The sequence below is a fragment of the Leptobacterium flavescens genome, assembly GCF_010671605.1.
Classification (GTDB): Bacteria; Bacteroidota; Bacteroidia; order Flavobacteriales; family Flavobacteriaceae; genus Leptobacterium; species Leptobacterium flavescens.
Window position 1 is genome coordinate 575,907 of sequence record NZ_JAABOO010000003.1, and the last position, 115,343, is coordinate 691,249.

The 115,343-nt window shown below is 41.2% G+C and carries 111 protein-coding genes and 1 tRNA gene (2 of these 112 cut by a window edge); 38 read left to right on the forward strand and 74 right to left on the reverse strand.

Translation table 11 applies throughout. The features are described 5' to 3' along the window. The 33 genes from GWK08_RS14800 to GWK08_RS14960 form a co-directional block, all read right to left on the reverse strand. On the reverse strand, positions 1-157 hold the start of the coding sequence (locus tag GWK08_RS14800; RefSeq protein ID WP_163608003.1) for a metal-dependent hydrolase. Its footprint begins 527 nt before the window's first position; the window shows 157 of its 684 coding nt (coding positions 1-157); it begins with the start codon at positions 155-157; its stop codon lies off the left edge, out of view. Positions 158-251: 94 nt separating this feature from the next. Next, entirely contained in the window at positions 252-653 is a 402-nt protein-coding gene (locus tag GWK08_RS14805; RefSeq protein WP_163608004.1) for a VOC family protein, read from the reverse strand. Positions 654-664: 11 nt separating this feature from the next. Beyond that, on the reverse strand, positions 665-1,150 hold the full coding sequence (locus GWK08_RS14810) for a nuclear transport factor 2 family protein (protein WP_163608005.1): 486 nt from the start codon (positions 1,148-1,150) through the stop codon (positions 665-667). Next, on the reverse strand, positions 1,147-2,025 hold the full coding sequence (locus GWK08_RS14815; RefSeq protein ID WP_163608006.1) for a helix-turn-helix domain-containing protein: 879 nt from the start codon (positions 2,023-2,025) through the stop codon (positions 1,147-1,149). Before GWK08_RS14815 ends, GWK08_RS14810 begins: the two co-directional genes overlap by 4 nt. A 63-nt stretch (positions 2,026-2,088) precedes the next feature. Beyond that, complete coding sequence (locus GWK08_RS14820; protein ID WP_163608007.1) at positions 2,089-2,697, reverse strand: SAP domain-containing protein; 609 nt, start codon at positions 2,695-2,697, stop codon at positions 2,089-2,091. A gap of 21 nt (positions 2,698-2,718) precedes the next feature. Next, entirely contained in the window at positions 2,719-3,096 is a 378-nt protein-coding gene (locus tag GWK08_RS14825) for a VOC family protein (RefSeq protein ID WP_163608008.1), read from the reverse strand. Further along, positions 3,093-3,551, reverse strand: coding sequence for a PaaI family thioesterase (locus GWK08_RS14830; protein ID WP_163608009.1), 459 nt, complete (start codon positions 3,549-3,551; stop codon positions 3,093-3,095). Before GWK08_RS14830 ends, GWK08_RS14825 begins: the two co-directional genes overlap by 4 nt. A 73-nt stretch (positions 3,552-3,624) precedes the next feature. Next, positions 3,625-4,023 carry a hypothetical protein gene (locus GWK08_RS14835; protein WP_163608010.1) on the reverse strand — a complete coding sequence of 133 codons (399 nt, stop codon included), beginning with the start codon at positions 4,021-4,023 and terminating at the stop codon, positions 3,625-3,627. 55 nt (positions 4,024-4,078) lie between these two features. Then, a complete protein-coding gene (locus tag GWK08_RS14840) occupies positions 4,079-5,107 on the reverse strand; it encodes a hypothetical protein (protein ID WP_163608011.1) in 1,029 nt (342 codons plus the stop codon). Between the two features lie 126 nt (positions 5,108-5,233). Continuing rightward, complete coding sequence (locus GWK08_RS14845) at positions 5,234-5,899, reverse strand: TlpA family protein disulfide reductase (RefSeq protein ID WP_163608012.1); 666 nt, start codon at positions 5,897-5,899, stop codon at positions 5,234-5,236. 85 nt (positions 5,900-5,984) lie between these two features. Further along, positions 5,985-6,497 (reverse strand): GNAT family N-acetyltransferase, encoded by a 513-nt coding sequence (locus GWK08_RS14850; RefSeq protein WP_163608013.1) that lies wholly within the window; start codon positions 6,495-6,497, stop codon positions 5,985-5,987. Positions 6,498-6,516: 19 nt separating this feature from the next. Further along, positions 6,517-7,281 carry a hypothetical protein gene (locus GWK08_RS14855; protein WP_163608014.1) on the reverse strand — a complete coding sequence of 255 codons (765 nt, stop codon included), beginning with the start codon at positions 7,279-7,281 and terminating at the stop codon, positions 6,517-6,519. A 79-nt stretch (positions 7,282-7,360) separates the two neighbouring features. After that, a complete protein-coding gene (locus tag GWK08_RS14860) occupies positions 7,361-8,152 on the reverse strand; it encodes a CPBP family glutamic-type intramembrane protease (RefSeq protein WP_163608015.1) in 792 nt (263 codons plus the stop codon). A 170-nt stretch (positions 8,153-8,322) separates the two neighbouring features. Further along, positions 8,323-9,132: a LytR/AlgR family response regulator transcription factor gene (locus GWK08_RS14865; protein ID WP_163608016.1), complete on the reverse strand. Its 810-nt coding sequence runs from the start codon at positions 9,130-9,132 to the stop codon at positions 8,323-8,325. 79 nt (positions 9,133-9,211) lie between these two features. Then, positions 9,212-9,982, reverse strand: a complete 771-nt coding sequence (locus GWK08_RS14870; protein WP_163608017.1) for a hypothetical protein — start codon at positions 9,980-9,982, stop codon at positions 9,212-9,214. A gap of 21 nt (positions 9,983-10,003) precedes the next feature. Then, positions 10,004-10,525 (reverse strand): hypothetical protein, encoded by a 522-nt coding sequence (locus GWK08_RS14875; protein WP_163608018.1) that lies wholly within the window; start codon positions 10,523-10,525, stop codon positions 10,004-10,006. A 109-nt stretch (positions 10,526-10,634) separates the two neighbouring features. Further along, on the reverse strand, positions 10,635-11,267 hold the full coding sequence (locus GWK08_RS14880; RefSeq protein ID WP_163608019.1) for a tetratricopeptide repeat protein: 633 nt from the start codon (positions 11,265-11,267) through the stop codon (positions 10,635-10,637). Between the two features lie 120 nt (positions 11,268-11,387). Beyond that, positions 11,388-12,374, reverse strand: coding sequence for a hypothetical protein (locus GWK08_RS14885; protein WP_163608020.1), 987 nt, complete (start codon positions 12,372-12,374; stop codon positions 11,388-11,390). Positions 12,375-12,570: 196 nt separating this feature from the next. Further along, entirely contained in the window at positions 12,571-13,857 is a 1,287-nt protein-coding gene (gene argH, locus GWK08_RS14890; protein ID WP_163608021.1) for an argininosuccinate lyase, read from the reverse strand. Between the two features lie 11 nt (positions 13,858-13,868). After that, positions 13,869-14,945, reverse strand: a complete 1,077-nt coding sequence (locus tag GWK08_RS14895) for a M20 family metallo-hydrolase (RefSeq protein ID WP_163608022.1) — start codon at positions 14,943-14,945, stop codon at positions 13,869-13,871. Between the two features lies 1 nt (position 14,946). After that, the gene (gene argB / locus GWK08_RS14900) at positions 14,947-15,735 is read right to left on the reverse strand and encodes an acetylglutamate kinase (RefSeq protein WP_163608023.1); all 789 of its coding nucleotides are present in this window, start codon (positions 15,733-15,735) and stop codon (positions 14,947-14,949) included. After that, positions 15,722-16,675, reverse strand: coding sequence for an N-acetylornithine carbamoyltransferase (locus tag GWK08_RS14905; protein WP_163608024.1), 954 nt, complete (start codon positions 16,673-16,675; stop codon positions 15,722-15,724). The genes argB and GWK08_RS14905 overlap by 14 nt, the downstream gene beginning before the upstream one ends. Next, positions 16,672-17,811, reverse strand: a complete 1,140-nt coding sequence (locus GWK08_RS14910; protein WP_163608025.1) for an aspartate aminotransferase family protein — start codon at positions 17,809-17,811, stop codon at positions 16,672-16,674. The genes GWK08_RS14905 and GWK08_RS14910 overlap by 4 nt, the downstream gene beginning before the upstream one ends. Before the next feature lie 3 nt (positions 17,812-17,814). Next, entirely contained in the window at positions 17,815-18,609 is a 795-nt protein-coding gene (gene proC / locus GWK08_RS14915; RefSeq protein WP_163608026.1) for a pyrroline-5-carboxylate reductase, read from the reverse strand. A 25-nt stretch (positions 18,610-18,634) separates the two neighbouring features. Beyond that, complete coding sequence (gene argC, locus GWK08_RS14920; RefSeq protein ID WP_163608027.1) at positions 18,635-19,609, reverse strand: N-acetyl-gamma-glutamyl-phosphate reductase; 975 nt, start codon at positions 19,607-19,609, stop codon at positions 18,635-18,637. Then, on the reverse strand, positions 19,606-20,796 hold the full coding sequence (locus GWK08_RS14925; RefSeq protein WP_163608028.1) for an argininosuccinate synthase: 1,191 nt from the start codon (positions 20,794-20,796) through the stop codon (positions 19,606-19,608). The genes argC and GWK08_RS14925 overlap by 4 nt, the downstream gene beginning before the upstream one ends. After that, positions 20,793-21,410 (reverse strand): GNAT family N-acetyltransferase, encoded by a 618-nt coding sequence (locus GWK08_RS14930; protein WP_163608029.1) that lies wholly within the window; start codon positions 21,408-21,410, stop codon positions 20,793-20,795. Before GWK08_RS14930 ends, GWK08_RS14925 begins: the two co-directional genes overlap by 4 nt. 285 nt (positions 21,411-21,695) lie before the next feature. Next, positions 21,696-23,042: a glycosyltransferase 87 family protein gene (locus GWK08_RS14935; RefSeq protein WP_163608030.1), complete on the reverse strand. Its 1,347-nt coding sequence runs from the start codon at positions 23,040-23,042 to the stop codon at positions 21,696-21,698. Beyond that, a complete protein-coding gene (locus GWK08_RS14940; protein ID WP_163608031.1) occupies positions 23,039-24,523 on the reverse strand; it encodes a cellulose synthase family protein in 1,485 nt (494 codons plus the stop codon). Before GWK08_RS14940 ends, GWK08_RS14935 begins: the two co-directional genes overlap by 4 nt. Beyond that, entirely contained in the window at positions 24,523-25,212 is a 690-nt protein-coding gene (locus GWK08_RS14945; protein WP_163608032.1) for a glycosyltransferase family 2 protein, read from the reverse strand. The genes GWK08_RS14940 and GWK08_RS14945 overlap by 1 nt, the downstream gene beginning before the upstream one ends. Further along, positions 25,209-25,691 (reverse strand): toxin-antitoxin system YwqK family antitoxin, encoded by a 483-nt coding sequence (locus GWK08_RS14950; RefSeq protein WP_163608033.1) that lies wholly within the window; start codon positions 25,689-25,691, stop codon positions 25,209-25,211. Before GWK08_RS14950 ends, GWK08_RS14945 begins: the two co-directional genes overlap by 4 nt. A gap of 49 nt (positions 25,692-25,740) precedes the next feature. Continuing rightward, a complete protein-coding gene (locus GWK08_RS14955) occupies positions 25,741-27,336 on the reverse strand; it encodes a 4Fe-4S binding protein (protein ID WP_163608034.1) in 1,596 nt (531 codons plus the stop codon). Positions 27,337-27,352: 16 nt separating this feature from the next. Continuing rightward, positions 27,353-28,642, reverse strand: a complete 1,290-nt coding sequence (locus GWK08_RS14960) for an NAD(P)/FAD-dependent oxidoreductase (protein ID WP_163608035.1) — start codon at positions 28,640-28,642, stop codon at positions 27,353-27,355. Between the two features lie 226 nt (positions 28,643-28,868). On the opposite strand from GWK08_RS14960, the gene GWK08_RS14965 reads away from it, so the two are divergent. From GWK08_RS14965 to GWK08_RS14980, 4 genes are read left to right on the forward strand one after another with little or no spacing between them, the layout of a single operon-like run. Next, complete coding sequence (locus GWK08_RS14965) at positions 28,869-29,573, forward strand: DUF547 domain-containing protein (protein ID WP_163608036.1); 705 nt, start codon at positions 28,869-28,871, stop codon at positions 29,571-29,573. A 24-nt stretch (positions 29,574-29,597) separates the two neighbouring features. Then, a complete protein-coding gene (locus tag GWK08_RS14970) occupies positions 29,598-30,521 on the forward strand; it encodes a hypothetical protein (protein WP_163608037.1) in 924 nt (307 codons plus the stop codon). 38 nt (positions 30,522-30,559) lie between these two features. Then, positions 30,560-31,564, forward strand: coding sequence for a glycoside hydrolase family 113 (locus GWK08_RS14975; RefSeq protein ID WP_163608038.1), 1,005 nt, complete (start codon positions 30,560-30,562; stop codon positions 31,562-31,564). Continuing rightward, positions 31,564-32,826 carry a POTRA domain-containing protein gene (locus GWK08_RS14980; protein WP_163608039.1) on the forward strand — a complete coding sequence of 421 codons (1,263 nt, stop codon included), beginning with the start codon at positions 31,564-31,566 and terminating at the stop codon, positions 32,824-32,826. Before GWK08_RS14975 ends, GWK08_RS14980 begins: the two co-directional genes overlap by 1 nt. Here the strand turns inward: GWK08_RS14980 and GWK08_RS14985 are convergent. The 14 genes from GWK08_RS14985 to GWK08_RS15050 form a co-directional block, all read right to left on the reverse strand. Then, entirely contained in the window at positions 32,823-33,524 is a 702-nt protein-coding gene (locus GWK08_RS14985; protein WP_163608040.1) for a TIGR04283 family arsenosugar biosynthesis glycosyltransferase, read from the reverse strand. The genes GWK08_RS14980 and GWK08_RS14985 overlap by 4 nt on opposite strands. Continuing rightward, positions 33,517-34,425: a DUF547 domain-containing protein gene (locus GWK08_RS14990; RefSeq protein ID WP_163608041.1), complete on the reverse strand. Its 909-nt coding sequence runs from the start codon at positions 34,423-34,425 to the stop codon at positions 33,517-33,519. The genes GWK08_RS14985 and GWK08_RS14990 overlap by 8 nt, the downstream gene beginning before the upstream one ends. A gap of 82 nt (positions 34,426-34,507) precedes the next feature. Next, positions 34,508-35,413 carry a sterol desaturase family protein gene (locus GWK08_RS14995; RefSeq protein WP_163608042.1) on the reverse strand — a complete coding sequence of 302 codons (906 nt, stop codon included), beginning with the start codon at positions 35,411-35,413 and terminating at the stop codon, positions 34,508-34,510. Positions 35,414-35,421: 8 nt separating this feature from the next. Next, positions 35,422-36,237, reverse strand: a complete 816-nt coding sequence (locus GWK08_RS15000) for a phosphate ABC transporter ATP-binding protein (RefSeq protein WP_163608043.1) — start codon at positions 36,235-36,237, stop codon at positions 35,422-35,424. Continuing rightward, the gene (pstA, locus tag GWK08_RS15005; RefSeq protein ID WP_163608044.1) at positions 36,237-37,082 is read right to left on the reverse strand and encodes a phosphate ABC transporter permease PstA; all 846 of its coding nucleotides are present in this window, start codon (positions 37,080-37,082) and stop codon (positions 36,237-36,239) included. The genes GWK08_RS15000 and pstA overlap by 1 nt, the downstream gene beginning before the upstream one ends. Further along, on the reverse strand, positions 37,075-37,947 hold the full coding sequence (gene pstC, locus GWK08_RS15010) for a phosphate ABC transporter permease subunit PstC (protein ID WP_163608045.1): 873 nt from the start codon (positions 37,945-37,947) through the stop codon (positions 37,075-37,077). The genes pstA and pstC overlap by 8 nt, the downstream gene beginning before the upstream one ends. Next, positions 37,928-38,764, reverse strand: a complete 837-nt coding sequence (locus tag GWK08_RS15015; RefSeq protein ID WP_163608046.1) for a phosphate ABC transporter substrate-binding protein — start codon at positions 38,762-38,764, stop codon at positions 37,928-37,930. Before GWK08_RS15015 ends, pstC begins: the two co-directional genes overlap by 20 nt. A gap of 111 nt (positions 38,765-38,875) precedes the next feature. Then, complete coding sequence (arsM, locus tag GWK08_RS15020; protein ID WP_163608047.1) at positions 38,876-39,844, reverse strand: arsenosugar biosynthesis arsenite methyltransferase ArsM; 969 nt, start codon at positions 39,842-39,844, stop codon at positions 38,876-38,878. A gap of 1 nt (position 39,845) precedes the next feature. Then, positions 39,846-40,661, reverse strand: a complete 816-nt coding sequence (locus GWK08_RS15025; protein WP_163608048.1) for a purine-nucleoside phosphorylase — start codon at positions 40,659-40,661, stop codon at positions 39,846-39,848. Next, positions 40,658-41,269, reverse strand: coding sequence for a TIGR04282 family arsenosugar biosynthesis glycosyltransferase (locus tag GWK08_RS15030; protein WP_163608049.1), 612 nt, complete (start codon positions 41,267-41,269; stop codon positions 40,658-40,660). The genes GWK08_RS15025 and GWK08_RS15030 overlap by 4 nt, the downstream gene beginning before the upstream one ends. Further along, the gene (locus tag GWK08_RS15035) at positions 41,262-41,756 is read right to left on the reverse strand and encodes a rhodanese-like domain-containing protein (protein ID WP_163608050.1); all 495 of its coding nucleotides are present in this window, start codon (positions 41,754-41,756) and stop codon (positions 41,262-41,264) included. The genes GWK08_RS15030 and GWK08_RS15035 overlap by 8 nt, the downstream gene beginning before the upstream one ends. A 98-nt stretch (positions 41,757-41,854) precedes the next feature. Next, positions 41,855-42,550 carry a TIGR04282 family arsenosugar biosynthesis glycosyltransferase gene (locus GWK08_RS15040; RefSeq protein WP_163608051.1) on the reverse strand — a complete coding sequence of 232 codons (696 nt, stop codon included), beginning with the start codon at positions 42,548-42,550 and terminating at the stop codon, positions 41,855-41,857. Positions 42,551-42,556: 6 nt separating this feature from the next. Further along, a complete protein-coding gene (gene arsS, locus GWK08_RS15045; protein ID WP_163608052.1) occupies positions 42,557-43,612 on the reverse strand; it encodes an arsenosugar biosynthesis radical SAM (seleno)protein ArsS in 1,056 nt (351 codons plus the stop codon). A gap of 50 nt (positions 43,613-43,662) precedes the next feature. Continuing rightward, the gene (locus GWK08_RS15050) at positions 43,663-43,998 is read right to left on the reverse strand and encodes an arsenosugar biosynthesis-associated peroxidase-like protein (protein ID WP_163608053.1); all 336 of its coding nucleotides are present in this window, start codon (positions 43,996-43,998) and stop codon (positions 43,663-43,665) included. A 301-nt stretch (positions 43,999-44,299) separates the two neighbouring features. On the opposite strand from GWK08_RS15050, the gene GWK08_RS15055 reads away from it, so the two are divergent. After that, a complete protein-coding gene (locus GWK08_RS15055; protein ID WP_163608054.1) occupies positions 44,300-45,637 on the forward strand; it encodes a sugar porter family MFS transporter in 1,338 nt (445 codons plus the stop codon). A 143-nt stretch (positions 45,638-45,780) separates the two neighbouring features. Here GWK08_RS15055 and GWK08_RS15060 read toward each other — a convergent pair whose 3' ends face one another. Then, a complete protein-coding gene (locus GWK08_RS15060) occupies positions 45,781-46,974 on the reverse strand; it encodes an alpha/beta hydrolase-fold protein (RefSeq protein ID WP_163608055.1) in 1,194 nt (397 codons plus the stop codon). Positions 46,975-47,393: 419 nt separating this feature from the next. Further along, positions 47,394-47,466 (reverse strand) — tRNA-Phe (locus GWK08_RS15065). A gap of 100 nt (positions 47,467-47,566) precedes the next feature. Between GWK08_RS15065 and GWK08_RS15070 the strand changes: the two genes are divergently transcribed. The 7 genes from GWK08_RS15070 (at position 47,567) to GWK08_RS15100 (ending at position 55,261) form a co-directional block, all read left to right on the forward strand. Beyond that, the gene (locus GWK08_RS15070; protein ID WP_163608056.1) at positions 47,567-48,298 is read left to right on the forward strand and encodes a type III pantothenate kinase; all 732 of its coding nucleotides are present in this window, start codon (positions 47,567-47,569) and stop codon (positions 48,296-48,298) included. Further along, positions 48,298-49,560, forward strand: a complete 1,263-nt coding sequence (locus GWK08_RS15075; protein WP_163608057.1) for a hypothetical protein — start codon at positions 48,298-48,300, stop codon at positions 49,558-49,560. Before GWK08_RS15070 ends, GWK08_RS15075 begins: the two co-directional genes overlap by 1 nt. A gap of 18 nt (positions 49,561-49,578) precedes the next feature. Then, on the forward strand, positions 49,579-50,952 hold the full coding sequence (locus GWK08_RS15080; protein WP_163608058.1) for a tetratricopeptide repeat protein: 1,374 nt from the start codon (positions 49,579-49,581) through the stop codon (positions 50,950-50,952). Positions 50,953-51,005: 53 nt separating this feature from the next. Continuing rightward, entirely contained in the window at positions 51,006-51,560 is a 555-nt protein-coding gene (lptC, locus tag GWK08_RS15085) for an LPS export ABC transporter periplasmic protein LptC (RefSeq protein WP_163608059.1), read from the forward strand. 10 nt (positions 51,561-51,570) lie between these two features. After that, positions 51,571-51,765: a hypothetical protein gene (locus GWK08_RS15090; protein WP_163608060.1), complete on the forward strand. Its 195-nt coding sequence runs from the start codon at positions 51,571-51,573 to the stop codon at positions 51,763-51,765. After that, positions 51,766-53,040 carry a hemolysin family protein gene (locus tag GWK08_RS15095; protein WP_163608061.1) on the forward strand — a complete coding sequence of 425 codons (1,275 nt, stop codon included), beginning with the start codon at positions 51,766-51,768 and terminating at the stop codon, positions 53,038-53,040. A 91-nt stretch (positions 53,041-53,131) separates the two neighbouring features. Continuing rightward, a complete protein-coding gene (locus GWK08_RS15100) occupies positions 53,132-55,261 on the forward strand; it encodes a peptidylprolyl isomerase (RefSeq protein WP_163608062.1) in 2,130 nt (709 codons plus the stop codon). 56 nt (positions 55,262-55,317) lie between these two features. Here GWK08_RS15100 and GWK08_RS15105 read toward each other — a convergent pair whose 3' ends face one another. Continuing rightward, a complete protein-coding gene (locus GWK08_RS15105) occupies positions 55,318-56,241 on the reverse strand; it encodes a GYDIA family GHMP kinase (protein WP_163608063.1) in 924 nt (307 codons plus the stop codon). After that, complete coding sequence (locus GWK08_RS15110) at positions 56,241-57,563, reverse strand: hydroxymethylglutaryl-CoA reductase, degradative (RefSeq protein WP_163608064.1); 1,323 nt, start codon at positions 57,561-57,563, stop codon at positions 56,241-56,243. The genes GWK08_RS15105 and GWK08_RS15110 overlap by 1 nt, the downstream gene beginning before the upstream one ends. A 173-nt stretch (positions 57,564-57,736) precedes the next feature. Here GWK08_RS15110 and GWK08_RS15115 point away from each other — a divergent pair, with 173 nt between their 5' ends. From GWK08_RS15115 to GWK08_RS15125, 3 genes are read left to right on the forward strand one after another with little or no spacing between them, the layout of a single operon-like run. Further along, the gene (locus GWK08_RS15115) at positions 57,737-59,962 is read left to right on the forward strand and encodes a S9 family peptidase (protein WP_163608065.1); all 2,226 of its coding nucleotides are present in this window, start codon (positions 57,737-57,739) and stop codon (positions 59,960-59,962) included. Positions 59,963-59,988: 26 nt separating this feature from the next. Continuing rightward, the gene (locus GWK08_RS15120; protein WP_163608066.1) at positions 59,989-61,521 is read left to right on the forward strand and encodes a peptide MFS transporter; all 1,533 of its coding nucleotides are present in this window, start codon (positions 59,989-59,991) and stop codon (positions 61,519-61,521) included. 33 nt (positions 61,522-61,554) lie between these two features. Continuing rightward, the gene (locus GWK08_RS15125) at positions 61,555-63,303 is read left to right on the forward strand and encodes a peptide MFS transporter (protein ID WP_163608067.1); all 1,749 of its coding nucleotides are present in this window, start codon (positions 61,555-61,557) and stop codon (positions 63,301-63,303) included. A 4-nt stretch (positions 63,304-63,307) separates the two neighbouring features. Here the strand turns inward: GWK08_RS15125 and GWK08_RS15130 are convergent, their stop codons facing one another. The 5 genes from GWK08_RS15130 to surE all read right to left on the reverse strand — a co-directional run bounded on the left by GWK08_RS15130 (position 63,308) and on the right by surE (position 68,163). Beyond that, positions 63,308-65,344, reverse strand: coding sequence for a ComEC/Rec2 family competence protein (locus GWK08_RS15130; protein WP_163608068.1), 2,037 nt, complete (start codon positions 65,342-65,344; stop codon positions 63,308-63,310). 32 nt (positions 65,345-65,376) lie between these two features. Continuing rightward, on the reverse strand, positions 65,377-65,922 hold the full coding sequence (locus GWK08_RS15135) for a C40 family peptidase (RefSeq protein ID WP_163608069.1): 546 nt from the start codon (positions 65,920-65,922) through the stop codon (positions 65,377-65,379). A 62-nt stretch (positions 65,923-65,984) separates the two neighbouring features. Beyond that, positions 65,985-67,097: a lipid-A-disaccharide synthase gene (gene lpxB, locus GWK08_RS15140; RefSeq protein WP_163608070.1), complete on the reverse strand. Its 1,113-nt coding sequence runs from the start codon at positions 67,095-67,097 to the stop codon at positions 65,985-65,987. 3 nt (positions 67,098-67,100) lie between these two features. Continuing rightward, on the reverse strand, positions 67,101-67,391 hold the full coding sequence (locus tag GWK08_RS15145) for a hypothetical protein (RefSeq protein ID WP_163608071.1): 291 nt from the start codon (positions 67,389-67,391) through the stop codon (positions 67,101-67,103). Continuing rightward, positions 67,384-68,163 carry a 5'/3'-nucleotidase SurE gene (gene surE, locus GWK08_RS15150; RefSeq protein WP_163608072.1) on the reverse strand — a complete coding sequence of 260 codons (780 nt, stop codon included), beginning with the start codon at positions 68,161-68,163 and terminating at the stop codon, positions 67,384-67,386. The genes GWK08_RS15145 and surE overlap by 8 nt, the downstream gene beginning before the upstream one ends. Before the next feature lie 148 nt (positions 68,164-68,311). Between surE and GWK08_RS15155 the strand changes: the two genes are divergently transcribed. Both GWK08_RS15155 and GWK08_RS15160 read left to right on the forward strand, forming a co-directional pair. Next, a complete protein-coding gene (locus GWK08_RS15155; RefSeq protein WP_163608073.1) occupies positions 68,312-70,444 on the forward strand; it encodes a carboxy terminal-processing peptidase in 2,133 nt (710 codons plus the stop codon). A gap of 7 nt (positions 70,445-70,451) precedes the next feature. Next, positions 70,452-71,561 carry an ABC transporter permease gene (locus tag GWK08_RS15160; protein ID WP_163608074.1) on the forward strand — a complete coding sequence of 370 codons (1,110 nt, stop codon included), beginning with the start codon at positions 70,452-70,454 and terminating at the stop codon, positions 71,559-71,561. Between the two features lie 1,003 nt (positions 71,562-72,564). Here GWK08_RS15160 and GWK08_RS15165 read toward each other — a convergent pair. Next, on the reverse strand, positions 72,565-74,178 hold the full coding sequence (locus GWK08_RS15165; RefSeq protein WP_163608075.1) for a vitamin K epoxide reductase family protein: 1,614 nt from the start codon (positions 74,176-74,178) through the stop codon (positions 72,565-72,567). A gap of 311 nt (positions 74,179-74,489) precedes the next feature. Here GWK08_RS15165 and GWK08_RS15170 point away from each other — a divergent pair, with 311 nt between their 5' ends. Next, complete coding sequence (locus GWK08_RS15170; RefSeq protein ID WP_163608076.1) at positions 74,490-75,299, forward strand: DNA/RNA non-specific endonuclease; 810 nt, start codon at positions 74,490-74,492, stop codon at positions 75,297-75,299. 1 nt (position 75,300) lies between these two features. Here the strand turns inward: GWK08_RS15170 and rodA are convergent, their stop codons facing one another. The 7 genes from rodA to GWK08_RS15205 form a co-directional block, all read right to left on the reverse strand. Further along, on the reverse strand, positions 75,301-76,584 hold the full coding sequence (gene rodA, locus GWK08_RS15175) for a rod shape-determining protein RodA (protein ID WP_163608077.1): 1,284 nt from the start codon (positions 76,582-76,584) through the stop codon (positions 75,301-75,303). Beyond that, on the reverse strand, positions 76,574-78,493 hold the full coding sequence (gene mrdA, locus GWK08_RS15180; protein WP_163608078.1) for a penicillin-binding protein 2: 1,920 nt from the start codon (positions 78,491-78,493) through the stop codon (positions 76,574-76,576). The genes rodA and mrdA overlap by 11 nt, the downstream gene beginning before the upstream one ends. Further along, positions 78,490-78,999: a rod shape-determining protein MreD gene (locus GWK08_RS15185; RefSeq protein WP_163608079.1), complete on the reverse strand. Its 510-nt coding sequence runs from the start codon at positions 78,997-78,999 to the stop codon at positions 78,490-78,492. Before GWK08_RS15185 ends, mrdA begins: the two co-directional genes overlap by 4 nt. Next, entirely contained in the window at positions 78,989-79,816 is an 828-nt protein-coding gene (gene mreC, locus GWK08_RS15190; RefSeq protein WP_163608080.1) for a rod shape-determining protein MreC, read from the reverse strand. Before mreC ends, GWK08_RS15185 begins: the two co-directional genes overlap by 11 nt. A gap of 15 nt (positions 79,817-79,831) precedes the next feature. Then, a complete protein-coding gene (locus GWK08_RS15195; RefSeq protein ID WP_163608081.1) occupies positions 79,832-80,860 on the reverse strand; it encodes a rod shape-determining protein in 1,029 nt (342 codons plus the stop codon). 66 nt (positions 80,861-80,926) lie between these two features. Further along, a complete protein-coding gene (gene purH / locus GWK08_RS15200; RefSeq protein ID WP_163608082.1) occupies positions 80,927-82,453 on the reverse strand; it encodes a bifunctional phosphoribosylaminoimidazolecarboxamide formyltransferase/IMP cyclohydrolase in 1,527 nt (508 codons plus the stop codon). A gap of 70 nt (positions 82,454-82,523) precedes the next feature. Beyond that, positions 82,524-82,979, reverse strand: coding sequence for a GAF domain-containing protein (locus tag GWK08_RS15205; protein WP_163608083.1), 456 nt, complete (start codon positions 82,977-82,979; stop codon positions 82,524-82,526). 87 nt (positions 82,980-83,066) lie between these two features. Between GWK08_RS15205 and xrtF the strand changes: the two genes are divergently transcribed. The 9 genes from xrtF to GWK08_RS15250 all read left to right on the forward strand — a co-directional run bounded on the left by xrtF (position 83,067) and on the right by GWK08_RS15250 (position 93,411). Then, complete coding sequence (gene xrtF / locus GWK08_RS15210) at positions 83,067-83,597, forward strand: exosortase family protein XrtF (RefSeq protein WP_163608084.1); 531 nt, start codon at positions 83,067-83,069, stop codon at positions 83,595-83,597. Then, positions 83,594-84,049 (forward strand): exosortase F system-associated membrane protein, encoded by a 456-nt coding sequence (locus GWK08_RS15215; RefSeq protein ID WP_163608085.1) that lies wholly within the window; start codon positions 83,594-83,596, stop codon positions 84,047-84,049. The genes xrtF and GWK08_RS15215 overlap by 4 nt, the downstream gene beginning before the upstream one ends. 32 nt (positions 84,050-84,081) lie before the next feature. Continuing rightward, positions 84,082-84,498 carry an HYC_CC_PP family protein gene (locus GWK08_RS15220; protein ID WP_163608086.1) on the forward strand — a complete coding sequence of 139 codons (417 nt, stop codon included), beginning with the start codon at positions 84,082-84,084 and terminating at the stop codon, positions 84,496-84,498. A 109-nt stretch (positions 84,499-84,607) separates the two neighbouring features. Next, positions 84,608-88,300, forward strand: coding sequence for an efflux RND transporter permease subunit (locus GWK08_RS15225; protein ID WP_163608087.1), 3,693 nt, complete (start codon positions 84,608-84,610; stop codon positions 88,298-88,300). Further along, positions 88,290-89,540: a TolC family protein gene (locus GWK08_RS15230; protein ID WP_163608088.1), complete on the forward strand. Its 1,251-nt coding sequence runs from the start codon at positions 88,290-88,292 to the stop codon at positions 89,538-89,540. The genes GWK08_RS15225 and GWK08_RS15230 overlap by 11 nt, the downstream gene beginning before the upstream one ends. A gap of 18 nt (positions 89,541-89,558) precedes the next feature. Beyond that, positions 89,559-91,331 carry an efflux RND transporter periplasmic adaptor subunit gene (locus GWK08_RS15235; protein ID WP_163608089.1) on the forward strand — a complete coding sequence of 591 codons (1,773 nt, stop codon included), beginning with the start codon at positions 89,559-89,561 and terminating at the stop codon, positions 91,329-91,331. A 19-nt stretch (positions 91,332-91,350) separates the two neighbouring features. Next, positions 91,351-91,923 (forward strand): DUF3347 domain-containing protein, encoded by a 573-nt coding sequence (locus GWK08_RS15240; protein WP_163608090.1) that lies wholly within the window; start codon positions 91,351-91,353, stop codon positions 91,921-91,923. A gap of 64 nt (positions 91,924-91,987) precedes the next feature. Then, complete coding sequence (locus GWK08_RS15245; protein ID WP_163608091.1) at positions 91,988-92,695, forward strand: acetolactate decarboxylase; 708 nt, start codon at positions 91,988-91,990, stop codon at positions 92,693-92,695. 2 nt (positions 92,696-92,697) lie between these two features. Further along, complete coding sequence (locus GWK08_RS15250; protein WP_163608092.1) at positions 92,698-93,411, forward strand: heavy metal translocating P-type ATPase; 714 nt, start codon at positions 92,698-92,700, stop codon at positions 93,409-93,411. Positions 93,412-93,537: 126 nt separating this feature from the next. Here GWK08_RS15250 and GWK08_RS15255 read toward each other — a convergent pair whose 3' ends face one another. The 9 genes from GWK08_RS15255 to miaB all read right to left on the reverse strand — a co-directional run bounded on the left by GWK08_RS15255 (position 93,538) and on the right by miaB (position 101,325). Next, on the reverse strand, positions 93,538-94,194 hold the full coding sequence (locus GWK08_RS15255) for a DUF6090 family protein (RefSeq protein ID WP_163608093.1): 657 nt from the start codon (positions 94,192-94,194) through the stop codon (positions 93,538-93,540). Between the two features lie 108 nt (positions 94,195-94,302). Continuing rightward, positions 94,303-94,461: a hypothetical protein gene (locus GWK08_RS15260; RefSeq protein ID WP_163608094.1), complete on the reverse strand. Its 159-nt coding sequence runs from the start codon at positions 94,459-94,461 to the stop codon at positions 94,303-94,305. A 123-nt stretch (positions 94,462-94,584) separates the two neighbouring features. Next, positions 94,585-96,222, reverse strand: coding sequence for a chaperonin GroEL (gene groL / locus GWK08_RS15265; protein WP_163608095.1), 1,638 nt, complete (start codon positions 96,220-96,222; stop codon positions 94,585-94,587). A gap of 16 nt (positions 96,223-96,238) precedes the next feature. Further along, a complete protein-coding gene (locus GWK08_RS15270; protein WP_163608096.1) occupies positions 96,239-96,517 on the reverse strand; it encodes a co-chaperone GroES in 279 nt (92 codons plus the stop codon). 145 nt (positions 96,518-96,662) lie between these two features. Further along, the gene (gene secG, locus GWK08_RS15275; RefSeq protein WP_163608097.1) at positions 96,663-97,007 is read right to left on the reverse strand and encodes a preprotein translocase subunit SecG; all 345 of its coding nucleotides are present in this window, start codon (positions 97,005-97,007) and stop codon (positions 96,663-96,665) included. Positions 97,008-97,014: 7 nt separating this feature from the next. Then, positions 97,015-97,857, reverse strand: coding sequence for a hypothetical protein (locus GWK08_RS15280; protein ID WP_163608098.1), 843 nt, complete (start codon positions 97,855-97,857; stop codon positions 97,015-97,017). Positions 97,858-97,859: 2 nt separating this feature from the next. Continuing rightward, positions 97,860-98,333: an LptE family protein gene (locus tag GWK08_RS15285; protein ID WP_239524929.1), complete on the reverse strand. Its 474-nt coding sequence runs from the start codon at positions 98,331-98,333 to the stop codon at positions 97,860-97,862. A 204-nt stretch (positions 98,334-98,537) separates the two neighbouring features. Beyond that, positions 98,538-99,800, reverse strand: a complete 1,263-nt coding sequence (locus GWK08_RS15290) for a sigma-54 interaction domain-containing protein (protein ID WP_163608100.1) — start codon at positions 99,798-99,800, stop codon at positions 98,538-98,540. A 79-nt stretch (positions 99,801-99,879) separates the two neighbouring features. Then, positions 99,880-101,325, reverse strand: a complete 1,446-nt coding sequence (gene miaB / locus GWK08_RS15295; RefSeq protein WP_163608101.1) for a tRNA (N6-isopentenyl adenosine(37)-C2)-methylthiotransferase MiaB — start codon at positions 101,323-101,325, stop codon at positions 99,880-99,882. 138 nt (positions 101,326-101,463) lie between these two features. On the opposite strand from miaB, the gene GWK08_RS15300 reads away from it, so the two are divergent. The 10 genes from GWK08_RS15300 to GWK08_RS15345 all read left to right on the forward strand — a co-directional run bounded on the left by GWK08_RS15300 (position 101,464) and on the right by GWK08_RS15345 (position 113,555). Continuing rightward, positions 101,464-102,384, forward strand: a complete 921-nt coding sequence (locus GWK08_RS15300; RefSeq protein WP_163608102.1) for a lipid A-modifier LpxR family protein — start codon at positions 101,464-101,466, stop codon at positions 102,382-102,384. A 66-nt stretch (positions 102,385-102,450) separates the two neighbouring features. After that, entirely contained in the window at positions 102,451-104,928 is a 2,478-nt protein-coding gene (topA, locus tag GWK08_RS15305; RefSeq protein ID WP_163608103.1) for a type I DNA topoisomerase, read from the forward strand. A 5-nt stretch (positions 104,929-104,933) separates the two neighbouring features. Further along, positions 104,934-106,091 (forward strand): formimidoylglutamase, encoded by a 1,158-nt coding sequence (locus tag GWK08_RS15310; protein WP_163608104.1) that lies wholly within the window; start codon positions 104,934-104,936, stop codon positions 106,089-106,091. A gap of 127 nt (positions 106,092-106,218) precedes the next feature. Further along, positions 106,219-107,574, forward strand: coding sequence for a T9SS ring complex lipoprotein PorK/GldK (gene porK / locus GWK08_RS15315; protein ID WP_163608105.1), 1,356 nt, complete (start codon positions 106,219-106,221; stop codon positions 107,572-107,574). A gap of 44 nt (positions 107,575-107,618) precedes the next feature. Further along, positions 107,619-108,263: a type IX secretion system motor protein PorL/GldL gene (gene porL / locus GWK08_RS15320; protein ID WP_163608106.1), complete on the forward strand. Its 645-nt coding sequence runs from the start codon at positions 107,619-107,621 to the stop codon at positions 108,261-108,263. A gap of 44 nt (positions 108,264-108,307) precedes the next feature. After that, positions 108,308-109,873, forward strand: coding sequence for a type IX secretion system motor protein PorM/GldM (porM, locus tag GWK08_RS15325; RefSeq protein ID WP_163608107.1), 1,566 nt, complete (start codon positions 108,308-108,310; stop codon positions 109,871-109,873). Positions 109,874-109,888: 15 nt separating this feature from the next. After that, complete coding sequence (porN, locus tag GWK08_RS15330; protein WP_163608108.1) at positions 109,889-110,779, forward strand: type IX secretion system ring subunit PorN/GldN; 891 nt, start codon at positions 109,889-109,891, stop codon at positions 110,777-110,779. Positions 110,780-110,856: 77 nt separating this feature from the next. Then, positions 110,857-111,912 carry an NAD(P)/FAD-dependent oxidoreductase gene (locus GWK08_RS15335; RefSeq protein ID WP_163608272.1) on the forward strand — a complete coding sequence of 352 codons (1,056 nt, stop codon included), beginning with the start codon at positions 110,857-110,859 and terminating at the stop codon, positions 111,910-111,912. A gap of 412 nt (positions 111,913-112,324) precedes the next feature. After that, the gene (locus tag GWK08_RS15340) at positions 112,325-112,867 is read left to right on the forward strand and encodes a hypothetical protein (protein WP_163608109.1); all 543 of its coding nucleotides are present in this window, start codon (positions 112,325-112,327) and stop codon (positions 112,865-112,867) included. A gap of 145 nt (positions 112,868-113,012) precedes the next feature. Continuing rightward, complete coding sequence (locus GWK08_RS15345; protein WP_163608110.1) at positions 113,013-113,555, forward strand: hypothetical protein; 543 nt, start codon at positions 113,013-113,015, stop codon at positions 113,553-113,555. Positions 113,556-113,799: 244 nt separating this feature from the next. Here the strand turns inward: GWK08_RS15345 and GWK08_RS15350 are convergent, their stop codons facing one another. Further along, positions 113,800-114,183 carry a DUF983 domain-containing protein gene (locus GWK08_RS15350; protein WP_163608111.1) on the reverse strand — a complete coding sequence of 128 codons (384 nt, stop codon included), beginning with the start codon at positions 114,181-114,183 and terminating at the stop codon, positions 113,800-113,802. Positions 114,184-114,249: 66 nt separating this feature from the next. Between GWK08_RS15350 and GWK08_RS15355 the strand changes: the two genes are divergently transcribed. Then, positions 114,250-115,343 carry the 5' portion of an ABC-F family ATP-binding cassette domain-containing protein gene (locus tag GWK08_RS15355; RefSeq protein ID WP_163608112.1) on the forward strand. 817 nt of this gene lie beyond the right edge of the window, so the window shows 1,094 of its 1,911 coding nt (coding positions 1-1,094); its start codon is at positions 114,250-114,252; its stop codon lies beyond the right edge, outside the window.

Consider the following 115,343-nt stretch of genomic DNA (forward strand, 5'->3'; position numbering starts at 1 on the left):
CTTCGTGCCCGTGTGTGATCAGGATATAATCGGCTTCCAGGGCTGAGATATCTATATTTCCGGCAAGAGGGTTCCCGCTGATAAAAGGATCTATTAACAACTTTTTGCTGCCAAATTCCAGGGCTAAGGATGCATGGCCCAAATAGGTTATTTTCATTTGTTCTTAATTTTAGTTATCGCAAACCGACCTCAGAGGGGACGGAAGCATTAAAGTTAGAAAGTTTAATGAAAATAACGAAAAGCTTTATGTTTTAAGCCTGTTTAAATGAAGCGAGAATATGATCGTGATATTGAACAGCACAGAGGAGATTGCCTTCCGTATCCGTAAACTTGCAAATATGTCCCACATGGGGGATCTCGGTCTTTGGCATCAGGATAGTTCCTCCGGCTTCCTGAACGGTAGCAATGGTCTTGTTGAGGTCTTTAACGGCGATAGAGCATTCAAAACCAATTACTTTTTCTTCCAAGGGAGAATACTTTCTGTCCTGCAGCGCTCCGATCAGTTCTCCTTTTTCGGAGGCCTTGGACCTTATCTGAAGAAAATCAGTGCCTCCGTAATCGTTAAATTTCCAGTTAAACACCTGTCCGTAAAATTTTGAAGCCCTTTGAATATCTTCCGTGTATATGGCAAAATGAGTGAGTTTATGTATCATGATTAAAGTTTTTATTGGTCAGTATCTCTTGGTTTTTTTACAGAACTGTGCCCGATAAGGAATTTCCAGCTATCGTCTTCAGGGGTCAGGAGAATGGTAAAGGCTCCTTCGAGATGAAAACTATAACCTGTATTCAGCACAAAGTCCTGCTTATATAGGGAGAAAAGAGTAGCGGTATTGTCATCTATTACATGGATATTGATGCCGGAAACCGTCATATGAACAGATCGGACACTTGGGTAAAAAGCTTCAATCCCTTCCAGAAGTGCCGCTCTGTCCGGGTATTGCAAAAGGCCGTCTTCCACCCAGTAAAAACGATCGTCTTTGGAAAAATAAGAATCGATACCTTTTAATCCCTGAGTATTCAGCTGATTGACATAGGCATCAAACACCCCGGCAATTTCTTTTTTTATTTCGGCTTCCGGCCTGCTTTTGTTTTCCTCTTTACAGGATAACATCAGCAGAAAGAGGAGAAGAATGATCGGATATTGTTTCATGGTTTTTGTATTTCTATTGTTTTAAATGGTTTATCTGCATTCCAGTCTTTTGATATTTCTGTTTTAAGACTGTAGAAATTACTTTTATTACAGGAGATGATCCGAAGTTCCTGCTCGTATTTCTGAATAGCTCCCGGGGTAGTCCCTAAAAGGTCTTTATAGGAACGATTCATATGAGAATGATCCCAGAATCCGGTATCATAGGCGGTCTGGGTTAGCGACCTGCCCTTAAGAACGAGATTGAGAGAATCTACCACCTTCATCCAGAGAATAAAGCTCTGTATCGGCTGCCCGACCTGCTCTTTAAATAAATGCCTTAACCTGCTTTCGGAAAGGCAGACATGACTGGCAACATCCTTTATTTTAAATTGCTTTTCCGGCGAATTGACAATAAATGAAATGGCATCTTCAATTCGCTTATCCCTTTTGGTCAACGGCTCAATCCGGATCAGGTGCTCCAGAATAGTATGGCACCCCTTAAAAAGTTCATCACAATCCTGTTTAACCAGCAACCCTTTAAAAAAGTCATTACTGAGCCTGCGGATATCTGAATTTTTAAGGTTACTGATGCTCTTTTCATTTAGATACTTCTCAGTGAGCTTTTTGGCGTACTCACTGTCTTTATCCAGGTAAAGGAAGAGTTGTATGCTGTTATTACTGTCCAGCTGATGCATATGCGAAGCCTGGATAATGGCAGCTGAATAAGCGGTCCATTCTGTCGAGCTGTCCTTCAGAAGAAATTCTTTGTCGATGTCGAAAACAAGCTGAAGGGTATTGTGTGAATGAGGGTTCGTATGAAAGGAAGTGCCCCAGAAAACACTGAGTCCGTTCCAGACGTAAAGCGCCGATGTTTGTCCTTTATCTCCTTTTTCCAATTCTTATTGTATTGATAATGATGAAGGTACAAAAATCGAAAAGTGAAAACCTGTAAAAAGTGGCTAAGTTTCGGAGTCCCGGTATTTTTTCCAGGAACGGTAGTCTTTGGGAATATTTAGTTTTTTAAGTGTTTCCCATGCAACTATCGCTTCCTCCCGCTTTGCATCCGGCTCATTTTTCAGAAAATCGGAAACAAAATTAATGTAGCGGCCTGAGGGTACCTGCTCAAAGCTACCCTCGGCTTGATTTAGTTTTATATATTCCTTTACCAGATCGCCGTAAGTGATCTTTATTCCCTGATTCAATTGTTCTTCCCTCCATCGGTTCAGGCGGTATCTCGCCCCTGACTTTCGTTTTAGGCCAGGTACTATTTTAAGAGCTTCGGAAACAATAAAATCTTTGGTTTCCCGGTTGCTGGTATAATTTACTATGGGAAGATCAAGACGCAAACCTATCTCAATATCCTTTATTCCTTTTTTCGACAGGTTTTTTCTTTGAGAAGTCTTTATCTCTCCGGTTCTCAGAAAGTGTTTGATCAGATCTTCCAGTTCGTCCTTGCGAAGACGGGAAGTGGAGGGGATACCTATTTCTTTGGCAAAAGCCTTTATTTCGGTTGCATACCAATAAGCATTGTCGAACTGCTCTTCGGTCATGTCTTTTGATAACTTCATTTTTTAAGTGTGTGTTTAGGGTCAGGAAATTCTCCAGGGTGGATTTTTTCTGTTGTCGCCTCCGTAAAAAAGAATAAGACGGTTAGCATCGGGGTCTTTCAATCTGGCTTCTCTCCACAACCATCGCTTATCTTCGGGCAGCTCGTCAAATTCAATCCCCTTATCTATCAGCTCCTTTACTTTTTCATCCAGGTCCTCACATTCAAAGTAAATATAGGCACCTTCTCCTTTCGGAAGCTCTTTTACTTGATGGATGGAAAAAGTGGATTCGCCGTCCGGGCATTCAAAGCGTGCATAGTGAGGCAGGGACTTTACAATAAGTTTGAGCCCCAGTTTTTCATAAAAGGGGATAGATCTTGTCAGGTCCAGGGAAGGAACTGTTATCTGATTTAAATTCATTTTTCGGTTTTATTATCCGCGGAATTCTTCAATTCGATTAAAGTAGACTGAGAGGCAGCACATATTTTTTCCTTTCCGTCTTTACAGACAAAGACCTCCGACCTGCAAATCGTTAATGTCCTGCCATTTTTCAGGACGTTGGACCGGCCTATCAGGAGATCTCCATCACCGGGAGACATCAGGTTGAGTTTAAATTCTACCGTCAGGATGGAAGAAGATTCTTCCATCAGGGAAAATGCGGCATAACCTGCAACGTTATCTGCCAGACTGCCAATAATACCCGCATGAAAAAAACCATGTTGCTGGGTGAGGTTTTCATTATAGGGAATATGGATCTCACAGAAACCCGGTTCTACTTTGATGAGGCGAGCACCTATAAAATCCATAAACTTTTGGCGTGCGAAACTTTCTTCTACCTTTTGTATAAAATTATCGGACTTAGGTTGGAATTCCATGTTTAAACTTCTGTTGCCTGATAAAGCTAAGCATTTACAGAATAAAAAACTATCCTTTTATATGTGTGGAATATCAGTCCTCTATAAATTTTAAGGATAAACGGGTAAACTGATTCGTACTGGCACCTGCACCGATCTCATAGGTATATTTTCCCGGAGTGAGTTTGGTTTCCCCCACGTAATCTATGGGTTGGATGGTAAAGATCTCTCCGTTGATCTTTAATTCGATATAGGCATAGCGATAAGCAAAATCGAATGTCTTGTATTCGGAAGTCACATCAGAAGACAGGTCGCCGTAAGTATTCTCTCCGCCGCTGGTATTTACGATTATATCTGTGTATTCGACGGTACTGGCGTTCCTGATCCTGATCTCAACCTGAGATACTTCGGGGTTTGAATTGTCATCGTCTCCTGAACAGGCAGTCAGGGAAAGAAACATTCCCAGCACTGCAATTAAAACTATTTTTTTCATCGGTTTTTGGTTGTTTTAATACAGATGCAGATATTCTTAAAAGGTTGCTTCCGGCTTATTCACGGGACTTTCGAATAGCTTCGACTATATCTGTAGTGGCCTTATGCAGGCTTACTTTATGCTCAATATAGGAAGGGAGGTATTCCAGCAGAAAAGGGATATAAGAGGAAAAGACCTTATTTCTTACCATATAGAGTTCGTAATTATCGAACCCCTGTTTTTTTAGCTCTGCCTGGGTAACAACTCCTGAAAAATAGAATAAATAGGCATGCCAGAGTTGCCTGGGTGATCTTTGCCCGCTTACCTGAGAAATATCTCTGATCGTACCTCCTACAAAGCCTCCGGAAGAGAGGATAAGATGATGACTGGATTCATGATAGAGCAATTCCAGCCAGTTCCCTCTGGGAGTATCTGCTTTTCCAGAGGAGTTCATCACCACATGAGTAGGAAAGAGAGAAGTATAGGGTCTGTTCGTGAGATTGCGTTCGGAAGCTTTGGCGTAGTAACTGATGTCTACCCTTATCTTTTTATTATCCCAGTAAGATTTTGTCAGATCGGAGAGTCTTTCGGATACCCTTTTTTCCGATCCTTTTATCAGATCGAGGTTTTGCTCTAAAACTGCTTTATTGGCAGCCTGGTGATCTGCCCAGAAATATTTCCGGTATACCGCGGCAGCATTTTGAAGTTGTTCACTCAATCCGCGAAGAGATTCCGGAATATCGGTCAATCTTTCTTCATCCCTGCCGATTATCCATTGTTTAAAAGCCGACATAAGATCACTGGTACGCAGGTCTTCGTCAAGTAACTCTGTTTTGTAATATTCAATAACCGCCTGAAGTACGGACCTTTCGCCCGTTGTCATTTTATCGAGAGTTGCCTTCTCTATGACCGAAGTACCCTTTACGGAATTTATCAGGCTCTCCTGTTTAAAAAAGTGATGCATATTAAACCAGAAGTTGCTGTAAAATTCATAGAGTTCGCTTTCACCTATTTTTCCGGCCTGTATTTCCTGTGCACAGACAGAAGTGTAAAAAACGGATAGGTTGGTTAGGGCAATCAAGAGGTATAATCTGATTTTCGACATAACTACAATTTTAGATCCCGTTGAGATGGTCCCGGAAGCATAAAGCTATGAAATTAAAAGGCCTTTGCAGTAATTTAAAGTCGGATTGAGGTCTTAAAAAGAATTTTGAGATGAATTAATGAATGATCACTGCAGGTACTTCAAGATCTCAGATTCGAAAAAATCGAAATCATAGGAACCGGTAAAGTAGGCTTTAACTACCCCTTCTTTATTGATCAGGAAGGTAGCCGGACGTTCAGATCCCAATTGTACCCATTTAAATTTTTCGGTATATGCCGAGAGGGCTTCAAAAGGTTTTCTTTCGGCAAACTTTAAAAGCCTTTCCCTTTTTTCGTCGGACAGAGCAATTACGGTAAGGCCTTTGTCTTTATATTTTTCCTGTAAACGATTTAGATCGGGCATCTCCTTCAGGCAGGGAGCACACCAGGTTGCCCAGAAATTAAGTAATACCACATCGCCTTTAAATTCTTCAATACTGTGTTCCGAATTGTCGGAAACCAACTTAAAGTTCAGGGAAGGAGCAGGTTGCCCTTTTATAGTTTCAAGCTGATCGATAATAACCATGACCCCCGGTTTTATTTTTGTGATTCTCATAAATACAAGGGAACTCAGGAGGATAAGTAATAGCAGACCGACAGCACCCAGGTATCCGAAAAAACCTTTTGGTAGAAAATATCTATTCCTTCTACCGATCAAAAAAAGTAAAAACAGGGAAAGAAGAATGATTCCCGCTGTTATCAATTGTCCCCATTCTGCTATGAACTTAATGTTGTTGCCAATAAAATCTTCCATTTTAATAGTTTTAAGTGAAAATTTATCAGGCTCCACATAGAGGACGATCTTCACAGGAAGATGTTACATCAGAAATATTATCTGCTCACCAGGGTAATCCGTTCAAGTCTATTTTTAAGGGAGACATATGAGTATTTCTGCTTAACAGCATGGTATTGGCATTCCATAATTTCCTTTCCGTTCCCTGCAGAAAATAAACAGGACAATCTACCTTATACCAATTAAGGCGTTCGTAAAAAGGAAGAAGCTGGTCGGCACAAAGCAGAACTCCCAACCGGCAGGCGAGGTCCTTAAAGATAAAATCCTCGGTCTCTTTTAAGGTTTTGGAAGAAAGGCCCTTTCCCCTGAATGCAGGAGGTGTGATAACATTGTTTATTCCGGCAATCTTAAGCTTGTTGTTGTCAACAAAAATTTCCCGCTCAACAATATTGTAAAACGAAGCGATCTCTCCCTCCTCGTAACAGATGATACTCCAGTGAGGGGTTGCCCATTCTGTTTCTCTTACGATCGGAATATGCCCAAACTCTCTGTCGATATGCCCCCTGAGTTCTTTTTTAGTCTCAGGGGAGAGCATGGGATATTTCTTTATTTCTATCATCGGAAGAGCGCAATAGCTTCTATTCGTTAATGATATAGTTGATCTTATCAACTCCGGTATTTCCGCTTTCCGGATTATAAGCATATACGATCAGCTCGTATACTCCGCCGCCATCAACCTTAAAGTTTCCGGCAAAAAGATTGGGCTCTTTGATGTTGAGGTCGATCTCTCCCAGAGCTTTTCCATTTCTTTTGAGTATACCTTTTACCTCCATTTTATTGGCATCCCATAGGCCACCATCACTAATGGTACATCCGCACATCATAACCACATTGGCCTTCACTTCAATGATCCCGTCTTTGAGAGATTTGAGTGAAATAAATTGATGCGTCCTAGGATTAAGGATATCGATCACAAATCCGGGGATCTCCAATACGATACCGTCGCCCAGGATATCCTTTCCCGGAAGGACCCATATTTCGGTAGAGGCAGCAACGCTGGCTTGTTTTTTATTAAAGGGAGCCAGAACTTCAATACGTACAAGGAGTGGTTCGTCAATATCGAGTTCCGCAATATATCCTGAGGTACCATCATCAGAGATCCTCATTCCCCTCTCTCTGGGGGTGTTCATAATAAGTCCTGTATTTCCGGTACCACCCGTTGTTTTTCCCTGAGAAAGGATCTCACCGCTTATTTTATCACGGATTATAATATGAGCTCCTCCCATGGAATTACCGATAAATTTTGCATCTTTTGCTTTTACTCTTACCGTTATTTTAGTGGGGGTTGCCGAAAGGTTGAAACTGATAAACAGTATAGCAACAAGGCATAGTATTTTTTTCATTTTGTCTGTTCTTTGGTTATTGGTTTTACACAAGTTTAATTACTTGTATAAAGATAAAACAAACACCAGAAAAAAACTTTTATTTTTCATGGGAAGTCCGGTTAATCCAGAGCGTATTCCTGTTTATCAGATAATTGAGCTTATTTCTTCTTTTGTAAATAATTGTCCCGGCAATGGCTACAAAAATGGTTGAGAACCTGAAGATATTTGCCGTCAGACCACCCAGGGCATTTTGCTCATCCGTAAAGAGTTCCCAATAGAAATTCATAAAAAAGTGCAGCCCGATAGCAACCCAGATATTGTAGTTCCATTCAATAAATAACCAGGCGAAAATTGCTGCTCCTAAAGCCGTTATCATAAAAATACCCAGCATGGTTGAGGGATCATTACTCTGATATAAATGCCCCAGCCCGAAGATGAGGCTACCGAAGAGAATGGTAGGAACAAAGCCCAGTTTTGTATACCTGAAGATCTGACCGACCAGGAATGCCCTGAAAAACACCTCTTCAAAAAATGCAGCAAAAACACAGCTTATAAAAAACCTCTGCAATGTTAATTCGGGATTGATCTTAAAGAAAAAAGAATAGCCTATCAGCATCGGCAGGGTAAACAAAAAAGCAATAAAGACTCCCCTGCCAGGCTTTTGGATTAAACCCATGCTCTTTATGATCTCCTTTGGAGGATGAAGGAAAAACAAAGCAATAATTACCGGGAGCCCTACTATTAAATAGGTGAAAAAGAAACTGATGATCCGTTGCCCGATAAAGCCGTCGATATATTTTAATAGAGGTGAAAAGTAATATTCGCTTATCAGTTCGAAAGACAGGAATCCGATCAATACAATAACAATGATTTTTAATGATTTCTTCATAGAGTTTGTAACAGTTTAGATTAAATAAGAGAAGTGTGAAAAAGATGCTTTTCAGCTAAAACTCATGAACAAATAGAGTAAAGAGTGGAGAAAATCAGAAAAAAAAGTGCCGGACCGATATAATTTGTGACGAATGGTGGTGGAGAGGGGTGAAATAAACAGCTTTTGGGCTAAGATGATATAGCTGATCTTATTTTTTTATAGTAAGATTTTGAAAGGGGAATTTCGTTTGCCTCGTTTTCGAAACAGATCACTGCCTTTTGCGAATTGCCCTTAATGTTTATCACCTTTTCCAGGTTTACCAGATAGGACCGGTGGCATTTCTGAAGGAAAGGAGCTTGTTTTTCCACTTTGGTCAATGTATTTCTCAGGATAGTGTTTTGAAAGGAGTTCTCTTTTTCAAAAAATACCTGAACATAGTTCTCGGAAGCTTTGATATAAAAAATATCTTCCCTGCGAAGCTTCAGAACCTCATTTTTGTTTATTCCTGATAAGGTGACCGTGCCCGGTTGATCAACAGGAGTGAGTTCTCCTAGTCTTTGCCGAATAATGAACAACAGGAGTCCGAGGATAGGGATAAATGGGAGCGTATAGAATACTACAAAGTAAACAAGACCGTAAAAGCTGATGTTCACCTTACTGATCACAATACAATTATAGAAGTACATCGTAGTTCCTGCAAAAAGAAAGAAACTAAAAATAGAGATCAGTTCATTGTAAAGAAGCCATCTGCTTTTTTTCTTTCTGTAGAATTGTTGATCGGCAGCAGCAAAGATCATATAGGTAGCCAGAATAACGATCCCGTAACCTGCCAGAAGAAGGGTTTTATTAGGGGAGGAAAAGTTGTTGGTATCAAAAGGTTCCAGAATGATCAAGACAAATGCCATAAAGAGACCGGTCAGGGATCCTATTATGAGCTGTTTGTTAATGCCGGAAGGATAACGGATCTGTTTTGATAAAAAATCAAACTTCCTTTTCATCAGTGAATAAAGATCTGTTTTTAGTTGTTTGGATCTGCAATAAAATTACATAAGATTTTATAAATAAAAGAGCACAGGACTATTTAGGAGTGCCGAACAGATACAGAATAACTCCTGGCCCCGATTTTATCCTGCCCGTCTCCCATTCAAAGTGGTCTTTATACTCCAGTTTATCGATAAGCCCGTCCATTTCTTTAACCGAATAGGTCCTGAAAGATGAGACCACTCCATCCCAGAGAACAGCTAAGGGAACAATAGGAATTAGATAGGTGAAAAGGATGCGCCCTGCTTTAAACGGCCGGATAAAGGGAGTGGTAAGCAGAACAGTGAGTGGAGAGAAAAGCATAGCCAGGACACTGGGGAAACTTCTTTCCTGAGCTTCAAAAACGGCTATCGGTGCTTCGGAATCGACGGCATTCTGCAATATTTTCTGAGCGTCCTCCGGCTTGAAATGATGGAGGGAAAGGAATTGAGTTCTCAGGCCTTTAAGGTTTTCCGGAACTGTCCTGGCATCTATCGATTCTTCGGAATAACTAAAATTATCAGCCTGGCTTTTAGTGTATTCAAAGGCACTGATATTCGGGAAATAATCGGTTAGAAGGATCTTCAGATCCGGGTATTCTTTCTTTAATTCCCCGTTAAGCCAAAGCAAACCCCCACCGCCACCCGAAGCCAGGTCTACAATCTGCCGGGTATTGCTTTTTTCGATGACTTTATGAAGTACAGGGATCGCGGGTTTGTACATTTTGGTTTTGTTGGAGAGGAACTGCAGAAAATCGGTCATGTAGTTTCGCAAAAAGCCGGGGAACCATTCCAGGTCCTCAAACTCAAATAAATGTATTCTTTTCATTTAATATCCTGTAATTAGCTCTTATTGATCGGCTTTTTTATAGATCCCGATAAAGGTGGTCTTCCATGTCTGACCCCCGTCATAAGACAACTGTATACTTTGTTTAACTTCTTTGGCCGAGACCTTTTCCAGTAATGTTCTGTCCAGAACCCTGGAGCCTTTGTACATATACTCCCCCTGAAAAACCAGGAGCTTAGCTTTCTTAAAATGAATAAGCTTCTTTTCCTTTTGCCCCCAGGGTAGTTTTGCGTTCTGAGTTACCCAGACCTGTTTCCAGTTTTTTGTGTTATTATCTACGTAAAACAGGCTTTTTCCCAGGCCTCCGCCCATATCCTGCCAGTTTTCCATAATGGCACATTCCTGCAGGATCTTGTCTATTTTATTGTGACCTACCAATACATTATTCTGATTGTATACTTCCCAATCCCCGACCCAAAAATCCATTAATTTATAGAGGGGATCATTGCCACAACTTTCTTCTTCCTGAGCCCATGCAATACCGGCAAGCAGCATACACAGGATTACAATTATTCTGAATCTCATCTCCCTTTATTTTATGCGGGATAAATTCGCTTAGAGATCCGGAGCGTAAAAATGATTTCCTTATAAATTTACTAAATCTATTTGGAAACAGGAGCCAGGTTAACCGATCCTATCGCAAATCCCGTATTTTATTCCTGAGTGAATATTCCAGCTTTAACAATTCGGTGTTTTCCGGAAATTCTTTACTTAAGCGCTCCGCTATTTCAAGTCCTTTGTGGCAATCTTTGGATTTATTTTGACATTTTGAATTATAAGCCTGAAGTAATCTGTAACTGGCATTAAATTCATTAGGGAAAAGTTGCAGTGCTTTTTTATACTGAAAAACAGCATTGTTCCAATGTCTTTCTTCATACCATTTATCTCCATCTGAAATAAAGAAAAGGTACTTGTCGTAGTTTTTGTCAAACTTAATCTTTTCCTGATATTCTGCATATGCCAGATCTTTATCGTTTGATCCGAAACTGGTATATATCAGGAAAATAAAAAGAGGACTAAATAGTAAAAGAATGAGTAAAGTATTGTATTTCTCTATTTTCCTTTCCCGGAGAACTTTTTCTCGAATACGCTTTAATAATTTGGAACTTGCTTTTTTCTCATTTACCTGCCCCCGATCTACTTTTATAGAATCTTTATTTGTATTGAGAAAGGACCGTTCCTTCTTGAACATACTTTTCCTTCGCAACAGTTTTTTATTATCACGAATACTGGTTACCATGCCTTGTGCGCTTCCTCCTGCCATCATTTTCTCAATTCTTTAAAAGATCATGTTACGATATGAACTTCCTTTAATATAAGAAATTTCCTGCTAAAAAGCAAATGAAAGTATAAATGCAAAAACTCTGTTGTGCTTCAGCTTCTTTGACTATCCGGAAGATATGATCCTGCAAGCATACAAACGATTCCAGACAGGGACTTTTAAAAAACGCCCCAGACTGTGTGCGTCTTCTATAATATAGGATTCCGCTCCGTGGTCCATGATGTTAAGCCGCTCGCCGTTACGCATCACCAGATTGATCTCATAGCTGTAAAAAGAGCCGGAACTACTGCTTCCCTGAACAAACTCACTAAGGACCTGAACGGCATAGACATCTGCCAGGGGGATCCGGGTCCGCCCAAGTGAAAAGATCCGCTTTTTGCGATCTACTTTACCAGAAGGACTGGAAGAGAATATCAGGAATAGACCTATAAGAACAAAAGGACCGCCGGAAATAAAGAACAGTTTTCCCGCCTTCCAGAAATCCATAGATACCCATTTGTCCAGAACATAACATTCGTAGAAGGTGAGGATCACATAGTTAAGCCCGATAAGTAAAAAACACCATGCAAAACTGTTTAAAACAGAGGTTCTTTTAATTCTCAGTATATCCGGGCCTTCCCGTTTCAGAATATGGGTAACAAAGTTGCTTCCTCCTTTTTTTAGCGGGGCCCAGGAAGTTTTTTCGGCAACGGCATCTCCCTCGGGATCATCGAATACGGGAGGAGTGCTCAGGCCCAGGGGAACATCTCTTTGTTTTTTGATCAGGAAGGAACCGAAACCCATAAAGGTGAAGCAGCCAAAGAGCAATATCATCATTCCCCCAACCTTGTAATAGATAAACTGCCTTTTAGTATGGGCCATTTTTCTCATACGGACCGAGATCTCCAATCGCTTGCGTTCTGCGGTCATTTGAGGGGATAAATCGCTGGTATTATTCAGATATTCCAGTCGTTTGATATCTGTTTGCAGCTTAAGGCTTTCCTGTTTATAGGTTTCAAACTGGTTTTTGATGGCAGGAGCTACCAGAAATATGGCAAAACCTATGGGAATAAGAATAAGTAAAAAAGACGAATTCAGTTTTTTTATTAGCATTGGTTTGGGGCTGTTGTTGTTTAAGTTTTTGAAAGATTATTTCAGAAACTTCAAACGAAAATATGAGTTTTCATCTACAAAACAACTACCCGAAAGCAGGAAATTTATACTGAAAAACGGTTGCAATAATATGGGGAGAAAGGAATACAATAGTAAACCTCTCTCTTTCAAATTGTTTCCGTTGTTAAAAAATATTTTAACCCGACATGGCCTGATCCATTTTTGCATTTATCTCTTTCAGACATAAATTTCCGATACTCCCCTCATGCGTGTGATCTATATCTTTTTTAGGCTGGTAATTACCTGCCTCGATATCGGTTCCCATTTTTTTGTAGGCATCCCTGAAAGGCATTCCCTGGAGTACCAGCTCGTTTAAGGTATCTACACTAAAGAGGTAATCGTATTTCGGATCTTCCAGAATATTCTGATTTACTCTGATATCTTTTAAGGTAAAAACGGTCATTTCCAGGCAGGATCTCAGCTCCTGGATCGCAGGAACGATAATTTCTTTGGTAAGCTGGAGATCTCTGTGATATCCGCTGGGAAGATTAGTGGTCATCATCATCAACTGATTGGGTACCGCCTGAAGCTTATTGCATTTTGCCCGGATCAGCTCAAATACATCCGGATTCTTTTTATGAGGCATAATACTGGAGCCCGTGGTCAATTCGTCCGGAAAGGAAACAAAATCAAAATTCTGACTCATATAAAGACAGATATCCATAGCCAGTTTAGAGAGGGTGGAGGCAATGGCACTAAGTGCAAAAGCAGTACTCTTCTCTGCTTTCCCCCTGCTCATTTGGGCGGCAACCACATTGTACTTTAAAGTAGCGAATTCCAGGCTTTCGGTAGTGTGTTTCCTGTTTATGGGAAAAGAATTTCCATAGCCCGCAGCACTTCCCAAAGGGTTCTGATCTACTACTTTCGATGCTGCATTTACAAAATACAGATCGTCAATAAGGCTTTCGGCATAGGCTGAGAACCACAAACCAAAGGAGGAAGGCATGGCCACCTGCAAGTGGGTATAGCCCGGAAGCAGTACATCTTTGTGTTTTTCTGCAAGAGAGAGTAAAAGATCAAATAATTCCCGGCTTTGCGTTTTAATTTCCTCCAGTTCCTGTTTTAAATACAAGTGTATAGCTACCAACACCTGATCATTTCTGGACCTGGCCATGTGGATCTTTTTTCCGGTATCTCCCAATTTCTGAATTAAGAGGTATTCGATCTTGGAATGCATATCCTCAAATTCATCTTCTATGGTGAATTCCCCCTTTTCGATAGTGCTTAAAATATGATCCAGTTCTCCTAAAAGCTCCTCTGTTTCCTGTTCGGACAACAAAGCTGTTTCTCCCAGCATTTGTGCATGTGCTTTGGATGCCTTAACATCATAAGCCGCAAGCAGGAGGTCCAGTTCCCTGTCACTTCCAACCGTAAAATGATCTATTTTTTTATCTGTACTGAATCCTTTATCCCAGAGTTTCATCTTCTTCTTTTTTAATTTGATTGTATTAATACTTTTTCGAGCAGGCTTATATATATCCCGATCCCTTCTTCTATTTCCCTCACATAAATAAACTCATTAGCCGAATGTGATCTTGTAGAATCTCCGGGCCCGAGTTTAAGGGAAGGACAGCTCAGCGCAGCCTGATCTGACAGGGTTGGCGAACCATAGGTATTCCTTCCGAGGGCAATACCCGCCTGAACAAGCTCGTGTTCTACCGGGATGGAAGAAGAGTTCAGGCGAAGCGAACGCGGTATGAGTTCATCACAGGGAGCTTCCTGCTGAAGAACATTTGCAATTTCCTCGTTGCTGTAGCAATCGTTTACCCGTACATCTATTACCAGATGTGTGGTAGCCGGGACCACATTATGCTGATTTCCGGCGGAAAGCTGAGTTACGGTCATTTTAACTGCCCCCAGGGTTTCCGATACTTTTTCGAACGTATAATCCCTGAACCACTCAAGGGTCTTTATGGTCTTGTAAATGGAGTTGTCGGTATTGGGATGGGCCGCATGGCTCGGGGTACCCTTTACGACGGCATCAAAAACCACCAGGCCTTTTTCTGCTACAGCCAGATCCATCAGGGTAGGCTCTCCTACGATAGCTACTTCGATAGGCGGAAGTTTCGGAAGCATACTGTTAAGGCCGTTAGTCCCCGAACTTTCCTCTTCTCCCGAGGCTACTATGATAAGGTTGTATTTCAGATCCTTACTGTCATAGAAATAAGCAAAGGTTGCCAGAAGAGAAACAAGACAACCTCCCGCATCATTACTGCCCAGTCCGTAAAGTTTTCCATCTTCAATTTCCGCTTTAAAAGGATCTCGTGTATAGCCCGAATTGGGCTTAACCGTATCGTGATGCGAATTCAGAAGCAGATTGGGCTTAGCCGGGTCGTAATATTTATTAAAAGCATAGATATTGTTTACCGATCTCTTTACAGGGATACCAAATTCTTTAAGCCAGTTTTCAATCAGTACCGCGGTTTTATCCTCTTCCGAAGAAAATGAAGGGGTTTCTATTAAATTTTTTAAAAGCCCGATGGCTTTAGCTGAAAGTTGTTTTGTTTCCATATTAAAGAGTTAATAAACTGAATGTTGGCTGTTGTTCCGAGATCATTTTTTCATTTCCGATACATACCCTGTCCACACCGTTCTCCAATGCGTGAAAACAGTTGTGCAGTTTGGGCAGCATTCCTTCGGAGATAATTCCGTTGTTTAGCAATTGCTTGTACTTCGAACTGTCGATATGGGTGATGACCGAATCCTCATTTTCCACATTTTCCAGCACTCCGGCTTTTTCAAAACAATAGGTCAATACCGACTTGTAATGCTCCGCCAGGGCGATGGCAGTTTCGGAGGCAATAGTATCTGCATTGGTATTCAGTAACTGCCCTTTCTTATCATGGGTAATAGGACATAGCACAGGACTGATACCGGCTTCTAGTAAGGCGATGAGTTGTTTTGCATTCACCTCGCTTATGTCTCCTGCAAAGCCGTAATCCAGATCGGTTACCGGTCTTTTATCTGCACGGATACAGTTTATATCTGCTCCAGAAAGCCCAAGGGCGTTACAGTTGTATTGTTGAAGTACGGCTACGATCTTCTTGTTTACCAGGCCTCCGTAAACCATGGTGATGATATCCAGTGTAGGTTCATCGGTAATTCTTCTACCGTTCACCATCTGTGCGGGGATATTTAGTTTTTCGGCCATTTCGGTAGCCAGTTTCCCTCCTCCGTGAACCAGGATCTTTTTTCCTTTTATCGCAGCAAAGTGTAAAAGAAAAGCCTCCAACCTTTTTTTATCGCCTACGATATTCCCTCCTATCTTTACAATCTGTATTTCGTTCTTAGCTGTCTGCATTTTCCAGAATTTTTTTAAGAACCAGCTGTGCTGCATAAGTCCTGTTATTGGCCTGTTCCAGTACCAGAGAATTTCCCTCGTCCAGAACTTCATCACTTACCACTACATTTCTTCTTACCGGAAGGCAATGCATAAAAGCGCCCTGGTTTGTCAGTTTCATTTTTTCTCCGGTAACGGTCCAGTTGGCCTCGGTATTCAATATTTTCCCGTAATCCGTATAAGAACTCCAGTTTTTGGTATAAATAAAATCGGCGTTCTCAAAAGCCTTCTCCTGATCGTATTCTATATCCACACCCTGAGTGATCTCCGGGTCGAGTTCGTATCCCTGCGGATGGGTGATCACAAATTCGGCTTCGGTCATTTTTATCATTTCCACAAAAGAGTTAGCTACAGCATGAGGGAGGGCTTTAGGATGCGGAGCCCAGCTCAAAACCACTTTTGGCTTTTGTACTTTCTTCTGCTCTTCCAGGGTAATGGCATCTGCCAGGGCCTGAAGAGGATGAGCGGTAGCGCTTTCCATGTTTACCACCGGAACTGATGCGTGTTTTACAAAGCTGTTCAGAACAGTTTCTGCTTCGTCCTTTTCTTTGTCTTCCAGGGAGGCAAATGCCCTTACCGCTACGATATCGCAATATTGTGAAATAACGGCAGCACCTTCTTTTATGTGTTCGGAGGTTGAGGCATTCATTACCGATCCGTCTTCGAATTCCAGTGCCCAGCCTTCCTTGTTAAAATTCATTACTATTACATCCATTCCCAGGTTCCTGGCTGCCTTCTGAGTACTTAAACGGGTTCGCAGGCTGGGATTGAAAAAAAGCAGACCTATGGTCTTGTTTGCCCCTAGCTCCTTATGAGCAAGAGGTTGTTTTTTTATATTGATGGCTTCTTCTACCCATTCGGGAAGGGAAGGAATATCTTTTATGCTGACAAATTTCTTCATAATTGCTGTCCTTGTATTGTTTCTGATAAAGCGTCTATAAAAAGATCTATATGTTCTTTTGTGACATTCAGTGGCGGAAGGATCCTGATAAGGTTCTTATTGGCAGATCCTCCGGTGAATATGTGTTTTTGATGTATGAGTTTTTTTCTAAGCGGAGCAACCGCAAAGTCGAATTCAAGCCCGAGCATGAGCCCGCGACCTTTTATGTCCTTCAGATGAGGGATATTCCGGGCCTTATCTTTAAAATAGGCTGAAACTTCCCGGGTATTTTTCATCAACTGCTCCTTTTCCATGACTTCCAGCACGGCCAGGCCGGCTGCACAGGCCAGGTGATTCCCTCCGAAGGTAGTTCCCAGCATCCCGTGTTTTGCTTCGATCTTCGGGTGAATAAGAATTCCGCCAATCGGGAAGCCATTACCCATCCCTTTGGCCATAGAAATGATATCGGGAGTGATCCCGTGCTTCTGAAAAGCAAAGAAGTCTCCGGTACGCCCGTAGCCACTTTGAACTTCGTCCGCAATCAGAAGTGTATCGTGTTTTCTGCACAGTGCTTCAAGGGAATTGTAGAAATCACCTGAAGCCTCGTCAAGTCCGCCAACACCCTGAATACACTCAAAAATAACAGCACATACATCACCTTTTGCCAGTTGGGCCTCCAGCGCTTGCAGATCACCCAGGGTTACAAAATCTACCTGATGCTGTGCATTCAGCAAGCTGTTAATAGAAGGATTGTCGGTGGCAGCAACCGCTGCGGAGGTTCTTCCGTGAAATCCATTCTTAAAAGCAACAACCTTCGATCTTCCTGTGTGAAAAGAGGCCAGTTTTAATGCATTTTCATTGGCTTCTGCACCCGAATTACAGAGAAAGAGCTGATATTCATCGCAGGCAGATATATTGCCTAGCTGTGCTGCCAGTTCCTTTTGCAAAGGGTTTTGGACCGCATTGGAATAAAAGCCCAGGGCCTCGAGCTGAGCACTTATTTTTTTGATGTAATGCGGATGTGAATGCCCAATGGAGATCACCGCATGACCTCCGTAGAGATCGAGATATTTCTCTCCGTCTTTATCATACACCCATAAGCCTTCAGCTTTCAGCGGGCTTACATTATATAGGGGATAAACGTCAAAAAGTTCCATAATCTAATTTTTTCCGATATCATTAATTTTTTTAAATGAGGAGACGATCCCTTTAATGAGGGAGGAACTCAATCCCTGATGTTCCATTTCATTCAGCCCCTCTATGGTACAACCCCTGGGAGTCGTAACCCTGTCTATCTCTTCTTCGGGATGCTTACCCGACGCTACAAGCAGACTGGAAGCTCCCATACAGGTATGCATAGCCAGCTGATGTGCTTCTTTAGAATCGAAGCCCAATTGAATAGCTCCCTGGGTGGTGGCTCTTATCAGTCGCATCCAGAAAGCGATCCCGCTTGCGCAAATAACAGTGGCGGCTTGCATTTGCTCTTCCGGGATCTCGATAGATGTACCTAACCTGTCAAAAATGGCTTTTGCCAGTTCTACCCGCTGCTTCCCTTTTTCGTTGCTGCAGATACAGGTCATGGATTTACCTACCGAAATAGCGGTATTCGGCATGCTCCTGATGATGTAATGATCTTTCCCGATGATCGATTCGATCTTTGAGATCTTAAAACCGGTGATGGTAGAGATCAATACATGCTTATCGGTTAACAACAGTTTGATCTGCTCGAGGATATTTTCAAAGTGCCTGGGTTGTACGGCAAAAATGATGATATCCGAATTGCGTATTGCTTCCCTGTTATCTGAGGTTACTTTCACTCCCTTATACTTTTCCCAGTCTTTAATGCTGTCGGCATTTCTTTTGGTCAGGTAGAGAGAGGTGGTTGCATTGCTCACGATAAGGCCCTTTGCTATGGCAAGGCCTAAATTTCCGCTTCCGATGATTGCTGTCTTCATTTTATGTTTCGTTTTTGTTTTGTTCTCAGAAAAAACTACCCTTTAGCTGCAAACCTTCTTTTTCATCCAATCCGAACATGAGGTTCATATTCTGTACCGCCTGCCCCGAAGCTCCTTTAAGCAGGTTATCAATAACACTGGTTACCAATAGAGTGTTATCATGCTTGTGAAGGTGAATATGTGCTTTATTGGTGTTCACTACCTGCTTTAACTGTATCTCTTTTTTGGAGACATGGGTAAAAGCAGCATCCTTATAGAATTCGTCATAGAGTTTGAATGCTTTTTCCGGAGAGCCTTCAAATTCGGTATAGGCAGTAGCAAAGATGCCCCTGGTAAAATTTCCTCTTTGGGGGAGGAAAAAGAGAGAGGCTTCCTTTTTCTGGAGGGATTGCAAGCTTTGCCCGATCTCTCCCAAGTGCTGATGGGTAAAAGGCTTATACCATGAAATATTATTGTTCCTCCAGCTGTAGTGTGCCGTGGAGGATAATTTCCCTCCGGCTCCTGTGCTTCCCGTTATAGCATTGATATGTACCTTATGATGAAGCATATTAGCTCCTGCCAGGGGTAAAAGCGCCAATTGGATGGCCGTGGCAAAACAACCGGGATTGGCAATAAAAGCCGCATTTTTGATCTCTTTCTTCTGCAATTCAGGAAGGCCGTACACGAAGGGCATTCCGTTAAAATTACTGTCTTCCTTTAACCTGAAATCATTGCTGAGGTCGATGATCCTGGTATGCGAGGAAAAGCTGTGTTCCTGCAGGATCTTTTTTGAGTTCCCGTGCCCCAGGCAAAGGAAAATTACATCCGCTCCGGTATTAACCGTATCTGTAAAATGCAGATCTGTTAGTCCCAGCATATCCTGATGAACATCTGAAACTGCTTCTCCTGCTTTGGTAGTACTCATTATAAAGTCTATTTCTACCTGAGGGTGAAAACTGAGGATCCTGATAAGTTCTCCGGCGGTATAACCCGTACCTCCTATAATTCCTGCCTTTATCATGAGTTTGTATTTAAATGTTGATAGATCTTGTTCTGATTGGAGAGCAATCTGATAAAACCTTTGGCATCTGCTGCGGTCCAGGCTTTGTTCATCTCCCCGTAACTTCCGAAGGAAGCATTCATCAGATCGTGCCCGGACTGGATACCGTCTATGGTAAACCTGTAGGGATAGAGACTTACAAATACATCTCCGTTTACCTTCTTCTGACTGTCTTCAAGGAAGGCTTCTATATTTCTCATCACCTCGTCCAGGTACTGCCCTTCATGCAGTAACATACCATACCAGTTGCCCAATTGCTCCTTATGGTGCTGTTGCCATTTGGTAAGCACGTGTTTTTCCAGGGCGTGATGCGCTTTAAGGATGACCATGGGAGCTGCGGCTTCAAAACCGACCCTTCCTTTAATGCCTATAATGGTATCTCCCGTATGTATATCCCTGCCGATTGCATAGGCAGAGGCAATTTCCTGAAGTTTGGAAATATTGCTTACCGGATTGCCTTTCTCATCATCGATAGCGATGAGTTCGCCTTTTTTAAAACTCAGTTTAAGTTGCTTCGGATGTGTTTCCTTTAACTGGCTCGGATAAGCTTCTTCTGGTAGAGGCAGGTGGGAGGTTAGCGTTTCGGCCCCTCCGACACTGGTTCCCCAGAGCCCCTGATTGACAGAGTATTTTGCCTTCTCCCAGTTAAGACTGATCCCGTGATCCTGTAAATAAGCTATTTCGGCTTCTCTGGATAACTGCTGATCCCTTATGGGAGTAATGATCTCTATTTCGGGAGCCAGAACCTGGAAAATAAGATCGAACCTCACCTGGTCATTCCCTGCACCTGTACTTCCGTGTGCAATAAAGGAAGCATTGATGCTTTTTGCATAATTGATGATCTCCAGGGCCTGTACCACTCTTTCTGCACTCACAGAAAGTGGGTAGGTATTGTTCTTTAATACATTACCAAATACCAGGTACTTTATGACCTTCTCGTAAAAGGATTGAACCGCATCGATGTTTTTATAAGTGGAAGCACCCATTAACAGTGCTTTTTCTTCCATTTTTTTCGTTTCTTCCGCAGAAAAACCGCCTGTATTAACACTAACGGCATGTACTTCATAGCCAAGGTCGTGCGACAGGTGTTTTACGCAATAGGAGGTATCCAGCCCTCCGCTATATGCCAATACTAATTTCTTCTTCATGATGACTTCTTTTTTAGAAACAGGTTTTGTTTAATGTTCTTCAGCCTTTTAAAGACCTTGCCGTTGTATTCGTGTTTTTGTTTTTCGTTCTTCTTTTCCGGATCGTATAGCATACCGGTGCAGAGGCACATTTTTTTATCGGTCCTGGTCAGGACATCATAATTCTTGCATGTAGAACAGCCGTTCCAGAAACTCGGATCGTCTGTTAATTCGGAAAAGGTAACAGGTTCATAGCCCAGTTCGTAATTGATCTTCATGACGGCCAGACCGGTAGTGATACCAAAGATCTTGGCATTGGGGTATTTCTTTTTGGAATGCTCGAAGATCTTCTTCTTTATTTTTTTGGCGAGCCCCTGCCCCCTGTAATCGGGATGGACAATAAGCCCGGAGTTGGCAACGAATTTTCCGTGCCCCCAGGATTCGATATAACAGAAACCGGCAAACTTGTCGCCGTCCAAAGCGATAACCGCATTACCGTTCTCGATCTTGGTAATGATATATTCGGGGGTTCTTTTGGCAATACCCGTTCCCCTCTGATTGGCAGAATCTGCTATGGTGTCGCAAATATCATTTGCATACGAAACATGCGAACTGTCAGCAATAATAACTAACATGACAAAATGATTTAATTGTAAAAAACTAAAATGAATATAGGTTGTGGAAAGGGAGCCGGACACACCTAAGCTCCAAAGCTAGAAGTACACCCTTACGGGCGACGACGGATAGAACGGGGAGAACGAAGCGCAACAACAAGAGCCGGAACAGAATTTTCCAGCTTTGAAATTGTTATGTCTAGATAATGTTGCATTCGTTTTTCTGATAGGAAAATAAAATGATCTTCCCGTTTGTGGGTACAAAGTTTAGAAAAAAAATGGAAAACAAAACAATTTTTTCTGTTATTATTTTATCAACGGGAGGTTTTTTTGTTTTTTAACTGCATTTAATTCGTAGATCAAAAAGCCGTAAACTACCAGATATTCTATCGCCAGCAGCCAATAGTTTTCCTTAAAGCCCGGAATAGAATAAGCGTAGTAACTGAGGATGATAACCAGGCTCCAGACCAGCGGGAAACGGTATTTGGTAAAAACCGAAAGTATAAGAAGGGTGGCAATATACCAGGGGTGAACCGTTGTCGAGATAAAAAAGTAAAAAGAAAGCCCGAGTAACATGGCGGTGATCAATTTCTGAGTACTGTCGTTCTTTCTGAGGAAAGCCATCCCCGTAAGGAAAAGAATAACCACAAAGGGACTGATCTTTCCAACCGTTTTAATAATGTTATATCCTTTTACTTTAAAGCCTATTTCCTTGATGATATTGTAAATGCTGGCATTGAATTCGAAGTTGGTAAACCACAACCCGATCGTTTCGGAGTAATTATTGATAAAATCCGAAGAGAGAAAAGGGAGGAACAGCAAAATATTTACAAGCCCTACAATACTGTAGTACACAACAGCTCTTTTCCATCCCAGTTTCTGAAGGAACAGGGGCAGGAATAAAAGAGGGATCAGTTTGATGGAAATAGAGCAGGCGAGAACGACTGCAGAGAATTTCCACTTTCCTGTTTGCAGAAGATATAGACTCCATACCAGGAAAAAGATCATAATACCTTCAAAATGCAGATTTCCGCTAAGCTCGGTTATGATAAAGGGGTTGAGGATATAGAAATAGATATAGTGTTTGGGAAGCTTTAGGTTTTCCAGGAGTTTCCCCCCGAAAAAGAGCGTTCCCAGATCTGCCAGAATAATAAGCAGGCGCATCACCACTACAGATCCCAAAATACTCTTTCCGGCAAAGATCCCGCTAATAATAAAACACAACTGGTTCAGAGGTGGATAATTGGTGTAATGCCGTGCACTTAAGGATCCCATACCTTCATGTAGCTCTGCAGCCTGGGCTATAGGTGCGGTACCCTCGGCAATAAGATCTTTAGGAAGATAGAGATAAGGATTCCAGCCGGCCAAAGCCATTCTTCCGTCCCAGATAAATCGGTAAAAATCCTGGGATAAGGACGGAATACTTACAATAAATACCAGTCTGAAGAGAATGGAAATTGCCGTTAGAAAACGCAGATCTGTTTTGGAGATCTGTACCAGTTTGTAAAACAAAAAGAACAGGGCTCCGTAAAGACCGATAAGCTTGACAAAGTCAGTCCGGTCAAAATCATAAGCGAAACTGATATAAAAAGCAATACAGATAACAGAAAACAGAACGGGAATCTTCCTGTATTTCAAGTATTCTGCTATCAAGCTTTAGAAGTTAAAGACTTAAAGAAAACAAATCCGAAACCTAGGAACAACATTAAATGGAATGGGAATAATCCGAAATCATTCAACGGGATAGCGCTGTACATTCCGAAAAGGAAGTACAACATCAGACCTGCTTCCAGTAATGTGTTTGCCGAGATATTCCTGCGGATGTATTTATTACCTTTCCAGGAATCTTTCAGGTTTTTTATGTTGAATTTAGGTGTTCTTACAAATTCACTTCGTTTTCCGATATGACCTTCCAGTACTGCAACAGAATTGTGCAGGGAGAAGCCCATAGCCACGGAGAAGAAAGTAAAGAACATCCGTATGTATTCCACAAATTTATCAAAACCACTGCCCTGAATATTCTTATAGGTAAACCAATAGCATACAAAAAGAATAATGGTACTTACGATAAAGAAACTGGTAACATCGAAGAACCAGGCTAAGTGACCGTAAGTGTTCTTAATATAAAGCATCGGAATACTCAAAAGAGCTACCGTAAGTACACATAGGAACATCGTACTGTTGAGTAGGTGAAGTACTCCGTGAATTTTCGTTTTAAAAGGAATGTTTTTGCAGCTCAGTACTTTCCATACCATTTTACGGAAGTTCTCCGCTCCACCTTTATTCCATCTGAATTGCTGTGAACGGGCAGCACTGATCACTACTGGTAATTCTGCAGGTGTCTCCACATCCTCCAGGTACTTGAATTTCCAGTTCTTTAACTGTGCTCTGTAACTAAGGTCGAGATCTTCGGTAAGAGTATCTCCTTCCCAGTTACCTGCATCTATAATACATTCTTTACGCCATACACCGGCGGTACCGTTAAAGTTGATAAAATGCCCTTTGGAATTCCTTCCTACCTGCTCCAGGGTAAAGTGAGCGTCCAGGGCAAAAGCCTGGATCTTGGTGAGCAGGGAATAATCTCTGTTAATATGACTCCAGCGGGTCTGAACCACTCCGATCTCCTCATCTTTAAAATAAGGGATCGTTTTCCGAAGCCAATCGCTTTCCGGAAGGAAATCGGCATCAAATATTGCGATGTATTCACCTTTGGCGTGAATTAAGCCGTCTTTAAGAGCTCCGGCCTTAAAACCTTTTCTGTTTTCTCTTCTTACGTGCTGGATATCCAGTCCGCTTTTGCTAAGCTCAGCTATCTGAGCAGCAGTTGAGGAAACAGATTCATCGGTAGAATCGTCAAGAACCTGTATTTCGAGTTTATCTTTCGGATAATCTATTTTAGAAATATTGTCGAGAAGGCGTTCTACCACATATAATTCGTTGTAGAGGGGTAATTGTATGGTTACATACGGAACCTCATTCGGATTTGTCAGATCGAATTTTGGGGCCTGCTGATCCTTCTTCTTAAAACCGAGGTAGTTGATAAGAAGATTAAGCTGCGCCAAACTATAGAAAAAGATGAGTATCAGCGCAATGCTATAAATCGTTATAATTATGAATGCTATGGTCAAGTTCATTATTTCAAACTGTATTTAAAGATCCATCCTAGTATCTTCGCGGCAGCAAAGATAGTACCTTTTACGGTTCCTGAAACTTTTGAGACACCAATTCTCTTTTTGTAGCGTACCGGTATTTCTGTATATGTTAATTTTTTCTTAATGGCCTTTAATTGCATCTCCACGGTCCAACCATAGGTTTTATCTACCATCCCGAGGAATAGGAGCTTTTCATATTTGATAGCTCTGAAGGGTCCGAGATCGGTAAATTTTGCGTTAAAAAAAATTTTCATCAGGAAGGTTGCAAGCCAGTTTCCGAACACCTGTTGAGGTGTCATGGAGTCTTTTTCCCTCAAATTTTTCCTTCGGGCCCCTATCACCATATCAATATCATCTTCGATAATAGGCTTTACGATCTTGGTAAGTTCTTCAGGGTAATCGGAATAATCGCCATCGAGAAATACAAGAATATCGGGTTTTTGAGCCTGACCGGCAATGTAATCCATCCCCTTTAAACAGGCATAGCCGTAACCTTTTCTGTCTTCCGAAAGAACCGTAGCTCCGGCCTTTTTCGCAACTTCCGTCGTGTTATCTGTAGAATTATTGTTGACAACAATTACTTCATCAACAATATCCGGAATTTCATTTATGACGTTACTTATAGAATCCTCTTCGTTAAAAGCAGGAATAATGACTTTAATTAATGTCATTTGAGATCTGATAAATTATTGTCACGCCTAAAACTCCTAAAATCAAACCACTCGTTTATTTTCTTACCGTTCTTATACTTCTGAGCGGATTTGAGTTTTTTGTTCATGTATTTTAAGCAATAACCGTTTTTTGTTCCGTTCCTGAGCTGGCATTTGTGGTCTATTTGTCCCTTATTGTCATAAAAGAGCCACCAGTTATTCATTTCATCGGCGGTGTAATGCCCTTCCATGTCTAACCTGCCATTCTCGTCGTAAAAGTACCAATAATTTTCTTTTTTGCCCTTTTTAAAATGCCCTTCTGCTTTTAGTTTACCATTGGGATAATAGAATTTCCAATAGTCTGTTTTAGCATCGTTCAGCACCCATCCTTCAGCTTTCTTTTTACCGTTTTCATAGTATTCTTTCAGATACATTTTCTTGTTTGCACCCGAGTTGAAAACCAGAAATGAAACGATAACAAGAGCATATTTAGAAAACATGGCACACTTTTTTACCTAATTTAGACGAGGATAGTCCTCTTTACTAACATTATTTACGATTTACAAGGTCCATCAGGTTTACATCGTTCCCTAAAAGAACTTCATTAGGATTGATCCTTCCTTCCTGAGATCCGTTTTCCAGTTTAAGAACACCTCTTGGGCAAACTGCAGAACAAATTCCGCATCCTACACAGGAAGCACGTACAATATTCTCACCTTTCTGAGCATAAGCACGAACATCAATTCCCATCTCACAGTAAGTAGAACAGTTACCACAGGAAATACACTGTCCCCCGTTGGTTGTAATTCTGAACTTGGAGAATAAACGTTGTTGTATTCCGAGGATAGCTGCCATAGGGCACCCGAACCTACACCATACACGGCTTCCCAGTATCGGGTAGAAACCGGTACCGATCACCCCGGAGAAAATACTACCGATTAAGAAACCGTATGTACTTCTCAGGTCGTTGGCTTTGAATAAGAATATTTTGGAATCACCACTTGTATAGTGAAGAGCTACAAAAGCAAGAATAATAACCAGGTAACCGATCGCTCCGTATCTGGCATCTTTCTTCAGCTCCTGACGCTTAAAGATCCAGATCAATGCAAATAACACAGTAAGGAATACCGATACTCCGATAAGGAAAGTATTCTTCGTAAGCCAGTATTTGCTGGTATCATGCCCAAGATAGGAATGAACCACGGCTGTTGTAGTTACGATAATAAATACGAGTACGCTATGGATCACCCATCTTTCAACCTTCCAGGCAAACTTGCTCTTATCGGAAAGCTGACGGAAAGAATCTCCTGCAGTTTCGGCAAGACCTCCGCAACCACATACCCAGGAGCAGTACCATCTTTTACCGTATTTATAGGTCAGGATAGGTGTGATGATAAAAATAGAAGCGATCCCGAAGATCAGCAGTGCCAACCCGATATTTCCGGCATTGACAAATTCTTTTATCCTGTATCCTTCAAAATTGTAATAGTTAAGGGGCCATACATTCTTCAGGTCGTAATACGGAAGTTTAAAAGTATCTGTGTTCAACCTTGCCATTAATTCAGGAATAATGAATGCAAAGGCAGTCTGGAAGAACATCACACTCCCGGTACGAATTACCTCGTATCTGTTATGTCTGTATTTCCACATAAATTTAATCCCGAAAGCAAAGATGGCTACCGTATAGAGTGTTCCGTAAACAAACCACTGACTGGCCGGATTTCCGCTTAAGAGACGACTTAAAGGATCGAAAACAGCTATAACACCTGTATTGTCACCGTCTTTTACCAGACCCAGATACTCAGGGTAAAAATAGAGAACTACATAAAAACCGGTAAGCAGGATACCTGCTATCCATCCGAGGAATCCACGGTTGGAGATAGATTTAAAAAATACTCCGTTATTCTTGATCCCTTCTGCAGTATTTCCATACAGACCATAAGAAAAGGCAATAGTACCTATGGTTATAGCCGATAAGGAAATGGTTAGCCAAAGGGCTTTATGAGGAAAATTAATATTAAATGCAGCTAGAAGAAGGATTCCTAATCCGGTTACCCCGAGAAAGGTAGCAAACTTTTGCATCAGGCTTAAATTAGTCGGCGCCGGACTTGTCAAGGACATGCTCTGTTCTACGTTATGTTTCATGACTTTTATTACTTTATTATGCGTTTGTTAGTGTTTGAGAGTTGAAGTGTTGTAAAATTTCGGCTTCATGCCTGGCAAAGAATTCCGGATCGAAATTGGCCTCAGCCAGATGGTTAATGACGTAATCCACATCTCTTTTTTCGGTTAACCATTTATCAAAGACTTCGTGACGCATGCGTATTCCGAAGTTATTGATGCCTAAAAACTCATTAGTGTCTTTATGATAGGAGATCCTGATACATTTCTTCCCACCTTCATGCTCCCAGTAAAATTGTTTTTCGTATTCCTGTGGTCTGGCAAATACCCAACCATAGGTCTGATATTCTATATCGAGGAACTTGGCAGAATTAAACCAGTGTCCCGGTTTGTATTCTGTGCGGTTCCCGCAAATGGTCTGAGCCACCGTCTCTCCCATCATTCTTCCGGTATACCAAACAGCTTCTATAGGTCTTCTCAATCCGATAGCTTCATGCTGCTGGGCACAATCGCCAATAGCATAAACATCGGATATATTGGTCTCGAGATGACGATTTACCAATACGCCTCTGTTTGTTTCGATAGCCGAATCCTTCAGGAAGTCAATATTAGGAGATACTCCGGCAGTAAGACCAACAACCTGACATTCTATAGTTTCTCCTTTATCTGTTGTGACAGCCCTGGCCCTTCCGTTCTCATCGGCAAGAATTTCCACAAGATTGGTATCCAATCTGAGGTCTATATGATGCTCGCGGATATGCCTGTTGATCATTTCCGACTCTCCGGCGGGCAGTACTCCGTTCCAGAAACTGGTCTCACGTACAAGGAAGGTTACAGGAATATTTCTCGAAACCAGCATTTCTGCCAGCTCGATCCCGATAAGTCCGCCTCCCACAATTACAGCTCTTTTGGTTCCGGGAGTGTGTTTTTCAAGGCTTTCAAGGTCCTGTTTGTGATACATTCCCATAACTCCATCCAAATCCTGACCCGGCCAGCCAAATTTATTGGGCTTGGAACCGGTTGCGATAATAAGTTTGTCATAACTCATCTTATCGCCATCGGCAAAATGAAGTTCCTTATTAGTGGTGTCTACCTGCTGAACAAAACCGTTTTTCAGTTCGATGCGGTTCTTTTTCCAGAACCAATTCTCATAGGGCTGGGTATGTTCAAATTTCATATGCCCCATATATATGTACATCAAAGCAGTTCGAGAGAAAAAGTAATCGGTTTCTGCTGAGATGATGGTGATTTTTTTATCGGACAATTTTCTTATATGTCGTGCAGCGGTAACGCCTGATATTCCGTTACCGATAATAACAATATGCTCCATAATTTAATTACAATCGTTGCGTATTAAGTCGATTCTAAAGTTAAGAACTTAATCCAATGATTTAATTTAGAATTATTATAAATAGAGTAAAATTGTAAGTAATAAATATACTTACCGTACGCCCAAACCGATCCTTAGCACCTAATTAAGAGTCTCTTAAAATTTTGTTATTATTTGTAAGTATGTTAAGAAAATCAAGACCCAAGGGGGGATAAATTACAAAGTCATGAAAAAAATCTTAACCCTGGGTTTAATCTTATTTATTAATATGAGCTTTGCTCAGACCCAATTGTTTTTTGAGAAAGCAGATGCTTTTTTTAAGACCTATGTGAGTAATGGAAAAGTAGATTATGCTTCCATTCACAAATCCCCTGAAAAACTTAACGAGATCCTGGAGATCGCTAATAAAGTAAGTGTATCCAAAGATGATGCAAATACTTATCAGGCCTTTTGGATCAACGCATATAATATATCTGTAATAAAAGGAATTATAGATAAATATCCGACAAACTCTCCATTGGCCAATCCCGGTTTTTTCGATAAGACCAAGCACAATATTGGCGGGAAGAAAATAATCCTTAACGATATAGAAAATAAACTGCTAAGAGCTCAGTTCGATGATGCGAGATTTCATTTTGTACTCGTATGCGGAGCTCTCGGATGCCCTCCGCTGATCGATGAAGCTTACCTTCCGAATACTTTGGATGCGCAGCTTACACGTCAGACGAAACTCGCTCTTAACAACCCTAACTTTATTAAAGTTAAAAAGAATAAGGTAGAGGTTTCGGAAATTCTTAAATGGTATAAAGGAGATTTTGTAAAGAAAGGACAATCAGAAATAGATTTTATCAATAAGTATCGCGATCAGAAGATACCTGCAGGTCACAAACTGGGTTATTACTCATATAACTGGACCTTAAACGCTAAATAATTATAAACCGAAATAAAACGAAAAATGAAAAAATTAACACTAATCATTACTTTATTATTCCTTGCAGTAGTTCAAACGGGTTTTGCTCAGCAAGACGATGATACACAAACCAGAAGTAATCTTATAGAGTTTACCCCTTCAAAACTGTTGTATCAGAACCAGTGGGATATCAAATGGTTCAACAATTTGTTTACTACAACTACATTTGTAAATGAAGACGGAGATAAGTTCAGTACTGGCGGACGTCAGAACTTCTTCACTTCTACTTTTGAGATCTTTCACGGAGTATCTAAAAACCGAAGAGTAAACCTCGGGGTAATTTTTGAAGTAAGATCCAATACAATTGGCGGAAGAGGTGTATTTGATGTATTTAGTTTTGACGGAGAAGACGGGACTGCCAGATCCGGTATTACTACCATCGCACCTTCTATCAAATTCCAGCCGTTTAAAAACATCAGCAACTTCTCTATTCAGAGTTCCTTCTTTATTCCGTTGATCGATAACGAGGTAGAGAACGGTGTATTCCTTGATGAGAAGAGTTTTGTTTGGCAAAACAGATTCTTTTATGACTATGTTTTCCCAGGAAATAAATTCCAGGTATTTTCTGAACTGAATACGGAGTTTAACTTCGGAGAGACCCGTGTATTCGACAATATCGGAACCAGTACTATCCAGGGAGGTTTTGCCAATGAAAGCCTTAGATTGAGTTCGGGAACATTCTTCAGTTATTTCCCATCTCAAAGACTTACTTTACAGGTATTGGTTCAGCAATTCTTTCTGATCGACCTTGGAAATAATTTTGATCAGAATTTCTCTGCGGCAGGAGCCGGAATAAAATATCAATTGACCGACGAGTTGAGTGTGGAAACTCTCTATACCAATTTTTTCAGGGCCAGAGATGCTAATACAGGCCAAACATTTAACATAGGTCTTAGAGTAATTTTATAAGTTTACCCTTAAATTAGGGGCTTTATTCAAAATTGCATATGAAGATAAAGCTCCTGATTTTCTTTGTTTTAATACTTTCGGAAACCTCCTTTTCTCAAAAGAACAAGATTAACGGAATTAGTTTTGTAGGGGGAAGGAACGTGGTTACGGAAGCCAGCATTAAACCTGTTATAAATGTAAATGCCAATTGGGTTTGCCTGATGCCGTTCGGTTTTATGCAGAGCCTGAATGCTACTCAGATATCCTTTAACCGGGACAGACAGTGGTGGGGCGAGCGTAAAGTGGGGGTCAGGAATACCTCTGCTTTGTTTCATAATGCAGGTGTTAAGGTAATGGTCAAACCTCAGATATGGATCTCGAGGGGAGCATTCACAGGTCATATCGGGATGAAAACCGAAGATGAATGGAAGCTTTTCGAATCGGTTTACGAACAATTTATCCTGGAGTATGCCGTCCTCGCCCAGGAAATAAAAGCAGAGCTTTTTTGTATAGGGACCGAACTGAACAAATTTGTAACGAAGCGCCCTCAATTCTGGGAAAAGCTGATCGCCAAAGTTCGTAAGGTCTATAAAGGAAAGCTTACCTATGCAGAGAATTGGGATACCTTTGATAAGGTTCACTTCTGGAAAAAACTGGATTATATAGGTGTTGATGCCTATTTTCCGCTAAGCGGAGCTCAGACCCCGGGAATAGAGGAAATGGAAAAAGGCTGGGACAAACATAAATCCGAAATTGCGGCATTACAGCAAAAGGAGAACAAGCCTGTACTTTTTACCGAATACGGTTACAGGAGTGTGGATTTTGCAGCGCGCCAGCCGTGGAACTCCGATAGAAGTATGAACAGTGTAAACCTTAAGGCCCAGGAAAATGCATTAAAGGCTATTTACAATAAGTTCTGGGATGAAGACTGGTTTGCGGGCGGATTTCTCTGGAAGTGGTACGATTTTCACCATAAAGCCGGAGGAACTTCCAACAGCCGGTTTACCCCGCAAAACAAACCTGCCGAAAAATTAATTCAGGAGTTTTACGGAACATATCAATAATGATAAAAAATATAAGCAGTTTAATTCTCTTTTTTGTTTGTTCTGTGCTTTTCTCTCAGGACAGGATCGTTTACGACCTGAAAGTTGAGGGAAACAAAAAGACCAAGGCATCCTTTATCCGGAAAATAGCAAAGACCCGGAAGGGAGAGGTGCTGGATTCCCTCAAGCTGGAAGCCGATATCTCCAAGCTCAAACGCTTACCGGGAATATCACATGCTTATTATCATGTGTTCCACGCAAAGGAGAATCTATACGATGTTTATTATTATGTGGAAGAGAATTTTACCGTTATCCCGGAAGTAAACCTTTGGACCGCCAGAAATCAGGATGTTGCCTATCGTTTGGCCTTATACGACTTTAATTTTCTGGGAAGGAATATAGCCTTCGGAGGCTTCTATGAAAACAATGTATTTAATTCCTATGGGATCAATTTTCAGGCTCCTTATCTGTTTTCCAACAAGGCAGGTCTGGCATTGCATCACGAGAACATTGTAAGGAAAGAACCTCTCTTTCTGGATACCGGAACTGCTAATTATCGCTATAGTAACCGGTCTATCGAAGGCTTGTTTTTATACGAGTTCAATTTCAGGAACAGTATTCAGATAGGTGGGAGTTATTTTAATGAGGAGTACCTTTATCTGGACGGGGCTACAAGTGAGGATATTCCGGAATTCCTCAACCTCAATAAATGGCTTTTTAAGTTTATCTACAATTACAATAATCTCGATTATTTTTATCAATATGTTTCAGGGATCAAGAATTCCTTTAATTTTCAGTTTGTAACTTCAAATAACGAATTTCAGCAGGATTTCTTTATCTTCTGGAATAACTTCGACTTCTTTAAACGAGTAGGAGATAAAGGAAACTGGGCAAACCGTTTTCGTGTCGGGATCGCCTCTAATGACGACAGTCCTTTTGCTCCTTTTTCGGTAGATAATAACCTCAATATACGCGGTGTTGGGAATATCATAGACAGGGGAACGGCTATGCTGGTGTTAAACACGGAATTCCGTTATACCCTTTATGAAAAAAACTGGTTTGTACTTCAGGGCAACGCCTTTATCGATGCAGGTACCTGGAGGAATCCCGGGGGAGAGCTTACCGATTTCTTTAATTCGGTAAATGCCAGGGTCTATCCGGGAGTAGGCCTGAGATTTATCCATAAAAATATCTTCAATGCTGTTTTTCGGATTGATTACGGTTATGGGATTACCAAAGACTCCAGTAACGGGATAGTCTTCGGGATCGGGCAGTATTTTTAAGAGATCACCTTCTTTTTGTAATATTGATAGAGTTCGTCGGGTCCGGCGCCAAAGAATTTCTTTAAATGGATCACGGTAAAATGATATTGAAGTTTCCAGGCTCCGTTCTTTTCGTATCTTCGGGCTGAGGTCGTTACATATTCGGGGATGACCTTAAAGGAAGCGTTTTTGTAAATACGGCTTATCAGATCGTAATCTTCGTAAATAATATAGTCTTCATTATAACCGCCAAGTTCCCTGAATTTTTCTGTGCCTATAAATAAAGACTGATCACCGCCTCTGCAGCTTTTATGATTAAAACGGGTAAACCATTGAGAAAATTTAAGTACAGGATGCCCGTCGTCGAATTTCATTCTGAAACAACCGGCATTCTCGCCTTTTTCATAAGCCTTTAGAATATAATGGTCGAAATGTTGAGGAGGGTAGCTGTCGGCATGGATAAAATACAGGATCTGACCTGTTGCATGAGCAGCTCCGGCATTCATTTGCCTGGCCCGGCCCTTTTTAGATGAGATCAGTTTAATGTCCTTAACAGACCTGACTTTTTCCCTGGTTTCGTCAATACTACCACCGTCAACGACAATAACTTCAGAGATATTTTCCGGAGATGACATATTGATAACGTACTCCAGGAATTTATCTATGGTAGCACCCTCGTTGAGAACTGGTATTATTATTGAGATTCTGGGCTTACTCATTTAGATTCCAATCATAGTCATTGTAAGATATACGAGCGTTTTTAGCTATTTCGATATCTACATAATCGTTTAAAAACGATACTAAACTACCATTTTGTTTGAAATCTTTGGCAAACCATCTGAAAATTTTAGAAAGCTTTAAGTTTTTCTCCGTAATGACATTCCTGTTATGATCTGCAAGAAAACCTCTTGTGGCCTTTGTTAGCTGCTCCTCCAGCTTAGATGCCGTAAAAGCGTGGTTTTCCAGTTTCGGACAGGAAATAGAGGCACATACAATAGCAAAATGTATACGTGGCTCATTCATTTTACGAAGGATCTGGTGCTCTACCTCATTGAGGTTGTACCATTTCTTGCCTAATTTGAAAAAGCGAATATCCCACGGATTTTTAATGTCCTTAATACTTTTAACCGGATAATTGTCCAGAATAAGTTTTACGGTATAGGCGTTGTAAACATTGATCCAGTATGCCAGCTTATCTTCTCTGGTCCAGGAGTCCTGCGGAAGGTTCTCTGCAAGTTCTTTCAGATAGACATTCAGCATGACTTTATCTCTTCTGAAACCCTGATAATCTACATTACCGGCATCGGAAACATGCTTCTGGAGAAGATTGTCCCATATATTGTGATTAAAAGCCTCTACGGGCCCTTCCTCTATAACTTCTTCTATGATCTCATCTTTGGCGGGGTCAAAGTCGACAAGTACTTTTGTTTCTTCTTTCTTTTCCTCGACTTTTTCTTCGATTACCGGTTCCGGTTTTTTAGCAGGTACTTCTTCTTCAGTCACTACGGCTACTTCCTTCTTTACCTCTGCAGGCGTAGTCTGAGAAACAACTCTCTTTCCGGGTCCGCATGCAAATCCAAGTGCGCAAAATGCCAATACAAAAAATAAAACCTTTTTCATAAGTAAGTAAGAATGTAATAAATATTGATTAGATCAGTCGTTTAAGCCCGATCCGGCTTACATGAATTACGCAATATTTATGTTAAGATCCGGAGGGTTTTTTCCATCGGATGGGATAGCTTTCCTGGCCCATAAAATCCTTTGGGAAATTTTCATCTCCTTCAAAACCCAACTCGATATCCCTTCCGTCTTCCGGAATATAATCGGTCTTAAAAATATAATCCCAGATGCTCAGGGTAAGTCCGAAATTAACTCCTTGTTTGGCATGCTCAGGAAGTGCTTTTACATGATGCCAGATATGCATCTTCGGGTTGTTGAGTACATATTTTAACGGGCCGTAGTCCCATCCCAGATTGGCATGGTTCAGATGCCCTATGGCCAGGGCAAAGAAGTGAACGATAACAACATCCTGTGCATCAAAGCCACCTATAATGGCAATCGGGATATAGAGGAGCGATTTATAGACCACAGGTTCCATCCAGTGATATCTTAAGTGAGCGGCGAAGCCCATTTGTTTGACCGAGTGATGCACTTTATGGAAGTTCCATAAAAACGGAACCTTATGAAGTAATCGATGTGTGTTCCATTGTACAAAATCGCTTATAATAAAGAATATAAATAGCCCCAATACCCTTGGAAGCCGATCTACGTCAAACAGCTGCAAACTCCCTATATGAAGGCCGAAGACTCCCAGGAGGTCATCAAAAAAGGCTGCTGTTGCATTAGATAAGGCGATAAGGACAATGAGGTTGAGAAGGAAAAAATTAAAGAACATATAAAAAGTGTCCAGCCAGAAATCTTTTCTGAAAATGGGCTGCTTCTTTCTCCATGGAAAAATGATCTCCAACAGCCATACCAGAAGAGATACGGCAATAAGCCCGTAAAAATAATTATCCCAGTCCGGGGCGGAGATCTCATGTTTAAGATAATTCCAGTATCCGGAATAAGACCTTTTAACGACTTCTATATATGATTCCTGTAATGTCATTGTTGCATTTATTGGTTACAATCGCAATATTCGTCCTTAAGATAAGTTTTTGTCTGGATCTTATCGGGATTACAGAATAATTTTTCTTTATCCCCCGATTCGATTACTTTTCCTTCGCACATAAAGATAAGATGATCGGAAATACGTTGTGCCTGTGCAATGTTATGTGTTACCAATACAATGGTGTATTCTTTTTTCAGTTCACTCATCAGTTCTTCGATCACACGGGAGGAAACGGGATCCAGGGAGGATGTGGGTTCATCCATCAGGAGAACACTGGGTTTTACTGCCAACGCCCTGGCAATACATAAACGTTGTTGTTGTCCTATAGATAAGGAATGAGCAGGTTCATGCAGACGGGAAGAAACTTCTGTCCACAAAGAAACTGCTTTTAACTGCGTTTCGGCAATTTCTAATTTCTCTGCTTTTGATAACTTTTGATGATGTTGTATCCCAAACACTACATTTTCAAGAATAGACCTGGGAAATACGCAGGGACGCTGAAATACCATCCCGATCTCTTTCCTCAGAAGGGTGAGGTCACGGTCTTTTCCGTAGATATCGGTGTTTTTAAAAGAAATCATACCGTTAATATCTATTTGATCGGTACCTTCATTGATCCGGTTGATGCTTCTCAGCAGGGTAGATTTACCACTTCCGGAAGGGCCGATAATACAGTTTACCTGCCTTTCGTAAAAGGAAACTGCAATGTCCTTTAGCACCCGGGTCTCTCCAAAGGTCACATTAAAGCCGGAAACATTAATAATGGTTTCCGTATTATTTTTTATATCTGCAATCGGTTCTTTTAATTCTTTCAACTCCATCAGTATTCGATTTTAGAAAATTTAACTCTTCTCCACAAGGCTGCAATGCTGAATATAAGCACCAGTAATAACAAGACCAGGCTTGTTCCCCAGGCGTTCTGCAAGGCTTGAGGGTTGGTAGCCTGTTGTGCCAAAGCCAGAATATGGGTGGGTAAAGCGCTTACAGGTTCAAAAAAACCTACCGGAATAGTTACCCCCGAAAAAGCCGTGGCAATAAACATAATGGGGGCCGTTTCTCCTATAGCCCTGGACAGACCTATAAGCAAACCTGTAAAGGCGCCGCTCAGTCCCCGGGGTAAAAGTGTGGTGGTGATCAATTGCCATTTTGTAAGTCCTAAAGCCAGGGCATTCTCCCTGAAAGAATCGGGAATACTGTTAATAGCCTGATAGGTAGACAGGATAATAGTAGGCAGGATCATTATTGCCAGGATTATAGAGCCTACAAACCAGGATATCCCCGTATTTAAAAGATTTACAAAAAAGATCAGCCCGAAGATCCCGAAAATAATAGATGGGATCCCGTTAAGGCCATAAATAAGGGTGTCTGTTATATTCTGAACATATGAACTTTTAACATACTCACTTTTATAGATAGCAAAACCAAGAGATAGCGGAAAAGCGATCAGGGTAGCAAATACGATCAGGAGTATACTACCGACTATCTGGTATACGATCCCTCCTTCAGCTCCGAAATTACTGGAAGGTGTAAAAAGGAAATCAAAACTGATCGCACCAAAACCTTTCCAGAACAATACCGAGATCAGAAAAAGAAGAATCCCGAAGCTTGCAGCCATAGCGGCCCAAACAAAGATCTTAAAAACGGCATTTGTCAGCTTCCTATTCATACAATCGATTACTTTTTCTGAGATAAAGCTGGGTGATCAAAGTGAGTATAATAACCAGTAACATCAGAACAAAACCCATGGTGTTCAGGGCGCTGAAATGAAGTGACCCGAAGGCACTTTCCCCGATCTCCCTTCCCAGTTTGGAGGTAATGGTCTGCCCGGGAGAGAGCACATTGTAAAAAGGAGTTGGGATCTTGTCGATGCTTCCTATCAGAAGCATTACGGCCATGGTCTCTCCTAAAGCTCTTCCGAGAGCAAGCAGAATGGCTCCTGTAATATCTTTTTTAGCAATGGGTAAAACAGTGTTCTTAATTACCTCAAAAGGATACAATCCCAGGCCTTTGGCGGCCTCTCTGTATTTTTTCGGGACATTGTTTATAGCGTCATCGCTTAAAGTTACAATGGTTGGAAGGATCATTATGGATAACAGGATACCGGCTGTAAGGATGGTTCTTCCGGACGCCAGTTCAAAAAAAGAAGCAATCCAGGTACTGAAAAAAGCAATCCCGATAAGCCCGTAAATGATAGATGGAATACCTGCCAGTAATTCTATGATGGATTTAACGTAAATGCGATAGGCTGATGGCAATATCTCCGATGTGAAAATGGCAGTTCCGATCCCCAGGGGAATGGCAATGGTCAATGCTATCACGGTTACCGAAAGGGTTCCGTACAGCATGGAAAGGATCCCGTATTCATTTTTGGAAGGATTCCATTCGAGGGTGAACAATTTTAAGCCCACCTGACTTATCGCGTCAAAGCTGTTTATAAACAATACAATAAAAATTAAAAGAGCAATCAGCATACTAATGTATGTGCTGAGCATTATATAGCCCTTTCCTATTTTATTGTACGATACTAACATATCCGTTTTGTGTTACAATATCCTGACCCTCCTTACTGAGGATAAAATCAATGAATTTTCTGGCTCCTCCTACCGGATCTCCATTGGTAACAAGCAAAAGATTACGGGTAATCGGAAAACTCCCGTTTATAATATTGTTCAGGGACGGTTCTATGACCTCACCGTCGGGCATTATTATGGAAATGCCTTTAACATCTTCATTAAGCCATGCGTTTGAAAGCATTCCGATAGCGGCATCACTCTGCACAACCGCTGTTTGTTCTTCGTTGTTGGAACCCAGAACAAGATCTGCTCCCGGGGCATCGGCTTCCTTGTCACCCATGACGATCTTCATAAAAACGTGTCTGGTGCCTCTGGATTTTTCCTTGTCGATAACAAGAATATCTTTGTCGGGCCCGTTCAGTTCTTTCCAGTTGCTGATCTCTCCTCTGTAGATCTTTGCGATCTGCTCGAGACTAAGCGAAGTTACCCCGCTGTCAAAAATTTCGGAAGAGACCACAGGAACCACCGCATCCTTTCCTATGGAATGCGTTTGAAAAGAGGTATCGGGATATTGATCTATTTCCTGAGAAGTGATGGCTCTTGAGATCATCCCGATCTCGATCTTCTGACTTCCCACCTGATTGACCCCTACTCCGGAGCCTCCTGCATTTACAATAATCCTCGTATCCGGATGCGCTTTCTTATATTGCTCTGCTGCGGTAGATACTACCGGGAGAACAGTTGTTGAACCCGCAACGGTAATCGTTTTTGTGTTTGGTTTTGAACACGCATTAAACAGTAGGATCAATGCGCTTAAAAAGAGAATATTTCTCATAAAAGCAATTTTTCTTCTTCTTAACAGTAATAGATTTAAGGGACAGATAGTGCAGAGGGTATTCCGCACTATCTGTTTTTCTTGATAGTTTTTGTCGACTATTTTTTTAGATTAGCAGCATCCGCCACCATCGTAATGCCAGGTAGATTCTGAAATAAAGATATCTTCCCTGTTTAAGGATGCTAAAGCTTCAGCTGTTTTATCACATACTGCTAAAGGCTGGTTTTTTAGTAAAACGTGCCCTTTTTTATCATCGAAATAATCTTCATCTCCAAAATAGATAGCTGCACGACCTGTAAACATACATGGGCCATCTTCCGGCATAGGATCTTTAATAGCGGCTACTTCTATAGATTCGATATAGATCAGTTCGTCTGTATCATAATTCTTAGGATCCAGGATACGATATGGCTTGCGCGCTCTGATCTCGATCGTTCCGAAACCGGCATCGGTAAGCATTTTTACATATTCCTTGATCGGTAAACTTCCGCTTAAACAAAGTGCTCTCAGGCGCTCGTCATTACGCAGATTCTCATTCATCGGTTGCTCGCAGGTAGGATCACTCATTACCAGGCGTCCGTGAGGCTTGAGAACTCTGTACATTTCGGCAATGGCTTTTTTAAGATCTTCTGCCTTGAAGATATTGAAGAGACAGTTCTGAGCTGCCACATCCACACTTTCGTCTTCCAACGGAAGGTTAAGGGCATCTCCTTTTCTCAGATCAACAAATTCGCTTTTAAACCAGTCGTTCTGAGCTTCTGCTTCTTTAAAATTCTTTCTGGATGCTTCCAGCATTTCGTCTACAACATCCAGCCCGATAACACCACCTTTCTGACGGGAGAAATATGAGAATTGCAATAATTCCATTCCTCCTCCAACTCCAACATAAAGGATCTTGGGGTTATTTACCAGGTCTCTGGCATCTACGGTGCTTCCACAACCGTAATTCATCTCCTGCATGATCTTCGGAATCTTCAAACCGGGCAGTTCCCAGATAGGATTGGTAGTACAACATAGCCCCACATCTGGTGTTAAGGCTGCTTCTCTGTAAACATCTACTGTAGTTTCTAAGTATGACATACTAAAGTTGTTTAATAAGTTCTTTAAATAAAATGATCATTTTCGGTTCTGCTTTTCCTGCTACCTCAATAATTTCCGGAACGTTAATCGGTTTGAGGTTGTCAGGGTTACACTCATCGGTCAGGACCGATACGGCAACACAAGGCAGATTTAAGTGGTTGGCAACGATAACTTCCGGAACGGTACTCATTCCCACCGCATCGGCACCAATTATTTTTAAATATCTGTATTCGGCCCTGGTTTCCAGTTGTGGCCCCACTACAGATGCATATACTCCTTTTTTTAAGCTGATATTCTGCTCGCCTGCGATCTTGCTTAAAGCATCACCCATTTCCTTATCATAAGGCTGACTCATATCTACGAAGCGCTCTCCGAATTCGGCAACATTCTTGAATGCCAGGGGAGAACCTCCCTGCAGATTAATATGGTCGTCTATAAGCATAAGATCCCCTTTTTTGAAATCGAGGTTGATGGCTCCGGCAGCATTGGAAACCAACAGTTTTTTGATTCCCAGTTTTTCCATTACTCTGATGGGGTACGTAATATCTATAAGATCATAACCCTCATAGAGATGGAACCTCCCCTGCATTACCACTACTTTTTTTCCTTCTATTTCCCCGTAAATAAGTTTTCCGGTATGGAATTCCACTGTTGCCAGCGGGAAGGAAGGGATGTGATTGTAATGCGCTTCAACAGGATCTTTTATTTCTGCTACCAGTTGCCCAAGACCCGTTCCCAGGACGATACCTATTTCGGGTTTGTCAAAACCTTTGGCGATCAGATATTCTGTTGTTTCTTCTAATTGATTTGGTGTCATATGTTTATTTTTTTTAAAAAAGGCTGAAATACTTCTTTGCCGGCAATATCTTCGTAAACATCTATATCGTTCAGGGTCTCCAGAAGATGAACCTGATTGTTGGTCAGGTCTTTCATAGTGTCCTGAAAAACCGTATCGGTTCCCCAGGCTTTGTTTTCAAAGATGGCGCGGATAGGTTTTTTAAGTCCGAGAAGGTAATAGCCTCCGTCTTCTGCCGGTCCTACCACGATTTCATTATTATCCAGTTGAGTAAAGGCTTCTTCAATATGTTCGGAGCTTATATCGTACATATCACTACCGATAATGATCACCTTTTCGTAACCGTTCTGAAACGCTTCCGAAAAAGCATTGTGCATCCGTTCACCGAGATCATCTCCTTTTTGTTCCTTCTTCTGATAAAGGACAGGGTCCCAGATGTCATTATTTATATTGCTTACCGAATAATAAGTGGCTTTGTCGGCTTTAAGGTCTTTGGTAACCTTAACCGTGTGTTCCAAAAGGAACTTGTAAATTTCCAGGGCGGCTTCATCGCCTATAGTTTTGGCCAGGCGGGTCTTTACCTTTCCGAGTTCCGGATTCCTGGTGAATATCATTAGTAAATTACTCATATACTTTTTGTCCTTTTTTTAAATAAATACCCCATTCTTTAGAAAAAGCATGTACTTTTTCTGTTGTTTTCCCTTCTGTGTCAAAAACCGGGAATCCCTTGTTTTTCCATTCAAAAATGCCTCCATACAGGTTGTATACCTCGGTATATCCCAACTTCCTGATCTTTTTGGCAATATCTTCCGAACGAACCCCCAGGCTGCAATACACGATTATCTTCCGGTCCTTAGAGATCCTGTTCTGTTTCAGGAACCGAGGATCAAAATCATTGTAACCGGAGTAAAAGGCATTTTTAAGATGACTTATGTTAAACTCCTCTTTCTCCCTGGCATCAACCAGGATCACTTTGCTCTTATCCAGTTTTGCCAATTCGGAAACGTGGATATAAGGAATGCTCTCATCGTTATATTTATCCAATACATCCCTGAGGGAATGCTGGGCATTTCCGGAGAATGTTATAAAAGCGATAAGAATTAAAAAATAATGCATTTTACAGTTGTTGGGAATGACCGTGACTGTAGATCACGGGTTTCCGGTTTTCAATATGCCTTCTGGTGGCATTGACCTGACGTTCTGGAATTTTCGGTTTATCCGAAAAGAGAAATACTGTAAATAGGAGATCCCTTGTTGGGAGAGGTATGTTGATAGATCTTTTTAAAGAATGTACTCTTCTCCTGCCGGAACTGGTCAGAGTTGCTAAGAATATGCCGGATCAGCTTTCCTAGCAAAAGCGGTAATTCTTTAATGAAATTTGACAGTGTTTTCAGATCATCTGCACTGTCTATATCGTGAAGAGTGGATAAAGTAACCACGCTTTTTGAGGATGCGGAGATCAGATCTTTAAGACTACGGCTAAGGGCGCTGTTTTGCCATGGGAGTTCCAGGAATGCATCCCGGTTGAACAGCGATCGGTGCAATCCCATAAGATAGAAACCTCCGTCTGTCGAAGGTCCCAGCACAAAATTGTTTTTCTCCAGCTGTTTCAGACTGGCAATTATATGCGAACTATTGAGCTGCGGGCTGTCGTTCCCGATGGTAATTACATTCTCATAACCTTTGGCAAAGATCTCGGAGATAGCATTTACAAAACGCTGAGCGAAGCTTGTTCCTTTTTGTTGTTTTTCCGTGTACAGGAAATAAGGAAGGCCTGTTTTTTCTGCAATCCGTACAGCTCGTTCATTCAGGGCATTAAACAATGCGAGGCCCTTGTAAATGGACTTGCGTTTCTGCTCTTCGGCAGAAGTTTGTGCAAAGATCAATATGGCAGTATTCTCCGCGCTCATTGTATTTTATGCAACGGTACCCTGACAGCTGCTTCCCGCACCGGCGGTGCAACCATAACAGTGTTGCGATATAATAATATTTCTGTTTTGAAGAAGGTCTTCGTTATATTCTGAGATGTGTTTTACTTTGGAAGCTACCTTAAGTCCCAGCATCTGGTTAAAATCGCAATCGTACAGCCATCCGTCCCAGCTTATGGAGATAGTGTTCGTACACATTACATTTTCAACAGCTGCCGGATTATAAGCCTCTACCAGAGCATACATATAATCTTCGTAATTCTCCGATGCAATAAGATACTCCAGAAACCTGCTTATAGGAAGGTTCGTAATTGCAAACAGATTGTGGAAATCGATATTGAAATCTTCTTTAAGAGCTTCTTTAAAATCGCGTTCCAGGGCTTCCTGATCACTTGGTAAATAAGCTCCTGAAGGATTGTATACCAAATCGAGTCTCAGGCTGCTGCCCTCTTTCCCGTATCCCACATCATTGAGCATCTGCAGAGCTTTGATGGACTTATCAAATACTCCGTCACCTCTTTGCTTATCTGTTTTCTCCCTTTTGTAATACGGCATGGAAGAAACCACGTGAACATTGTGTTTTTTGAAAAACTCCGGAAGGTCGTAGTACTTTTTATTGGCTCTGATGATCGTCAGGTTAGAACGTACGATAAAGTCCTTGATACCTGCTTTGGAAGCCTCCTCGACAAACCATCGGAAATCCGGATTCATCTCGGGAGCTCCACCTGTTAGATCCAGGGTATGCGCTCCTGTTTTTTTAATAACCTCCAGGCATTGCTGCATGGTCTCACGAGTCATTATTTCCTTTCTGTCCGGACCGGCATCTACATGACAATGAGAACAGACCTGATTACACATATAACCTAAATTGATCTGAAGGATCTCCAGTTTTCTAGGTTTAAGCGGAAAATTTCCTGTCTCTGCTATTTTGTCTTTAAATGTAGGGAGTTCTCCATTGGCAAAAATACCGTTGGACAAGTATTCAAGCTGTGTCTCGGTATTAGCGAGATCATCTTTTCTTGCGAGAAGAGATTTAGTAGCCATAATTTAAGTTTCGTATATCAGAAAGTAAATGATACTTTCTGAGGGTCGTTCTACATTGATAATTTATTGTACTTGTTCATCATCTGCACCCCGTGAACAAGTGTCGCACCACTTTGTATGGCCGCTCCTGCGTGTACCGCTTCCATCATTTCTTCTTTAGTGATCCCTCTTTGTAATCCGTCTTTAGTATAAGCATCAATACAATAAGGGCAATGTACCACATGAGAAACTGCCAGAGCGATAAGTGATTTTTCCCGGGCAGATAGTGCACCTTCTTCGAATACTTTTCCGTAGTATTCAAAAAATTTATTACCTAATTCTTCACTCCATTCGGTAATAGAACCAAATTTCCGTAAATCCGCCGGATCATAATATGTCTTTTGCATAATTTTAAGTAATTAAGTTGTTTGGCATTAAATATAAGGGTAATTGAAATCTCAAAAAACAATGTGCCCGATAAAATATAGTCGTTCCAAAATCTCGTCCTTACAGCTTTTTTTTATTTTTTTTGAAGTTTAACAGTATATGTAGCAATTTCTTATCCGGGCCTGAAGAAGGGTGAATTAATATTTAATTTCTTAAGGCTTTAATTAATTTCCTATTTTAGTGCAGATTGTAACCAACACAAAATGTTAGAAAACTTCGTGATGAGCTTTCTGTTCAGCTTCAAAAAATCAATTTTTTAATATGAAAAAAACACTTTTATGGTCCGTTACCGTGGCCCTGGCAGGATTTCTGTTTGGTTTTGACACTGTGGTTATCAGCGGAGCCAATCAGCCTATCAAGGAATTGTGGAACACTTCACCCTTGTTTCACGGGACTTTTATAATGAGTATGGCACTTTGGGGTACCGTACTGGGATCATTACTCGGAGGAATACCTACTAAATGGATGGGGCGAAAAAAGACCTTGTTCTGGATCGGGATCCTCTTTTTTATATCTGCGGTAGGTTCCGGCCTGGCACCAGACCCATATTCCTTTTCATTCTTTCGTTTTATAGGAGGAATCGGTGTTGGGGTGTCTTCGGTGGCAGCTCCTATTTATATTTCAGAAATCACAACAGCCAATAACAGAGGCCGGTTGGGGGCTCTGTATCAGTTTAACCTGGTTTTCGGGATCCTGGTGGCCTTTATATCCAATTATTTACTCAAGGGCTTCGACGGGGCGAATGACTGGCGTTGGATGCTGGGGATAGAAGCTATTCCCGCCCTGGCCTATACCCTTATGGTCATTAAAGTACCAAACAGTCCGCGTTGGCTGGCATTACATAAAAAAGATGATGAGGGTGCCCTGGAAGTACTCAAACATATTTACCCGGATGGCGGGGCAGATGAAAAACTTGAAGAGATCAAGGAAGATCTTAAGGAAGGAGAGAAAGCAGAACGTCTGTTTCGGAAAAAATACAGCAAATTACTGTGGCTCGGTTTTTTAATTGCCTTTTTTAATCAGTTGTCGGGGATCAATTTTGTGCTGTATTATGCGCCTCAGATCCTGGAGCAGGCAGGGCTGGGATCTACGGAATCCCTCTTTAATTCCATAGCCATCGGAGTGGTCAATCTTATATTTACCATCATCGGAATGCGACTGATAGACAGGCTGGGAAGAAGGCAGCTTATTATTATCGGATCTATAGGATATATTGTGAGTTTATTTATGGTAGGCTACTGCTTCCAGGTAGAAGCCAATCCGATCTTACTGCTGACGTTTATCTGTCTTTTTGTAGCATCGCATGCTATCGGACAGGGAGCAGTGATCTGGGTGTTTATCTCCGAGATCTATCCGAACCGGGTACGTGCCTACGGGCAATCGTGGGGGACGAGTACACATTGGATCTTTGCAGCTCTCATTACCCTGATAACTCCATTCTTTATAGATGAGACCGAAGGGATCTTCAGAAATAACCTCTGGTATATTTATTATTTCTTTGCGGGAATGATGGTACTTCAGCTAATCTGGGGGATCTTTAAAATGCCGGAAACCAAAGGAAAGTCACTGGAGGAACTAGAGAAGAAATTACTGAATTGACAAAAAGTTTATAAATAAAAAATCCCGGGGACTTCCCGGGATTTTTGCCTTTTATAAATGATTATTCAATTTCATCACAATCAAAAAGACCACCGCTAATCTGCTTTTGCTGATCCTTGCTTAAAACTTTTCCGTAGCTTAAGCTATTCTTTTAATTTCCGCAAGGCTTTAATGGCTTCCCTTCCCGCTTTAAAAGCCGGATTAAGCGCAACTGCTTTTTTATACATTTCCAGGGCTTTTGTATTTTCTCCTGTTTGCCGATACGCTTCCGCCAGGTTCCTGAGAGCTTGAAAGGACCCGGGATAATTAGCCAGGTTTAACTCAAACAACCGTATCGCTTTCTCTTTGCCGTTTTCGAGCTGCAATAAATTGTATCCCAGACGGTTTACAGCCCATTCCGGTGGTGCAAACTGACCTTTATAAACTGTTTTGTAATGCTGTGTTATCTCGCCTATCGACTTTCGGTTAAAATCCTTAAGGAGGTAGTCTTTAAAAATAAACTTTAATCCGTAATACAGGCTCAGTAATTCTACGGAGCCGTGGGTTTCATCTTCAAAGAACTGAAGTTTTAAATTGGAGGTAGAGACCCCTTTCTGCTTTAATTTGGCAAGAAATGAAAGATGGGAGTTTATGTTGTTCTCATAGATGTGATATGCCCCTTCGTAGTTTTCATATTTATCGGCTGAAGAAAAATAAAAGATCCTGTCCTTTACGGATGAAAAATCGATCTGATCAATTTGTTTTGTTATGAGCTGATCATCCCACCAAAAACTTGGATCCATGGCAATAAAAGCATCAAACCCGGTTTTGTCGGACAGGTATGTCATTCCGGCTACCAGCCCTCCGAAAGAATGTCCGGCCAGGATCTTAAAGTTGCTGGTGCGATAGATAGTGTTGATTTTCGGCATAAGCTCCTGTTCGATAAAATGAAGGAAAGTCCTGCCTCCGCCGCTTGTTCTCAGAAACCCCATTTGAGCTCCGTTCAGGCCCGTCATGCTGTGTGTTGGGGTGTAATCCCTGGTGCGATCGATATTTTTAATAGCCACAATGATCATTTCCGGAATTTGCCAGCTGTCATTCATTTCCTTTACAATACCGGAATAGGTGAGAAAGTTTTCCTCTCCGTCCAAAACCAGCATTACCGGGTATTTTTGTTTCCTGCTTTCATACCCCTCCGGTAATTTAACCATATAGGTACGTTCTTCATTAAGGATTTCGGATTGAATGGAATGTTGTGTTCCGATAACGATTTGTTCGGAAGATTGAGATAGCCCTGTTATAGTATACAGTATTAAACTTATAGTTGCTATCCATCTGCTTTTATGTGCTATTTTCATGATTACCATTTATTAATTGATGCCCAAACCAACGAAATAAGCGATGATCTTAAAACATAAAATACAGGAACGTGTTTATCAGGGGATAAGTGTTTTTATTTTCGCAAAAATTCAAGAGAATGATCCGGTAATGCTATCCTCACTTCGGAAGGGAGTACTTCGGGGTTTTTGTAGTGTCTCTTTCTTTATCCCTCCAAAAACAAAAAACCCACTCTTCTGAGTGGGTCTTGTGTTAGACGTGGTACCTCCAGGATTAACATCGTTTTTCTCGTTGTTCCTTTGGAACCAATACTGCAAATACAAGACCCTGCTGTCTGCGACAGAGGCTTTCTGTTTTCGTTGGTATTTAGAGAAGCAAGCTTCCCTATCCCTCCAAAAACAAAAACCCACTCAAAAAAGAGTGGGTCTTGTGTTAGACGTGGTACCTCCAGGAATCGAACCAGGGACACACGGATTTTCAGTCCGTTGCTCTACCAACTGAGCTAAGGTACCAGTTGCTTGATTGCGGGTGCAAATATAAATGGTAATTTGTTATTACCAAAAGAAATTTTAAAAAAATGGGTTTTGTAAATTTACAACTTTTAAATGAGATATGAACTTAATAGTAGACGTTGGTAATACATTCATTAAACTGGCTGTTTTTAACACCGAAGGACATCTGGTTTACGATAAGGCAGTTAAGGAAGAAGAGTGGAGTAAAACCATTGCCGATCTGCAGGGAGAATTTAAGGAGATAACAGATTGTATTATCTCTGATGTCGGGGGATTGGCTGAGGCTAAAATTTCGGGCCTTAAGGCATTTTATAAAGTTCATGTCCTCTCTCATGATTCCCGAATTCCTTTTGTCAATAAATACGGAACACCCGAGACCCTGGGTGTAGATCGCATAGCATTGGTGGCTGCGGCGGCCAGGGAATATCCTTTGACGAACACCCTTGTTATAGATGCGGGAAGTTGTATTACTTACGACTTTATAAATGCTAAAGGAGAGTACCTCGGAGGGGCTATAGCTCCCGGACTTCAAATGAGGTTTAAGGCACTGCATCAGTTTACGGCTAAACTTCCCTTGCTGGAAAACAGCGAGTTAAATGATTTTATCGGAAAGGATACAAATAGCTCCATGATTTCGGGAGTTCAGAATGGCATGATTAATGAGGTTGAAGGAATTATAGGGCAATATTCACAAAGATTCAAAGATTTAACAGTTATTTTAACAGGTGGAGATACCCAATTTTTGTCTAAAAGATTAAAAAATACCATATTTGCCAATTCAAAATTCATTTTGGGGGGACTTAATTACATTTTAGAATACAACAAACACTAATGATAAGAAAGATAATTGTAGGGATTACATTGCTGCTAATTTCAAATAGTTATGCGCAAAACGGTTCGAATTCTCCATATTCATTTTTTGGTTTAGGCGAACTTAGATTTAGAGGAACTGTTGAAAATCAGTCGATGGGAGGGATAAGTGTTTTTGCAGATAGTATCGCCTTTAATTTCAGGAACCCGGCAGCTTTTGGAAACCTGAGATTAACTACCTATACGGTAGCTGCTTCTTATACCAATCTGAGCCTTAAAAATGAAACTACTACAGAGAGCACCGGTAACGGAGCTTTCGAATATCTGGCACTGGCTTTTCCCTTGTCGCCGAAACTCGGAATAGGGTTTGGTGTTATTCCGTATTCTTCGGTTGGATATCAGCTGGAATCTCTTGATGAAACCCAGGATCCTAATGTTTTGGATAGGTTTTCAGGAGATGGCGGATTAAATCGGGCATTTTTATCTGTGGGGTATGCGATCACTAAAAATTTTAGTATCGGTGCTACTGCTAATTACGATTTTGGAAGGATTGACAATGATACACGACGAATTATAGAGGGAGTCCAATTAGCTACCCGGGAAGTAAATGAATCTTCACTGTCCGGGATCGATGTTAACCTGGCACTTAACTATAAAGGACGCCTTACAAAAGACCTGATGTTACATTCATCGGTTATTTATGCCCCGGAAGCAACCATTACTTCGGAAAACGAAAGAAGACTGGAAACTATCTCGACTATTACCGGAGTAGATGTGGTGGCTCAAAGTATAAATGTAGATCTTGATGCCCTGAATTTAAGAGAGACAGATCTTATTATTCCCAGCACCACTACCTTTGGTCTTGGAGTAGGGAAACTCAATAAATGGTTTGTCGGCGGGGAGTACGAAATAAAAAAAATAGGTAACTTTGAGAATTCTTTCCTGAGTATTAGTAATTTAGCCTACGAAGATGGAAGCAGATTCTCTTTAGGAGGATTTTATGTTCCCAGATACAACTCTTTTTCAAGTTACTGGAGTAGAGTAACTTATAGATTGGGATTAAGATATGAAGAAACAGGAATCAGGTTAAATAATACCCCTGTAAACGATTTTGGCATATCTTTTGGTTTAGGGTTACCAGTAGGAGGTTCTAAATTGAATATTGGGTTTGAAGGAGGAAGAAGAGGAACCACTACTGCAGGAAGAGTTGAAGAAACATATTTTAGTGTAAAAGTGAGCTTGTCGTTATTAGGCAAGTGGTTTAGAAAAGTTCAATATAATTAACCATATAAATTTTAAGTGATGGAAAAGAAGACAATAATGTTTTTGTTTGGTTTGATAGGATTTGTCGGAATGACCTTTGCTCAGGCACAAAACCCTGAGTGTATGACGAACCTGTCTATCTTTGCAGAACACGTAAAAGTAAAAAATTACGATGCTGCTTATGAGCCATGGAAAATGGTGAAAGAAAATTGTCCCGAATTAAACTCAGCAACCTACACCCTGGGAAAAAGAATATTAAAAGACAAGATCAAAAAATCCTCGGGAGGGGATAAGACGTCTTATGTGAACATGTTGATGGAGATCTATGATGAGAGTCACAAATATTTCCCTAACAAATTTAAACTTGCTTCAGTGCTTTCTGATAAGGCCCTGCTTAAGTTTGATGAAAAAATAGGTTCTGATCAGGAGATATACGATCTTCTTCATAAGGCGTTTACCGAAGACAGAGCTAATTTTAAAAACCCAAAAGCATTATATCTTTATTTTTCAACTTTAGTGAATTTGCATAATTCAGGGAGTAAAGAATTACAGTTGGTATTTGATACCTATGATAACGTAGGAGAAAGAATTGAAGATGAGTCCAAGTCTTTATCAGGTACTATCGATAAATTATTACCAAAAGAAGAAGCGGGTTCTCTTAGTGCTAAAGAGCAGAGAACTTTAAAAAGAGTAAGAACGAACTTTAACGCTTATAATACGATAAAAGGAAGTATCGACAGTAAGCTTGGAGCGTTGGCAGATTGTGCAAACCTTATCCCTCTTTACCAGAAGAGCTTCGACGCTAAAAAGAGCGATGCGGTTTGGTTAAACAGAGCTGCTGGAAGAATGGCTAATAAAGATTGTGATGACGACCCGTTATTTGTACAATTAGTGGAAGCGTTACACCAATTGGAGCCATCGGCTAACTCGGCGTACTATTTAGGTATCCTTAATGATAAGAAAGGAAACTCTTCTGAAGCTATTAAGTATTACAATGAGTCTGTAGACCTTGAAACAGATAACTTTAAGAAGGCAAAGACGCTTACAAGAATTGCCAGTAAGTATGAGAAGAGAAGACAGTATTCAACTGCAAGGAACTATGCTCAGAGAGCTATAGATATCCAACCTTCTAACGGAAGAGCGTATTTATTGATCGCTAAAATGTATGCGAACAGCGCAAACAACTGTGGAACAACTCCTTTTGAGAAGAGAGCTATTTACTGGAAAGCTGCGGACCTTGCAAGAAAAGCAGGAAGAGTAGATTCTTCTCTTAAGTCTGCTGCTGCAAAATCAGCTGCCAGCTACGCGGGTAGAGCACCTAGTAAGACCGATATCTTTAATGCGGGAATGGCTGGGAAGACAATTACCTTTAAGTGCTGGGTAGGTGGAAGCGTAAAAGTTCCGACACTATAATTAAGACAGCAAATACAGGGCACCGTCCGGCCCTGGCAAAAACAGGATAACAGATGAAATATCTATTAAAGAATATATTTTTAAGCATTGTCACAGTTTTTACTGTGACAATGTTTTTTTCATGTGAGGGTAAGATCAAGGAAATTCAAAAGCTCAGTACTTCCGAGAAATTTCCGGAAGGGATAGCAGAGGATTTTGAATTGTTCTATACCGATTCGGGAAGAGTGAAGGCAAAACTAATGAGTAAAAAGAACCTGAACTTTTCCAATCAGTCTTTTCCCTACCAGGAATTCCCCGAGGGCCTGAAAGTGATCTTTTACGACAAAGAGAACAACGAAAGTACGGTTACTGCAGATTACGGGATCATATATTCTAAAACCAATCTTATAGATCTTCAGGGGAATGTGGTTCTTGAAACTCATGACGGGAAACGCCTGGAAGCCCCGCAATTATACTGGGATCAAAAAAACGAATGGATATTTACCGAAAAAAATTATACTTTTACTGGGCCTGACACCTATATGAATGGAACCGGTATCGATTTCAATAAGGAGTTTACACTGGTAAATGCAAATGTGGATACAGGAGATAGAGTAATTGATGAATAAACACTGAGAAATGAGGTTTTTTAAATTTTTTGAGATCATATACCTGGTAGTAGCGGTAATTTCTATTAGAGAAGTAATTACCCAATGGAATGCAGATAGAAGCAGGGCTTATATTTTTGTGGCTTTTGCAGTTGTGTCTATTTTCATGTTTTTCTTCAGAAGGCATTATCGTAAAAAATTCGAAGCGAGAAAAAATAATAAGTAAATGGATTTTTCGGTCCTGATCATTATTATTTGCTTAATTCTTTCTGCTTTTTTTTCAGGCATGGAGATCGCATATGTCTCTGCCAATAAGATTCATATTGAAATTGAAAAAAAGCAGGACAACTTTCTGGCAGGCATACTGACCAAGCTTACCCGGAAGCCTTCCAAATTTATTGCTACCATGCTGGTAGGGAATAATATTTCCCTGGTGGTTTACGGTTTTTTTATGGGAGAGCTTATCGTTAAATGGTGGTGGCCTCAGCATGTGGGGATCGAGAATAAACCCTTCGATATCATCCTGTGGCAAACCATTATTTCTACCCTGATCATTCTTTTGACAGCAGAATTCCTTCCCAAAGTATTTTTTCAGATCTATTCCAATACTTTGCTTAAGATCCTGGCAATTCCGGCTTATATATTTTACGTCTTGTTCCATTTTTTATCGGAATTTGTGATCTGGATATCCGATATGGTACTAAGGGTATTTTTTAAGACCAAGGGTGATCAGATACAGCTGGCGTTTACCAAAGTGGAACTGGGCGATTATATCTCGGAGCAAATGGAAGCTGTAGCCGATGAGGACGATGTGGATTCTGAAATACAGATATTCCAGAACGCTCTTGAATTCTCTGAGGTTAAGGCCAGAGAGGTGATGATCCCGAGAACGGAGATCGCTGCGGTGGAATTACACGAAACACCGAAGAACCTGGCGAAGCTGTTTGTTGAGACCGGTTATTCCAAGATCATTGTGTATAAAGCTACCATAGATGATATTATCGGATATGTACATTCCTTCGAGCTTTTTAAAAAACCCAAAAGTATAAAGAGTATCCTCCTTCCGGTAGAGTTTGTTCCGGAAACCATGCTTATTAACGATATCCTGGATGTTCTGACGAAAAAGAGAAAGAGTGTTGCGGTGGTTTTGGATGAATACGGAGGAACTTCAGGTATTATGACCGTAGAGGACATCGTAGAAGAGCTTTTCGGAGAGATTGAGGACGAACACGATACCGTAGAGCTTACAGAGGAGAAGATCGAAGAAAATGAGTTTAAACTTTCGGCGCGACTGGAGGTAGATTATATCAATGAAGAATACAAGCTCAACCTTCCCGAAAATGAGAATTATGAGACCCTTGGAGGGCTTGTGGTAAGTCAGTTGGGAGAGATCCCGGAAAAAGGGGAAGTTATTAAAATAGATCACTATCATTTTACCGTTCTGGAAGTGAGTAATACAAAAATAGACCTCCTGCATCTTCATGTATTCGATGAAGATTAAAAAAAGCTCTTAATTAATAGGTCTGCAGGTTTTTATTATCCCAAAAAAATGGTATTTTCGCCCACTGTAATTTTATAAATAGTAATGACAGATGGCAATTCTTGAGAAAATTAGAAAGCGTTCACTTTTCCTGATTTTGGTGATTGGTTTGGCACTTTTTGCATTTGTAATTTCCGATTTATTCAGAAACGGAGGTTTCGAATCTACCAAATCTATCGTAGGTGAGGTTAATGGAGAGAGTATCTCCAGAGATGAATTCATCCAGGAGGTAGAAAGGACTTCAAGGGCTTACGGGCCTAGTGCATCTACTATACAGGTAGTGAACCAGGTGTGGAATAGAGAATTGAGAAATACTTTATTGTCACAACAGTATGAAGAACTCGGATTGAGTATAGAAAAAGATCAGATCATCAATGTCGTAAAGGCAAATCCTTCTTATGCTTCAGACCCTACTTTCCAGAATGCGTCTGGTGTTTTTGATGAAGGAAGATTTATAGAGTTTATCGCCGATCTGAAAGCTAATAATCCTATTGCCTTTGAACAGTGGAAACAGCAGGAGCAAAGCCTGGTAGATGCTGCCAAGGAGCAAATGTATTTTAACCTTATTAAAGCAGGGGTTGGAGCCACTGCAAAAGAGGGAGAACTTAATTATAAACTTGAAAACGATAAAGTGGATATCAAATACGTAAGAGTACCATATTCTTCTATCCCTGATAGCACGGTAACCGTTAGCAAAAAAGATATCCAGAGTTATATTAACGATCATAAAGACCTTTACGAAGAAGATGCTTCCAGAAGTATCGAATATGTTTTCTTTGAAGAAAAACCTTCTCTGGAAGATGATCAGGAAGTTCTCGGTATAGTAAATAAGCTTAGAGATAAGAGTGTTGAGTTCAGAGATGGGAAGAACGATACCATTGCGGGTCTTTCTACCACTACAGATGTTGAAGCTTTTGTAAATGAGCATTCAGATACTAAATACCTTGATAAATACCTTTTCAGAGCACAGCTTCCAGTTGCTGAGGCAGACACGTTGTTGAATTCTGAAGTTGGATATGTTTACGGACCATACAAGGACGGGGAAGCGTATAAAATGTCGAGAGTAGTAGCTAAAGCAAGAATTCCCGATTCTGTTCAGTCAAGTCATATTCTTGTGCGTTTCAGCGGAGCTTTGGGTGCCGGTACAGATGTTACCAAAACTGAAGAAGAAGCAAGAAAGAGCATCGATAGTATTTTAAGACTGGTAAGGAACGATAAAGAGAAGTTTGCTGAAGTTGCAGATTCCATCAACCCTGACGGTACCAAAGGAAGAGGAGGAGATCTTGGATGGTTCCTTTACTCTCAGATCACTGATGATACTTTCGACAGAGATTTTAGTGATTACCTCTACTTTAACAACAAAGGAGATATAGATGTGGTTAAGACCAAATTCGGTTTCCACATTATCAGAATAGATGATCAGGCGGCATTTTCGGATGCGGTAAAACTGGCAACTATTGAGCGTGAAGTTGAACCTTCTGAAAAGACGATCAATGATCTTTTCACTACAACTACCAAGTTTGAGATCGATGCTACTTCCAAAGACTTTGCGGAAGCGGCAAGTGAAAAGAACTACGTATTACGACCTGTAAATAAGGTTAGGGCGCTTGATGAGAATTTACCGGGATTAGGAGCTCAGAGAGGCATAGTTCAGTGGGCATTCTCTAAAGAGGCCAAGGTGGGTGACGTAAGAAGATTTAATCTTACCAACGGATATGCTGTGGTAAGACTTACCGGAAAAAGTAAAAAAGGAGTATTATCGGCAGAAGAGGCTTCTGCAAGGGTATTACCTATTATCAGAAGACACAAAAAAGCTGAGATGATCATGAGTAAGAGCAATGCCACTACACTGGAAGATTTTGCTGCGGCAAACGGAACTTCAGTTAGTGCGGCTTCTTCACTTGATATGAAGAGCTCTACGATTGCAGGGGCAGGAAGAGAGCCGAAAGTGATCGGTGCTGCCTTCGGACTTCAGGAAGGAGCAACTTCTAGTCTTATTGAAGGTGAGAACGGAGTGTTTATGGTTCAGGTAACCAAAAAGACAGATGCGGCTTCACTGGACAGTTATTCTGTTTATTTACTAAGACAAAAAACAGATAACAGGAACCGTGTTAATAATTCGGTTTTCAATGCACTGAGAAAATCAGCGGAGATAGAAGATAACAGAGCAGATTTCTATTAATAGAATAAAGCCTGAAAGAAATATAAAGAACCCTGATGTATATCGTCAGGGTTTTTTTATTGATCGATATTTAAGATCATATTGGAATAAGGAATAACGGTTTCAAACCCCTTGCTTTTAAAATAGCCGGCGGTCTCTTCATTTCCGGTAGCCAGGATAAAATCGCCGCCCCAGGCCCCAAGACTTTTTAGCTCTCCGAAATAATCCGGGAACAACTGCTCTTTAACCGTTGGAAGCTCTATCAGAGAAGAGATCAGCTGTTCGTGCTCTTTTATATGGTTTTCAAAAAGCTCTAGGGAATCACAGTCAGATAACTCACTGCTGATACGGGATACAGCAGAGATCACTTCATTTTTTCTGCTCTCGTTTTTAAAAGACCTGTAGCGGGCTATACCTTCCCTGCTGTTCTGTTTTTTGTTCAAGTGCACAAAGAACAAGCTGTCTTTAAAGGAAGGGTCAAAATTAACCGGCCTGCTGATGGCTTTTTTGCCTTCCAGGCGATAGCTGAGAGGAGTCGAACTCCTGGCACAGGCAATATCATAACCGCTCCCCGAAAAAGCATTCCAGAGAAGTGTGTACGGATCAACTCCGGCCCATTGGGCAATATTGTTTATAAGAGTTGACGACGACCCCAGGCCCCAGTTCCTGGGAAAATCCAGTTTGGTCAGAACCTCAAAACCTGAGTCCGGTTTTAGGAATTCGGGATTCAGTTTCCGGGCTTCTTTCAGGATCTTAATTAAAACATCGGCTATATCTTTATCGGTAGCGGTAAAATGTATCCCTGACAGCTCGAAGGTACCTTCAAACCAGGTTTCTCCCTTTTCATCAAGACTTTTCCAGTGAAGTTCCGGTTTTTTAACTTCCCGCAGTTTGAGAGATTGGCCATAAGTAGTGGGCAGCGCAAGACTCAGAGCCCCGTCCAGAACTACGTACTCTCCGGTGAGGAGTAATTTTCCATGGCTGTAATATTCTTTTTGCATTAGGCTTTGGCCCGTAATTTATTGAAGGCGTCCACTACCTGGCTGTGGGTAACCGTCTTGTCTTTAAAGTAATTTACAAAATAAACTTTCTCTTCTTCCGAAGCCTGCAGCTGGTTCAGGATGTTCAGGAGGTGCATTTTCATGTGGCCCTTTTGTATCCCGGTAGTGATCAATGATCTGAGGGCTGCAAAGTTTTGTGCAAGGCCTGCTACGGCCACTACCTGCATTAGCTCTTTGGCACTTGGTTTGCCCAGCATTTCCAAGGCAAGTTTAACCAAAGGATGGAGAGAAGTGAGTCCGCCTACGGTTCCCAGTGCCAGGGGAAGTTCTATCCAGAATTTAAAAATTCCATCTTCCACAGCGGCATCGGTAAGGCTTGAATATTTTCCGTCTCTGGCTGCATAGGCATGTATCCCTGCTTCCACCGCCCGGAAATCGTTTCCGGTAGCCAGCACTACTGCATCCACCCCGTTCATAATCCCCTTATTATGGGTTACCGCCCTGTAGGGTTCTACCTTGGCAATATTAACTGCATCTATAAATTTTTCGGCAAACTCCTCGGGGGAAATACCCTTGTCTTCATTCAGTTCTTCTATCGGACAGGAAACTTCTGCTCTGACCACGCAGTTGGGGACGTAATTGGAAAGGATGCTCATTACAATCCTGATCTGCCTTTCCGTTTCGTCAAAAGCGGTATAAGACCTGGCTTCTTCCGTGAAGGTTTTGGAAAATTGCTCCAGGCAGGAATTGATAAAATTCGCTCCCATAGCGTCCAGCGTATTAAAAGTACAATGCAACTGATAATATTGCTCCAGTTCTCCGGTCTTGTCTTTTAATTCTATATCGAGGATACCTCCCCCTCTTTTCTCCATATTAGCTGTAATATGGGCGCAGTCTGAAATTAAACGACCTTTTATTTGCTCAAAAAAGGCAGTTAGCTTCTCCTTGCTTCCGGAATACATAAAATGTACCTGACCTATTTTTTCTGTCGAAAGTACTTTGGCGGTGAATCCACCTCTATTTTGCCAGAACTTGGCCGCTTTTCCTGCCGCCGCCACTACAGAGCTTTCTTCTATGGTCATAGGTATGCTGTACACCTTCTCATTGATCAGGAAGTTGGGAGCAATGGCAAAAGGAAGGTAAAAATTAGAAAGGGTATTCTCTATAAACTCATCGTGAAGTTTCTGTAGTTGAGCATCTTCATTCCAGTACTGTTTCAATAGCTTGGATGCCTGTTCACTCTCTTCAAAATAGGTGGCAGTAAGCCATTCAATTTTCTGTTCTTTCGTCAGTTTGGAAAACCCTTCTATATGCTTATTCATTATTTGAATTCAATTTTCGGAAAACAAAGATAATAATTAAGAAGGCTTGAGAAGTTTTGGCTGGGTTTTTGTTGTTTGGAAAGTTCAAATTATTAGATGTTTAACGAAAAAAGTTTATTTTTTTGTGAAATTATTAGTAAACTTGACGGTTTTTTACTTAAAACTTAATCTTCATGAAGAAATATATTATTCTTTCCTTTTTAATCACTGGAATAATCACGTCGGTAGTAGCTCAAGATCAGAAAATTACTTTAGAAGAAATATGGGGAGGAGCCTTTAGAACACAAGGGATGGATGTACTGCGTTCCCTTAAGAACGGAAAACAGTATTCCGTACTGAATTTTGATCGCTCTTCAAGGAGCACATCAGTAGATAAATACGATTATGAAACCCTTCAGAAAGTAGAAACCATCGTTTCTTCAAAAGACCTGAACGGAGTGGATTTCTTTACTTCCTATGAGTTTAGCGCAGATGAGTCTAAGCTTATGTTGGCAACGGATGTTACACCTATCTTCAGACGCTCCAGATTAGGGAAGTATTTTGTTTATGATATAAAGAGTAAGTCGCTTACCCAGGTTTCGGATAATAAGATCCAGGAGCCTACATTCTCTCCTAACGGAGATAAGGTGGCTTATGTGTATGAAAACAATATTTACGTAAAAGACCTTAACAGTGGTAATACAAAACAAATTACCACCGACGGGGTGAAGAACAAGATCATCAACGGTATTACCGATTGGGTATACGAAGAAGAATTTAGCTTTGTAAGAGCCTTCGAATGGAATTCAAACGGGACTCATATTGCATTTATACGTTTTGATGAAACAGAAGTGCCTGAGTTCTCCATGGACTTCTACGGAAACCAGTTGTATCAGACTCAATACGTATTCAAATATCCTAAAGCAGGAGAAAAAAATGCGGACGTTTCGCTATTCGTATATGACCTGGGGAATGGAAATACCGAAAAAGTAGCTCTTAATGATGCTTACTATATTCCAAGGATCAAATGGACCAACGATGCCAATGTTCTGAGTATTCAGGTGATGAATCGTCATCAGAATAACCTGGACCTGATCTTTTATGATGCATCGGCAAAGACAGCAAAGACCATTTACAATGAAACGGATAAGGCTTATGTAGATGTTACGGACAATCTTACATTCCTGAACGATAATAGCTTTTTATGGACAAGTGAAAAAGACGGATACAACCATATTTATTTATTTGATAAGACCGGAAAGCTAATCCGTCAGATCACATCCGGAGATTGGGAAGTAACTAATTTTTATGGTTTCAGCCCGAAAACGGCCCGTGTGTATTTTCAATCTACAGAAAACGGTTCTATCAACAGAGCTATATATTCTATGGGGATTAACGGAAAAGGGAAGAAAATGCTAACCAAGACGGTTGGAACGAATAATGCAACCTTTAGTGCAGACTTCACATATTTTATCAACGCTTTTTCCAATACGGACACTCCGAACCGTTACACGCTTCACAAAGCGAAGGACGGAAAGGAGATCAAAGAGATCGTAAATAACAATTCACTTAAGGATAAATTAAAATCTTATAACCTTCCACAGAAAGAATTCTCTACCATCACTATTAATGGGAACGATCTTAATATGTGGATGATCAAACCCGCTAATTTCGATCCCAACAAGGAATATCCTTTATTTATGTTCCAATACAGCGGACCCGGTTCTCAGCAGGTGTCTAACAGATGGGGAGGAAGTAACGATTACTGGTATCAGATGCTGGCACAACAGGGATATATTATTGCCTGTGTAGATCCGAGAGGTACCGGTTTTAAAGGTGCAGATTTCAAAAAAGTAACCTATAAAGAACTCGGAAAATACGAAGTTGAAGATCAGATCGCAGCAGCACAAGAATTGGGAAAAAGAGCCTATGTAGATGCTGAGAGAATAGGGATCTGGGGATGGAGTTACGGTGGATTTATGAGTAGTAACTGCCTTCTTAAAGGAAATGATGTATTTAAAATGGCTATTGCCGTTGCCCCGGTAACCAGCTGGAGATTCTACGATACCGTTTATACGGAGCGCTATATGCAGACTCCTCAGGAAAACCCTAGTGGTTATGATGAAAACTCTCCGATCAATCATGTTGATAAATTAAAGGGAGATTACCTTTTAATTCACGGTAGTGGAGATGACAATGTGCATGTTCAGAATACCATGCGTATGGTAGAAGCCCTGGTGCAGGCCAATAAGCAATTTGACTGGGCGATCTATCCTGATAAGAACCACGGGATCTTTGGTGGAAACACGCGATTACAACTTTATAATAAAATGACCAATTTCATTAACAGGCATTTGGGAGATAAGCTTCAGGAAGAGAAGAAAGAGTTGGAATTGGAAAATAAAGTTAAAGGAAAGTAATAAGATAGTAACCAATATATAGATTTATGGAAAATCAGACAGTAGCACCACAAGAACAGGAGATGTTCGGACATCCTAAAGGATTGTTTTATTTATTTTTTGCTGAACTCTGGGAACGATTTAGTTTCTATGGAATGAGGGCATTATTAACCTTGTACATGGTTAATGAAATTTTTGAAGCCCTGGCAAGTCGAGACATAGCTGCTGCTGCTGTTTATGCTTCTTACGGATCTATGGTATACGCCTCTACAGTAATTGGAGGTAGGATCTCAGATACCATTCTCGGAATGCGCCAGTCCATATTTTTGGGCGGTGTTCTTATGGCGTTAGGACACTTTGTTTTAGCCATAGAAAATAACTGGGCTTTTTATCTGGCTCTGTCCCTGATAATTGTTGGGAACGGATTCTTTAAACCTAATATTTCCACTTTTGTAGGTTCTCTTTATAAAGATGGGGATGCAAGAAAAGATTCAGGATTTACCATCTTTTATATGGGGATCAATATCGGTGGTTTTGTAGCTCCCCTCGTTTGTGGGTGGCTGGGAAATACCTATGGATGGCATTACGGTTTCGGATTGGCCGGAATTGGGATGTTAACCGGACTTATTTTCTTCTGGAGCGGAATCAAGAAGAGTGTTTTCGGAGATAGAGGTTTACCACCAAGTATAGAAGTATATGAAAGGAAATATCTGGGAATTCCTCAAAAAACACTTGTCCCGATATTAGCATTCTTATCTGCACCTGTAATTGCAATATTACTTTCTTCCTATGAAGCTATCGGAGGAGGAGATACCTTTTTCGGAGATCAGAATGTAGTTAATGTTATATTTAAGATTATCGGATTTGTGATCCTCGCGTATCTGGGTTATATCATGATCAAAGCAACTGCCGATGAGCGTAAAAAGCTTTTTATGGCAGTACTGATCACAATCTTTATGACCATTTTCTGGGGATTCCATGAATTATCGGGAAGTGTAATTACATTGTTTGCGGCTCGTAATGTTAACCTGACATATATAACGGCCTCTCAGACAAATGCATTGAACTCTATGTTTATCATTATTCTTGCAATTCCTATTTCTCTTCTTTGGACCTATCTTTCCAAAAAGAAAATGAATCCGAGAACACCTTATAAATTCGGGCTGGGACTTTTATTTGCAGGTATCAGTTTTTACATATTATCTATCAGTGGCGGTAGTGCAGATGAAAACGGGATGGTTCCCTTTTCTTTTCTGCTGATCATGTATTTCCTGATCTCTGTTGGGGAATTATTTATGTCACCGGTAGGATTATCCAAGATCACCGATCTTTCACCAAAACGTATCGTAGCCTTTATGATGGGGGTTTGGTTCCTGTCTTCGGCTTACGCTTTTCAGGTAGTTGGATTTATCGGAAAACAATTAGCTGTTGAGAGTGATGACAGTAATGTTGGAGGTCTGGAAACTTTAAGTATCTATTTAGGCGGATTTGATCTTATTGCCAAATACGCTGTTGGAGCGGGCTTGATAGTCCTTTTATTCTCACCCCTTTTAAAGAGGTTGATGGGCAACGTTCACTAAGAACAGATTATTTAATCACGTAAAAGTAAACGTATGTCATCTGCCATAAGTTTTGGAGGTTCTAAAGAGAACCAGAAAACACTTTTAGGCCATCCTGTAGGCTTGTTCGTCCTTTTCTTTACCGAAATGTGGGAACGCTTTAGCTATACCGGAATGCGCGCTATCCTGGTGTTGTTTTTAATAAGTGAGACCAGTACGGGAGGCTTTGCCTGGAGCAGAGCGGATGCATTGGTTTTATACGCTATTTATACCGGAGCTGTTTATCTTACTCCGATCATTGGAGGATGGATCGCAGATCAGTTCCTGGGGAGCAGAAACTCCGTAATTATAGGTGCCCTTTTAATGACGATAGGACATGCTATTTTGGCCCTTGAAACCGAAATGGCTCTCTATACCGGTATCGGATTTCTGATTATCGGAACAGGATTCTTCAAACCGAGTATGACCCCCATTCTGGGAGAAATGTACCCTGATAAGAATTTGATACTTAAAGATGCCGCCTACACTATTTTTTATATGGGTGTAAATGCCGGTTATTTTGTAGGGATCATTATTTGTGGATGGCTGGGAACCAATGAGAAGTTTGGATGGAGTTGGGGCTTTGGTGCCGCCGGGCTCTTTATGTTCCTGGGGATGTTACAATTCTATTTTGCACGAAAGATATTTGGTGATATAGGATCAAAACCAAACAGGAAGAAAGATGCGCCTTCGGCAGCTGAGAAATACGGAGAAACTGAAGTGAAATTTACCAAAGGTGATTCAGGTTTATTAGGCTTGAGTGTTGTTTTAGGAATACTGACCACCATAGGATGGAACGTCTTTGAGCTGGATACGGTGTGGAAAAAATTAGGTATTATCCTTCCGTTCATTATTTCTATTTTATCATTTATTATCCTTCGGTTGAAAAAATATCCGACAGTGGAGCGGAACCGGCTTACAGTTGTAGCGGTACTGTCATTTTTTATCGTTTTTTTCTGGCTCGCTTTTGAGCAGGCAGGAGGAACGATGACCATCTTTGCAGAAGATTACACACAGCGTTCTTTTACCACGGATGCATCAGCAAATACTTTCAGGACCGTAAGTTTGATATTGACCATCATCCCGATGTTGATCCTTACTTATGTTTTTATTCTTCTCAGCCGTAAAATTGCAAAGGCATATCCTTTGTCCGTTTTATTTCTGGGGATTTGTTTTGTGATCATCTGGATAGCCATGGGAGTGATCAATTATGAGAATTTCCACAGTGAAAACCTGGAAGTACCAACTGCGTGGTTCGGGACTTTAAATGCGTTTTTTATTATTTCCCTGGCCCCGCTTTTTTCTAAAATGTGGAAGGCATTAAACAAAAATAAGATCGAACCTTCAGGGCCGATCAAATTTGCAATGGGGCTTTTCCTTCTGGGAATAGGTTTTGTTATGCTGGCTATTGGAGCCAGTTCTATTCCGGCAGGAGCCAAAACGGCTTCGGTAAGTATGGTCTGGCTGATCCTGGCTTACTTTTTTCATACGGTTGGAGAATTGGCCATATCTCCTGTCGGTCTGTCCTATGTAAATAAACTATCTCCCAAGCGTATCATGGCATTGATGTTCGGGGTGTTTTACCTGGCCAATTTTATAGCGAATTTTACAGGAGGGATCATAGGAAGTTATATAGATGATATTTCCAAGTCTATTTCTCTATCCGGTTTCTTCTCTATTTTTGTTTACAGTTCTTTTGGTTCGGCCCTTCTGCTGATCCTGCTCAATAAAAAACTAAGAAAACTGATGCACGGTATTCACTGATGCATCATTCAATAATAAAAACTCCCTTTTCACCGGTATAGTGGAAAGGGATTTTTTCTTTCCGGCAACTGGCCATCCATCGCTCTACATAACTTTTGTAATTACTTCCGTCTGCAATGATCTTTTTCGGCTGGTGAAGTTTGATAAGCCTTTCCAGGTGAATTTTGGGAGAATCGCATAAAATAACATAGTCGGCTTTGTGTTCAGTGAATTGATATATACCAAGACTATCAACCACAAGAATGGAAATATTGTTTAGCTTGAACAGACGCTGAGAGTTCCGGTCTTGCGTAACGCTTAATCTTTCTTCCCTGCTGTAATTCCGGATTAGCCTTTCTTCATAGGATGTCTTGTTTGCTTTTCCGAACAGTACCAGGTTGCTGGCTTTTTGTTTTGCCAATAGTGCTTTCCGGTTCTGATGAAAGACAATGAATTTTTCTTTTTGTCCGTGATAATTCCGGAGATAGAATTCCCTGCCGGAGAAAAGAAGAGCGGTGATAACCAAAGCTCCGATTGCCGATCGGTACCGTCTTTTTTCCTGGAAGTAAACTGTAGCCGGGATTAAGAAATAAAACAGGACCAGATAAAGGGTGTCAAAATAAATATCTTCAAATAAAAAAGTTTCTTTATCGGCAACCCATGCTATGATGCGATTCATCAGAGCAATTAAACGGGTGTAGAAATCCATGATCAGGGATGGCAGGACATCTGTCAATGCGAGGCAGATGATCGTAATCCCCAAACCAAGGATAAAACCCAGGAAGGGAATAATTATAAGGTTGGAAACAAAGAACAAAGCCGGAAACTGATGAAAATAAAACAAGCTGAGAGGCAGCACTCCTAACTGGGCTGCCATACTTGCCGAAAAGAGCCTCCAGAAATAACGCGTTAATCCGTGCTGAGGGACCCATAAGCGGAAGATAAGGGGTTGGATCCATAAAATGGAAAAAACAGCCGTATAGCTAAGCTGAAAGCCAATATCAAACAGGAACAACGGATTTACACAAAGCAGGAAGAACAGAGAACCGGTAAGTAAGAGATAATTGTTTATTTGCCTTTTTCGGTACAGGCCGAAACTAATAAAGGAAAACATACCTACAGCCCTTAAAACAGATGAAGAAAGTCCGGAGAGTATGGCAAACGCCCAGAGTATCCCCAGAATTAAAATCATCTTGATCAGCCTCCCTCTTTTTCCAAGATATTCCAGGGGTTTCAGGAGGGAATGAAGCAGGAGCAGGATGATCCCGATATGTAAGCCGGAAACCGCCAGGATATGAATAGCTCCTGCCCGGGTGTAATTGTTGTATAGTTCATCGGAAATATCCCTGCGTTGCCCCAATAAGAGGGCATTTACAATAGCCAGTTCTTCTCCCTGCATCCCGTGACCTTTGAGGGAGGCCTTTATTTTTTTTCGCAACCGGGCCGTCCATCCGTATATCCCGGCAGATGTTTTTTCTATTTCAAGTAAATAATCGGGTTTTGGGTAGATCTGATGGTAAATATTCTTCTTTTCGAGAAACTTGCTGTAGTTGAACTGATGAGGGTTAAGAGGCGGTCTGATGGAATATAAAGCAGCCGAAGTATAAAAGTGTTGCCCCGGGATCAGTTCGGCCAGACTGTCTTTTCTGGGAATATTCATCAATATCTTACCCCGGAGTTTTTTATAGTTCATTTGAAGAACATCTGCTTCATAACGATCGTAAAAAGCCGTGGGCTTCCATACCTTCCTTATTTTTAATTCAAGGCCGGCTTCTCTGTCTTTCTCTAAAAAATGTGAGTAGTGGTTTTTGCGATTTATATCCTTTGCTAAAGAACTCCTGTTTATTCCAATGGTAAAAATAAGGCTGTAGCTGAGCAGCCCGAAGAGGCTTTGCTGAATAAAACGCTTTCCCGAATAGTACCATTCAATACCCAGCAAGAAGATCAATGACAGAGATAGTACCTGGAGGAGCAGGATATTCAGATCGGAATAAAAGCCCAGGCAGATCCCGGCAATATAGAAGAAGGTGATCCTTACAATAATGAAATTGTATAATTTCATATGTAAAAATACCTAAAAAAATACGAAAAAGACTACAGAATTCTTCTTGCTTCAATAAAAGCGTAATTCCAGTAACCTTCTTTGAGAGAAGAGATCAATACCCCACGTGAAGTAGTGGCGTGAATAAACTTTATTCCTTGTTTGTCTACAGTGACTACCAGACCCACATGATTGATCCTTTTCCTGCTTTTATTGGTATTAAAAAACAGGAGGTCTCCTTTTTTAACTTCCTTAAGCTTGATCTGTTTTCCCTGTTTAGCCATCATATAGGAAGTCCTTTGAAGAGGAACCGAGTGTTCCTTAAAAGAGACATAAATAAGTCCCGAGCAATCCATTCCTTTAGAAGTGGTCCCTCCGTATTTGTATCGTGTACCCCTGAAAGCAAGGGCTGTGTTTATGATGTTGTCTGCTTTTTCGAGTTCTTCAGCATCTTCACCTGTATTACTCTCTTCGACCTCCTTTTCCGGGGCCGGAGCTACAACAACTTTTCTGGGTTTGTCCTTGTTGCTTGCTTTTTTTGAAGATTTACATGCCGGAACGGCAAAAAGGATAATAATTAAAAGGGCTAGTTTTTTCATTTCGGGGCAAAGTTTACACAAATTAAATGAAATTTTTTTAGCCCGCATTGTTTTTTGGTTTTTTACAGTTTGTCGATGATCAGTCGTGCTGTATTTTCACTGGCTCCCTTTCCTCCCAGTTTTTTCTCCAGTTCAAAGTAATCCGAGAACAATTTTTCCCGGTGTTTCTGATCCAGTATTCTCCGGAGTTCCTCTTCCAGTCTGTCCTTATTAAAATCGCCTTGTATTAGCTCTGTAACCACTTCCTTATCCATGATAAGGTTAACCAGGGAAATATATTTCAGGGTAATGATCCTCTTTGCGATCTGGTAGGAGATCCAGTTGCCTTTATAGCAAACCACTTCCGGTATTTTAAAAAGAGCGGTTTCCAGGGTTGCGGTACCGCTGGTAACCATGGCAGCATAGGCCACGCTTAAAAGATCGTAAGTGCGGTTCGAAACAAAATGTACATTCGGGTTAGAGACAAAAGGCTTGTAAAATTCGTAATCCAGGCTGGGTGCTCCGGCAATAACGAATTGATAATCCGGAAATTTATCCACTACTGCCAGCATTACCGAAAGCATTTTTCTGATCTCCTGTTTCCTGCTTCCGGGAAGGATAGCAATAATAGGCTTCAACTTGTCGAGCTTGTATTCCGACCTGAACTTTAACTCGTTTACCTGCTGCCGTCCGCTAATGGCATCTATAAGCGGATGACCTACAAAATGTACTTTAAACTGATGCTTGTCTTCGTAAAAAGGTTTTTCAAACGGAAGGATGACATACATCTCATCGACATCCCTTTTTATTTTTTTGATCCGGCTTTCCTTCCAGGCCCATATTTGCGGGGAAATATAATAATGGGTACGATACCCTTCTTTTTTGGCCCATTCTGCTATCCGCAGGTTAAAACCGGGGTAATCTATAAATACTATAACATCAGGCTGGTATTCTGAAATATCCTTTTTACAAAAGGCAATATTTCCCAGGATAGTTCTGAGATTGGAAATCACTTCCACAAACCCCATAAAAGCAAGGTCCTTGAAATGCTTTACCAGGGTGCCTCCCACATTTTGCATCAGATCACCTCCCCATATCCTGAAATCGGCATTTTTATCCTGTTCCTTTAATGCCTTCATGAGATTGGAACCGTGAAGATCTCCGGATGCTTCTCCTGCGATGATGTAGTACTTCATGAATTACATTAGTTTATAGATCAGTATTCCAACAGCTGCAAATACCGTAGCCATAAGCACGCCTCTTGCCCTGAGATCTCTTTTGATCCGCAGGAAAAGGAAAAAAGCAATCACATTCATAATAGCCCCGAGAGCAATAATGCTTCCGAGATTTCCCTGTTCATAGGCCACTATAATGGAGGTCTTAAATGTGAGTTTTGTAAAATTGGCCAGGTACAGGATACAAAGGATAACCCCCAGTGTATTGGCGATCAGCCCTACCAGAAAACCTATGAAAATCTCTTTTTTAGCCATTTAAATTCCACATGTTAAGATCCTGAATAGCGTGATGAGCGGTCAGATCGTACTGAACCGGAACCACAGAAATATAACCGTTGGCCAGTGCCCATTCATCGGTATCCTGACCTTTGTCGTGATTGATGAATTTTCCGGTTAACCAGTAGTAATCACGCCCCTGTGGATTGGTCCTTTTATCAAACTCCTCCACCCAGTTGGCTTTAGCCTGCCTGCATATTTTAATTCCTTTAATTTCTTCTTTTTTGAGTTTTGGGAAGTTCACGTTCAAAACAACACCATTCGGCATCCCGTATTTAAGGGCATTTAAGGTTATTTTCTTTACATCTTCACGGATGGCATCGAAATTAGCTTCCCAGGAATAATCACATAAGGAAAAACCTATGGCAGGAATTCCTTCAATTCCGGCTTCGACTGCTGCACTCATTGTTCCGGAATAAATCACATTGATAGAAGAATTGGAACCGTGATTAATACCGCTGATGCAGATATCCGGTTTGCGATTAAGGATCTCATTCACTGCCAGTTTAACACAATCTGCAGGAGTTCCGCTGCAACTGTATTCTATCTGATGACCTTCCTCATCAATATTTATCGGACTGCAATACAGGGTAGAGTTAATAGTGATGGCATGCCCCATAGCCGATTGCGGGCTATCGGGAGCAACGACTACTACATCGCCTATCTCATTCATAATACTGATCAGCGACCTGAGCCCCGGTGCCGTAATTCCGTCGTCGTTTGTAACTAATATTAAAGGTTTTTCACTCATACGAAGAAGTTGTTTTGAGAATGCTAAAATAAACAATTTGGCAGTTAAATGGACTTTATGGGTCGTTTAACAAAAAATTAGTAACATTGTAGCATTGTGGCACAGTTTTTTCAGTATTTTAGAGCCACTGATTAATAAAATGGATATTATGAAAAGGAACCTGGTTTATATTCTTGGAGTACTGATAATCTCGGTTGCTTCATGCAGTTTTACGAATAAAACTTTTGAAAACCCCGAAAAAGATAAACTTCTTATTGAGCTTATTTCTTATGTTCTGGAAAAAGGTCATTTCGATCCCAAAGATGTAAATGACAACTTCTCAAAGAATGTATTTAAAGATTATATCAATAGCCTTGACCCGTTCAGAAGGTTTTTTACCGATGCGGATATCAAGGAATTTAAAAAGTACGAGCTTCAGATAGATGATCAGATCAAAAACTCTGACATCAGCTTTTTTAACCTGACACACAGTCGCTTAATGAAGCGAATGGAGGAAGCTAAATCTATTTATAAAGATGTGCTGGGGATCCCTTTTAATTTTAAAAAGGATGAAACCATCGATGTGGATTACGAATCTCACACCTATGCAAAATCAAAAAGAGAATTGGCGGAAATATGGAGAAGGCAACTTAAATTCTCTACCATAGACGATTATGCTTTTAGAATAGAGGATGAAGAAAAGAAAAAGAAGGAAGATCCTTCTTATGAAATGGAATCTCTGGATGCCATTGAGAAGGAAGTAAGGGAAAAGACACTGACCGCAATGGATGAGTATTTTGCTTTTACCGACGATTTAGAGAGAAAAGACTGGTTTTCTCAGTATATCAATGCCATCGTTGAGGAGTTTGACCCTCATACCTTTTATTTTGCTCCTGAGGAAAAAGACAGATTCGATATTAGTATTTCCGGGAAATTCGAAGGAATAGGTGCTCGTTTACAGAAACGCTTTGATGTGATAAAAGTTTCGGAGATTATTTCCGGAGGTCCGGTTTGGAGAGAGCAAAGTGTTGAGGTTGGCGATGAGATCCTTAAGGTAGCTCAGGGAGATGAGGAGCCGGTGGATATTGTCGGAATGCGTTTAGACGATGCTATTAAGCTTATTAAAGGTCCGAAAGGAACAGAAGTAAAATTAACGCTTAAAAGAGTAGATGGTACTGTTGAGGTGGTATCGATCATCAGAGATGTGGTGGAGCTGGAAGAATCTTATGCAAAGACCTCTATTGTTAAAAAAGGAGACAGAAAATTCGGGATCATTAACCTTCCGAAATTCTATATAGATTTTAAAGATTATAAAGAGAGAAATGCAGCAAACGATGTTGCCAAGGAAATAGAAAGACTGCGTGCCGAAGGAATGGAAGGACTTGTTCTTGACCTGAGAGGTAACGGAGGAGGTTCCCTGAAAACTGTGGTTGATATGGCAGGACTCTTTATTAAAGACGGACCTATTGTTCAGGTAAAATCTACCGGTCAGCGCAAAGAAGTGCTGGACGACAGGGATTCCCGAATTCAATGGGATGGTCCGCTGGTAATTCTGGTAAATGAATTATCTGCTTCAGCCTCTGAGATCCTTGCAGCAGCGATGCAGGATTACAAAAGAGCTATTGTACTGGGAAGTAAGCAGACTTACGGAAAAGGAACCGTTCAGAATATAATAGATCTTAACCAGTTCCTGAAAAGCAATAATGACTTCGGAGACGTTGGAGCTCTGAAAGTTACGACACAAAAGTTCTATCGTATTAACGGAGGATCCACTCAGCTGGAAGGAGTAAAGAGTGATGTAGTGGTTCCGGATCGTTACAGCTATATAGATGTGGGAGAAAAAGATCAGGAAAACCCACTGCCATGGGATAAGATAAGTGCTGCTAATTACGATGCCTGGGACGGGTATATCGATTATGAGAGCACCATCGAAAAAAGTAAAAAAAGAATGGCTATCAATGCTCAGTTGAAACTGATCGATGAAAATGCGAGATGGATAAAGGATCAGTCAGATAATAAAAAGTATTCACTGAACTATGAGGCTTATAAGAAAGAAAATGCCAAAAATGAAAAAAGGGCAGAGTATTTCAAAGCCATCTCAGATTACAAAACCAATCTGAGCTTTAATTCGCTTCCGTACGAAACGAGATTGTTTGCAAAAGACAGTGTTTTAAAGCAGAAGCGTGATCGCTGGCACAGAGATCTTGCAAAGGATGTTTATGTGGAAGAAGCGATCAATGTACTGGAAGATCTTCAGATAAGTAATATTAGAAGAGGAAAGGTTGCAGGAATAAAAGGATAAAACTTTTATGAGTAACCGGTCTACCTCATTAACTCAATTAGCGCTCCGAAAGTTTAAAAAGAACTTTTGGGGCGTTTTAAGTTTTGTCTTTATCTCCTTATGTGGTCTGATGGCCGTTTTTGCCTATGTCCTGGCACCTGATTCCTCAAGGAATGCAAATCAGATGCATTTGTCCATACATTCAAAAGCTCCGGGTTTTAAGGTAAAAATGCTAACGATCCCCTCTCAGAATGAAGCCTCCCAATCTGCGTTGGAGAAACTGATATTCGGAACTTATATTAACGATACGGAGATCCCCATATCGACCTATAGTGTGGAAGGTGAAGAGCTGGTAATTTCCGAATATATCGGTAACGGAGAAAAGGGAATGGAGAAGAAAGTGTCTTTAGAAGATTTTCCGGCAGGCCTCAGTACAGATGAGATCGTAAAAAAGTATATCTCCGATAAAAAATTCCTTCTCGGAACAGATAAATACGGAAGAGACCTTCTGAGCAGAATGCTGGTAGGGGCACGTATTTCCTTTTCTATCGGGTTTATTGCAGTGTTTATTTCCCTGCTTATCGGAATATTTTTGGGAGCAATGGCGGGTTACTTCGGAGGTAAAACAGACACTGTTATTATGTGGATCATTAATGTTACCTGGTCTATTCCTACTTTACTGCTTGTAATTGCTATTACTCTTACCCTCGGAAAAGGTTTCTGGCAGGTATTTATTGCCGTTGGATTAACGATGTGGGTAGAAGTGGCCAGGGTGGTACGCGGACAGGTATTAAGCGCCAAGGAGATGCAATACGTTACGGCAGCAAAGGCCCTTGGGTTTAGTGATCTGAAGATCGTTTTCAGTCATATTTTACCTAATGTTATGGCGCCGATCATTGTGATCTCGGCAGCAAACTTTGCTTCGGCTATCCTGATTGAAAGCGGACTCAGTTTTCTGGGGATAGGAGCACAACCTCCAATGCCAAGCTGGGGAAGTATGATCAAGGATCACTACAGTTATATTATCCTGGGAAAACCATATCTGGCAGTTATTCCCGGACTGGCTATTATGAGTCTGGTAATGGCATTTATGCTTATGGGGAACGCCCTGAGGGATGCTTTGGACGTAAAAAATTAACTTCCTGTATTTATTTAAAGTTTAAGACGCTTGCGTATTTCTATAAAGACCGAAAATGAGATCTTGCGACCCCATTTTCGGATATATACTTAACTGTTACGGTTATTAAAAACAAAACCAGCAGCATCCGCCTGTATAGACATTTCCGCCTATTGCAAAGCAATGAGCCGCATTGTCTACATTACATCTGCTAAGCCCGCCTGTGCCTCCGCAAGGACCTAACTTTATACCGCTCCCGCTGATTTTAGTTTGTTCGTTTTTGCTTAACGATTGTACTCCTTTAAGATTCTTTAATTTGTTTAACATGGTTGTAATTTTTAAATATTTATTAATAATGTTGTTTAGAAAAGTGAATTGGTAACATTTACCATATTTCTGAATTCCCTTAAAGGCCTTCTGGTTGCAGCATATGGGGTAAATATCAGAGAGTAGCTGTTACCAATTCATCAATTAAGAGCCAATATCAGGCCCTTTTAATATAGCTTCCTTAGAAACCGCAAATAGGATCAGTCCGATCTGGACATACGCAATCACAGGGTATGTAAAAGATTTGGCCGAGGTTGTTCGCACAAACTCCTAAATTTGTACTTACTCCTGCTCCATTGATGCGATTAAGCTCTTCCCTGCTTAGTTTCTGAGTTCCTTTTAGTTTTAAAATGTTTTTTAACATGATTTAAAATTTCTATGGTTTATACTCCTGAACATTTACAGACACTCAGGTTCGTGTCTTTTGCGACTAGTCAATTCTAGTGTGCACAGGGTGAATCATGTGGAAGTTCACATAAAGGAAAACTCCAGTTCCCTCCACATGCAATACAATCAGATTCATTGGTGGGCCAGGTTGGGCAGCCACCGCTAATACTCTTCTGCTCTTCTTTAGCTATTAGCTGAGCATTTTTTAATTTTAAAATGTCTTTCAACATAATTTAAAGTTTTGATGGTTTTGTGTTTTCCCGAACCTTTATAGACACTCGGGGATATGTCTGTCCTTGCAAGGATATCTTTATGTTTTTATCAGTTCGCTATTACCCTGTTTTTTTTGAGAGTCAGATGAGTATGCAGGTGGTGCTGCGATCAGCTCATCTATAAATAAACCGAGGTCCTTGATCTCGTATTCCTTAGGGAAATAGTATCCGTTTATAACCGTGGCAGGAGTGTAATTAATGCTGTTGGCTTTACACCACTCCGATTGTGCTTCCAGGAGGTGTTTGTAGGTCAGTTTTTTACTGATACCGAACTTCTTCTGCCAGGAAGCTATATTCCTGTCCTGAAACCATTCTTTAAAGGCATCCAGGCATTTTTCTTCATCTTCCAGGAAGAATTTTTCCAGCAAGCGATGGGAGATCTGAGTCCCTTCATTGTTCTCGCTTTGGTAATTGACATTAAAAACGAAGGAGATGTGTATATCTTCGGCATGTGTATCCAGAAGACTTGTATAAGTTTGAAAGGAAGCTTTGCAAAAACCGCAAAGCGGGTTGGTAATGGCTATAATTTTTAAGGGAGCTTTTGGATTCCCGAAACTTATAAGCGAACCTGAATCATAGATCTTATCGTCTTTAACAAGTGCCTTTTTTGTGAGCAAACCGGTAAACAATTCAAGGTTTCGCTTGAATTTCATAAAATCGATCCGGGCAGATCTTAAACTGTGATTTTCCTTTATCAGAGGCTTTAATCTTGTCCATAAAAAAAGCGATGCAGCAAAAGCGAAAACAAAAAAGGAAACTTCTTTGACAGGGAGATAAAAAGGAGTATTCCCGATGAGTGTTAGCGAAAACTGGGTAACTATCACTGCTGCGATCCCTAAACAGAGCAGGCACCATTTTTTTACGGAATACCACTGATAGAATACAGAGTAGATCAATACCGGCACAGAAAGTGCCCCTATACTCATTAAAATAGAATTCTGATAGCCGTTAAACAACAGAAACAGGATAAGGGTGGCAGAATAGGAGATAGCCATATCGCTTAAGGAAACCAGACCGAATAACTTTGCTCCGTTAGATTTGATCACATCAGAACAGCTCGTATTCGAATATTTGGTACAGAGCTTAACAATATTGGCTGTATTTAAACCCATTTCTTCTCTGGCGATCAAAAAACTAAGATAGGCCCCTCCAAAGGAGAGAAGATAATAGAGGACTGGGATCAGTTCAAAATTGTTCCAGCCGTACAGAAAAAGTGAAGCCACAATCAAAAGTCCACCGACCAGCTTAAAATTCGATATCCTTTTGATCTTTTTATCGAGCTCAGGTTTTTGCGGCTCTATAGCTATGATTGTAGGGCCCCATCTGGGCTCAAAATCTTCCAGTTGTATTTTTTCTTTATGCCCTTTATCGCTATATATGCGTATCCTGGTATTTGAAGGGTGTCGGCTTACCATAACCAGCTGTTTTCCTTCTTCGGTCCCTACAAGGGTCAGGAAATGCTCAGGGAGCTGATCGAGGTATTCTTTAGGTATGGAGGCCGCAATGTTTTCTATTTTAAAATAATCCAGAGTATCTGTAATCGATTTTAAAGAAGGATAATCGGGATGGGCCAGCAATTGTAATTTTAAATCCTGAGAGTCAATGTTTAAGTAATTGGACTCAACAAGATATTTCAATACGAGTTTATCCATTTTAAAAATGTTAATTGTGTGTATTAGCAGCTTTTACTGCAATCATTTGTACGAAATAAATGATTTGTTATGGTTGGAACTTTCTATAAAATTAAGAAGAGTATAGATTAAGAAGTCAAAATCATCGACAAATTACATAATATTTAACGTTTACTTAAAAGATGCCTTGTTTTGAGCTTTAACTGTATTATATTGGAATAAAAATACCGTAGTCAGAGTGTTTTTTTACCTCAATTACGGATGTTTTTTTAAACTTTTTGCAATTGGAATTTCCCATGCTATTTATAAATTTGAAGGCTAATTTATTTTAAATGAGAAAGAAATCCTTTTATTCTGTTGCCATAGTGCTGCTGACTATTTTGTTTTTTGTGATCGAGGAGTATGTGCTGACAGAACCGGAAAACAGGACTCCGGTTGAGGAAAATGACCCTGAGCCAGGAGAAGGGATCAATACTTTTTATCTTCCGACCTCTACAACACGTCAGGTAGTACATCATAATTACTACTCCCTGTCTTACGATGAAGCACATGAACAGGCAGAGTGGGTGGCGTACGAGCTTAAAAAAGCACATCTTTCCCAAAACAATATAAAACGGCCGTATTTTATCGAGGATCCCAAGCTGAGATCGCGTTCTGCAGATTGGAGGAATTACAAGAATTCCGGCTACGACAGAGGGCATTTATGTCCGGCAGGAGACAGAAGGTTTTCTGTTCCGGCTTATAATGAGACCTTTTATACCAGTAATGTAACTCCTCAGAAACACAGCTTTAACAGCGGAATATGGAACAGACTGGAGCAAAAGAGCAGATACTGGGCAAAAAAATATGACGGGATCTTTGTGGTAACGGGAGGTATTCTTAACAAGGAGCTGAAAACTATCGGAAAGGAAGGAGTATCTGTACCGGAGTACTTTTATAAGGTCTTGCTGGACAACCAGAACGGGAATTATAAGATCATAGGCTTTCTGATCCCTCATGAAGAAAGTAGTAGTTCCCTGGAAGACTTTGTAGTTCCGGTAGACAGGATCGAGGAGCTTACCGGGATAGATTTTTTTACCAAACTGGATGATCGGATAGAGGAAAAACTGGAATCAATCAATGGAAGCAGTGACTGGTTTTAGCTTATAGCCATTCATTGATCCTGTTGGCATCTAACTTAAGAAAGATAAAGAGCAGAATGGTGAAGCCCCAAAGCCCCGATCCTCCGTAGCTAAAGAACGGAAGTGGGATCCCCACAGTCGGGAGAAGGCCGATAACCATTCCGATATTGATGGCAAAATGGAAAAATAAAATAGAAGCCACACTATAACCGTATATCCGGCTAAACTGAGATTTCTGTCTTTCGGCTAAAAACAGGAGTCGCAACAGCAAAATAGAGAATAAAAGAACTACCAGAGTACTTCCTGCAAAACCCCATTCTTCACCTACCGTACTAAAGATAAAATCGGTATGCTGTTCCGGAACAAAATCTCCTTTTGTCCTGGTACCTTCCAGGTATCCCTTTCCGAAAAAACCACCGGAACCGATAGCAGATTCCGATTGAAAAGTGTTGTAGCCAATGGTTTTTCTTATCTCATCAAGTTTTTGCGGGTCTTTTTCCAATCGTAACCAAAGTCCGAAGCGGTCTCTGTGCCTTTGCTCGAATACATTATTGTAAATAAAACTAACCGAATAGGAAAATCCGATAGCCGCTATAAGTGTAATTAAATAGGGGAGAACAGAAGTCCTTTTGTTCCTTCGTTTTTTAACAATAAATACCAGCAGTACAATAGCAAAACTCCCGAAAGCAACCCAGGCGGACTGAAAGATAAGAGTAGCTACAAAAAGCAATATTGCAACCAGACCTATAAACAGGTAGAGAGGAGAAAGCCCTTCTCTGTATAGAACAAAGAAGAAAGAGGCATAAACCAAAGCACTTCCCGGATCGGGTTGAGGGATGATCAATAGTGCCGGTATGGCAATGATAAGCAGAGCCCTTAACTGATCTTTAAGCCTGTTTATACTGGTTTGTATATCGCTGAGGTATTTAGCCAGAGCGAGCGCCGTTGCCGCCTTGGCAAATTCCGATGGCTGGAGGGTCATCCCTCCGATCGCATACCAGGAGGTAGCTCCGTTTACATTTTTTCCGAAAACAAACAAGCCGAGAAGAAAAACCAGGGAAACCAGGTAAATGATACTGGAAAACCGTTCGTAGAACTTTGCTTCGACAGATAAGACCAGGATGATGAGAAAAACGCTTAGACCTATAAAGAACAATTGCTTTCCGTATGGAAGCGTAAGGTTAAAAACAGAAGTGTTCTCATCGGTAAGGGTGGTAGAATAGATATTCAGCCAGCCTATGATAACCAGTGAAAAATAAAGTAAAATGCTTAACCAGTCTATTTTTTGAATCAGCTTAGCGCTCATCTTCTATTGTTGGCTTCTCGCCATTTATGCTAATAAAATCCTTTCCGTCATTAATTCTGAAAGATTTGCCGCTTAAGGGTTTTGCGTACTCTTCCTCCAGACTGCCATTCAGCACATAATCTTCCATGTCCTTCCTGCTGATCTCTCCCTTGATGTATTTTTCTATCATCAGGCCTGCAATCCTTCCTGCCCATCGATTTCCCCAATATCCGTTTTCCACAAAAACAGCAATGGCTATTTTCGGGTCTTCAATCGGAGCAAAAGCAACAAAGATCGAATGATCTGTCAGCTGCGCTCTTTCACCGTTAATCCTGGTGAAATTCTCAACCGTTCCGGTCTTTCCGGCGATCTTGATCCCCGGGACCTGGATCCATTTTGCAGTTCCTTTATTATAAACATCATACATACCCTGAATAACAGGTTCAAAATGCTCAGGGCTTATGGTCGTGAAGTGTTTTTCCGTGTATTTTTTCGCGATGGTATCCCTTTTACCTACCTTTTTTAAGATGTGCGGTTTGATGTACCATCCGCGATTGGCGATAGCTGCCGTAATATTTGCCAGCTGGATAGGAGTGGTAAGGATTTCTCCCTGACCGATCGCATTAGAGATGGTATTCGTGGCAAACCAGCGTTTCTCTCCGTATTTCCTGTTGTATTCACCTTCACCCGGAACCCTTCCTCTCTTCCCTGTAGGCAGGTCGTAATCCAGATAGTTCCCAAGGCCAAAGCTTTTGATATGGTCAGACCATTTATTTATCCCCTCTGCCGGGCTTGGGTATTTTTCGATAACTCTTCTGTAAACATTGGCAAAATACGAGTTACAGGACTCGTATATCCCTCTGTTCATATTATTTCTGGCTCCGCTATTGCAATGACAGCCCATAAAAGAACTCCTTCCGTAACGATAACCGTGATAACAGGTAAAAGTGGTATGCTCGTTTACAACTTCTTCCTCAAGGGCAATAAGAGCATTTAATGTTTTAAAAGGCGATCCCGGAGAATACATTGCCAGCAGACCGCGATCGAAAGTAGGATTGGCGATAGAATCGTAATAGAGTTTGGTGTAGTTTCTGGAACGCTGCCTTCCAACCAGTAAAGCAGGGTCGTAGGTAGGTGCCGAGACCAGACTGAGGATCTCTCCCGTCTTTGGATCCAGAGCAACGATCCCGCCTCTTTTGTTTACCATTAACTGTTCTCCATACATCTGCAGATCCCTGTCGAGGGTCAGGTGTATATCATTCCCCTGAATGGGGAGGGTATCATAGGAACCGTTTTTATAAGGGCCGATAACCCGGTTAAAACGATCTTTCTGTATAAATTTTACGCCTTTCCTTCCTCTTAATACCTCTTCGTACTGTTCTTCTACTCCCTGTCTTCCGATCAGTTCTCCCGATTGGTAATAAGTGTGTTTTTTAAGATCGCGCTCGTTTACCTCACTAATATATCCGAGGACATTGGCGGCCGTACTCTCTGCATAATAGCGAAGAGAACGCTTCTGTATATAGAAGCCTTCGTATTTTCTCATTTTTTCCTGCAGCAGGGCGTATTCACCTTTGGAAAGCTGAGGGACAAATACCGAGGGAAGCCTGGGAGAGTATACCCGTGCTTTTCGGTATTTCTCAATAAAATCTTCCTTACTGATGTTTAAGAGCTTGCAAAACTCCAGGGTATCCAGAGCTTTTACATCCTTGGGAATGACCATGACATCATACGCCGGCTGATTGGCTACAAGAAGCTGCCCGTTACGATCGTATATGTATCCCCGTTCAGGATAATCATAGATGGCTTTTATCGCAGTATCGTCCAAAAGATTACCGGTAGGAGGGTTCCAGACCTGTAAATACGATAGCCGCCCGATATATACGATGGCTATAATTACGACGATAGAGGATAAAAGTAGTTTTCTCATGATTTGGCTTTTCTAAGAAGGGGTATGATCAATAAGCATAAAAATACGGTAAATACACTGGAAAATAACGTATTTTTTAATATAGAAAGTATATTAGAGAAGCTAAAAATTTCCAGACCGAAAAGTATAAGGTGGTGAATGAGTATCATAATGATTAGATATACCACTCTCTGGCCAATGGGAGTATTACTTATTTTAATGATCTGGTATTCGTAAATATTCCCGAATGCAAACTTAAGCACTACCGGTCTTATGTAAGCAATACAGACCGATGCAGCTGCATTGACCCCTCCGGTATCACTGAAGAGATCGACAAAAAAACCGATCAGAAAAGCCAGGAAAAGGAACTGTGCCCGGTTTTCTTTTTTAATGGGATAGAGGAGGATAAAAAGGATATAGATATACGGATTTATAAATCCAAGGAAATCTATATGATTAAACACAAGTACCTGGGCAAGGACCAGGAGAATAAAACGGACAATATTTAAGATGATATCACTGTTCATTCGTCAGGTTTTCCAATTGCTTAATTTCATCCGTATTCATGTTCTCTATAATATAAACATGCTCCAGGCTGGTCATATCATTAAACAGCTTAACGTTTATAATATAATAGTTCTCGGAATCGTCGAATTTAAAATCCATGATGGTCCCGATTGGGATATTCTTAGGGAAAATGGTAGACATCCCCCCGGTAATTATGGTGTCTCCCACCTGCGGATTTGCAAGATCCGGGATATCGGTAAGCTGAACAATATTTCTTTTTTTCGTATCCCACTCAAGAGTTCCGAAGTGAGAGGTGTTTTTTAGCTGAGCATTGATCTCAGACAAGGAATTCAGTACAGATTGCACCGTGCTGTGACCTGAAGAAGTATTGTCTATAATACCTACGATCCCGTTCGTGGTTATCACTCCGAGATCCTGCTTTATCCCGTCCTTTTTTCCTTTGTTGATCAGGATATAGTTTTTGGTCTTATTGTAACTGTTCTTGATAACGGTTGCACTCTTTATCCTGTAATTAAGGAGATTGTTAGTACTGTCTTTTATAAGAGAATCTACCGTATTCTCGCCCTGATTTAATATAAGATTTCTCAGTCTCAGGTTTTCTTCAACCAGTTTCTGATTTTGTTCTTTCAGATCGAAATAAGAACTGATATTATTCACAGATTCATAAACTCCCCCGGTTAACCAGTTAGCCGAATTAATGAATTTGCTTCTGTGATAGGAATGAGATTGAAAAGTAAAGACAAGAGATAATGACAACAATGCAAGGAAAAAGAAAAAATTCCTGTTTCTTATGAAAAAAGCAATAATATTCTGCATGTCATTTTAGCTGTCTTATCTGATAAGAATACTCTTGTATCTGTCTATATTCTTTAATGCAATTCCGGTTCCTCTTACCACAGCTCTTAAAGGATCTTCCGCAATAAAAACAGGAAGATCTGTTTTCTGAGATAGACGCTTATCCAGGCCTCTGAGCATAGATCCTCCTCCAGCAAGGTAGATCCCGGTATTGTAGATATCGGCTGCAAGCTCCGGCGGGGTTTGCGATAAAGTTTCCATAACCGCATCTTCCACTCTAAGAATAGATTTGTCCAGGGCTTTGGCAATCTCCCTCCAGGTAATCTGCACCTGCTTAGGCTTTCCTGTTAAAAGATCTCGCCCCTGTACGCTCATTTCTTCCGGCGGGATCTCCAGATCCTCCGTGGCCGCACCTATCTGGATCTTGATGTTTTCTGCCGTGGTCTCTCCAACGTATAAATTGTGCTGGGTGCGCATGTAGTAGATGATATCGTTGGTAAATACATCACCTGCAATCTTCACCGATTTATCACATACGATCCCTCCGAGGGCAATTACGGCAATTTCCGTGGTTCCTCCTCCTATATCTACGATCATATTTCCTTTTGGCTGCATGATATCAAGACCAATTCCGATAGCCGCTGCCATAGGTTCGTGAATCAGGTATACTTCCTTCCCGTTAACTCTTTCGGCAGATTCTTTTACCGCCCTCATTTCAACTTCCGTGATCCCCGACGGGATACAGATCACCATTTTAAGAGAAGGAGTGAATATCTTTTTCTTAAGTGCAGGAATATTTTTAATGAACATATTGATCATTTTTTCCGAAGCGTCGAAATCTGCAATTACCCCGTCCTTCAGTGGCCTGATCGTTTTTATATTTTCATGCGTTTTCCCCTGCATCATATTTGCTTCTTTGCCCACTGCAATAATTTTTCCGTTCATACGGTCTCTCGCAACAATAGAAGGACTGTCAACCACAACCTTATCATTGTGGATGATCAAAGTATTTGCAGTTCCCAAATCTATTGCTATTTCCTCTGTTAAGAAGTCAAAAAATCCCATTTAATTTAAGCTATTAATTAATGTTCCTGTACTTATTTGGTCTGATAAGTATCAAATGTAATAAATTTAATGTTTAAAATGACGTGTGCCTGTAAATACCATTGCCATCTTGTTTTCATTACAGTAATCGATACTTAGTTGATCCTTTATCGAACCTCCGGGTTGAATTACAGAAGTAATACCTGCATTGTCGGCTATTTCCACACAATCCGGGAAAGGGAAGAAGGCATCGCTCGCCATAACGGCTCCTTTCAGATCGAAATTGAATGAATTTGCCTTTTCAATAGCTTGTCTCAAAGCATCAACACGGCTGGTCTGTCCTGTTCCGCTTGCCATTAACTGTTTGTTCTTGGCCAGGACGATGGTATTGGATTTGGTGTGTTTACAGATCTTGGATGCAAACAAAAGATCTTCTATTTGTGAAGCATCCGGTTTTTCGTTTGTCTGAACGCTCAGGTCTCCTTCGGAATCGGTTTTCAGATCCTTATCCTGCAGCAATACCCCGTTCAGGCATGTTCTTACCTGGGTTTCCGGTAATTCAATATCTTTCTGGATCAGAATGATCCTGTTTTTCTTTCCTTTTAGCACAGAGAGTGCTTCTTCACTATAGGAAGGTGCGATCGCCACTTCACAGAATAGTTTGTGGATCTCTTCTGCCGTAGCTACATCTATTTCCGTATTTGAGATCAGGATCCCTCCAAAAGCAGAAACCGGATCTCCCGCCAATGCATCTGTGTAAGCTTGCTTTACAGTTGGACGTGTAGCTATACCACAGGCGTTATTGTGCTTTAAAATGGCAAAGGTAGGCTGGTCTCCTTTAAATTCTCCCATCAGGTTTACAGCTGCATCTACATCGAGAAGGTTGTTATATGAAAGCTCTTTTCCGTGAAGTTTATCGAACATCTCCTCAAACTCTCCGAAGAAATATCCTTTCTGATGCGGATTCTCTCCATATCTCAACTCTTTTCCTTTGGTAATACTGCTTTTGTAAACAACTTCATCACTGTTGAAATAGTTAAAAATGGCAGTATCATAGTGAGAAGAAACGTTAAATGCCTTGGCAGCAAAACGTTTTCTGTCTTCCAGCGAAGTAATGCCGTTCCCTTCGGAGATGATAGAAAGGAATTCTGCGTAGTCATCAACAGAAGCTACACACATTACATCTTTAAAGTTCTTGGCTGCTGCACGGATCAGAGAAATTCCGCCTATATCTATTTTTTCAATGATATCCTGTTCTGAAGCTCCGCTGGCAACAGTTTTTTCGAAAGGATAAAGATCTACGATAACAATATCTATCTGCGGGATCTCGTATTGCTGAAGTTCAGCTACGTCCGTATCATTGTCCTGTCTGTTCAGGATCCCTCCAAATACTTTTGGGTGCAGGGTTTTTACTCTCCCTCCTAAGATGGAAGGGTAGCTGGTTACATCTTCAACCGGAATGACATCTATTCCCAGATCCCGGATAAATTTTTCAGTTCCTCCGGTAGAATAAATAGCAATTCCAAGCTCGTTAAGTTTTTTTACAATGGGTTCTAATCCCTCTTTGCTGAAAACAGAAATCAGCGCCGATTTAGCAGATTTTGAAAGATTCATTTTTAATTGTGTTGTTATTGATTGCAAAAGTAATTTTTTGCATCAAAATCAGCACACTAAATGAAAAAAATTATAGAATTTCTGCTACTTTTTCGTTCACAAATTCCAGGAAGCGTTCATCCTCTTCCGAAAACGGATCAACAGCATGAGAATCGATGTCGATCTGACCGATATTTTCACCTTTTAAGAACAGGGGAACCACGATCTCCGATTTAACATTAATACTACATGCAATATAGTTGTCCTGGGCTTTAACATCGGGCACTACAAAGTTCTTGTTGGATACAGCTACCTGTCCGCATATCCCTTTACCAAAAGGAATGATGGTATGATCTGTAGGTTCTCCCGCAAAAGAACTCAGTTTTAATTCCTCTTTGTCTCCGTTCCTGAAATAAAAACCTACCCAGTTGTAATAATCCACAGAAGATTTCAGAAACTCACAAACTGCCGTCAGTCTGTCTTCTACAGATTTATTGTAATCTGCAATGATATTGTAAACAGGTTGTTTTAAAGATTCCAGATTCATAGTGTTAATTTTTGCGCAAAAGTATTTAAAAAATCAATTAAAAGTTGAAGCAGATTTGTATATTTTTGTTTCAAACACCTGTAAACAGTGCTTAAGACTTTTAAAAAATACAAGGCTGCTGTCTTTTTTGTCCTTCGCTTTTTTGTCGCTTATACGGTGCTGACCTTACTTTATAACGCATTCCTGAATACTTTTAATGAAGCTCCCGACAGTGTTACCAGACTGGTGGCTGAGCAGAGCAGGGTTTTTGTGGACTGGTTCGATTACAAAGTAAATACTGAGATAGTAGAGAAAGAACCTTTCGTTCGCTTTTTTATAAATGACCATTATGTGGCCCGAATTGTTGAAGGTTGCAATGCTATTAGCGTTTTTATTCTTTTTACGGCTTTTATTATTGCTTATAGGGGGAGTATTAAAAAGACCCTGACCTTTATCCTCCTTGGAGGCATCCTTATCTATTTTGTGAATATCTTCAGGGTAGGCGTGCTTACCATAGGTCTTTACCGTTTTCCGGAATACAAAGATTTTATGCATCAGATCCTTTTTCCCGTAGCTATTTACGGGATGGTATTTCTGCTTTGGGTACTTTGGGTGAATAAATATGCCAAAAAGGAATGAAGTTCGTATTGAAATATTCGGGAATTGGAATTCTGTGCATTCTGCTGATTCTTATCAGGGCATTTGAAAATGAGTTGTTCTACGATCCTTTTATCCGTTTTTTTAAGAGCGAATTTACACGTATTGCATCCCCGGACTACAACTGGCCGGTACTTCTGTTAAACCATTTTTTCAGATACGCTCTCAATGCGATCATATCACTTCTTATCATTTACCTCTTTTTCAGAGACAGGCAGATCGTTAAGGTTTCTGCCCTCATTTACGGGATTGCTTTTATACTGTTGATCCCGGTTTATTTTTATCTGTTGAGGCATCTTGAAGAGAATTACCTGGCGACTTTTTACGTCCGGAGATTTCTCATCCAACCACTACTGGTTTTTATTCTGATACCTGCTTTTTATTACCAGAAAAAGAGGCAGAGCGCTGTTAATGAAAGTATAAACAAAAGTTGATTTTTAAATTTATTAGTACTTTTGTTGGGTAAATGAAGTCATTTTTATCTAAAATATCAGCTTTTTTACTGGCACTACTGGTGTTGATGTCTACAGTTTCTTTTACTGTTCACAACCACTATTGCGGTACTTTCCTGGTAAATACTTCTGTACTTGGAGAGGCTGATAACTGTAAGATGATGATGGCTGTAAAAGACACTTCCGGCTCCTGTGCCGCAGTGGAAAAATCCTGTTGTACCGATGAGGTGCTTCATGTTGAAGGTCAGGATGAACTGAAACTTTCCTTCAGCGACCTCGATCTGGATCAGCAGCAGTTTTTAATATCTTTTGTTTACTCTTTTCAGGACCTGTTTGAAGGTCTGGAGGAAAATATCATTCCATTCAGGGATTATTCCCCGCCTCCCCTTATAAGGGATATTCAGGTACTGCACGAGACCTACCTCATTTGATTTTTAAGTATAGCGCTAAATAGAAGTTTTTCTACGGAGAAAGTATTTTCTTTGTAGGAAGTACGATTGATTTAATAAATTATAGTCGAATACTTAAAAATATAAACCTATGCTTAACAAAAGCATTAAGTTTTTAATAGAAAACAAACTGATAGCTGTCTTGCTATTGTTGCTTTTCTTCGGTTGGGGTGTTAGTACGGCACCTTTTAACTGGAAACTTGATCCGCTGCCACAGAACCCTGTTGCGGTAGATGCCATTCCCGATATTGGAGAGAACCAGCAGATCGTTTTCACCAAATGGGACGGGCGCTCTCCTCAGGATATAGAGGATCAGATCACCTATCCGCTTACGACCTCCCTTCTCGGAGTTCCGGGAGTAAAGACTATCCGCTCTTCTTCTATGTTCGGTTTTTCTAGCATTTATATCATTTTTGAAGAAGGTGTGGATTTTTACTGGAGTCGTAGCAGGATCCTTGAAAAACTCAATTCCCTGCCCGGGGGGCTCCTGCCGGATGGAGTTCAGCCGGCCCTTGGTCCTGATGCCACCGGTTTGGGGCAAATATTCTGGTATACGCTGGAAGGAAGAGATGAAGACGGAGAAGTTACCGGAGGATGGGATCTTCACGAATTGAGAAGCATTCAGGATTACTATGTTAAATACGGACTTTCCTCTGCTGACGGAGTTTCGGAAGTGGCCTCTATAGGAGGGTATATTCAGGAATACCAGGTGGATGTAGATCCTGACATTCTGAAAGAATACAATATTTCCTTGCAACAGGTAGTAGATGCCGTGAGGAAGAGCAATAAGGATATAGGCGCCCAGACGCTGGAGATCAACAGGGCGGAATACCTGGTGCGTGGCCTGGGATATATCAAGACGATCGAGGATATTGAGAACGCCGTGATCACGGCAGAAAACTTTACTCCGGTAAAGGTAAAGGACATTGCCAGAGTTAGCCTGGGGCCTGCCGCCAGAAGAGGGATACTGGATAAAGAAGGCGCAGAAGTGGTAGGAGGAGTGATCATAGCCAGGTACGGAGCCAACCCCATGGAAGTGATCAATAATGTAAAAGATCAGATAGCAGAGATAAGCCCGGGGCTTCCTTCAAAAACACTGAGCGACGGAAGGCTTTCCCAGCTCACGATCGTGCCTTTTTACGATCGTACGGAGTTGATAAATGAAACACTCGGGACCTTAAACGAAGCCCTAAGCCTGGAGATCCTGATCACCGTGCTGGTTATAATTATCATGGTATTTAATTTAAGGGCTTCTGTCCTTATTTCGAGTTTGCTGCCGCTGGCAGTACTTATGGTATTTATTGCCATGAAGCTTTTTAATGTAGATGCCAATATTGTAGCCTTGTCCGGAATAGCCATTGCTATCGGGACCATGGTGGATGTGGGGGTGATCCTCTCCGAAAATATTATCAGGCATCTCGATGAGAACACCAATGGCAAATCGATCAATACCGTAGTCTATAATGCTACTTCCGAAGTATCGGGGGCTATCATTACAGCGGTAATGACCACCATTATAAGTTTTATTCCGGTCTTTACCATGATCGGTGCCGAAGGAAAGCTGTTCAGGCCGTTGGCATTTACCAAAACAGCAGCCTTATCAGCATCTATCCTGATCGCCTTGTTTTTAATGCCACCTTTTGCGGCCTGGTTATTCGGATGGAAATCACCTAAGAAACATCTGAAAAACCTTCTTAATATCATTCTTTTGGTTCTGGGGGTTATTGGTGTGATACAGGGATTTTATATCGGACTGTTACTTGTTGCCTTTGCATTAACGGGGCTTTTAAAACAGATAGACAGTGTTCCCGCCTATAATTCCGGTCTTATAAACAATATCCTGGCGGTTATAACCATCATTGTGCTTTTAACTGCTTATTGGAGGCCTCTCGGAGTTGATAAAAGCGTATTCTATAATCTGGTCTTTGTGTCGATTTTCTGTTTCGGATTATTGGGGGTGTTTACCCTTTTCAGACGCTATTATGTCCGGATCCTTAGTTGGGCTCTGCAGAATAAAATACTTTTCCTTTCCTTACCTACGCTTATCCTGATCTTCGGAATAAGTATCTGGAGGAATACCGGGAAGGAATTCATGCCGGCTCTGAACGAAGGTTCTTTTCTGCTGATGCCTACATCTTTACCGCATGCCGGTATTGATGAGAATAAAAGGGTTGTTCAGCAACTGGATATGGCGGTGGCCAGTATCCCGGAAATAGAAACTGTTGTCGGGAAATCGGGAAGGGTGGAAAGCGCCCTCGATCCGGCACCTCTGTCTATGTACGAGAATATTATTATTTATAAACCTGAATATGTACTCGATGAGAGTGGAGACCGGATGAAGTTTAAAACAACCGAAGACGGCTTGTTTGAGACCAGGAACGGAAACCGTATTTCTTCGGGAACGCGTATTGATAAAAATGAATTGATCCCGGATAAAAAAGGGACTTACTATAGAAACTGGAGAGACGAGATCCGGAACCCGAACGATATCTGGGATGAGATCGTGAGTAATACAAGGCTTCCCGGTGTAACCTCGGCTCCTAAACTACAACCGATACAGACGCGTCTGGTGATGTTACAAACCGGAATGCGGGCTCCTATGGGAATTAAAGTAAAGGGACAGAACCTGGAACAGATTGAAGCTTTCGGCCTGGAACTGGAAGAGATCCTGAAAGAAGTTCCCGGAGTAAAAAGAGAAGCCGTATTTGCAGATCGTATTGTAGGGAAACCCTATTTGCTTATCGATATAGACCGTGAAAAAATAGCGCGATACGGACTCGCCATTAACGATGTTCAGTCGGTACTGGAAGTGGCGATCGGAGGAAAGATGCTTACCCAAACCGTCGAAGGACGGGAGCGCTATGGCGTGAGGGTGCGTTATCCCAGAGAATTGAGAAGTAATCCTGAGGACCTGGAAGGTATTTTTGTTCCCGTGCCTAATGGAAGCCCGGTACCTCTTAATGAGTTGGTAGCAATTCGCTATGAGCAGGGACCACAGATCATAAAAAGTGAAGATACTTTCCTGGTGGGCTATGTGCTGTTCGATAAGCTGGCCGAAGAGGCGGAAGTAAGTGTTGTTGAAAATGCTGAAAAAGCGATACAGGCAAAAATTGAAAATGGAGAGCTGGAAGTTCCCAAAGGAGTGAGTTATGCTTTTACAGGGACTTATGAGAACCAGATCAGGGCAGAGAAAACTTTATCCGTTGTGGTTCCTCTGGCACTGATCATTATTTTCCTGATCCTTTATTTCCAGTTCAGGTCGGTTTCTACTTCCCTGATGGTATTTACGGGAATAGCAGTAGCTTTTGCCGGTGGATTTTTGATGATCTGGCTCTATGGAGAGTCCTGGTTCCTGAATTTTGATTTCCTCGGAGTTAATCTGCGGGAGCTTTTCCAGATGCACCCTATTAATCTGAGTGTTGCCGTATGGGTTGGTTTTATTGCTCTTTTCGGAATTGCAACCGATGACGGAGTGGTGATGGCTACCTATCTTACCCAGACATTCAGGAGAAACCTTCCTAAAGATAAGGAAGCGGTAAGGGCATCGATCATTGAAGCGGGAGAAAAAAGAATACGCCCTTGTTTAATGACTACCGCTACTACCATACTTGCGCTTTTACCTATCCTCACATCAACAGGAAGAGGAAGTGATATTATGATCCCGATGGCAATCCCATCCTTTGGAGGAATGCTGATCGCTTTGATCACTTTGTTTGTAGTTCCGGTATTATTCAGCTGGAAAAAAGAATTTGAACTTAAAAAAGTTGAATCAGATGGAAAATAAAACATCCAATACCAGAAAACAGTTCAGGACATTTCTGATCTTTATTTCCGTTTTGATGAGTATTTCAACCTATTCACAATCTTTGAGAGGGTACCTGGTTGAGGCGGAAAAGAATTCTCCTGCTTTAAGGAAGATACAGCTCGAAATAGAACAGGTCTTTGAGGCTATTCAGGAGGTGGGAAGCCTTCCGGATACGGAAATAGGTTTTGGTTATTTTGTACAGGAAACCGAAACCAGAGTCGGAGCTCAAAGAGCAAGGGCCAGTGTATCTCAATCCTTTCCGTGGTTCGGGGTGCTGAAGGCAAAACGGGAGAGTGAGATCTTACGGTCGGATGCAAAAGCCAATCTGTTCAGCTATGCCAAAAGAGAGCTGTTCTTTAAGATAAAAATGGCATACTATCGCCTGCACATCCATAGGAAAAGGCATCGGGTAGTACTGGAGAACCTGGAGGTTATAAAGGCCTATGAACAAAAGGCATTACAAGCGCTGGAAACCGGAAGAGCCACTGCTTCGGATGTGCTGCTCATAGACCTGGAAAAAGATAATCTTGAAAATGCGCTGGAGCGGCATGTTAATCTGGGAGAGTCGGCCAAGGTGAGTTTTAATATTTTGATGAACAGGGAGGAAGATACAGAGGTGAAAATACCGATGGAGCTTCCCGTAGATCTGGATCTATTGAGGTATAACAAGACGCTGATCCCCAATAACCCACAGCTGGTTCAGTACGACAACCTGGAAAAAAGCGTTGAAAAGACCAGAGAAGCTGTAAAGAAGGAAGGACTTCCTGAGATCAATGTGGGAGTAGATTATATCCTTGTAGATGAATTGCCGCTGGCAGATCTGGCCGATAACGGAAAAGATATTATCATGCCGAGGGTACAGCTTTCCATACCCCTGTTCTCTAAAAAGTATAAGGCAAAGGAAAAACGCCTTAAAATTAAACAGGAGGAACTCCAGGCCACCAGGGAAGAGATGGAAAACGAACTGAGAATGCAGTACGAAATGGCTTTTTCCAGATTATCGAATGCGGTAAACAGTATCAGGACCTATGAAGAGAGTCTTGAAAAAGTAGATAGGGCAGAAAAGCTACTCCTTACCACCTATGAAACGGCAGCGATAGATTTTAAAAGCATAATAGATATTCAAAAACTAAAACTGGATTATGAACTCAAATTGATAAATGCTCAATTCGATTATTTCGAACAGCGTTCTATACTTGAGTTTATTACCCAGGACTAAAATAAAAATCTTAAACAGATGAAAACATATATAAAATATTCAGGGATCCTCATAGCCGGCTTATTGCTGGGCTGGTTGCTCTTCGGAAGAGGCGGCAGTTCGGAGGTGGCCTCGAATGCTTCTCATGAGCATACGGAAGATGAGAACGGGATGTGGACCTGTTCCATGCACCCGCAGATACAGCAGCCCGAACCCGGGCAATGCCCGATCTGTGCCATGGATCTTGTTCCTGTTTCTGCCGAAGACAGCGGAAGCCTGGAAGAGGCGCAGTTTAAATTATCGGAAAGAGCGGTTGCTCTTGCTAATATTCAGACCACCATGGTGGGAGATGTTCAAAGTACGGAAGGAGGGATTACCCTCTCCGGAAAGATCATGGAAAATGAGGAAGGTATGGTAATGCAGGCATCTCATTTTGGAGGAAGAGTAGAGAAACTGTATATCAATTCTACCGGAGAAAAGATCTATCCCGGGAAATTGCTGGCGGAGATATATTCTCCCAAACTGGTAACGGCCCAGGAAGAATTACTGACCGCTCTGGAGATCAGGAGTGAACAACCCGAATTGTACAAAGCTGTTCGAAGTAAACTGAAACTCTGGAAGCTGTCTGAAGCACAGATCCATGAAATACAGAACTCCGGGAAAGTGAAATACAATATCCCCGTCTATGCGGATGTAAGCGGAATAGTGACCGAAAAAATGATAGAAGAAGGAGAGCATGTCAGTGAAGGAGGTGCCCTTTATAAAGTAACCAATTTAAATACGGTCTGGGCAGTATTTGATGCTTATGAAAGCCAGATAAAGATGCTCAGAAAAGGGCAAAAAGTGAAGGTGAAAGTAAATGCCTTTCCGGATGAAGAAATAGATGCAGTAATAGATTTTGTAGACCCTGTACTGAACACCACTACACGAACGGTGCCTGTAAGAGTGGTCCTGAGAAACAGTAATGATAAACTCAAGCCTGGAATGTTTGTAAGCGGAAGGATAGTCGTAAATTTGCAGGAAGGAAGCAGCCAGATCAGCATTCCGAAATCGGCAGTGCTGTGGACCGGGAAACGTTCTGTAGTCTATGTAAAATCGCCTGCTGAGGGATCCGTATTCGAAATGAGAGAGGTAGAACTCGGGAATGCCATGAACGATTCTTATATGGTGATCTCCGGATTGGAGAATGGGGAAGAAGTAGTGACCAACGGTGCTTTTACCGTAGATGCGGCAGCCCAGTTGCAAGGGAAGAAAAGTATGATGAATAAGGATGGGGGAAGAACCAGTACCGGCCATGAGCATCATCAAATGAACATGGAAGGTGAACAGATGAACATGGAAGGCGAACCAATGAAGATGGAAGTGGAGACCGCTTTTCAGGATCAGTTAAGGGATGTGTTCTTGAATTATGAGAAACTCAAAGACCATCTGGTGGCAGATAAAGCGGAAGACGCTGGAAAATCGGCAAAAGCCGTACTGACCAGCCTGGAAAAAGTAGATATGAAGTTGCTGAAAGATCAGAAAATGCATCAGCAGTGGATGGCAATTGAAAAGGAGATCAGAAAAACATCAACCTCTATAGGTAACAGTAAGGATATTGCAGAACAACGAAAGGCTTTTAAACCATTATCAGAACATATGATCTACGGAGTAGAGCTTTTCGGGATCAATCAGAAGGTGTATAAGCAATTCTGTCCTATGTACGATAATAATGCCGGAGCTAACTGGCTTAGCCTGGAAAAAGAAATAAGAAACCCCTACTTCGGGGACGCAATGTTAACATGCGGAGAAGTAAAAAAAACAATAGAATAATTTTAAATTTTTAACTCAAATGAAAAATACAATAATAAGGACATTGGTCGTAGCAGTTTTATTTTCAACACTCTCATGCGGAAATAAAAAAGAAAAGGAGAATATTGAAGTGATCGAGGTGAATACAGGAGAAAAAGAGGAAAAGACCACTAAAGAAGAAGTGAATTACGATGAGGTAGCTCTTAATGTAAGCTTCAGTGATACCCGATATAACGATATGTATAAGGAGTATATCCGTATAAAAAATGCATTGGTACAGGCCGATGCGGCAGAAGCTAAAAAAGGAGGAGAGAATATCGGTACTGCCTTTGCTAATATAGGTGTGGATCACGAATTGATGCAGGTTGCAGCGGAAATTGCCGGTTCAGACGACCTTAAAACGCAACGCAAGGCTTTTTCCGATCTGAGCAATGCTATTACCGAGCTTGTTTCCAAAGCGCATATTGCTTCCGGGAAGATCTACAAACAATACTGCCCTATGGCATTCGATTTTAAAGGAGCTTACTGGCTTTCTACGGAAAAGCAGATCAGAAACCCTTATTTCGGAGATCAGATGCTCGAGTGCGGAGAGGTAAAGCAGGAGATCCAATAATTTACCACATATACAAAACCTGCTGTCCTGATACCAACGGATGGCAGGTTGTAAACTTTGGGGAATGAAAAGGCTGAAACTCCTGTTACTTTTACCGATCGTTTTCGGTGGATGTGCCGATCAGAAGGAAGTACATGAGGTATTTCACGAAGGAGCCCTTCAGGAAATAATGAGAGGGGAAGCAGGAAAGGATATATCGCTTTCCGTGCTGCAGGATAAAAAGCACGCTTATGCTCTCGGAGCCATTGCAGGACTTAAAGGAGAGATCCAGGTTCTGGACGGAAAGGGCTATATAAGCAGTGTAAGTGGAAACGAAGTTTTTACAGATACTACTCTAAATAAGAAAGCATCTCTTCTGGTGTATTCTTATGTGGAGAAATGGAAGAGTATTCAGGTTCCGAAGGAAGTTATAAGTAAAGAACAACTGGAAACATTTGTTTTTAAGGAAGCTGAAAAGAACGATCTTAACACAGAAGAACCTTTTGCCTTTCTTTTGGAAGGCAGCCCGGAAAGGACTGACTGGCATGTGATAAACTGGACGGAAGGCGATTCCGAACACAGTCACCGGAAACATAAAGAATCGGGTTTAAACGGTTCTCTGTATAAAGAAGAATTAACTATACTGGGATTTTATTCAAATAAACACAAAGGGATCTTTACTCATCACTCCACCAATATGCATCTGCATTTTGTAGATAAAAAGAAGAAATTGGGAGGTCATGTGGATGATCTGAAACTCGGAGAGGGAATGATCCTTAAATTACCGGAATAACAATGACACAAACATATTCTGTATCCGGAATGACCTGCGATGGTTGCAGGACCGGAGTAGAGGAAAAACTAAATTCGATAGAAGGAATTCAGGCTAAAGTAAATCTTGAGAAGAACGAAGCAGTGATAGATTCCGAAAGAGACATCAGCCTGAAAGAACTTCAGGATGCCTTGCCGTCCAAATACGCTATTAGCGAGAAAAAGGCGGAAGTTCCGGCTATGATGATGATGGAAGAAGAGAAAATATCAGATCTGCAGCAGTTAAAACCGCTGTTTATTATTTTCTTCTATATCACGGTAGCAGCAGTACTTCTTAACATTAGTTCCTGGACCGGCAGTGAGTTTATGCTCGATTTTATGGGGCTTTTCTATATAGTTTTTAGCTTTTTTAAGATGCTTGACCTCAAAGGATTCCCGGATTCCTTCAGGATGTACGATCCGCTGGCAAAGGCTGTTCCGGCTTATGCATATATCTATCCTTTTATTGAAACCGCTCTGGGGTTAATGTTCCTGATGCGAATACAGATACGACCGGCTTTATATATCACCTTGTTTATTCTTGGTATTACTACTATCGGAGTAGTACGGGTGTTACTGGATAAAAAGTCCATTCAATGCGCTTGCCTCGGAACTGCTCTTAAATTACCAATGACAAAGGCTACTTTTATAGAGAACAGCATTATGCTGGTCATGGCAGTCTTGATGTTGTTTTTTTAGTATTGAGTCCCGATAGCTATCGGGATGAGTAATGAGCAGTGAACAATTATCAATTAACAATGAGCAATTAACAACGATCAACCAGCAACCACTAACCAACAACTATCAACTAACAACCAACAACGACTAATCAACATACCCGTCAAGAAGGCTGATCAATTCATCGCAACTCTCGATGGCTTTGAGTGAACTTTGTTTTTTGATGATACAGGCACCGTAAATGCTGTTCAGGATCCTTTTCAGTCGATCCTTGTTCCCGAAGGCGGAGCCACCTTCTTTTACCCGGTCAAAATCGAGATGATCTATATAGTAGTCGGCCAGGTATTTTTTGTTGATAGCCACCTGACGTTCGTAATCCATGGAAAGCATTCTGTAGGTTCCTGAATAATGCCCTTCAATGCTGGTCTTTAGCTTAAAATCATCTATCAGTTTCATATCTCCCGAATTGATCAGGCTGAGGTAGGTAATATTGTTAGGACTGAAATCTATGATGGAAGATATGGTTGCGAGGTTTTTGGAGATGATATCTTTTTCTTCCGCACCCGGACTTAAAACAGGAAGGATCTCCCGGATTATGGCTGTCTTTTCATCCAGCTTACGTATGTTCTCTTCCAGTTCCTTTTTGTCTTCTTCCACATCTTTTTTCAGGTTAAGGAGGTATTGCTGCCTGAGCTGATTATCACTTCGGTTCTCTGAATATTTGTTGATGCTAAAGGCAATGCTGATACCTATAATGACAATGAGGATCTCCCCGAAAGCATAACGCCAATTGATTTTCTTCATATTTATATAAACGGTTGGTCATTATAAATATACGAAGAGAAGTAAAATAAGCGGGAATGGAGGGGTTGGAGGTTAAAAAAGAAAAGCGAGCCTAAGCTCGCCTTAATTTTATAAACAATGGCAGTAAGATCCTCCTCCGAGCAATTGGGAGATCCAGTGTTCACAATTCGGATGATCGGACGCTGCTCCTCCTTTTACTTCCTGTGATTGTAAGTTTGCAACCGATTTTTTCACAAGCTTTAAGCTTTTTAAATTTTGTTTTTTCATGATATAAAATTTTATGATATATAAGTATGTGTTGAAAAAACAGGATTCTTACCCCCAAAAAGTAAAAAAATAAAAAAACCGCTTTATCACTAAAGCGGTTTTCTGTATCTGTATGAATATGAATTACATCATTCCTGGCATACCTCCGCCCATTGGTGGCATTCCGCCTCCGGCAGGAGCTTCTTCCTTGATGTCTACCAATGCACATTCTGTTGTCAGGATCATTCCTGATACGGAAGCTGCATTTTCAAGGGCGATACGTGTTACTTTCTTAGGATCGATGATCCCGGCTTTGAACATGTTCACGAACTCCTCAGATTTTGCATCATATCCGAAATCGTCTTTTCCGTCTAAAACCTTAGCCGTAACTACAGAACCTTCACCTCCAGCATTCTCAACAATGGTTCTTAAAGGTTCTTCAATTGCTCTGGCTACGATCTGAACTCCGGTAGTTTCATCGTTATTCTCGGTTTTGATACCTTCCAATACCGACTTAGCTCTTACAAGTGCAACACCTCCACCGGCAACAATACCTTCTTCTACTGCCGCTCTTGTAGCGTGTAAAGCGTCATCTACACGGTCTTTCTTTTCTTTCATTTCTACTTCCGAAGCAGCACCTACATATAGTACGGCAACACCTCCTGCAAGCTTGGCAAGACGCTCCTGAAGTTTTTCTTTATCGTAATCTGATGTAGTACTCTCGATCTGAGCTTTGATCTGGTTTACTCTGGCTTTGATGTTTTCCACATCTCCTGCACCATTAACCACTGTAGTATTATCTTTGTCGATAGTTACTCTTTCTGCAGTACCTAACATTTCGATAGTGGCATTCTCTAAGGTAAATCCTCTTTCTTCCGAAATAACAGTACCTCCGGTAAGGATAGCAATATCTTCCAGCATGGCTTTTCTTCTGTCTCCGAATCCGGGTGCTTTAACTGCAGCTATCTTAAGAGCTCCTCTTAATTTGTTTACTACCAGGGTAGCCAGGGCTTCCCCGTCTACGTCTTCGGCAATAATTAACAGAGGCTTTCCTGATTGTGCTACGGGTTCAAGTACAGGAAGAAGGTCTTTCATTGAAGAGATCTTCTTATCGAAAAGAAGAATATAAGGATTGTCAAGATCAGTCGTCATCTTTTCTGAATCTGTAACGAAATAAGGAGAAAGGTACCCTCTGTCGAACTGCATTCCTTCTACTACATCTACGTGAGTATCGGTTCCTTTTGCTTCTTCAACGGTAATTACTCCTTCTTTCCCTACTTTGTCAAACGCCTGTGCGATAAGCTCTCCTATGGTAGGGTCGTTATTAGCAGAAATAGAAGCTACCTGCTTGATCTTTTCTGTAGAATCACCTACTTTTTTAGCTTGTTTTGAAAGGTCTTCAACAATAGCTTCAACCGCCTTGTCTATTCCTCTTTTCAGGTCCATTGGATTGGCACCTGCCGCAACGTTCTTTAATCCTTCTCTAACGATGGATTGAGCAAGTACAGTTGCTGTTGTTGTTCCGTCACCGGCAAGGTCATTGGTCTTGGAAGCAACTTCTTTAACCATCTGTGCTCCCATATTTTCCAATTCGTTCTCAAGCTCTATTTCCTTGGCTACAGAAACCCCGTCCTTTGTTACGGTAGGAGCCCCGAAGGACTTATCGATAATTACATTTCTTCCTTTAGGTCCTAATGTTACTTTTACAGCATTCGCTAAAGCGTCGACACCTCTTTTTAGGCCGTCGCGTGCTTCTACATCAAATTTTATATCTTTTGCCATGATCTTTGGTTATGTTTTAAACAATTGCTAAAATGTCACTTTCGCGCATAATTAAATAATCGGTTCCTTCAAGTTTTAGTTCGGTTCCTGAATATTTTCCGTAAAGTACTGTGTCGCCAACCGCAACGGTAATTGGATTTTCATTAGTACCAGGCCCAACTGCCACAACTACTCCTTTTTGAGGTTTTTCTTTTGCAGTATCAGGAATATAGATACCTGAAGCTGTTGTAGTCTCAGCTGCTACAGGCTCGATAAGAACCCTGTCAGCCAGTGGTTTAATGTTTAACTCAGCCATTTTTATACTTATTTTTTAATTGTTTATTAATTTATTCGGACTACTAATTGACAGAAATTGTGCCAATTTATTTAAGCTGACATTTCTAAAAAAAAATGCCAGCTGGAATGACAAGCTGGCATTAATATTCTTTAAAATATCGTTTTTACTGTTGGGTGGAATCCTGTGCCTGAACAGGTACTGTATTGTCTGTTGCAGGGGTGGTATTCTCTATTTGATTCCCATCAAGTAATCTGGAATCTGCAGTTCCGTTACCGGATTTAATAGTTACGTTGGATACCAGGATTAATATAATCAGTAAGGTTGCCAATGTCCAGGTACTCTTGTCAAGGAAATCCCCTGTTTTTTGAACACCTCCAACAACCTGACTTCCGCTTCCTCCAAAAGAAGAAGATAATCCACCACCTTTAGGGTTCTGTACCATGATCACTAATACTAATAAAAATGAGACAATAATAATTAGTATTAAAAAGATTGAAAACATACTCATTTCTCTGTCAATTATTTTGTTGTAATTTTTTTACTGCTCGAATTTGGTCTGCAAAGAAACCACTTTTTTCCGGATATTTCAAACTTAAAATTTTATAGGCCTGTATTGCCTTCTTGTATTTTTTTTGTTCGAGGTATACCCTGGCAAGAGTTTCTGTCATTAATTCGGATCGCTCCACCATATTTTGCTTCGCCAGGTTCACGGAAGAACCCGATTCTTTACTGGGAACGATCTTAGGATTAGAGGCTATAAATTTATCGATCAGATCGAATTTCTCTTTCTTTTTATCTGTCGTATCGCTCTCTTCTTTTTTCTCTTCCTCCTGCCCGCGATCTATGGGTTTCAGTTTGGAAAGTTTCAGCCATTCGCTAAAAGAATGTTTTTCATTCTCATCAAACTCCAGAGGTTTTCCCAATTGCAATTCATCCTCTTCCTCCTCTTCTTTTTTCTCAAAAAGAGCAGGATCCAGAACGGCATTGGCCTCACTTTTGGTTCCGAGAAAAACTTCGCGGGTCTCCATTTCCCTGAAAGAAGGAACCTCCTCGGCCTCTACAAAAATATCCTCCAGAGCTACAGACTGTTTGCTGATATTTTTAGCAATGGAATTCTGTTTAAAATCCTCGGAAGTGATAAAATCGAAAAGGATTGTCCGGTCTGCCGTATAGGCCGCCGTACATTTTAAAGCCTGATTGTACTTAAAGCTGTCCAGATTCTTTAAACCTTTGAGGTATACGGCTCTTGCCGCCTGAAAATATGGATACTCATCCAGTACTTTTTCCAGGGAAACAGAGCCCTCCAGGTCTACAGTGTCGGGTCTGTGCAAAAGCTGTATAAAATCTGAAACATTCATCTCTACCAATCGGCTAGGGAAGCGTTAAATATATCTTGTGTTAAACGGTCGAAGATCTCCTCGAAAGCCGTTTGTTCTATGGCATCTACCTGTGTGGTGGCCGGGAAATCGAAGAAGAAAGAAAATCTCCTTTCAAAATCCTTGTCGTCTTCCACATTGTTTGTAAAGCGTACATTAACCGCAATGGTTAGGCGGTTCAGGGCAGCTGTCTGATTAGAAGTTGCACTGTTAGGGGTGATCCGGTAATCTACGATCTCTCCCGCATATACCAGATCTGCGCTGGCCGTAACCAGATCCAGGTTGGTCTGACTCTGAATGACATCCTGCAGCGCCAGTGTAAACTGACGGTCCAGCCCCGGTTCTATAATAGGGGCATTGTTCTGAAAGAAATCTACCTGAAAGGTCTTGGCAAGTCCGGGGTTCCCTCCGGTAAAGTTATAGATCCCGCATCCCTGAGCTACAAACAGGAGTAACATTAATGCGGATAGTTGTTTTATATATCTTATCATCCTTCTTGGATTGTAGTAATTCTACAAAATTAAGTAATTGCTTCTTTAAAGATAGCTGCCTTAGCTACTTTGGGTTAACTTTTACATTATTTAACTGAAATTTAGTTTTTTAGTTATTAACTCTTGATAACTAAAAATCATAAATCTTCAATCGTAAATCCGAAATCCCGATCACAGATCATATTGTTTGATCTTGCGGTAGAGGGTACGCTCTGAGATCCCCAGTTCGGCGGCCGCCGCCTTGCGTTTTCCCTTATTCCTTTCCAGGGCTTTTTTTATCAGCTCCAGTTCCTTATCGTGCAAGGACAGGGTTTCTTCTTCTTCTATTTCTTCTGCAAAATGATATTTGTCTTCCTGTGTTATTTGTGGGCTGGGAGCATGCACCTGCTGAGGTATCTGTAACACTTCCATCTCATCGTCCGTATCTTCGAAAGCCACCTGTTCTTCTTCCCTGTAGATCTTTCGGATAAGTCCCTCATTCTCTTCCTGAACCTCTTTATGGTTGTCGTTCTGCATCAGCTCCAGGGTAAGTTTCTTCAGGTCGTTAAGGTCGCTTTTCATATCAAAAAGCACCTTGTAGAGGATCTCTCTTTCATTGCTGAAATCGCTTTCATTCTTCTCCTTGCTTATGACTGCCGGAAGATTGGATCCTGTATGAGGAAGATAGCCCATCAACGTGCTTCCGCTAATAGAACGATCCTGTTCCAGAACAGATATCTGCTCGGCAACGTTTCGCAATTGCCGGATGTTTCCTCCCCACCGGTGCTTCAGGAGTACCTGTATGGCATCTTCCTGCAAGCGAATGGTAGGCATTTTGTATTTCTGTGCAAAATCTGCTGCGAACTTCCTGAACAGTAAATGGATATCCTCTTTTCGGTCGCGCAGTGGAGGGAGGTTGATCTCTACCGTACTCAGACGATAATAGAGGTCTTCCCTGAATTTTTCCTTTTTAATGGCATCGAACATATTAACGTTGGTCGCAGCCACTATTCTCACATCGGTCTTCTGAACTTTAGACGATCCGACCTTCAGGAATTCCCCGTTCTCCAGTACCCTTAGCAAACGTACCTGGGTGGTAAGCGGCAGTTCTCCAACTTCATCCAGGAAGATGGTTCCGCCGTCGGCTTCCTCAAAATACCCGCTTCTGGTAGAAGTGGCTCCGGTAAAGGCCCCTTTTTCGTGCCCGAAAAGCTCACTGTCTATAGTTCCCTCCGGAATAGCTCCGCAGTTCACAGCAATGTATTTCCCGTGTTTACGATGTGAAAGGGAATGTATGATCTTCGGAATGCTCTCTTTTCCAACACCACTCTCTCCCGTTACCAAAACAGAAATATCGGTAGGTGCTACCTGGATACTCTTTTCTATGGCACGGTTGAGTTTTATATCGTTACCGATAATACCGAAACGTTGTTTTATGGCCTGAACGGATTCCATATATATTGTATTAGATTGTCTGCCATAGCCTGTCAAAAACAATACCAGGCATTTTTAACTGACAGATTCTGTTGTTTTCTTAGTTGTTCTTAGAGTAACCCACTGCTTCCCCTATTAAAGTAGCAGAGGTACAATCGGTAATCTTTACATCGACAAAATCCCCTACCTTATAATCTCCTTTCGGGAAAACAACCACGGTGTTCTGAGTATTGCGCCCCGACCAGTGCTCATCCGATTTTTTAGAAGCTTTTTCAATAAGTACCTCTTCGGTTTTGCCTAGATGTTGCTGTGTTCTGTAAAGACTGTGCTCCTGCTGCAGGTTTACGATCTCCTGTAAGCGCCTTTTCTTTACATCATCGGGAATATCATCTTCCATCTTACGGGCAGCCATTGTGCCAGGCCTTTCCGAGTAAGCGAACATAAAGCCAAAGTCGTATTTCACATATTCCATAAGAGACAGTGTATCCTGATGATCTTCTTCGGTCTCTGTAGGGAACCCGGTAATCATATCCTGGGAAACCGCACAATCCGGAATGATCTCACGGATCTTATCGATAAGCCCGAAATACTCTTCCCTGGTGTGAAGCCTGTTCATTTCTTTCAGGATGCGATCACTTCCCGATTGAACGGGCAGGTGGATATACTTACAGATATTCTCATATTTTGCCATAACGTGAAGCACATCTTCTGTCATGTCCTGAGGATTGGAAGTGGAGAAACGTATCCTCATTTTTGGTTGCGCTTCGGCCACCAAAGAAAGAAGTCCGGCAAAATCGGTAGCCGTGGCTTTCTGCATCTCGGAAGCCTTCTCGAAATCCTTTTTCAATCCACCGCCATACCACAGATAACTATCTACATTCTGTCCTAAAAGAGTGATCTCCTTAAAGCCTTTGTTCCAAAGGTCGTTAACTTCCTCAATAATGGATTGAGGATCCCTGCTTCGTTCTCTTCCGCGGGTAAAAGGAACCACACAGAAGGTACACATATTGTCACATCCCCTGGTAATGGAGACAAAAGCCGTTACTCCATTGCTGTTTAAACGTACCGGGGCGATGTCGCCATAAGTTTCTTCTTTGGAAAGGATGACATTTACGGCATTCCTTCCTTCATCTATTTCCTGTACGAGGTTGGGCAGGTCCTTATATGCATCTGGGCCAACCACCATATCTACGATCTTCTCTTCTTCCAGGAATTTGCTTTTCAGACGCTCGGCCATACAGCCCAGCACACCGACTTTCATTCCGGGATTGATCTTTTTAACTGCATTGAATTTTTCCAGGCGCTTTCTAACCGTCTGCTCCGCTTTATCTCTGATAGAACAGGTGTTTACAAGAACCAGATCGGCTTCCTCCATCTGCTGGGTAGTATTAAAACCCTCCTTGGCGAGGATCGAAGCTACGATCTCACTATCTGAAAAGTTCATTTGGCAACCGTAACTTTCAATATAAAGCTTACGCTTGTTCTCTGTATTCTGCTCTAAAACAAGGCTGTTACCCTGTTTGTTTTCATCTATGATTTTCTCCATAATTCAATCTCCAAAAAGAGAAGGCAAAGATAAATTAAAATAATGAGGTGTCAAAGTGTCAGTTTTAAGATAATCTTTATATTGAGGTAACATTAAATTTGTTACTTTGGACGTAAATTTTCAATCAAAAAAGTAAGATTGCGTTACCTCCTTTATTTTGTATTTTGTCTTTTCAGTATTCCAATACTTTCCGCACAGGACGGAGAGTACAGGAATCAGATCCTGGTAGGTCATGATAACGACTTTTTTACGAGGAGCGACCGGTACTATTCTTTCGGTACCTGGTTTAACTATTCACGTGCACTGGAGTCCGATTTTATTTTCAGGAAAGAAGACGACGGCGTCCTTCAGCTTAACTTCAGCTTGTTTCAGGCAGGCTATTCTCCCGATGAGCTGGATGAAAGAAATACGGATGTATTTGATTACCCCTTTTCGGGCTGGTTGTCTGTTTCCTCCGAGATCCTGAAAGCCAACCGCAAGAATTTATGGGGACTTCAATTGGAGGCGGGAGTAACCGGTAATGCCTCCCTGGCAGGGAAACTGCAGATCTGGTATCATGACCTTCTCGACTTTGGGGATGAACCTACCTGGGAAGCACAGATCCCCGGAGAATTTATGCTGAACCTCAAAGGACGTTATATTGCAGATTTCCGACTCTCTGAAAAAGGAGGGGCTTTCTTTAGTCTTGAATCCAATGCCTCTCTGGGAACCAAAGATATTTTTGTTCAGCAGGGGCTTACCTTCTCCTTTGGAAGAAGAAGGACACTTCATCAATCTTCTCTCTATAATATAATAGGTAATGATCAGACAGAGTTCTTTGGATATGTAGGAGCTTCATACAGATATGTAGCACACAATTCACTGATAGAGGGAAGTTTTTTAAATGATAATGCTCCCTTTACCCTGGATGCCGAAACCCATCTTTTGTTTTTTAAAGCAGGAGTTACCCTTAATATCAAACGCAGCATTTTTAAGGTAGAGTACAGAGCTAACAGTAAGGAGACGCCACTGGCGAGAAATCACAGTTTTATCTCCCTTGCATTCGGCCGTAACTTTTAAAATTTTAAACTTCAAACTAGGAAATTATTAAATTCTATTACTTTTGTATTCTCAAAAAATGAGCGTATGGCTAAGAATTTAGTAATTGTGGAGTCGCCTGCCAAGGCAAAGACTATTGAAAAATTTCTGGGAAAGGATTATAAAGTAGAGTCGAGTTTCGGTCATATTGCGGATCTTCCTTCCAAGGAGATGGGGATTGATGTGGAGAAAGATTTTAAGCCCAAATATATAGTCTCCAAAGACAAAAAAGCGATAGTTAAAAAATTAAAGGAACTGGCAAGTAAAGCAGAGTTAGTTTGGCTGGCCAGTGATGAAGACCGCGAGGGGGAGGCCATTGCATGGCACCTGGCGGAAACCTTAAAATTAGATAAAAATAAAACCAGAAGGATCGTTTTTAATGCGATTACAAAGAACGCTATTCTCAAGGCTATAGAAAACCCGAGAAGTATAGATTATAACTTGGTAAATGCACAGCAAGCCAGAAGGGTACTGGACAGACTTGTTGGATACGAATTATCGCCCGTTCTCTGGAAAAAAGTAAAGGCAGGTCTTTCTGCCGGAAGGGTACAATCTGTTTCCGTACGATTGATCGTTGAACGTGAAAGGGAGATCCAGGCATTTAAACCGGAAGCTTCTTTCAGGGTAGTAGCCGAATTTAAAAATCAGAAAGGAAAAGGATTCCGTGCCAGATTAGGTAAGACCTTCCCGACCAGGGAAGAGGCAAAGCTGTTTTTGGAAAAGAATGCAGGGGCCGAATTTACCATTGCCGATCTCGATACAAAACCGGCAAAGAAATCGCCGGCAGCACCGTTTACGACTTCCACACTTCAGCAGGAAGCTTCAAGAAAACTTTATTTCTCGGTAAGTAAGACCATGACCGTGGCACAGCGACTGTACGAAGCGGGATTGATCACCTATATGAGAACGGATAGTGTGAACCTTTCGGGAGAAGCGATCGAAGCGACGAAAAATGAGATCATAAACTCATACGGAGATAAATACAGCAAGCCGAGAAACTATACCAGCAAAGCTAAAGGGGCACAGGAGGCTCACGAAGCGATACGCCCGACAGATATTTCCAGGAGTTCTGTAAATATGGAAAGAGACCAGGCCAGATTATATGAGCTGATCTGGAAGCGGACCATCGCCTCGCAAATGAGTGATGCCGAACTGGAACGTACTAATGTTAAGATACAATCGAATACACATAAAGAATTATTTACTGCCAACGGAGAGGTATTGAAATTTGATGGTTTCCTGAAAGTGTACCTGGAAGGAACCGATGATGAAGAAGAAGAGCAGGAAGGAATGCTTCCGGAATTAAGGGTTTCGGAAGAGGTCTTCAATACATTTATAACGGCTACCGAACGTTTTACACGTCCTCCTTACCGTTACACGGAAGCTTCCCTGGTAAAGAAACTGGAAGAACTGGGTATCGGAAGACCGTCTACCTACGCCCCGACCATTTCAACCATTCAGAACAGAGGCTATGTAGAAAAAGGAGCTGTAGAAGGTGTAGAACGTAAATATGTTCAGCTTACTTTAAAAAGTCATGAGATCAAGGAAGCTACCCTCACCGAAAATGTGGGAAGCGATAAAGGAAAAATGACCCCTACCGATATAGGGATGATCGTAAATGATTTTCTGGTAAATAATTTCTCTTCCATCCTGGATTACAACTTTACCGCCAAGGTAGAGCAGGATTTTGATGATATTGCATCGGGAGGAGAAGACTGGACCCAGATGATGAAGGATTTCTACAAAGATTTCCATCCGCAGGTACTGGACGTAGAGGAAAATGCAGAGCGGGAAACAGGAGAGCGTGTCCTTGGGGTTGATCCCAAGAGCGGGCGACAGTTGAGTGTACGCCTCGGACGCTTCGGGTCTATGGTACAGATAGGTACTGCAGACGAGGAAGAAAAACCTTTGTTTGCCAGCTTACTGCCGGATCAGTCTATAGACACCATTACCTTTGAAGAGGCACTCGACCTCTTTAAGTTGCCGAGATCTTTAGGGGAATACGAGGGGCAGGCTGTAGAAGTAAATGTCGGTAGATTTGGCCCGTATGTACGCTTCGGAAAGAGTTTTGTGTCTCTGGACAAGGATGACGATGTCTTTGATGTTAGTATGGAGAGAGCCATAGAACTTATCAAACAGAAACAAAAGGCAGATGCTCCTATCGCATCTTATAAAGGTTTTGAAGTGACCAAAGGAAAAGGACGCTTCGGTCCGTTTATCAAATGGAACGGGATGTTCATCAACGTAAACAGAAAATACGACTTCGATAATCTGTCTCAGCAGGATATTGAGCAGCTTATAGAAGACAAGATAAAAAAGGAGGCCGAAAAGCTTATCCAGGAATGGACAGAAGAAGGGATCCGAATTGAAAAAGCGCGTTGGGGCAGATCAAATATCATCAAAGGGAAAACCAAAATAGAGCTTTCCAAAGATGTGGATGCATCCAAATTAAGCCTTGAAGAAGTAAAAGAAATTATTGAAAAACAAAGCCCTAAGAAAAAAACAAGAGCCAAGGCTAAAAAATAGAACCTATGAATTTTGATTTTCTCTCTCCTGTTGAAAGTGTTGTACTGGCACATAATCAATTATTGCCGAAACAGGCCCTGGGTAAGATCATAAAAATTCATTCCGAAAAGGATGGCCTTCCGGATCTTTCCGATGTTAAAATTGCAATAATAGGAGTAGGTGAGAGCCGCAATGCCTTTGTGAAACCCAAGGAGAAACTCAACCTGGGTAATATCCGCCTGGAGATCTACAAGTTGTTTAGCGGTAACTGGAGCCATGGTATTGCCGATATGGGCGATATCAGCGAAGGTGAAACGGTAGAGGATACCTACTTTGCCATTAAATCTGTTGTTGCCGAACTGCTGGAGAAAAAGATCATCCCCGTACTTATAGGGGGCAGTCAGGATATAACCTATGCTACATACCGCGCTTATGACGGTCAGAGCGATATGGTTAATATGGTATCTGTAGACAGCAAGTTCGATTTTGGCGGGACAGATGAGCTGATCTCCTCTCAATCCTATATGAGTAAGATTATAGTAGAGAAACCCAATAACCTTTTTAACTTCTGCAACCTGGGCTACCAGAGTTATTACAACGCTCAGGAAGAGATAGATCTTATGGAGAAGTTGTTCTTCGACACTTACAGGCTGGGCCAGGTAATTAACGATATTACCATCGTGGAGCCTGTTATGAGGGATGCCGATATTGTAAGTGTGGATATGAATTCGGTAAAGGGCAGTGAACTGGGCAGTGCGTACCATACGGCCCCTAATGGTTTTGACGGCAGGGAGATCTGTGCTATCTCCCGATATGCGGGTATCAGTGATAAGGTTTCTGTTTTTGGTGTTTATGAGTGCGGAAATACCCCTCAGTTCTCTCAGCTTATTGCACAGATGATATGGTACTTTATTGAAGGGGTGAACTTCAGGAAAAATGACTACCCTTTTACATCATATGAAAACTATGATAAATATATAGTCCTTATAGAAAGTGAAGAATTATCGTTTTATAAGAGCAATCTTTCAGGTCGATGGTGGATAGAAATACCAATTATTCCAAATTTGAATAATAAATTAAAAAGACATGCGTTATTACCTTGCACACATCAGGATTACCTGGATGCATGCAATGAAGTAATACCTGAAAGATGGTGGAAAGCTTATAAGAAAACGATAGTTTAAGGATTATGTTAGATAAAATACATTTATTTATCGATGAAATAGAGATTTCACAAAAAAAATTGTGTATATCGAATATATTAAATAGGTTTACAGCCTCGAATCTTAATTTTAATTTAACCTACAACGTATGAAAAAGCTATTAATATTCATAGCCTTAGGTTCACTTTTGTATAGCTGTGGTTCGAAAGACAAAGGTGAATTAGTGGGAGTAAAGGGAAAAAAATGGTACCCTGAAAAACCCTATGGTATGACTCTAATCCCGGGTGGTTCTTTCATCATGGGTAAGTCAGATGACGATTTTGCGCAAGTAAAGAATGCGCCCACAAAAACCGTTACCGTTCGTTCCTTCTACATGGACGAAACAGAAATCACCAATAGTGAATACAGGCAATTTGTTGAATGGGTAAAAGATTCTATTGTTAGAACCAAACTAGCCATTTTTGCTGACGAACTAGGTGAAGTTCCCGGAAACGGAGGTATTGGCGAGTTTGCCTTTAAAGATGCCGATACTACTAATCTATCAGAATACGATAAGTATATGCTCGACAATTATGCCGGCTTGGGAGAAACCGGTTATGAGGGAAGAGCTTTAAATAAAGAGATCGACCTTGAATGGAATACATCGGACTATCCTGATGCGTACTATTCTGAGATCATGGACTCTATGTATATTCCTTTGGAGGAATCGTACAACGGAGTTCGTACAATAGATGTGAAAAAACTTCAGTTCCAGTACTCATGGATGGATATCCAGGCTGCTGCCCGTGCTAAAAAGGGTAACAGAAAGGATTTTGTGAGAACGGAAAAAATAGAGATCTATCCGGATACTACGGTATGGATCAAGGATTTTGCATACTCGTATAACGAGCCTATGCACAACGATTATTTCTGGCACGATGCCTTTAGTGACTATCCGGTTGTAGGGATCAACTGGAAACAGGCCAAGGCATTCTGTAACTGGAGAACAAAATACAAGAATGACGATCAGAAAAGAAGAAAACGTCATAATGTAAACCAGTTCAGACTTCCAACAGAAGCTGAATGGGAATATGCTGCGCGAGGCGGACTCGAATCGGCTACCTATCCGTGGGGAGGTCCGTATATCCTGAATGACAGAGGATGTTTCCTTGCAAACTTCAAACCTCAGAGAGGGGATTATGCAGCAGATCAGGCGCTTTACACAGTTGAAGCTAAGTCTTACGAGCCAAACGATTACAATCTTTATAATATGGCGGGGAATGTGTCTGAATGGACAAATTCTTCCTTCGACCCCAATTCTTATGAGTATGTTTCAACCATGAACCCTAATGCTTATGACGACAGTAACAGGCGTAAGGTTATTAGAGGAGGTTCATGGAAAGATGTTGCGTATTTCCTGCAGGTAAGTACCAGAGATTACGAATATCAGGATTCCGCGAGAAGCTATATCGGTTTCAGAACGGTTCAGGATTATTTAGGTACTGATGCAGTCTCTACGAAGTAACCAAATTTTTATTATTAATTATACTTAACTAAAACCAAATTACTATGGCACAATCAAAGTCAACAAAAAAGCTATTTAATTTAGCTTACGGATTAGGAGCTTCTATTGTTATCCTGGGAGCATTATTTAAGATCTTACACTGGGAATTAGGTCCGTTAAACGGTGGATTCCTGTTAGCTGTAGGTTTGATCACAGAGGCGGTTATTTTCGCGATCTCTGCTTTTGAGCCTGTAGATGATGATTTAGACTGGACCCTGGTATATCCTGAATTGGCAGGAGGAGCTTCCAAAAAGAAAGAAGCTAACCAGGTGAAAGAAGCTGAAGGACAATTATCTAAGAAATTAGATGATCTGTTAAAAGAAGCTAAGATCGATTCTGAATTAATGAACAGTCTTGGAGAGAGCATCAGAAACTTCGAAGGAGCTGCTAAAAATATGGCGCCTACGGTAGATGCTATTTCTTCTACTCAAAAATACAGCGAAGAGCTTTCATTGGCTGCTGCCCAAATGGAGTCATTGAACAGTTTGTATAAAGTTCAGCTGGAAAGCGCTAGCAGACAAGCTACAATTAACGAAGAAGTTACCAATAACGCTGGTAAGCTTAAAGAGCAAATGGCTTCTTTAGCTACAAACCTTTCTTCTTTAAATGGTGTTTACGGTGGAATGTTATCTGCAATGAACAAAAACTAATTAGTGTATAACCTACTTATTTTATTAACCAAAACTAATTAGAAATGGCAGGAAATAGTTTATCACCTAGACAGAAGATGATTAACCTCATGTATCTTGTATTTATTGCGATGCTTGCACTGAATATGAGTAAGGAGGTACTATCGGCTTTCGGTCTGATGAATGAGAAGTTAGAAACTTCAAATCAGAAAACTACGGAAAATAACTTGGCATTCCTTTCCGGTCTTGAAGTGAAGGCTGGCGAGAACGCTGAGAAATATGGGCCTTTGTTCGAAAAAGCCCAAACGGTAAAGCAATTATCATCAGATTACTACACATATCTGGAAGGTATTAAAACCGCAATGACCGAAAAGCTAGAAGATAAAACGGATTACGAAACAATGGACAAAGCTGATTATCTTGATCAGAGGTTCTTCCAGGGAGATAAGTACTCTTCTGAAGGACAGGAGTTCATTGATAAAATGAATTCGTTCAGAACTGAAGTACTTGCTGCTTTAGGAGAGGATTTTAAAGATACTCAGGAAGCAGTAATGAACCGCTTTACTACCGGTGAGAACGGAAAAGTAAAGAATAGAGACGGAAGACCGGTTGACTGGTTAAACTACCACTTCGAAGGTTTCCCACTGATCGCATCGCTTACAAAGATCACTCAGATCCAGTCGGATGTTAAATCTACTGAGGAAGATGTGCTTAAAGCTATGCTACAGGGACAACTTACAAGTGAAGTTTCTTATGACAACTATGCAACCCTTCTTCAGCAGCCTAAAGCTGCCTACTACCAGGGAGAAACCTTTAACGGTGCTATCGTTTTAGGAAGAACCGATGCTACTACCAGACCAAATGAGGTAAACCTTACTTTAGACGGTAGAAAGCTTGTAGAAGGAAGAGACTTCGATATCGAAGGTGGTCAGGTTAAGCTTAAGGTAAACTCCGGAAACGCAGGAGACCATAAGATTGAAGGTAACCTTGTATTTATGCAGGACGGTGAGCCGATAGAAGTACCGGTTTTACAATCTTTCGCTACTATTACCAAGCCGAATGCGGCGGTAATCTCTGCAGATAAGATGAACGTTGTGTATAGAGGTGTTGCTAACCCTATTACGATCTCTATTCCTGGTATTCCTGATAATAAGGTAAGAGCTTCGGCTCCCGGACTTAACAGAGCCAGCGGAAGTAAGTATATCATGAACCCGGGTACAGGTAGAACTGTTACCATTACGGCTTCTGGTACACTTCCTGACGGACAGACGGTTAATTCCAGATCTGAATTCCGTATCAAGGATATTCCAAGACCTTCTGGTACGATCAGAGGTGATTTCGGTGAGGTTAAAATGCCTAGAAAGAACCTTGAGATCTCTACTGTAGGAGCAATCCTTGAAGATTTTGATTTCGACTTAAATCTTGCGATCAGCGGATTTAAATTCAAAGTTCCCGGACAACCTACTGTTGAGGTTAGAGGAAACAAACTGGACACCAGAGCCAAAAGTGCTTTAAAAAGAGCTAAAAGAGGTGAAGCTGTACAGATCTTTGATATTCAGGCTTACATAACTAATAACAGAACATACAGACTTAAGAAAGTATCTCCTGTTATTATTGAGCTTACAAACTAATAAAACTTACGTGATATGAATTGGAAAAGCATATTTTTATCTGTTGTAGCCGTACTTGTAGTACAGAGCGCGGTTGCACAAGCAAATTTGCTTAATGCGAAACGTCCCGAGGAAATCGGAGTTAAGACGAACGAACAGAAACTAGCAGATAACGATGCTCCCCTGCCTTACGGTTATGTAGACGACAGGGATATCCTCTGGTCCAAGACCGTATGGGAGGTCATAGACCTTGATGAGCGTGTTAACTTCCCGTTCTACTATCCTATTGATACTGTTGATATAGGAGCAGACAGAAGATCTCTTTACGATGTTCTGATGAAGAACGTTCAAAGCGGAAGGCTGAAAGATATCTATGTAGATTCTTATTTTACAGAAAAAAGAACCTTAGAAGACCTTGAAGCAACGCTTACCAAGATTGATACTACCGATGCCGGATATGAGCAATACAATGCGGGTGAGCCTATTTCTCCAGAGTACATCAACAGGAGAGACCTTACCGCAGCAGATATTGAAGAATGGCATATTAAAGGAGTTTGGTATTTCGATAAGAGACAAGGTGAACTTAAATATCGTTTACTTGGAATAGCACCTGCTGCTCCCGATGTGAACTTTATTGACGACCCTAACCAGCCTCCGGTAGAGCTATTCTGGGTATGGTACCCAAGTGTGCGGCAGATCCTGCACGAAGCCAAGGTGTTTAACGGAAGGAATAGTGCACGACCCTTCTCCTTCGACCACCTCCTGAATTCGAGGCGCTTTAACGGCACCATTTATAAGGAGGATAACGTTTACGGCGATAGGGAAATACAGGATTATCTGAAAGATAACGCACTTTTCCAACTCCTGGAATCTCAGAAGATCAAGGAAAATATCCGAGACTTCGAACAGGATATGTGGAGTTATTAAAGACATATCTTTTCAATTCATAAAACAATATCATATGAAAAACGCTCACTTTGGTGAGCGTTTTTTATTTTTGCGCCATGGTAGATTATATTGTGGTTGGCCTTGGACTGGCAGGTATTTCCTTCTGTGAACTCCTGGAAAGAGAAAACAGATCCTTTGTGGTTTTTGACGATGCTTCCCAGCAGTCTTCCGGCGTGGCGGGAGGTCTGTACAATCCTGTTATCCTTAAACGCTTTACCAAGGTGTGGAAAGCAAAGGAACAACTGCAACTGGCACTCCCTTTTTACAAACAACTGGAAGAAAAGCTCGATACCACTTTCGATCATAAGATCAGGGTTTTGCGCAGATTTGTCTCCGTTGAGGAACAAAACGGCTGGTTTGAAGCGGCCGACAAGCCTTTTCTCACCGAATTCATGTCTACTACCCTTGTGAAGAACGAAAACGCCTGTATCGACGCCCCATTCGGTTTTGGGGAAGTTTTACAGACCGGAAGGGTAGATAGTGGCAAATTACAGGAGTATTTCAGAAAATATCTCGAAGCCGGAAACAGGATCCGGAAAGAATCTTTTGATCACGCTCTTCTGGAGATCAATGATGATTATATAGAGTACTGCGGCCAGAAAGCAAAGCAAATTGTCTTTGCCGAAGGTTATGGCCTGAAAAAGAATCCTTTCTTTAATTACCTGCCTTTAAACGGAACCAAGGGAGAATTACTCACCATCAAAGCTCCCGAGCTGAAACTGGATTTTGTTTTAAAGTCCTCAGCCTTTATTATTCCCATTGGCAACGATATCTATAAGATCGGAGCTACCTATGAGTGGCACGATAAGACCAACGAAACTACACAGAAGGCCAGAACCGAACTGCTGGATAAACTGAAGAGTTTTTTAAAATGCGATTTTGAGATCGTAGATCAGCAGGCTGGCATCCGCCCTACGGTAACCGACAGAAGGCCGCTGGTAGGGAAACATCCGCTAAGATCCCGTACCTACCTCCTGAACGGAATGGGCAGCAGAGGTGTGATGATAGCTCCCTATATTTCCCTGCAATTACTGGAACATATCGAAAAAGGAACCTCCCTGGATCCTGATATCGATATCAAACGTTTTGAGAAGAAGCATTTTGTGGGTTAGCCTTTGGTTGTTAGTTGTCGGTTGGTGGTTGTTAGTTTGTAGTTGATAGTTGTTGTGCCCTGTTTTTTCTAATTGAAACCAGAGTTTGATTGTTCTATTATTGTAACCTACAAATTGCAAATTTCAATCTCCAAATCATTAAATTTCCAAATTGAAGATCTAATTTCATCATTTAACATTTAACCATTAGTTGTTAGTTGATGGTTGTTGGGTCATTTAAGTTGAATTTGTCATCCTGAGCGCAGTCGAAGGAAAAGAAGAGAGATTTTTATTTAGACTCTTGCAACCGCAGTCGAAGGAATTCTTTAATCTCCGTAAATAGCCAAATCAAGAACAGCTAAAGGCTAACCGCTAATAACTAACAGCTATATCATTGGCATAATCATTGTGGCTAAATGCCCAAAATAACCTGATGAAAAAAACAAGCCTTTTACTCGTATTCTGTGTGTTTACGTCCTGTATCCCTTTACAGATCGCTCCGAACATAGATGACTATAAAATAAGGAAAGCCAGGAAATTTAAGCGTAAACTTCCCATGGGTCACGCTTTTATTTTTAACGACCCCAAAGATGCCAACGAGTTCTACCACTTTGTAAATATCAAATACCAGGCACAGGGAAATGCAGAACACAATGTTCCTTTCCATGTAGATGATAAAACCTATTATTTATCTTTTTATGAAACGGAAAAGAATACCAGCACCGTAAACCTGATACCTATTATTGTAGATGCCGCTTTGGAAGAGAAAGGACATGATCCGTATTTTGAGGATATAGAATATACACGCAGTGGAAAATGGTACCTGGCCCTCTTCGTTACCGATAGTGAACTAAACGACTGCCTTCACCCCGGTTATGAGACAAGAGATAAGATCGCTGCATATCTGGAAGACCTTCGCCAGGAATATCTGAATACACATAACTATTATGAGGCGTGGTTAAAGAAGAATGAGTAAAACTTTAATTTTTCAAAGAGGATTCTATATAAAAAGAGAGTCAAAAATCATACAATCAGTCATTTACATCTGTAAAAGGGTGAAAAGCCCCTTCCTGCTTTCAACAGCTTTTCGTTAATTTACTGGTTAACCTAACTAGTATCAAATGGATTTTAAGGAATTTGTAAAAACGATCAATGGGCATACCAAAGCCTTTTATCAGAACGACATAGACCAGATAAACGAAAACAGTAAAATTATTAATTGGTTCCTGGGCCTGGCGGGAGGTGGTTTGCTTTTTAGCTTCAATAAATATGATGAGGCCAATGGTGAAAACATACAGCTTATCACCTTTCAGGCTGCTTTGTTCGTATTAACGATCATTATTGGGATACTCCATCGTTATCTGACCAAAGTGTATAAGAACAGAGCGGTAACGATAATGAGGATGTTTGATTTTCTGGCAATAGAATTTAAGCTAGTGGAAGGGAACGAAATGGAAAATGACCTGGAAGATCCGGATGAAAAAATGGACAATATCTTTAATCGCTATGTCAATGGAGGTTATTTTGAGGATGACGATAAAAAGAACTTTAATAAACTCTACAAAAAGCAGCGAACCAATTATAATATCAATCTGGGAATGAGCATTTTTTCCGTACTCCTGGTCCTGGCCCAATTTGCCTTCTTTTTTGTGGTGGTGATTTAGTTGAATTTCAATCTCAAAACCAGATATTAGTATTGAGATCTTAGATATGAGAGTTGCTAAAATTGGGATTTGGTGCCTGGTCCCGATAGCTATCGGGATTGGAATTTCCCTTCACTTACCATATCCAAAGAATCTCTCGACTGCGCTCGAGATGATATTTAGGAAACAAACTAAAAATTAACCGCTAACAACCAAAAACCAACAACCATCAACACGCTACGAAGCTTTAGTGTAGTAGCGACACCTACTTCTTAACCGCATTTCGGTCGTACTTAAAAAAGAGATTGATCCAGATATTCCGGGAAAGCCGCATAATTAATGGCATGAAAAGCACCAGAGTACCTACAATGGCAATAAAGGAAACCATTAAACTGCTGTCCAAACCAAAACGGGAAATAACATAAGCAGCGGCGGCAAAAGCAATTCCCACCCCGTAGCTCACATACATGGCGCCATAGAAAAAAGAAGGCTCTATTTTGTATTTTGTACCGCAATGAGAGCAGTTCTCATTCATTTTCAGGGTCTTTGTAGGATCGTACATGTTTTGAGAAGTATACATGCTTTCCAGTTGGCATTTAGGGCAAGTTCCTGTTAAAATACTGTAGAGTTTCGTTCCTTTTTTTAACATTTGCAAAAAATTTATACAAAAATACTATAAACGAAAGTTTTTAGTATCAGGTTGATCAGGAAATCTATGCTGAACATTCACAATTTATCGGTTTCATTCGGAGGAGAATTTTTATTCGAGGAAGTAAGCTTCAGACTTAATGCCGGCGATCGCGTCGGACTTATTGGAAAGAACGGAGCGGGTAAATCCACCATGCTTAAACTGCTCTCCAAGGAGATGGAGGCCGATACAGGTACTATTGCCTCCGATAAGGATATTAAAATAGGTTTCCTTAAACAGGACATCGATTTTATTCAGGGGCGTACTGTTTTGGAAGAATCTTACGAAGCTTTCGAAGAGATCCGGAAACTGGAACTACAGCTGGATAAGATCAATAACGAACTGGCAGAGCGCACCGATTACGATAGTGAGGCCTATAATCAGCTGATGATCGATCTGAATGAGATTACGGGACGATATGAGATCCTGGGTGGTTACAATTACCAGGGGGATACCGAAAAAGTGTTACAGGGGCTCGGTTTTCAGCGGGAAGACTTTAATAAGCTCACCGATACTTTTTCCGGGGGATGGCGAATGCGAATAGAACTGGCCAAACTGCTGTTGCAAAAGAACGATGTTCTCCTTCTGGATGAGCCTACCAACCACCTCGATATAGAATCTATTATCTGGCTGGAGCAATTCCTGAAAAACTACAGCGGTGTTGTGGTGATCGTTTCCCACGATAAGATGTTCCTCGATAATGTGACCAATCGTACTATTGAGATCTCCCTGGGGAAGATCTACGATTACAACAAACCTTATTCAAAATACCTGGTACTGAGAGAAGAGATCAGGACCCAGCAACTGGCATCTCAGAAAAATCAGGAAAAGCAAATACAGCAAACCGAGAAACTGATCGAAAAATTCCGTGCCAAGGCCTCCAAAGCCTCCATGGCTCAGTCGCTTATCAAAAAGCTGGACCGCATGGATCGCATTGAAGTGGATGAGGATGATAACAGCGTAATGAACATACAGTTTCCCGTTTCCGTACAACCCGGTAAAGTGGTCATTGAAGCTGAAAAAGTAGATAAGAATTACGGAAGCAAAGAAGTACTTAAAGATATCAGCCTGCTTATAGAGCGGAACAGTAAAACGGCTTTTGTGGGGCAGAACGGACAGGG

What these genes read in the sequence shown, in the direction of transcription:
- GWK08_RS14860 (WP_163608015.1), bottom strand. Translation starts at nt 8,152, where the DNA reads ATGAAGAAATCATTAAAAATCATTGTTATTGTATTGATCGGATTCCTG.
- GWK08_RS15340 (WP_163608109.1), top strand. Translation starts at nt 112,325, where the DNA reads ATGAAAAAAACAAGCCTTTTACTCGTATTCTGTGTGTTTACGTCCTGT.
- GWK08_RS14975 (WP_163608038.1), top strand. Translation starts at nt 30,560, where the DNA reads ATGAAGATAAAGCTCCTGATTTTCTTTGTTTTAATACTTTCGGAAACC.
- GWK08_RS15350 (WP_163608111.1), bottom strand. Translation starts at nt 114,183, where the DNA reads ATGTTAAAAAAAGGAACGAAACTCTACAGTATTTTAACAGGAACTTGC.
- GWK08_RS15035 (WP_163608050.1), bottom strand. Translation starts at nt 41,756, where the DNA reads ATGCATTATTTTTTAATTCTTATCGCTTTTATAACATTCTCCGGAAAT.
- GWK08_RS14835 (WP_163608010.1), bottom strand. Translation starts at nt 4,023, where the DNA reads ATGAAAAAAATAGTTTTAATTGCAGTGCTGGGAATGTTTCTTTCCCTG.
- GWK08_RS15195 (WP_163608081.1), bottom strand. Translation starts at nt 80,860, where the DNA reads ATGGGATTTTTTGACTTCTTAACAGAGGAAATAGCAATAGATTTGGGA.
- GWK08_RS14980 (WP_163608039.1), top strand. Translation starts at nt 31,564, where the DNA reads ATGATAAAAAATATAAGCAGTTTAATTCTCTTTTTTGTTTGTTCTGTG.
- GWK08_RS14965 (WP_163608036.1), top strand. Translation starts at nt 28,869, where the DNA reads ATGAAAAAAATCTTAACCCTGGGTTTAATCTTATTTATTAATATGAGC.
- GWK08_RS14885 (WP_163608020.1), bottom strand. Translation starts at nt 12,374, where the DNA reads ATGCTAATAAAAAAACTGAATTCGTCTTTTTTACTTATTCTTATTCCC.
- arsM (WP_163608047.1), bottom strand. Translation starts at nt 39,844, where the DNA reads ATGTCATACTTAGAAACTACAGTAGATGTTTACAGAGAAGCAGCCTTA.
- GWK08_RS15235 (WP_163608089.1), top strand. Translation starts at nt 89,559, where the DNA reads ATGAAAACATATATAAAATATTCAGGGATCCTCATAGCCGGCTTATTG.
- argC (WP_163608027.1), bottom strand. Translation starts at nt 19,609, where the DNA reads ATGATAAAGGCAGGAATTATAGGAGGTACGGGTTATACCGCCGGAGAA.
- lpxB (WP_163608070.1), bottom strand. Translation starts at nt 67,097, where the DNA reads ATGAAGTACTACATCATCGCAGGAGAAGCATCCGGAGATCTTCACGGT.
- pstA (WP_163608044.1), bottom strand. Translation starts at nt 37,082, where the DNA reads ATGAATAGGAAGCTGACAAATGCCGTTTTTAAGATCTTTGTTTGGGCC.
- proC (WP_163608026.1), bottom strand. Translation starts at nt 18,609, where the DNA reads ATGAAGACAGCAATCATCGGAAGCGGAAATTTAGGCCTTGCCATAGCA.
- GWK08_RS15170 (WP_163608076.1), top strand. Translation starts at nt 74,490, where the DNA reads ATGAGAAAGAAATCCTTTTATTCTGTTGCCATAGTGCTGCTGACTATT.
- GWK08_RS15205 (WP_163608083.1), bottom strand. Translation starts at nt 82,979, where the DNA reads ATGAATCTGGAATCTTTAAAACAACCTGTTTACAATATCATTGCAGAT.
- GWK08_RS15115 (WP_163608065.1), top strand. Translation starts at nt 57,737, where the DNA reads ATGAAGAAATATATTATTCTTTCCTTTTTAATCACTGGAATAATCACG.
- GWK08_RS14820 (WP_163608007.1), bottom strand. Translation starts at nt 2,697, where the DNA reads ATGAAGTTATCAAAAGACATGACCGAAGAGCAGTTCGACAATGCTTAT.
- rodA (WP_163608077.1), bottom strand. Translation starts at nt 76,584, where the DNA reads ATGAGCGCTAAGCTGATTCAAAAAATAGACTGGTTAAGCATTTTACTT.
- GWK08_RS15245 (WP_163608091.1), top strand. Translation starts at nt 91,988, where the DNA reads ATGAAAAGGCTGAAACTCCTGTTACTTTTACCGATCGTTTTCGGTGGA.
- GWK08_RS15165 (WP_163608075.1), bottom strand. Translation starts at nt 74,178, where the DNA reads ATGGATAAACTCGTATTGAAATATCTTGTTGAGTCCAATTACTTAAAC.
- GWK08_RS15255 (WP_163608093.1), bottom strand. Translation starts at nt 94,194, where the DNA reads ATGAAGAAAATCAATTGGCGTTATGCTTTCGGGGAGATCCTCATTGTC.
- porL (WP_163608106.1), top strand. Translation starts at nt 107,619, where the DNA reads ATGGCACAATCAAAGTCAACAAAAAAGCTATTTAATTTAGCTTACGGA.
- arsS (WP_163608052.1), bottom strand. Translation starts at nt 43,612, where the DNA reads ATGGCTACTAAATCTCTTCTCGCAAGAAAAGATGATCTCGCTAATACC.
- GWK08_RS15230 (WP_163608088.1), top strand. Translation starts at nt 88,290, where the DNA reads ATGGAAAATAAAACATCCAATACCAGAAAACAGTTCAGGACATTTCTG.
- GWK08_RS14825 (WP_163608008.1), bottom strand. Translation starts at nt 3,096, where the DNA reads ATGAATTTAAATCAGATAACAGTTCCTTCCCTGGACCTGACAAGATCT.
- GWK08_RS14865 (WP_163608016.1), bottom strand. Translation starts at nt 9,132, where the DNA reads ATGAAAAGGAAGTTTGATTTTTTATCAAAACAGATCCGTTATCCTTCC.
- GWK08_RS15060 (WP_163608055.1), bottom strand. Translation starts at nt 46,974, where the DNA reads ATGAAAATAGCACATAAAAGCAGATGGATAGCAACTATAAGTTTAATA.
- topA (WP_163608103.1), top strand. Translation starts at nt 102,451, where the DNA reads ATGGCTAAGAATTTAGTAATTGTGGAGTCGCCTGCCAAGGCAAAGACT.
- GWK08_RS15135 (WP_163608069.1), bottom strand. Translation starts at nt 65,922, where the DNA reads ATGAAAAAACTAGCCCTTTTAATTATTATCCTTTTTGCCGTTCCGGCA.
- GWK08_RS14855 (WP_163608014.1), bottom strand. Translation starts at nt 7,281, where the DNA reads ATGAAAAAAATACTATGCCTTGTTGCTATACTGTTTATCAGTTTCAAC.
- GWK08_RS14840 (WP_163608011.1), bottom strand. Translation starts at nt 5,107, where the DNA reads ATGTCGAAAATCAGATTATACCTCTTGATTGCCCTAACCAACCTATCC.
- GWK08_RS15260 (WP_163608094.1), bottom strand. Translation starts at nt 94,461, where the DNA reads ATGAAAAAACAAAATTTAAAAAGCTTAAAGCTTGTGAAAAAATCGGTT.
- GWK08_RS15215 (WP_163608085.1), top strand. Translation starts at nt 83,594, where the DNA reads ATGAAGTTCGTATTGAAATATTCGGGAATTGGAATTCTGTGCATTCTG.
- porK (WP_163608105.1), top strand. Translation starts at nt 106,219, where the DNA reads ATGAAAAAGCTATTAATATTCATAGCCTTAGGTTCACTTTTGTATAGC.
- GWK08_RS14845 (WP_163608012.1), bottom strand. Translation starts at nt 5,899, where the DNA reads ATGGAAGATTTTATTGGCAACAACATTAAGTTCATAGCAGAATGGGGA.
- miaB (WP_163608101.1), bottom strand. Translation starts at nt 101,325, where the DNA reads ATGGAGAAAATCATAGATGAAAACAAACAGGGTAACAGCCTTGTTTTA.
- GWK08_RS14830 (WP_163608009.1), bottom strand. Translation starts at nt 3,551, where the DNA reads ATGGAATTCCAACCTAAGTCCGATAATTTTATACAAAAGGTAGAAGAA.
- GWK08_RS14955 (WP_163608034.1), bottom strand. Translation starts at nt 27,336, where the DNA reads ATGAAACATAACGTAGAACAGAGCATGTCCTTGACAAGTCCGGCGCCG.
- groL (WP_163608095.1), bottom strand. Translation starts at nt 96,222, where the DNA reads ATGGCAAAAGATATAAAATTTGATGTAGAAGCACGCGACGGCCTAAAA.
- GWK08_RS15160 (WP_163608074.1), top strand. Translation starts at nt 70,452, where the DNA reads ATGAGTAACCGGTCTACCTCATTAACTCAATTAGCGCTCCGAAAGTTT.
- GWK08_RS15145 (WP_163608071.1), bottom strand. Translation starts at nt 67,391, where the DNA reads ATGGCTAAAAAAGAGATTTTCATAGGTTTTCTGGTAGGGCTGATCGCC.
- GWK08_RS15050 (WP_163608053.1), bottom strand. Translation starts at nt 43,998, where the DNA reads ATGCAAAAGACATATTATGATCCGGCGGATTTACGGAAATTTGGTTCT.
- GWK08_RS14810 (WP_163608005.1), bottom strand. Translation starts at nt 1,150, where the DNA reads ATGAAACAATATCCGATCATTCTTCTCCTCTTTCTGCTGATGTTATCC.
- GWK08_RS14895 (WP_163608022.1), bottom strand. Translation starts at nt 14,945, where the DNA reads ATGGAAACAAAACAACTTTCAGCTAAAGCCATCGGGCTTTTAAAAAAT.
- argH (WP_163608021.1), bottom strand. Translation starts at nt 13,857, where the DNA reads ATGAAACTCTGGGATAAAGGATTCAGTACAGATAAAAAAATAGATCAT.
- GWK08_RS14985 (WP_163608040.1), bottom strand. Translation starts at nt 33,524, where the DNA reads ATGAGTAAGCCCAGAATCTCAATAATAATACCAGTTCTCAACGAGGGT.
- GWK08_RS15125 (WP_163608067.1), top strand. Translation starts at nt 61,555, where the DNA reads ATGTCATCTGCCATAAGTTTTGGAGGTTCTAAAGAGAACCAGAAAACA.
- GWK08_RS15090 (WP_163608060.1), top strand. Translation starts at nt 51,571, where the DNA reads ATGAGGTTTTTTAAATTTTTTGAGATCATATACCTGGTAGTAGCGGTA.
- GWK08_RS15220 (WP_163608086.1), top strand. Translation starts at nt 84,082, where the DNA reads ATGAAGTCATTTTTATCTAAAATATCAGCTTTTTTACTGGCACTACTG.
- GWK08_RS15225 (WP_163608087.1), top strand. Translation starts at nt 84,608, where the DNA reads ATGCTTAACAAAAGCATTAAGTTTTTAATAGAAAACAAACTGATAGCT.
- lptC (WP_163608059.1), top strand. Translation starts at nt 51,006, where the DNA reads ATGAAATATCTATTAAAGAATATATTTTTAAGCATTGTCACAGTTTTT.
- mrdA (WP_163608078.1), bottom strand. Translation starts at nt 78,493, where the DNA reads ATGAGAAAACTACTTTTATCCTCTATCGTCGTAATTATAGCCATCGTA.
- GWK08_RS14875 (WP_163608018.1), bottom strand. Translation starts at nt 10,525, where the DNA reads ATGAGATTCAGAATAATTGTAATCCTGTGTATGCTGCTTGCCGGTATT.
- GWK08_RS15345 (WP_163608110.1), top strand. Translation starts at nt 113,013, where the DNA reads ATGGATTTTAAGGAATTTGTAAAAACGATCAATGGGCATACCAAAGCC.
- GWK08_RS15280 (WP_163608098.1), bottom strand. Translation starts at nt 97,857, where the DNA reads ATGAATGTTTCAGATTTTATACAGCTTTTGCACAGACCCGACACTGTA.
- GWK08_RS14960 (WP_163608035.1), bottom strand. Translation starts at nt 28,642, where the DNA reads ATGGAGCATATTGTTATTATCGGTAACGGAATATCAGGCGTTACCGCT.
- GWK08_RS15030 (WP_163608049.1), bottom strand. Translation starts at nt 41,269, where the DNA reads ATGAGTAATTTACTAATGATATTCACCAGGAATCCGGAACTCGGAAAG.
- mreC (WP_163608080.1), bottom strand. Translation starts at nt 79,816, where the DNA reads ATGCAGAATATTATTGCTTTTTTCATAAGAAACAGGAATTTTTTCTTT.
- GWK08_RS15040 (WP_163608051.1), bottom strand. Translation starts at nt 42,550, where the DNA reads ATGAGCGCGGAGAATACTGCCATATTGATCTTTGCACAAACTTCTGCC.
- GWK08_RS15130 (WP_163608068.1), bottom strand. Translation starts at nt 65,344, where the DNA reads ATGAAATTATACAATTTCATTATTGTAAGGATCACCTTCTTCTATATT.
- GWK08_RS14995 (WP_163608042.1), bottom strand. Translation starts at nt 35,413, where the DNA reads ATGACATTACAGGAATCATATATAGAAGTCGTTAAAAGGTCTTATTCC.
- GWK08_RS14910 (WP_163608025.1), bottom strand. Translation starts at nt 17,811, where the DNA reads ATGGAACTTTTTGACGTTTATCCCCTATATAATGTAAGCCCGCTGAAA.
- GWK08_RS15285 (WP_239524929.1), bottom strand. Translation starts at nt 98,333, where the DNA reads ATGTTACTCCTGTTTGTAGCTCAGGGATGCGGGATCTATAACTTTACC.
- purH (WP_163608082.1), bottom strand. Translation starts at nt 82,453, where the DNA reads ATGAATCTTTCAAAATCTGCTAAATCGGCGCTGATTTCTGTTTTCAGC.
- GWK08_RS15100 (WP_163608062.1), top strand. Translation starts at nt 53,132, where the DNA reads ATGGCAATTCTTGAGAAAATTAGAAAGCGTTCACTTTTCCTGATTTTG.
- GWK08_RS15250 (WP_163608092.1), top strand. Translation starts at nt 92,698, where the DNA reads ATGACACAAACATATTCTGTATCCGGAATGACCTGCGATGGTTGCAGG.
- GWK08_RS14930 (WP_163608029.1), bottom strand. Translation starts at nt 21,410, where the DNA reads ATGTTAGTTATTATTGCTGACAGTTCGCATGTTTCGTATGCAAATGAT.
- porN (WP_163608108.1), top strand. Translation starts at nt 109,889, where the DNA reads ATGAATTGGAAAAGCATATTTTTATCTGTTGTAGCCGTACTTGTAGTA.
- GWK08_RS15110 (WP_163608064.1), bottom strand. Translation starts at nt 57,563, where the DNA reads ATGAATAAGCATATAGAAGGGTTTTCCAAACTGACGAAAGAACAGAAA.
- GWK08_RS15095 (WP_163608061.1), top strand. Translation starts at nt 51,766, where the DNA reads ATGGATTTTTCGGTCCTGATCATTATTATTTGCTTAATTCTTTCTGCT.
- surE (WP_163608072.1), bottom strand. Translation starts at nt 68,163, where the DNA reads ATGAGTGAAAAACCTTTAATATTAGTTACAAACGACGACGGAATTACG.
- GWK08_RS15270 (WP_163608096.1), bottom strand. Translation starts at nt 96,517, where the DNA reads ATGGCTGAGTTAAACATTAAACCACTGGCTGACAGGGTTCTTATCGAG.
- pstC (WP_163608045.1), bottom strand. Translation starts at nt 37,947, where the DNA reads ATGTTAGTATCGTACAATAAAATAGGAAAGGGCTATATAATGCTCAGC.
- GWK08_RS14850 (WP_163608013.1), bottom strand. Translation starts at nt 6,497, where the DNA reads ATGATAGAAATAAAGAAATATCCCATGCTCTCCCCTGAGACTAAAAAA.
- GWK08_RS14805 (WP_163608004.1), bottom strand. Translation starts at nt 653, where the DNA reads ATGATACATAAACTCACTCATTTTGCCATATACACGGAAGATATTCAA.
- GWK08_RS14870 (WP_163608017.1), bottom strand. Translation starts at nt 9,982, where the DNA reads ATGAAAAGAATACATTTATTTGAGTTTGAGGACCTGGAATGGTTCCCC.
- GWK08_RS15070 (WP_163608056.1), top strand. Translation starts at nt 47,567, where the DNA reads ATGAACTTAATAGTAGACGTTGGTAATACATTCATTAAACTGGCTGTT.
- argB (WP_163608023.1), bottom strand. Translation starts at nt 15,735, where the DNA reads ATGCAGACAGCTAAGAACGAAATACAGATTGTAAAGATAGGAGGGAAT.
- GWK08_RS14925 (WP_163608028.1), bottom strand. Translation starts at nt 20,796, where the DNA reads ATGAAGAAGAAATTAGTATTGGCATATAGCGGAGGGCTGGATACCTCC.
- GWK08_RS15335 (WP_163608272.1), top strand. Translation starts at nt 110,857, where the DNA reads ATGGTAGATTATATTGTGGTTGGCCTTGGACTGGCAGGTATTTCCTTC.
- GWK08_RS15015 (WP_163608046.1), bottom strand. Translation starts at nt 38,764, where the DNA reads ATGAGAAATATTCTCTTTTTAAGCGCATTGATCCTACTGTTTAATGCG.
- GWK08_RS15240 (WP_163608090.1), top strand. Translation starts at nt 91,351, where the DNA reads ATGAAAAATACAATAATAAGGACATTGGTCGTAGCAGTTTTATTTTCA.
- GWK08_RS15310 (WP_163608104.1), top strand. Translation starts at nt 104,934, where the DNA reads ATGAATTTTGATTTTCTCTCTCCTGTTGAAAGTGTTGTACTGGCACAT.
- secG (WP_163608097.1), bottom strand. Translation starts at nt 97,007, where the DNA reads ATGAGTATGTTTTCAATCTTTTTAATACTAATTATTATTGTCTCATTT.
- GWK08_RS14950 (WP_163608033.1), bottom strand. Translation starts at nt 25,691, where the DNA reads ATGTTTTCTAAATATGCTCTTGTTATCGTTTCATTTCTGGTTTTCAAC.
- GWK08_RS15155 (WP_163608073.1), top strand. Translation starts at nt 68,312, where the DNA reads ATGAAAAGGAACCTGGTTTATATTCTTGGAGTACTGATAATCTCGGTT.
- GWK08_RS15185 (WP_163608079.1), bottom strand. Translation starts at nt 78,999, where the DNA reads ATGAACAGTGATATCATCTTAAATATTGTCCGTTTTATTCTCCTGGTC.
- GWK08_RS14970 (WP_163608037.1), top strand. Translation starts at nt 29,598, where the DNA reads ATGAAAAAATTAACACTAATCATTACTTTATTATTCCTTGCAGTAGTT.
- porM (WP_163608107.1), top strand. Translation starts at nt 108,308, where the DNA reads ATGGCAGGAAATAGTTTATCACCTAGACAGAAGATGATTAACCTCATG.
- GWK08_RS15000 (WP_163608043.1), bottom strand. Translation starts at nt 36,237, where the DNA reads ATGGAGTTGAAAGAATTAAAAGAACCGATTGCAGATATAAAAAATAAT.
- GWK08_RS15055 (WP_163608054.1), top strand. Translation starts at nt 44,300, where the DNA reads ATGAAAAAAACACTTTTATGGTCCGTTACCGTGGCCCTGGCAGGATTT.
- GWK08_RS14945 (WP_163608032.1), bottom strand. Translation starts at nt 25,212, where the DNA reads ATGACATTAATTAAAGTCATTATTCCTGCTTTTAACGAAGAGGATTCT.
- GWK08_RS14940 (WP_163608031.1), bottom strand. Translation starts at nt 24,523, where the DNA reads ATGAACTTGACCATAGCATTCATAATTATAACGATTTATAGCATTGCG.
- GWK08_RS15080 (WP_163608058.1), top strand. Translation starts at nt 49,579, where the DNA reads ATGGAAAAGAAGACAATAATGTTTTTGTTTGGTTTGATAGGATTTGTC.
- GWK08_RS15120 (WP_163608066.1), top strand. Translation starts at nt 59,989, where the DNA reads ATGGAAAATCAGACAGTAGCACCACAAGAACAGGAGATGTTCGGACAT.
- GWK08_RS15105 (WP_163608063.1), bottom strand. Translation starts at nt 56,241, where the DNA reads ATGCAAAAAGAATATTACAGCCATGGAAAATTACTCCTCACCGGAGAG.
- GWK08_RS15075 (WP_163608057.1), top strand. Translation starts at nt 48,298, where the DNA reads ATGATAAGAAAGATAATTGTAGGGATTACATTGCTGCTAATTTCAAAT.
- GWK08_RS15025 (WP_163608048.1), bottom strand. Translation starts at nt 40,661, where the DNA reads ATGACACCAAATCAATTAGAAGAAACAACAGAATATCTGATCGCCAAA.
- GWK08_RS14990 (WP_163608041.1), bottom strand. Translation starts at nt 34,425, where the DNA reads ATGAAAAAGGTTTTATTTTTTGTATTGGCATTTTGCGCACTTGGATTT.
- GWK08_RS15290 (WP_163608100.1), bottom strand. Translation starts at nt 99,800, where the DNA reads ATGGAATCCGTTCAGGCCATAAAACAACGTTTCGGTATTATCGGTAAC.
- GWK08_RS14905 (WP_163608024.1), bottom strand. Translation starts at nt 16,675, where the DNA reads ATGAAGAAATTTGTCAGCATAAAAGATATTCCTTCCCTTCCCGAATGG.
- GWK08_RS14880 (WP_163608019.1), bottom strand. Translation starts at nt 11,267, where the DNA reads ATGATGGCAGGAGGAAGCGCACAAGGCATGGTAACCAGTATTCGTGAT.